At 59.6% G+C, this 83,557-nt stretch carries 73 protein-coding genes and 1 pseudogene (1 of these 74 cut by a window edge); 38 read left to right on the forward strand and 36 right to left on the reverse strand.

Annotated elements, in window-relative coordinates:
• From BT119_RS03220 to BT119_RS03240, 5 genes are all read right to left on the reverse strand, one after another.
• A protein-coding gene (locus BT119_RS03220; protein WP_072364764.1) for an ABC transporter ATP-binding protein crosses the window boundary here: on the reverse strand, positions 1–676 show its 5' portion. The gene continues 347 nt to the left of window position 1, outside the view; the window shows 676 of its 1,023 coding nt (coding positions 1–676); the start codon lies at positions 674–676; the stop codon falls past the left edge of the window.
• Entirely contained in the window at positions 673–1,674 is a 1,002-nt protein-coding gene (locus BT119_RS03225) for an ABC transporter ATP-binding protein (protein WP_072364766.1), read from the reverse strand. The genes BT119_RS03220 and BT119_RS03225 overlap by 4 nt, the downstream gene beginning before the upstream one ends.
• Positions 1,675–1,690: 16 nt before the next feature.
• Complete coding sequence (locus BT119_RS03230; protein WP_003367201.1) at positions 1,691–2,599, reverse strand: ABC transporter permease; 909 nt, start codon at positions 2,597–2,599, stop codon at positions 1,691–1,693.
• 8 nt (positions 2,600–2,607) lie between these two features.
• Positions 2,608–3,525 (reverse strand): ABC transporter permease, encoded by a 918-nt coding sequence (locus BT119_RS03235; protein WP_002553855.1) that lies wholly within the window; start codon positions 3,523–3,525, stop codon positions 2,608–2,610.
• A gap of 102 nt (positions 3,526–3,627) precedes the next feature.
• A complete protein-coding gene (locus BT119_RS03240; protein ID WP_072364768.1) occupies positions 3,628–5,148 on the reverse strand; it encodes an ABC transporter substrate-binding protein in 1,521 nt (506 codons plus the stop codon).
• Positions 5,149–5,356: 208 nt separating this feature from the next.
• Here BT119_RS03240 and BT119_RS03245 point away from each other — a divergent pair, with 208 nt between their 5' ends.
• The 4 genes from BT119_RS03245 (at position 5,357) to BT119_RS03260 (ending at position 9,135) form a co-directional block, all read left to right on the forward strand.
• Complete coding sequence (locus BT119_RS03245; protein WP_003408081.1) at positions 5,357–6,265, forward strand: LysR substrate-binding domain-containing protein; 909 nt, start codon at positions 5,357–5,359, stop codon at positions 6,263–6,265.
• Between the two features lie 174 nt (positions 6,266–6,439).
• On the forward strand, positions 6,440–7,345 hold the full coding sequence (gene folE2 / locus BT119_RS03250) for a GTP cyclohydrolase FolE2 (RefSeq protein WP_003432907.1): 906 nt from the start codon (positions 6,440–6,442) through the stop codon (positions 7,343–7,345).
• A gap of 11 nt (positions 7,346–7,356) precedes the next feature.
• Positions 7,357–7,917: a gamma carbonic anhydrase family protein gene (locus BT119_RS03255; RefSeq protein WP_003367212.1), complete on the forward strand. Its 561-nt coding sequence runs from the start codon at positions 7,357–7,359 to the stop codon at positions 7,915–7,917.
• A 51-nt stretch (positions 7,918–7,968) separates the two neighbouring features.
• A complete protein-coding gene (locus tag BT119_RS03260) occupies positions 7,969–9,135 on the forward strand; it encodes an acetyltransferase domain-containing protein (RefSeq protein WP_003432906.1) in 1,167 nt (388 codons plus the stop codon).
• Between the two features lie 48 nt (positions 9,136–9,183).
• On the opposite strand, the gene BT119_RS03265 is transcribed toward BT119_RS03260, so the two are convergent.
• Positions 9,184–9,789 (reverse strand): helix-turn-helix domain-containing protein, encoded by a 606-nt coding sequence (locus BT119_RS03265; RefSeq protein WP_003423969.1) that lies wholly within the window; start codon positions 9,787–9,789, stop codon positions 9,184–9,186.
• A 289-nt stretch (positions 9,790–10,078) separates the two neighbouring features.
• Between BT119_RS03265 and glnT the strand changes: the two genes are divergently transcribed.
• The 5 genes from glnT to BT119_RS03300 all read left to right on the forward strand — a co-directional run bounded on the left by glnT (position 10,079) and on the right by BT119_RS03300 (position 16,553).
• Positions 10,079–11,413, forward strand: coding sequence for a type III glutamate--ammonia ligase (glnT, locus tag BT119_RS03270; RefSeq protein WP_003367219.1), 1,335 nt, complete (start codon positions 10,079–10,081; stop codon positions 11,411–11,413).
• 117 nt (positions 11,414–11,530) lie between these two features.
• Positions 11,531–12,451 carry a class II glutamine amidotransferase gene (locus BT119_RS03275; protein WP_003319399.1) on the forward strand — a complete coding sequence of 307 codons (921 nt, stop codon included), beginning with the start codon at positions 11,531–11,533 and terminating at the stop codon, positions 12,449–12,451.
• The gene (locus BT119_RS03280; RefSeq protein ID WP_003432904.1) at positions 12,448–13,131 is read left to right on the forward strand and encodes a GltB/FmdC/FwdC-like GXGXG domain-containing protein; all 684 of its coding nucleotides are present in this window, start codon (positions 12,448–12,450) and stop codon (positions 13,129–13,131) included. Before BT119_RS03275 ends, BT119_RS03280 begins: the two co-directional genes overlap by 4 nt.
• Before the next feature lie 15 nt (positions 13,132–13,146).
• The gene (locus BT119_RS03285) at positions 13,147–14,487 is read left to right on the forward strand and encodes an FMN-binding glutamate synthase family protein (protein WP_003367224.1); all 1,341 of its coding nucleotides are present in this window, start codon (positions 13,147–13,149) and stop codon (positions 14,485–14,487) included.
• Positions 14,488–15,227: 740 nt separating this feature from the next.
• Positions 15,228–16,553, forward strand: coding sequence for an ammonium transporter (locus tag BT119_RS03300; RefSeq protein WP_072364770.1), 1,326 nt, complete (start codon positions 15,228–15,230; stop codon positions 16,551–16,553).
• A gap of 291 nt (positions 16,554–16,844) precedes the next feature.
• On the opposite strand, the gene BT119_RS03310 is transcribed toward BT119_RS03300, so the two are convergent.
• Positions 16,845–17,882 carry an LLM class flavin-dependent oxidoreductase gene (locus BT119_RS03310; RefSeq protein WP_072364772.1) on the reverse strand — a complete coding sequence of 346 codons (1,038 nt, stop codon included), beginning with the start codon at positions 17,880–17,882 and terminating at the stop codon, positions 16,845–16,847.
• A gap of 207 nt (positions 17,883–18,089) precedes the next feature.
• Positions 18,090–18,425: a hypothetical protein gene (locus BT119_RS03315; protein ID WP_003367230.1), complete on the reverse strand. Its 336-nt coding sequence runs from the start codon at positions 18,423–18,425 to the stop codon at positions 18,090–18,092.
• 323 nt (positions 18,426–18,748) lie between these two features.
• Here BT119_RS03315 and sfnG point away from each other — a divergent pair, with 323 nt between their 5' ends.
• Together sfnG and BT119_RS03325 are read left to right on the forward strand one after the other, a co-directional pair.
• Entirely contained in the window at positions 18,749–19,849 is a 1,101-nt protein-coding gene (sfnG, locus tag BT119_RS03320; protein ID WP_072364774.1) for a dimethylsulfone monooxygenase SfnG, read from the forward strand.
• 319 nt (positions 19,850–20,168) lie between these two features.
• Positions 20,169–21,761 (forward strand): sensor domain-containing diguanylate cyclase, encoded by a 1,593-nt coding sequence (locus tag BT119_RS03325; protein WP_003367236.1) that lies wholly within the window; start codon positions 20,169–20,171, stop codon positions 21,759–21,761.
• A 21-nt stretch (positions 21,762–21,782) separates the two neighbouring features.
• Here BT119_RS03325 and BT119_RS03330 read toward each other — a convergent pair whose 3' ends face one another.
• Together BT119_RS03330 and BT119_RS03335 are read right to left on the reverse strand one after the other, a co-directional pair.
• Entirely contained in the window at positions 21,783–24,926 is a 3,144-nt protein-coding gene (locus BT119_RS03330) for an efflux RND transporter permease subunit (protein ID WP_072364778.1), read from the reverse strand.
• A 33-nt stretch (positions 24,927–24,959) separates the two neighbouring features.
• Complete coding sequence (locus tag BT119_RS03335; protein WP_003367240.1) at positions 24,960–26,120, reverse strand: efflux RND transporter periplasmic adaptor subunit; 1,161 nt, start codon at positions 26,118–26,120, stop codon at positions 24,960–24,962.
• A gap of 179 nt (positions 26,121–26,299) precedes the next feature.
• Between BT119_RS03335 and BT119_RS03340 the strand changes: the two genes are divergently transcribed.
• Entirely contained in the window at positions 26,300–26,854 is a 555-nt protein-coding gene (locus BT119_RS03340) for a TetR/AcrR family transcriptional regulator (protein ID WP_003367243.1), read from the forward strand.
• Positions 26,855–26,871: 17 nt separating this feature from the next.
• Here the strand turns inward: BT119_RS03340 and BT119_RS03345 are convergent, their stop codons facing one another.
• Positions 26,872–29,370, reverse strand: coding sequence for a TonB-dependent receptor plug domain-containing protein (locus tag BT119_RS03345; protein ID WP_054081812.1), 2,499 nt, complete (start codon positions 29,368–29,370; stop codon positions 26,872–26,874).
• A 390-nt stretch (positions 29,371–29,760) separates the two neighbouring features.
• On the opposite strand from BT119_RS03345, the gene BT119_RS03350 reads away from it, so the two are divergent.
• From BT119_RS03350 to BT119_RS03400, 9 genes are all read left to right on the forward strand, one after another.
• The gene (locus BT119_RS03350; protein ID WP_003367246.1) at positions 29,761–30,366 is read left to right on the forward strand and encodes an SCO family protein; all 606 of its coding nucleotides are present in this window, start codon (positions 29,761–29,763) and stop codon (positions 30,364–30,366) included.
• Entirely contained in the window at positions 30,360–30,854 is a 495-nt protein-coding gene (locus tag BT119_RS03355) for a copper chaperone PCu(A)C (RefSeq protein WP_072364780.1), read from the forward strand. The genes BT119_RS03350 and BT119_RS03355 overlap by 7 nt, the downstream gene beginning before the upstream one ends.
• Before the next feature lie 393 nt (positions 30,855–31,247).
• On the forward strand, positions 31,248–32,081 hold the full coding sequence (locus BT119_RS03365) for an energy transducer TonB (RefSeq protein WP_003367248.1): 834 nt from the start codon (positions 31,248–31,250) through the stop codon (positions 32,079–32,081).
• 130 nt (positions 32,082–32,211) lie between these two features.
• The gene (locus BT119_RS03370) at positions 32,212–32,940 is read left to right on the forward strand and encodes a MotA/TolQ/ExbB proton channel family protein (RefSeq protein ID WP_054081809.1); all 729 of its coding nucleotides are present in this window, start codon (positions 32,212–32,214) and stop codon (positions 32,938–32,940) included.
• A 1-nt stretch (position 32,941) separates the two neighbouring features.
• Positions 32,942–33,343, forward strand: coding sequence for an ExbD/TolR family protein (locus tag BT119_RS03375; RefSeq protein WP_072364782.1), 402 nt, complete (start codon positions 32,942–32,944; stop codon positions 33,341–33,343).
• 281 nt (positions 33,344–33,624) lie between these two features.
• Positions 33,625–36,027 (forward strand): TonB-dependent receptor plug domain-containing protein, encoded by a 2,403-nt coding sequence (locus BT119_RS03380; RefSeq protein WP_072364784.1) that lies wholly within the window; start codon positions 33,625–33,627, stop codon positions 36,025–36,027.
• A gap of 594 nt (positions 36,028–36,621) precedes the next feature.
• Complete coding sequence (locus BT119_RS03390) at positions 36,622–37,437, forward strand: class II aldolase/adducin family protein (RefSeq protein ID WP_072364786.1); 816 nt, start codon at positions 36,622–36,624, stop codon at positions 37,435–37,437.
• Between the two features lie 70 nt (positions 37,438–37,507).
• On the forward strand, positions 37,508–38,416 hold the full coding sequence (glsB, locus tag BT119_RS03395) for a glutaminase B (RefSeq protein ID WP_054081807.1): 909 nt from the start codon (positions 37,508–37,510) through the stop codon (positions 38,414–38,416).
• Positions 38,417–38,503: 87 nt separating this feature from the next.
• Positions 38,504–39,574 (forward strand): DUF1615 domain-containing protein, encoded by a 1,071-nt coding sequence (locus tag BT119_RS03400; protein WP_072364933.1) that lies wholly within the window; start codon positions 38,504–38,506, stop codon positions 39,572–39,574.
• Positions 39,575–39,581: 7 nt separating this feature from the next.
• On the opposite strand, the gene BT119_RS03405 is transcribed toward BT119_RS03400, so the two are convergent.
• Positions 39,582–40,007, reverse strand: coding sequence for a DUF1810 domain-containing protein (locus tag BT119_RS03405; RefSeq protein ID WP_058416652.1), 426 nt, complete (start codon positions 40,005–40,007; stop codon positions 39,582–39,584).
• An 88-nt stretch (positions 40,008–40,095) separates the two neighbouring features.
• Between BT119_RS03405 and BT119_RS03410 the strand changes: the two genes are divergently transcribed.
• From BT119_RS03410 to BT119_RS03430, 5 genes are all read left to right on the forward strand, one after another.
• Entirely contained in the window at positions 40,096–41,907 is a 1,812-nt protein-coding gene (locus BT119_RS03410; RefSeq protein ID WP_003367258.1) for an ABC transporter ATP-binding protein, read from the forward strand.
• Positions 41,908–42,004: 97 nt separating this feature from the next.
• A complete protein-coding gene (locus BT119_RS03415) occupies positions 42,005–43,042 on the forward strand; it encodes an NADP(H)-dependent aldo-keto reductase (RefSeq protein ID WP_003367259.1) in 1,038 nt (345 codons plus the stop codon).
• A 66-nt stretch (positions 43,043–43,108) separates the two neighbouring features.
• Entirely contained in the window at positions 43,109–43,909 is an 801-nt protein-coding gene (locus BT119_RS03420; RefSeq protein WP_054081805.1) for an SDR family oxidoreductase, read from the forward strand.
• Positions 43,902–45,728: a glycoside hydrolase family 15 protein gene (locus tag BT119_RS03425; protein WP_072364788.1), complete on the forward strand. Its 1,827-nt coding sequence runs from the start codon at positions 43,902–43,904 to the stop codon at positions 45,726–45,728. Before BT119_RS03420 ends, BT119_RS03425 begins: the two co-directional genes overlap by 8 nt.
• Before the next feature lie 737 nt (positions 45,729–46,465).
• Complete coding sequence (locus tag BT119_RS03430) at positions 46,466–46,690, forward strand: DUF6555 family protein (RefSeq protein WP_054081804.1); 225 nt, start codon at positions 46,466–46,468, stop codon at positions 46,688–46,690.
• 22 nt (positions 46,691–46,712) lie between these two features.
• Here the strand turns inward: BT119_RS03430 and BT119_RS03435 are convergent, their stop codons facing one another.
• Positions 46,713–48,131 carry an MFS transporter gene (locus tag BT119_RS03435; RefSeq protein WP_072364790.1) on the reverse strand — a complete coding sequence of 473 codons (1,419 nt, stop codon included), beginning with the start codon at positions 48,129–48,131 and terminating at the stop codon, positions 46,713–46,715.
• A 315-nt stretch (positions 48,132–48,446) separates the two neighbouring features.
• Between BT119_RS03435 and BT119_RS03440 the strand changes: the two genes are divergently transcribed.
• Together BT119_RS03440 and BT119_RS03445 are read left to right on the forward strand one after the other, a co-directional pair.
• Complete coding sequence (locus BT119_RS03440) at positions 48,447–49,754, forward strand: Nramp family divalent metal transporter (RefSeq protein ID WP_175550550.1); 1,308 nt, start codon at positions 48,447–48,449, stop codon at positions 49,752–49,754.
• Between the two features lie 61 nt (positions 49,755–49,815).
• A complete protein-coding gene (locus BT119_RS03445; protein WP_072364794.1) occupies positions 49,816–51,267 on the forward strand; it encodes an MFS transporter in 1,452 nt (483 codons plus the stop codon).
• 6 nt (positions 51,268–51,273) lie between these two features.
• Here the strand turns inward: BT119_RS03445 and BT119_RS03450 are convergent, their stop codons facing one another.
• The 3 genes from BT119_RS03450 to BT119_RS03460 all read right to left on the reverse strand — a co-directional run bounded on the left by BT119_RS03450 (position 51,274) and on the right by BT119_RS03460 (position 52,381).
• Positions 51,274–51,471, reverse strand: coding sequence for a hypothetical protein (locus tag BT119_RS03450; protein ID WP_003367267.1), 198 nt, complete (start codon positions 51,469–51,471; stop codon positions 51,274–51,276).
• Between the two features lie 154 nt (positions 51,472–51,625).
• Positions 51,626–51,829, reverse strand: coding sequence for a hypothetical protein (locus tag BT119_RS03455; RefSeq protein WP_003367271.1), 204 nt, complete (start codon positions 51,827–51,829; stop codon positions 51,626–51,628).
• Positions 51,830–51,892: 63 nt separating this feature from the next.
• Positions 51,893–52,381 carry a hypothetical protein gene (locus BT119_RS03460; protein WP_003432881.1) on the reverse strand — a complete coding sequence of 163 codons (489 nt, stop codon included), beginning with the start codon at positions 52,379–52,381 and terminating at the stop codon, positions 51,893–51,895.
• Between the two features lie 210 nt (positions 52,382–52,591).
• Here BT119_RS03460 and BT119_RS03465 point away from each other — a divergent pair, with 210 nt between their 5' ends.
• On the forward strand, positions 52,592–53,176 hold the full coding sequence (locus BT119_RS03465; RefSeq protein ID WP_003367275.1) for a LysE family translocator: 585 nt from the start codon (positions 52,592–52,594) through the stop codon (positions 53,174–53,176).
• Positions 53,177–53,185: 9 nt separating this feature from the next.
• Here the strand turns inward: BT119_RS03465 and BT119_RS03470 are convergent, their stop codons facing one another.
• From BT119_RS03470 to BT119_RS03480, 3 genes are all read right to left on the reverse strand, one after another.
• The gene (locus tag BT119_RS03470) at positions 53,186–54,019 is read right to left on the reverse strand and encodes an AraC family transcriptional regulator (RefSeq protein WP_003367277.1); all 834 of its coding nucleotides are present in this window, start codon (positions 54,017–54,019) and stop codon (positions 53,186–53,188) included.
• A gap of 168 nt (positions 54,020–54,187) precedes the next feature.
• Positions 54,188–54,496, reverse strand: a complete 309-nt coding sequence (locus tag BT119_RS03475; protein WP_003367279.1) for an RcnB family protein — start codon at positions 54,494–54,496, stop codon at positions 54,188–54,190.
• 97 nt (positions 54,497–54,593) lie between these two features.
• Positions 54,594–55,451, reverse strand: coding sequence for an SDR family oxidoreductase (locus BT119_RS03480; RefSeq protein WP_054081802.1), 858 nt, complete (start codon positions 55,449–55,451; stop codon positions 54,594–54,596).
• Between the two features lie 88 nt (positions 55,452–55,539).
• Here BT119_RS03480 and BT119_RS03485 point away from each other — a divergent pair, with 88 nt between their 5' ends.
• The 7 genes from BT119_RS03485 to BT119_RS03515 all read left to right on the forward strand — a co-directional run bounded on the left by BT119_RS03485 (position 55,540) and on the right by BT119_RS03515 (position 64,461).
• Positions 55,540–56,004, forward strand: coding sequence for a winged helix-turn-helix transcriptional regulator (locus tag BT119_RS03485; protein WP_072364800.1), 465 nt, complete (start codon positions 55,540–55,542; stop codon positions 56,002–56,004).
• 138 nt (positions 56,005–56,142) lie between these two features.
• The gene (mrdA, locus tag BT119_RS03490) at positions 56,143–58,032 is read left to right on the forward strand and encodes a penicillin-binding protein 2 (protein WP_044308376.1); all 1,890 of its coding nucleotides are present in this window, start codon (positions 56,143–56,145) and stop codon (positions 58,030–58,032) included.
• 156 nt (positions 58,033–58,188) lie between these two features.
• The gene (gene poxB / locus BT119_RS03495; RefSeq protein ID WP_054081800.1) at positions 58,189–59,907 is read left to right on the forward strand and encodes a ubiquinone-dependent pyruvate dehydrogenase; all 1,719 of its coding nucleotides are present in this window, start codon (positions 58,189–58,191) and stop codon (positions 59,905–59,907) included.
• A 372-nt stretch (positions 59,908–60,279) separates the two neighbouring features.
• The gene (locus BT119_RS03500) at positions 60,280–62,241 is read left to right on the forward strand and encodes a methyl-accepting chemotaxis protein (RefSeq protein WP_054081799.1); all 1,962 of its coding nucleotides are present in this window, start codon (positions 60,280–60,282) and stop codon (positions 62,239–62,241) included.
• A gap of 618 nt (positions 62,242–62,859) precedes the next feature.
• Positions 62,860–63,177: a hypothetical protein gene (locus tag BT119_RS27155; protein WP_003367294.1), complete on the forward strand. Its 318-nt coding sequence runs from the start codon at positions 62,860–62,862 to the stop codon at positions 63,175–63,177.
• Positions 63,178–63,391: 214 nt separating this feature from the next.
• Positions 63,392–63,910 (forward strand): chalcone isomerase family protein, encoded by a 519-nt coding sequence (locus BT119_RS03510; protein WP_032609375.1) that lies wholly within the window; start codon positions 63,392–63,394, stop codon positions 63,908–63,910.
• Positions 63,911–63,927: 17 nt separating this feature from the next.
• Entirely contained in the window at positions 63,928–64,461 is a 534-nt protein-coding gene (locus BT119_RS03515; RefSeq protein ID WP_003367296.1) for a DUF3833 domain-containing protein, read from the forward strand.
• A 39-nt stretch (positions 64,462–64,500) separates the two neighbouring features.
• On the opposite strand, the gene moaA is transcribed toward BT119_RS03515, so the two are convergent.
• The 9 genes from moaA to BT119_RS03560 all read right to left on the reverse strand — a co-directional run bounded on the left by moaA (position 64,501) and on the right by BT119_RS03560 (position 73,882).
• Entirely contained in the window at positions 64,501–65,499 is a 999-nt protein-coding gene (gene moaA, locus BT119_RS03520; protein ID WP_003317890.1) for a GTP 3',8-cyclase MoaA, read from the reverse strand.
• 265 nt (positions 65,500–65,764) lie between these two features.
• A complete protein-coding gene (locus BT119_RS03525) occupies positions 65,765–67,111 on the reverse strand; it encodes a cation:proton antiporter (protein WP_003367298.1) in 1,347 nt (448 codons plus the stop codon).
• A gap of 149 nt (positions 67,112–67,260) precedes the next feature.
• Positions 67,261–68,313, reverse strand: a complete 1,053-nt coding sequence (locus BT119_RS03530; RefSeq protein WP_003367301.1) for an ABC transporter substrate-binding protein — start codon at positions 68,311–68,313, stop codon at positions 67,261–67,263.
• Positions 68,310–69,494, reverse strand: a complete 1,185-nt coding sequence (locus tag BT119_RS03535; RefSeq protein WP_072364802.1) for an NAD(P)/FAD-dependent oxidoreductase — start codon at positions 69,492–69,494, stop codon at positions 68,310–68,312. Before BT119_RS03535 ends, BT119_RS03530 begins: the two co-directional genes overlap by 4 nt.
• Entirely contained in the window at positions 69,491–70,882 is a 1,392-nt protein-coding gene (locus BT119_RS03540) for an FAD/NAD(P)-dependent oxidoreductase (RefSeq protein ID WP_072364804.1), read from the reverse strand. Before BT119_RS03540 ends, BT119_RS03535 begins: the two co-directional genes overlap by 4 nt.
• Entirely contained in the window at positions 70,879–71,169 is a 291-nt protein-coding gene (locus BT119_RS03545) for a (2Fe-2S)-binding protein (protein ID WP_003432864.1), read from the reverse strand. Before BT119_RS03545 ends, BT119_RS03540 begins: the two co-directional genes overlap by 4 nt.
• 17 nt (positions 71,170–71,186) lie before the next feature.
• Complete coding sequence (locus BT119_RS03550) at positions 71,187–71,981, reverse strand: ABC transporter permease (protein WP_072364806.1); 795 nt, start codon at positions 71,979–71,981, stop codon at positions 71,187–71,189.
• A 3-nt stretch (positions 71,982–71,984) separates the two neighbouring features.
• On the reverse strand, positions 71,985–72,857 hold the full coding sequence (locus tag BT119_RS03555; RefSeq protein WP_003317898.1) for an ABC transporter permease: 873 nt from the start codon (positions 72,855–72,857) through the stop codon (positions 71,985–71,987).
• A complete protein-coding gene (locus BT119_RS03560; RefSeq protein WP_072364808.1) occupies positions 72,854–73,882 on the reverse strand; it encodes an ABC transporter ATP-binding protein in 1,029 nt (342 codons plus the stop codon). Before BT119_RS03560 ends, BT119_RS03555 begins: the two co-directional genes overlap by 4 nt.
• 241 nt (positions 73,883–74,123) lie before the next feature.
• Here BT119_RS03560 and BT119_RS03565 point away from each other — a divergent pair, with 241 nt between their 5' ends.
• A complete protein-coding gene (locus BT119_RS03565; protein ID WP_003432861.1) occupies positions 74,124–74,963 on the forward strand; it encodes an IclR family transcriptional regulator in 840 nt (279 codons plus the stop codon).
• Between the two features lie 45 nt (positions 74,964–75,008).
• On the opposite strand, the gene BT119_RS03570 is transcribed toward BT119_RS03565, so the two are convergent.
• From BT119_RS03570 to BT119_RS03590, 5 genes are all read right to left on the reverse strand, one after another.
• Complete coding sequence (locus tag BT119_RS03570) at positions 75,009–75,971, reverse strand: class I SAM-dependent methyltransferase (protein ID WP_003367316.1); 963 nt, start codon at positions 75,969–75,971, stop codon at positions 75,009–75,011.
• 65 nt (positions 75,972–76,036) lie between these two features.
• Entirely contained in the window at positions 76,037–76,741 is a 705-nt protein-coding gene (locus BT119_RS03575; RefSeq protein WP_032609373.1) for a YoaK family protein, read from the reverse strand.
• Between the two features lie 50 nt (positions 76,742–76,791).
• Positions 76,792–77,019, reverse strand: coding sequence for a hypothetical protein (locus BT119_RS03580; protein ID WP_003317903.1), 228 nt, complete (start codon positions 77,017–77,019; stop codon positions 76,792–76,794).
• 128 nt (positions 77,020–77,147) lie between these two features.
• On the reverse strand, positions 77,148–77,489 hold the full coding sequence (locus BT119_RS03585) for an FKBP-type peptidyl-prolyl cis-trans isomerase (RefSeq protein ID WP_003367319.1): 342 nt from the start codon (positions 77,487–77,489) through the stop codon (positions 77,148–77,150).
• Between the two features lie 137 nt (positions 77,490–77,626).
• Positions 77,627–77,908, reverse strand: coding sequence for a hypothetical protein (locus BT119_RS03590; RefSeq protein ID WP_002553776.1), 282 nt, complete (start codon positions 77,906–77,908; stop codon positions 77,627–77,629).
• A gap of 648 nt (positions 77,909–78,556) precedes the next feature.
• On the opposite strand from BT119_RS03590, the gene BT119_RS03595 reads away from it, so the two are divergent.
• Positions 78,557–80,125 (forward strand): TerC family protein, encoded by a 1,569-nt coding sequence (locus BT119_RS03595; RefSeq protein ID WP_003367323.1) that lies wholly within the window; start codon positions 78,557–78,559, stop codon positions 80,123–80,125.
• A gap of 70 nt (positions 80,126–80,195) precedes the next feature.
• Here BT119_RS03595 and BT119_RS03600 read toward each other — a convergent pair whose 3' ends face one another.
• The 3 genes and pseudogenes from BT119_RS03600 to BT119_RS03610 form a co-directional block, all read right to left on the reverse strand.
• Complete coding sequence (locus tag BT119_RS03600) at positions 80,196–80,771, reverse strand: GNAT family N-acetyltransferase (RefSeq protein WP_072364810.1); 576 nt, start codon at positions 80,769–80,771, stop codon at positions 80,196–80,198.
• Between the two features lie 57 nt (positions 80,772–80,828).
• Positions 80,829–81,512, reverse strand: a complete 684-nt coding sequence (locus tag BT119_RS03605; RefSeq protein WP_072364812.1) for a permease — start codon at positions 81,510–81,512, stop codon at positions 80,829–80,831.
• Positions 81,509–83,557: pseudogene (locus BT119_RS03610) on the reverse strand (hypothetical protein); the annotation flags it as partial. The pseudogene BT119_RS03610 and the gene BT119_RS03605, both read right to left, overlap by 4 nt.

Raw genomic sequence — 83,557 nt, forward strand, 5'->3', positions numbered from 1 at the left:
CCAGGTTATGGCTGATCAGCAGGTAAGTCAGGCCGAATTCCTGTTTGAGGTCCTGCAACAGATTGAGAATCTGTGCCTGCACTGAAACGTCCAGCGCCGAAGTCGGCTCGTCGCAGATCAATACATCCGGGCGCATCACCAGCGCCCGGGCAATCGCCACGCGCTGGCGCTGGCCACCGGAAAGCTGGCTCGGGTAACTGTCGATCACGCGCTTGGGCAAGCCGACCACGTCCATCATCGCTTCGGCGCGCTGGCGACGTTCGGCCGGGGTGCCGATGCCATGCACGATCAGCGGCAGCGTGACGATCTCGCGCAGGGTCTTGCGCGGGTTGAGTGACGAGTAGGGGTCCTGAAAGATCGGCTGAATGCGCCGCGCCATCTCCTTGCGGTCGGTGCCGGCAAGGTGCTTGCCGTTGACCAGTACGTCGCCACTGCTGGGCGCAAGCAGCCCCAGCAGCATCTTCGCCAGGGTACTTTTACCGCAGCCCGATTCGCCGACCAGCCCGAGTGTTTCGCCACGCATCAGACGCAGCGACACGCCATCGACGGCTTTGAGCGTGGCATTGGGTTTGAAAAAGCCACGGCTGATGCTGAATTCGCGGCGTATATCGCACAGCTCCAGCGCGATGTCTTTCTTCATGCTGGCAGTCGGGACCTGTTTCACGGCGGTATTCATGACGGTACGCCCTCACGGTGAAACACAGGTTCGGCACCCGCTGCGGCAAACAGGCAGCGAGTCATGTGGTTGTGGCTATTGACCGGCGGGACGTCGTCGGCACAGGCGGGGATCGCTTGCGGGCAGCGATTGCGAAATGCGCAGCCGTGTTGTTCGCCGACCAGGCTGGGCACCAGCCCCGGAATCGACCCCAGCGGCTGACCCGGTTGAGTGCGTCCGGGGATCGGTATGCTCGCCAGCAAGCCGCGGGTATAGGGGTGTTGCGGGTTCTCGAACAACTCGATGGCCGGGGCGGTTTCGACGATCTGTCCGGCGTACATCACCGCAACCCGGTCGGCGATACGTGCCACCAGCCCCAGGTCGTGGGTGATGAAGATCACGGCCAGACCCAGCTCCTTCTGAATGTCGCGGATCAGGCGCAGGATCTGTGCCTGAATGGTCACGTCCAGCGCAGTGGTTGGTTCGTCGGCGATGATCACGTCCGGTTCGCACATCAGGGCCATGGCGATGATTACCCGCTGGCGCAGGCCGCCCGACAGTTGATGCGGGTACTGACGCAGGCGCTCGCCCGCATTGCTGATCCCGACTTTCTCAAGCATCTGCGCGGCGCGCTGCAGGGCCTCCTTGCGGGACACCTTGCGGTGTCGGATAAGCACTTCGCTGAGCTGATCGCCGATGCTGTAGGCCGGGTTCAGCGAGGTCATCGGCTCCTGAAAGATCATCGCCAGGCGGTTGCCGCGCAGGTCGCACATCTGCCGCTCGCTCTGGGTCAGCATGTCGATGCCGTCCAGGCTCAGTGTCGTTGCGGTACGCCGGGCCTTACGCGGCAGCAGGTCCATGAGTGCCAGCGAAGTCAGGGATTTGCCGCAGCCGGACTCGCCGACGATGCACAGCATTTCGCCGCGCTCGACCTGAAAGTCCAGGCCGCGCACTGCGTGGAGCGTGTCTTGGCCGAGAGGAATCTCGACACGCAGGTTTTCAACATGCAACAGCGCCATGTGCGTATCTCCTCTGTCAGTTGCGCCCGTCGGGCAGGATCAGGTCGCGCAGGCCGTCACCGACCAGATTGATGCCCAGCACCAGCACCATCAGGGCGACGCCGGGAATGGCGATGACCCAAGGGGAAAAGAACATGTACGGTTTGCCCTCGGCGATCATCAGCCCCCATGAAGGAATGGGCGGCTGCACGCCGACCCCGAGAAACGACAGTGCCGACTCGAGGAGGATCGCGTGAGCCATTTCCAGGGTAGCGACAACGATCAGCGCGCCGACCAGATTGGGCAGGATTTCGCTGGCCAGAATGCGCAGCGTCGAGCAGCCCAGGGCCTGGGCCGAGGCGACGTATTCAGCGTCGCGAATCTGCTGCACGGCAGCGCGCACCACCACGGCAAAGCGGTCCCAGAGCAGGCAGCCAAGCAGCACGATCACCACTTTCAGCGAGCCACCGATCAGCGACGCGGAGGCCAGCGCGATCATCACCACCGGCATCGCCAGGCGGGTGGTGATCAGGTAGCTGATCACCGCGTCGGTCTTGCCGCCGAAGTAGCCGGCCAGCAGGCCCATGATGGTGCCGATAACGCCGGAAATCAGCGCCGCCGAGAAGCCGATGAACAGTGAGATGCGTGCGCCGTATAGCAGTCGCGACAGGTAATCGCGGCCCAGTTTGTCGGTGCCCAGCACGTAGTCCCAGGTGCCGTTGGCCATCCAGACAGGCGGTTTCATGCGCAGCATCACGTCCTGCGCATAAGGGTCGTAGGGGGCCAGCCAGGGCGCGAACAGGGCGCCGAGCAGGATAATCAGCAGCAATACTGCGCCGATGGCGAAGCCGCGATGCGCGAAGCTGCTGCGTAATGTGCGCCAGACGCTGCGCGCCGGAGGCTGGTAATCGTTGATCAGCAGCGGCGATGAGGTGGTTGTGCTCATGGGGCCTCCTATTTCACGCGGATGCGCGGGTCGAGCAGTGCGTTGAGCACGTCGGCCAGCAGGGTGAGGACGATGTAGATCACCGCGATCAACAGCACAACCGCCTGCACCACCGGAAAGTCGTCACGGGCAATCGCGTCCCAGGCCAGCTGGCCAATGCCCTGCAGCGAGAAAACCGTCTCGATGACCACCGAGCCGCCGAGCATGAAACCGAATTCCACCGCGGCGAGGGCCACCACCGGAATCAGCGCGTTGCGCAGCGCATGCTTGAACAGCACGGTGGCGGGGCGCAGGCCCTTGGCCCGCGCGGTGCGGATGTAATCGGAGTTGAGCACGTCGAGCATGCCCGCACGGGTCAGGCGCATAATCGCGGGCGTGGCGTAGTAACCGAGGGCGATGGCCGGCATCACGAAGTGCGCCCAGGTCGAATTGCCCGACACCGGCAGCCATTTCAGGGTGACCGAAAACACCACGATCAACATCAGCGCGAACCAGAAACTGGGCATGGCCTGACCCAGTACCGCGATGCTCAGTGCCAGGCGATCGATCCACGTGTCGCGTTTCACGGCGGCCAGCACACCCAGCGGGATGGCGATCAGCAGCGCAATACTCAGGGCCATTGCGCCCAGCCCGAGGGTGATCGACAGGCGCGAGGCGATCAGGTTGTAAACCGACTCCTGGAAGAAGAACGAGTCGCCCAGATCAAGACGCACCACGTCGGCCAGCCATTCGAAATACTGCGTAACCAACGGCTTGTTGAGGCCGTACTGCACCCGGATCTGTTCGATCTGCTCGCTGGTGGCTTCCGGCCCGCCGATGGCAGTGGCCAGATCGCCGGACAGGTGCAGCAGGGAAAAGCTGATCACCGACACGGTAATCGCTACGCACAGGGCAATGCCCAGGCGGCGCAAGAGAAATCCGAACATGGCAAGTGACCTTGTGTTCAGGGAGTGACGGGGTGGCTGACCCAACTGCAAGGCGCGTCATGCGCCTCACAGCCAGGTTTGCCGACGGTCTTGGTCAGGCGCTTATTTCCAGCTCGACAGCACGAAGCGCGGCAACTCGTCCGGGTAAGGCTTGAAGTTCAGGTCCGAGACATAGGCGTAGTTCATCGAGTAGTTGAACAACGGCGCCCAGTAAGCCTGCTCGCTGATGCGTTGCAACGCCTTGCGGTAGTTGTCCTTGCGCACCTGCGGGTCCAGCGCGTTGTCGGCGGTCTGCAGCCAGCCCTGGACTTGCGGGTCCTTGATGTTGTCGTCGGGATTGCCCTTGAACCAGGTGCCGGCCGACGCCGAGGTATCGAGGATCGAGAACGAGCCCCACGCCTGGAACGACATCGGTACCTTGCCGCCACGCTGCTGATCACGCAGAGCAGCGTACTTCAGGTAGCGCAGCTTGGCGTTGATGCCCACGGCGCGCAGGTTGCCGATGATGGCCTCCACGTAATCGCGGTCACGGTAGGCGAAGATTTCGGTTTCAAAGCCGTTCGGGTAGCCGGCTTCGGCGAGCAGCGCCTTGGCCTTTGCCGGGTCGTAGTTGTAGACCGTGGCTGCGCTGGTGTCGCAACCGAACTGGCCAGGGTAGCAGGCGACCTGCAACGGCTTGCTCTCGCCGCCGACCAGTTGCGAGGCCAGACCGTCACGGTTGATCGCGTGGTTGATCGCCTGGCGCACCTTCAGGTGTTTCATCGGCGAATCGGCGCTGGAGGTGCCGCGCGCATCCAGAATCAGAAAACCTATACGCATGGTCGCGCCGCTGGTGACCACCAGATTGGGCATGGCCTTGAGGTTTTCCGCCTGATCCGGTGCAACCCGCCAGGTCCAGTCGACGCCGCCGGTCATCAGCTCGGCCAGACGCGTTTCGGCATCGGCGATCACCCGGAAGTTGATGTGACCGATCTTCGTTTGACCCTGTGGGCTGTCCTTGAAGTAGTCCGGGTTCTTGTCCATTTTCACGCCTTCGCCGGTGGCGATGGCCGTCACCTTGTAAGGCCCGGTGCCGATCGGTTTACGGCTGAAGCCTGCCAGCCCGACTTCTTCGAAGTATTTTTTCGGGAACATCGGTACGGCGTTGGAGAGGTATTCCAGCGCAGGCGGGAAAGGCTTTTTCAGGTGCAGACGAACGCTGTAGTCGCCCAGCTTTTCGGCGCTCTTGATCCAGTCGACATTTTGTACCGTGACCACCTTGGACTCTGGAGACACCACATAATTGAGGGTGAACACCACGTCATCTGCGGTGAACAGGTCGCCGTTGTGAAACTTCACGCCCTGGCGCAGCTGGAAATCGATGGTCGTATCGTCGACCTGTTTCCAGCTGGTGGCGAGCATCGGCTGGTACTCGCCATTGTCCGGGTTGCGGTAGACCAGGTTGTCCCAGATCAGGCGACCGAGGATCACGCCTTCGCGCAAATCGTTGTGATAGGGGCTGATGTTTTCCGGTTCGCTGTCGGAGGCGTAGACCAGTGTGTCGTCGGCCTTGCCGGCCAGGACGGAGAAACTGCTGAACAGGCTCAATAGCGCGATGCTGCGAGCGAAACCCTTGATTCCCATGCCGTCGTCTCCAAAAGGCAAAGTGGATGTATCAAAGGGCAGTGGGTCGCAAATGCGAGAAGAGGGGGAAACAACGAGGCCGCAGTGTTCTTTTGATTGGGTTCTTTTGGTGAGTTGCGCCTCGACATGACTCTAGGCAAAGCGTATCAATGCCACAAGCACAATATTTCGAACCTTTCATTGCTGAAAAGGCAACGCAGGAGCAGTCATGCAACTCTACGGCGTACAGTCCACGGCCTTGCGCTACTTCCTCGAAGTGGCGCGGTGCGGATCGATCAGCGAAGCCTCGATCCGCCTCAATGTCGCGTCTTCGGCGGTCAGTCGACAGATCAGCAAACTGGAGCGGGAGCTGGACGCAGTGCTCTTTGAGCGCCAGGCGCGCGGCATGATGCTCAGCGAGGCGGGCGTTCGCCTGGCGGCCTACGCGCGCAAATCACAGCTTGAGGCCGAGCAGGTGGTGCTGGAAATCACCGAGCTGCAAGGCTTGCAGCGTGGGCATGTGCGCATCGCATGCTCGGAGGGCTTTGCCCTGGATTTTCTGCCGCAGTGCATTGCGCGTTTTCGGCGGCAGTATCAGGGTATCCATTTCTCGATGGAGGTCTGTGCTCCGGCGCAGGCCACCGAGCGGGTGCGCTCGGGCGACGCTGACCTGTGCCTGACCTTCAGCCTGACGCCGCAGAACGAGATCAAGGTCGAGCACATCCACAGCGGCGCGATCTGCGCGGTGGTCAGTCATAACCATCCGCTGGCCGCACGCAAGGAGGTTACGCTGGCTGAGTTGCAGCCTTACGCCATCGCCCTGACCAATACCGACACGACCTTGCGCCAGTTGTTTGATATCTGCTGCGGCGTGCAGGGCCTGCTGTTCGACCCGGTGCTGACCAGCAACTACATAGGCGCCTTGCTGCGGTTTGTTCGGGAGGAGGGCGGAATCAGCCTGTCCAGCGAAATGACCCTGGATAAACGCGCCCATGAGAAACAGCTCAAATCGCTGCCGATCAGCGACGATGGCATGAAGGCACGGCGTATCGAGTTGCAAAGCATGGCCGGGCGCAACCTGCCCGCAGCAGTCGCTGCCTTCCGGGATTTTCTGATCGAGGAGCTGGCAAAGACCTGAGCCGCTGGCGGTGTTACGTGGGCGCCGTGCGGGGTGAGTAACGTTTGGTTGATGAAGTTAACAATCATGATGTTATAGTGTAACGAATTTATGGCCGTGCACTGTACGGCTGTGAACCGCCAACATCAGGCTTCGCCCGCGTGGTGAAGTTCGCCAAAGAGACGAACGACGCACATGAACAAACCTCTCCCGGATGTTGCCCTGACGGAAATTTCCCCGGCGCTGGTTTCACTCGACTGGGTCGGCATGCAAGGTGTGGAAGTGCCGATCAGACTGGCTGAAGCGGGCATCCGTCATCCTGTTCACGCGCATGTCGATCTGCAGGTCGATCTGGCTGACCCGAGCGTCAAGGGTATCCACATGTCGCGACTCTATCGGCTGCTCGACGGCTACGCCGAGCATCAGATCGTCAGCCCCTATACGTTGTCGGCCTTGCTGGAAGCCATGGTCGAGAGCCACCTCGACTGCCACTCCAGTCATGCCCGACTGACGCTGAGCTTCAATCTGCTGTGCCGCCGCCCGGCGTTGATTACCGAAGGGCTCAGCGGCTGGAAATCCTACCCCGTGAAGCTCGATGCCACCTGGCATGCCGGACGGCTGTGCCTCGACAGTTCGGTGGATATCACCTACTCGTCCACCTGCCCGTGCTCGGCTGCATTGTCTCGCCAATTGCTGGAAGAGGCATTCGCAGCGCGCTTCGGCAGGCAGTCGTTTGTCGATCCGATGCAGGTCGCGAGCTGGCTGCGCGAGAATGCATCGTTTGCCACGCCGCACAGCCAGCGCAGCGTTGCGACGGTGCAGGTGCGGGTGGCGGACCAGGCGACCGAGCTGGGCCTGATGACGCTGATCGATCTTGTCGAACAGGCGTTGGGCACCCCGGTGCAAACCGCGGTCAAGCGTGCCGACGAGCAGGCCTTCGCGCGGCTCAACGGCCAGAACCTGATGTACGTCGAAGACGCTGCGCGCAAGGTCCAGCAAGCACTTGAAGGCCGCTATGCAGCTTCCAGCGTCAGTGTCCGCCACTTCGAAAGCCTGCATCCGCACGATGCCGCTGCCCAGACTTCCAACTACCTGTCCTGAGGTTTCATTCCGTGATCCGTAAAAATCCTTCCGGCCATCTGCCGGTCATTGCCGAGTCCGCCTACATCGATAAAACCGCGATCATCTGCGGCAAGGTGATCATCAAGGACAACGTATTTGTCGGCCCCTACGCCGTGATCCGCGCCGACGAAGTCGATGCCACCGGGGACATGGAGCCGATCGTCATCGGGGCCAATTCCAACATTCAGGACGGCGTGGTGATCCATTCGAAATCAGGTGCTGCTGTCACCATCGGCGAGTTCACCTCGATTGCCCACCGCTCCATCGTGCACGGACCTTGCATGGTCGGAGATCGCGTGTTCATCGGTTTCAATAGCGTGTTGTTCAATTGCCAGGTCGGCAACGGCAGCGTGGTCAGGCACAACTCGGTGGTCGATGGTCGCGATTTGCCGGAGCACTTTTACGTGCCGTCCACCACCCGGATCGGGCCGGGCACTGACCTTTCGCAATTTCCACCGGTGAGCATTTCGGCTTCGGAATTTTCCGAAGATGTGGCGCACACCAACATTGATCTGGTGCGCGGCTACAAGGCGCTTCAGAACGAGTTCTGACCCAGGACACCCTTGACTCATTGCACTTCCGCCCACGGATCTGGATCTTTCATGACAACAGCTGTTCACTCAACCCGGGCACCCGCATCACGGCTGCGTTCGATCGATGCTCTGCGCGGGCTGATCATTCTTTTCATGTTGCTGGACCATGTCCGCGAAACGTTCTTCATGCACCACCAGGTCATCGACCCGATGGACGTCACGACCACCGCGCCGGAGCTGTTTTTCAGCCGGACGCTGGCGCATTTGTGTGCGCCACTGTTCGTCCTGCTGACCGGGCTTTCGGCGTTTCTCTACGGCGAGAAACATCAGGGCAAAAGCGACGTTTCGGCGTTCCTGCTCAAGCGCGGACTGTTTCTGATTGCGCTGGAATTCACGCTGGTGAGCTTTGCCTGGACCTTCCAGTTCCCGCCAACCATCATCTACCTGCAAGTGATCTGGGCCATCGGCCTGAGCATGGTCGCGCTGTCGTTGATGGTGTTTCTGCCGCGCTGGGCGCTGGTGGTCATCGGTGTGGTGATCATTGCCGGGCATAACCTGCTGGACACGGTGCATTTCGGTGTCGAGTCGGCCATGCACGTGCCGTGGGCGGTCCTGCACGACCGTGGCTGGATCGAGGCTTCCGATAACCTGCGCTTGCGCACGTCTTATCCGTTGTTGCCGTGGATCGGCATCATCGCCCTGGGCTACGCCGCAGGCCCCTGGTTCTCAAGCAGCTACGACGCGGCGAAACGCCGTGCGAATCTGTGGAAGTGTGGGGCAGGGGCACTGCTGGGCTTCGTGGTCCTGCGCCTGATCAACGGCTACGGTGAAAAACCGTGGAGCGTCGGCGACAGCGGCATACAGACGGTCATGAGCTTCTTCAACATCACCAAATACCCGCCCTCGCTGCTGTTCATCTGCCTGACGCTGGGGATTGGTCTGCTGATCCTCATCGCCTTCGAACGCAGTCAGGAGAAAAGCGGGTTAAGGCCGCTGGTGGTGCTCGGTTCGGCGCCGATGTTTTTCTACCTGCTGCACCTTTACGTGCTGAAAGTCCTGTACCTGATTGCCTTGGCGATCTGGGGCACCAATCAGGGCACGTACTTCGGTTTCGACCACATGTGGGGAGTCTGGCTGACCTCGGTGGTACTGGCCGTTCTGCTGTTCCCGGCGGTGCGCTGGTTCGCCGCGCTCAAGGCCCGTCGTCGGGATATCAGCTGGCTGAAATACTTCTAGTCCCCGCAACAGCGGTACGCCTGCTGGCGTACCGCGTCTCGCCTGGCGTCAATCTCCGTGCGCCCCGTAATTCATGATCGACAGCAGTTTGATCGGCACCTGCACCAGTTGCTCGGGGCCATGGGGGATGTCGCCGTCGAAGGTCAGACTGTCACCGGCCTGCATCGGATACAACTGGTTGCCGTGGCGGTAGATCAGCTCGCCTTCCAGCAGGTGCAGAAACTCCGTACCTGGGTGTGAAAAGGTCGGAAACTCTTCGCTGGCATCGTCCATCGTCACCATGTACGCCTCGAAACTCTTCTTCGGCCCACGGGTATGGTTGAGCAGGTGATAGGTGTGGCCTTTCTCGGTGCCGCGCCTCACCACTTCGAGTCCTTCATCGGCCTTCACCAGCAAGGCACTGCTGCCTTGCTGGTCGTACTGGCTGAACAGTTTGGACATGGGCATGCCCAGCACGTCGCACAGGCGGCTGAGGTTGTCGAGGCTGGTCGAGACCTGCGCGTTCTCGATCTTGCTCAGCATGCCCTGGCTGATGCCGGCGATGCGCGCCACGTCGGCGAGCTTCAGTTCCTGAGCCTGGCGCTGACGCTTGATCTGAATGCCCAGGTACTGCTCGAGCTTCAATTTCGGATGAGGGTCGGTCGGCATATTCATCGGCTTTGCACAGTTTCCGTTCAATAATTTTTATTTCGCACTGGGAATGTGCGTTTTGAAGCAGCCTTGGTCTGGCCGAGTCGCAGATTATTCCCAGAGGGAAAACGAGTTTCCCATATAAACAGCCGAATTACCCCTCCCGAGTCACTTCGTTTAAATGGCATACCAAACTGGCAAGCGCCTTGCATTCCTAAAGGGAAAGTAACTTTCCTGTTCGGAATATATCCCGAGAGGCAGTGAACAGCGGTCCTTCCCTGAAACGTTTTGCTTTTGCCAGGAGACACGTCCCATGTTGCCACCCGAAACACAGCGTCTGATCGAACAGCACGGCATCAAGTACGTACTGGCTCAGTTCGTCGACATTCATGGTTCGGCCAAGACCAAATCCGTTCCTGTGACAGGTCTGGAAATGGTTGCAGAGGACGGCGCCGGTTTTGCCGGTTTCGCGATCTGCGGCATGGGCATGGAGCCTCACGGGCCAGACTTCATGGCCAAGGGCGATCTGTCGTCGCTGACACCCGTGCCGTGGCAGCCGGGCTATGGACGTGTGGTGTGCATCGGCCATGTGGATGGCAAGCCCTGGCCCTATGACAGCCGCTACGTGCTGCAGCAGCAGGTCGAACGCCTCAGTCAGCGTGGCTGGACCCTCAATACCGGCCTGGAGCCCGAGTTCAGCCTGTTCAAGCGCGATGTCACCGGCAGCCTGCAGATGGTCGATGCCAGCGATAACCTCGACAAGCCCTGCTACGACTACAAGGGGCTGTCGCGCTCTCGCGAGTTTCTCGAGCGCTTGACCGAGGCACTGCAGCCGGTGGGTTTCGACATCTATCAGATCGATCACGAAGACGCCAACGGCCAGTTCGAGATCAATTACACCTACAGCGAGGCCATGGAGTCGGCTGACCGTTTCACCTTCTTCCGCATGGCCGCCGGAGAGATCGCCAATGACATGGGCATGATCTGCTCGTTCATGCCCAAGCCCGACCCCAAGCGTGCCGGCAATGGCATGCACTTTCACCTGTCGATCGCCAGTGCCAGCAACAAGAACCTGTTCCACGATGCCAGTGACCCGAGTGGCATGGGGTTGTCGAAGCTGGCCTATCACTTCGCTGCGGGCCTGCTGGCTCATGGGCCTGCGCTGTGTGCCTTTGCCGCGCCCACGGTCAACTCCTACAAACGCCTGGTGGTTGGCAATTCACTTTCGGGCGCCACCTGGGCCCCGGCTTTCATTGCCTTTGGTGCCAACAACCGCTCGGCGATGGTACGCGTGCCCTATGGCCGCCTGGAGTTTCGTCTGCCCGACGCCGGGTGCAATCCGTATCTGGTCAGTGCCGCAATCATTGCCGCAGGGCTGGACGGCATCGACCGGCAACTGGAGATCGATCACGTCTGCAACGAGAACCTCTACACACTGAGCCTCGAAGAGATTGCCGCACGGGGCATCAAGACCCTGCCGCAGTCGCTCAACGAAGCCTGCGATGCATTGCAGGCCGATCCGTTGTTTGGCGAAGTGCTGGGCAGCGAGATTGTCGATGAATTCATCCGCCTCAAGCGCATGGAGTGGGTGGAATACAGCCGCCACGTGAGCGATTGGGAAGTGAAGCGCTATATCGAGTTTTTCTAGCTGCACGTTTCAGGCTTCAGGCTGCAAGAAGAAGCTGGATTGCGGCGAATTTGATTTTTCTGTCTATGCGGTTGGCTTGCAGCGTGAAGCTTGCCGCTCCCGAACAAGGTGAGGCTTATGTGCGGAATCGTTGGTTTGTATCTGAAAAACCCGGCGCTGGAGTCGCAACTCGGCAAGTTGTTCGAGCCGATGCTCGAAGCCATGACCGACCGCGGACCGGACAGTGCCGGGTTCGCCATCTATGGCGATGAAGTGGCGCAGGGCTGGGTCAAGCTGACCTTGCAGGCCACTACCGAACAGTATGATTTCACGGCGTTGATCGCGGCGCTGCAAGACAGGTTGAGCGCGCCTCTGGACTGGTTTCAGAACGCCAGCGCCGTGGTCTTGAAGATTCAGGCCGAAGAAGCCCCGGTGCGTGCCGCGCTGGCGGAACTGGCACCGAGCGTGCGCATCATGAGTGCCGGGCAGAGCATCGAGATCCTCAAGGGCATGGGCCTGCCGCGGGAGATTTCCGAACGCTTCGGTCTGGCGTCCATGAAAGGCAGTCACATCATCGGCCATACGCGCATGGCCACCGAAAGCGCCGTGACCATGGAGGGCAGTCATCCATTTTCCACGGGCTCCGACCTGTGCCTGGTGCACAACGGCTCGTTGTCCAATCACTTTCGTCTGCGCCAGAACCTGCGCCGCGAAGGCATTCACTTCGAGACCGACAACGACACCGAAGTGGCGGCGGGGTATCTGGCCTGGCGTCTGCAACAGGGCGACAGCCTGAAACAGGCGCTCGACAAGTCGCTCGAAGACCTTGATGGCTTCTTTACCTTCGCCATCGGCACACGCAATGGCTTTGCGGTGATTCGCGACCCGATCGCCTGCAAACCGGCGATCCTTGCCGAAACCGATGACTACGTCGCCATGGCTTCGGAATACCAGGCGCTGTCCAGCCTGCCGGGGATCGAAAACGCCAGGGTCTGGGAACCGGTCCCGGCCACCATGTACATCTGGGAACGCGAGCCAGCCGAGGGAGCACGTCCATGAAAACCGTCGATCTTTCCAACGCCACCGTGCGTGATCTCAATCAGGCCCTGCACGACCAGGTCAAGGAATTGCAGGACCGCGAATGGCTGGTCACGCATCCCGATGGCGCACACAACCTGGCGGTCGGCGTCAACGAAGCCATCTCCATCGATATCCAGGGCCACGCGGGTTACTACTGCGCGGGGATGAACCAGAAAGCGTCGATCACTGTGCACGGCAACGTCGGCGTCGGCTGCGCGGAAAACATGATGTCCGGCGCTGTGCGGGTCAAGGGCAGCGCCTCGCAGGCGGCCGGTGCGACGGCACATGGCGGCTTGCTGGTGATTGAAGGTGATGCCGGAGCGCGTTGCGGTATTTCCATGAAAGGCATCGACATTGTGGTCGGCGGCAGCATCGGCCACATGAGCTGCTTCATGGGCCAGGCCGGTCGGCTGGTGGTCTGTGGCGACGCCGGTGATGCGCTGGGCGACTCGTTGTATGAAACGCGGATCTACGTCAAAGGCAAGGTCGAGTCACTGGGCTCTGACTGCATCGCCAAGGAGATGCGTGAAGAGCATCTGCAGGAGCTGCAGGAGTTGCTCAATCGCGCTGGCTTTAACGAGAAGGCAGCGGATTTCAAACGCTACGGCTCGGCCCGTCAGCTTTACAACTTCAAAGTCGATAACGCCTCCGCGTACTGATTCAGGAGCATTACCATGAGCGACCCCATCAGCCACAAACCTGCTCCAGTCCTGCGCGAATCGGCCACCTTCGATCGCCTGACCATTCAGGAAATCCAGCGCGCTGCGGAAACCGGCATCTACGACATTCGCGGTGGCGGCACCAAGCGCAAGCTGCCGCACTTCGACGACCTGTTGCTGCTCGGCGCCAGCGTGTCGCGCTACCCGCTGGAAGGCTACCGCGAGAAGTGCGGGACCGACGTGGTGCTCGGCAATCGTTTTGCCAAGAAGCCGTTGTACCTGAAAATTCCGGTAACCATTGCAGGCATGAGCTTCGGCGCGTTGTCGGCCAACGCCAAGGAAGCACTGGGCCGTGGCGCAACCATCGCGGGAACCAGCACCACCACCGGCGACGGCGGCATGACCCCGGAAGAGCGTGGCCAGTCGCAGCATCTGGTCTATCAGTACCTGCCATCGCGTTATGGCATGAACCCGGACGATCTGCGCAAGGCCGATGCCATCGAAATCGTGCTGGGGCAGGGCGCCAAACCGGGCGGCGGTGGCATGTTGCTGGGCATGAAAGTGACGGAACGTGTGGCTGGCATGCGTACCTTGCCGGTCGGCGTCGATCAGCGCTCGGCATGCCGTCACCCGGACTGGACAGGCCCTGACGATCTGGCGATCAAGATTGCCGAGATTCGCGAGATCACCGACTGGGAAAAACCGATCTACGTGAAGATCGGTGCCAGCCGTCCTTACTATGACGTGAAACTGGCCGTGAAAGCCGGCGCCGACGTGATCGTACTCGACGGCATGCAGGGCGGTACGGCGGCGACTCAGGAAGTGTTCATCGAACACGTCGGCATCCCGATTCTGCCTGCCATCCCGCAAGCCGTGCAGGCGCTGCAGGAGATGGGCATGCATCGCAAGGTGCAGTTGATCGTCTCCGGCGGCATCCGCAACGGCGCCGACGTGGCCAAGGCCATGGCGCTGGGTGCCGACGCAGTGGCGATCGGCACGGCGGCGCTGATAGCGCTGGGCGACAACCATCCGCGGCTCGACGAAGAACTGAGAAAGATCGGCTCGGCAGCGGGTTACTACGACGACTGGCAGAACGGCCGCGACCCGGCGGGCATCACCACCCAGGACCCGGAACTGTCCAAACGTCTCGACCCGGTCGAAGGCGGTCGGCGTCTGGCCAACTACCTGCGCGTACTCGTCCTCGAAGCCCAGACCATGGCCCGCGCGTGCGGTAAATCACACCTGCACAACCTCGACCCGGAAGATCTGGTGGCACTGACCGTCGAATCAGCGGCCATGGCCCGAGTGCCCCTGGCCGGGACATCGTGGATTCCGGGGTCTGGCTCTGGGTACTGACGCCATAACGGGCTTTTCGACCGCGATGGCACCGACTGACGCCATAACGTGCTTTTCGATCACGATGGCACCGACTGACGCCATAACGTGCTTTTCGATCACGATGGCACAGACGACGCAGAGTGCGACGTAAGTGACGGCTGAGTCCTGGCGCTGATCCGGGGGTAGCCTGGCATGACGCCGGGCTAGCCGCACCGGGCCCAGGCTGTGTAAAAACGACTGCGCTTGGCAATACTGCGTTAAAAACAGGCGAAAAATGCTCATTTAGAACACCCAGAGTCGGTCGCGACCCCGGCCGTTTTCGCCTGTTTTTGCCTTGTCTTGCCTTCGCTCGTGACGTTTTTACACACCTTGGGCCATGGATGGCCCGTTGCGGCGCCCCCCGGATCAGTGACAGGGAAGGAACCCGACGAAGCCGGGCCGGAAACAGGAGCGAAGGGATTTGCCTACTTCGGCCCCATCAAAGTAGGTCGCCGAGGGGCGAAAAGGTGACTCAAGTCGAGCCTGAATCTCACTGAGTCGCAGAACTGTGTGACGCGGAGCGTCACGAAATGCATTACCACGCGGAGCGTGGCAACGAGAACCTTGGTGGTTAAGCCCCGCTTTCGGGCTCATCGGACTTATATATAACGCCATTCGCGCAACGAGAACTTGACCCACAAGAGGCCGAAGAGCCTCGCCTGTCCCAATGAACCTCTTTGCTGCCAGACACTTTCCATTCATTTGCGGGAGCTTTGAACATGGTCAATCGTCTACACGGCAAATCCCTTACAGCTTTACTCGCGCTCGGCGCCTTTGCTCCGATTGCGCAGGCAGCTGACGCCCCCGTACTGAACACCGGCAGCACGGCCTGGATGGTCACCGCAGCCGTGCTGGTGCTGTTCATGTGCCTTCCGGGGCTGGCACTGTTTTACGGTGGGCTGGTACGGGCCAAGAACATGCTCTCGCTGTTCACCCAGTGTTTCGGCATTGCCGGAGTGGTAGGCGTGCTGTGGGTCATCTATGGCTACAGCATGGTGGTGGACACCAGCAACATGGTCGAAGGGCAAGTGAGTTTCAATAGTTTCGTGGGCGGTCTGAGTCGTGCGTTTCTGGCCGGCATGACGCCCGACAGCCTGGTCGGCGACATCCCTGAAGGGGTATTCGTGACCTTTCAGATGACCTTTGCGATCATCACTCCGGCGCTGATTGCCGGTGCCTTCGCCGAACGGATGAAGTTCTCTGCGGCGCTGCTGTTCATGGCACTGTGGTTCACCCTGGTGTATGCGCCTGTCGTGCATATGGTCTGGGGTGGCGCAGGCGCCTTGATGCACAACTGGGGCGTGCTGGACTTCGCCGGCGGCACCGCAGTGCACATCAACGCCGGTGTCGCCGCACTGGCGGCATGCTTGGTACTGGGCAAGCGCAAGGGTTATCAGAACACCCCGATGCCGGCGCACAACCTGAGCCTGACCATGGCCGGCGCGGCGATGCTCTGGGTCGGCTGGTTCGGTTTCAACATCGGTTCCGGTGGCGGCCTGAACGGCACCTCCGGCATCGTCATGCTCAACACGCAAGTGGGGGCGTGCGCCGGGATACTCGGCTGGATGTTCACCGAGTGGTTCAAGGTCGGCAAGCCCAGCGCCCTGGGTCTGGCAAGCGGCGCATTGGCGGGCCTGGTCGGCATCACCCCGGCGTGTGCCTACGTCGGAGTCGGCGGAGCGCTGGCCATCGGCGTGCTGTGCGGAGTGTTCTGCTACCTGAGCGTGACTGTGCTGAAGAAACGCCTGGGCTATGACGACAGCCTCGACGTCTTCGGCCTGCACGGCATCGGCGGCATGATCGGAGCAGTACTGACCGGCGTGTTCTGCGTACCCTCACTGGGCGGTCTGGTGCCCGATGTCAGCATGGGCGCCCAAGTAATTGCCCAGATCAAAGGCGTGCTGTTCACCACGGTCTACTGCTTCGCGGTCAGCTGGGTCATCCTCAAGGCTGTGCAGGCACTGATCGGCCTGCGCGCGCATGAGTCAGTGGAAGAAATGGGTCTGGACCTGGCCGAGCATAACGAGCGGGCCTACAACCATTGAGAAGGCTGTCGGATCAGTGTCAGGGCGAGGGAACCCGACGACGTCGGGCCGGAAACGGAGCTGCGTGTTTTGCCTGCTTTGGTCCATCAAAGCAGGTCGCCGAGGGGAGAAAAGGTGACCTGAGTCGACCGCCAATCCACCTGACAAAGAAAGATCGCTGTGTGACGCAGAGCGTCACGAACTGCATGCCAACGCGGAGCATTGGCACGATAAGCAGTTGGATTTGCGCATAACGTTGAGCGCAGAGCGTGGGGACGATAATCAATACAGCCTGGAGACCGCGCGCTCAGCTCAACGAAACACCGGCACCACGTGCTTGATGAACAGCTCAAGCGACTTTTTCTTCTCGGCGTGCGGCAGGCTGTTGTCGCACCAGAAGCTGAACTCGTCGACACCTAACTCTTGATAATGACGAATGCGCGGAATGATCTCCTCAGGAGTACCGATCATGGTGTTCTTGCGGATATTCTCCAGCTCGAACTCCGGACGTTCCTTGAACTTCTCTTCCGGGCTGGGGGCCAGAAAACCGTTGACCGGCGTCTGTTTATTGCCGAACCATGCGTCGAAAGTGCGGTAGAACTTCGCGATGGCAGTGGCGCCCACTTTCCAGCCTTCAGGATCGTCTGCGGCATGCACATGCGTGTGGCGCAGTACCATCAATTGCGGGCGGGGCACGTCGGGATTGTTGGCCAGCGCGGCTGCGAACTTGTTCTTCAGGTCGACAACTTCTTCGTCACCCTTCATCAACGGGGTGACCATCACGTTACAGCCGTTCTGCACGGCGAAATTGTGCGAGTCAGGGTCGCGCGCAGCGATCCACATCGGCGGCGTGTTGATCGGCTTGGGCACGGAAGTCGAGGTCGGGAATTTCCAGATATCGCCGTCGTGGGCGTAGTCACCCTGCCACAGCGCACGTACCACCGGGACCATTTCACGCAACGCCTTGCCGCCTTCGGAGGCCGGCATGCCACCGGCCATGCGGTCGAACTCCACTTGATAGGCGCCGCGTGCCAGGCCGACTTCCATACGCCCGTTACTGATCACGTCCAGCAGCGCGCATTCACCCGCGACCCGCAATGGGTGCCAGAACGGCGCAATGATGGTGCCGGCGCCCAGATGAATCTGTGTGGTCCTGGCCGCCAGATACGCCAGCAACGGCATCGGGCTTGGCGAGATGGTGTATTCCATCGCGTGGTGTTCGCCTATCCAGACTGTGCTGAAGCCGCCTTGCTCGGCCATCAGCGTCAGCTCGGTCAGGTCCTCGAACAGCTGGCGATGACTGACACTTTCATCCCAGCGCTCCATGTGCACGAACAACGAAAACTTCATGACACTTACCTCGCTTAAATCCTGGCGCCTGCACCGGCGTGATGAGTTATTGTTGTCTGATGGTATACCGTAATACTTTCGGTGCAAGTGTTTTTTGCGGTGCTGCTCCCTGCTGTAAAACCCAACGGCAGAAACGAAAAAAGCGCCTCATGGGAGGCGCTTTCGGATGTCGCATATTCAGCCGGGGCAGGATTGATCAGGTCAGAATCAACTGCAGGCCTCGGATTCGATGTAGTCGGCCGTGGAGTCGCGAATCACCGGTCCCATGCCACTCACGGCCTTTGCCTGTTCCATGATTTCCAGCGTGGAACCGGTGCCGACCAGGTTCACCGTGTGGTTGGCGCAATTATAGACCCGCTTGAAGTAGATCACCCCGAGCATGCCTTCACGCCGGGTGATCACCACGCGTTCCTTTGCGCTGCCGCTTTTCTCTATCAGTGCGTGCTGGCCGGTTGGATCATGAGGTATGGATATGCTTTTGCCTTCGGCATGCGCCGAAAGGGCAGGGATCATCAGGGCCAGAAAACAGGCATGCAATTTCATCGGTGCTCCTGCAGATGAATGCGGTTTCATTGGATCCAAAATTTACTCCAGCCATGCGATTCTGGATAGCAGGGCCAGCTGCCTTTCGTCGGCTTGCTTTCAGCGAATCACGTCCTGCGCACGGTCAGGAAATCCGCAAAGCTGTTGCTCCGCCAACAGCAGTTCCACACCCTGGCTTGACACGGACAGTTGGCGCTGCAAGTCAGCTGTCGCAACGCTTTGATATGCCAGTGTTTTATTGAATGGCACGGTTGCTGCTCTGTGGATGTGCAGGCCCTTGTGCTTAATGCGCTCGGGAAGCTTGCAGCCAGAGGAGTACCGATATGAGCCAATCGTCCATAAAATTTGCGTACTGGGTACCCAACGTCAGCGGTGGGCTGGTAGTCAGCAAGATCGAACAGCGCACCAGCTGGACCATCGACTACAACCGCAAGCTGGCGCAGATCGCCGAGCAGTCCGGTTTCGACTACGCGCTGACGCAAATTCGCTTTACCGCCGGTTATGGCGCCGAATTCCAGCATGAATCCGTAGCCTTCAGCCATGCGCTACTCGCGGCCACCGAGAAGCTCAAGGTCATTGCCGCGATATTGCCCGGGCCATGGACCCCGTCGGTGGCCGCCAAGCAACTGGCGACCATCGATCAGCTCACCGCCGGGCGCGTGGCGGTCAATATTGTCAGCGGCTGGTTCAAGGGCGAGTTTCAGGCTATCGGAGAGCCCTGGCTGGAGCATGATGAACGTTATCGCCGCTCCGAGGAGTTCATCCGCGCCCTCAAAGGGATCTGGACCACCGACAACTTCACCTTCAAGGGGGATTTCTATCGCTTCCATGATTACACCCTCAAGCCCAAGCCGATCCAGCGTCCTCACCCGGAAATCTTTCAGGGCGGCAGCTCGCGGGCCGCACGTGATATGGCGGCGCGGGTGTCGGACTGGTATTTCACCAACGGCAATACCGTCGAAGGCATCAAGGCCCAGGTCGATGACATCCGAGCCAAGGCTGCCGCGAACGGGCATTCGGTGAAGATCGGTGTGAATGCTTTCATCATTGCCAGGGATACCGAAGAAGAGGCGCGTGCCTTGCTGGCCGAAATCGTCGACAAGGCAGATCCGGAAGCCGTCAACGCCTTTGGTGATGCTGCGAAGCAGGCTGGCAAGGCCAGTCCGGAAGGCGAGGGCAACTGGGCCAAATCCACCTTTCAGGATCTGGTGCAGTACAACGATGGCTTCAAGACCAACCTGATTGGCACACCGCGGCAGATTGCCGAGCGCATCGTCGAACTCAAGTCCGTTGGCGTAGACCTGGTGCTTTCAGCGTTCCTGCATTTCCAGGAAGAAGTCGCCTATTTCGGCCAGCACGTATTGCCTCTGGTACGCGAACTGGAAGCCGCTGTACAACGCAAGCCTGTCGCCGAGACGGCTTGACCCCCGCCAATAACGACAACCCGCCATGCCCTTGTAAGCCGGCCGCGTTTACAGCCCTCCATAAAATCAGGCGCCACTGTGATCCAGTGTGCGCCTGCTTTCGTATGTTCATCCCCGATCAACCCATAGACAGCTGTACGTGGCATTATGATGCCACTCACTGGCATGCTTTTATCGATGCCAGGCCTTCCAGGTATGGCCGAGCACTTGCCGACAATGGCAGTTAGTAGCGAAAGGATTGTCGATGGCCCCTGAGCAATCAGGTCCGGTTTTCAGAAAAACCAGATGCACTGGTTCTCACCTGTTGTGGAGGCAAGTTTTGAAACGCGACCTTCGGCTTGCGTCATGGCTGATCTTCGTAGTGTGCGCCTGCGTGGTGATGTTGATGGCCTGGCAAGCATGGACCGCACGCCGCAACACCCTGGAAAACATCCAGACCAGCACGATCAATCTGGCTGGAGCGCTAAGCACCTATACGGATGGCATTTTCAAGCAAAGCGAGCTGATGCTGATCGGCCTGACGGAGCGTGTCGAAAAGGACGGCGTCGGGCCTGAACAGATCGAGCGTCTCAGGTGGGTCATTGCGCGTGAAATGGGCGCGCTGCCGCAGATCGATACCGTGTCGCTGTACAACGCCGACGGGATTTGCATCTTCTCGAGCAATCCCAGGGTTATCGGCATCAACAGCGCGCAGCGCGAGTTCTTTCAGCACCACCTGAAGATGCCTGACAAAGCCCCTTACATCGGTCCGACGATTCGCAGCCGTGCCTCCGGCGAATGGGTCATATCGGTCAGCAGACGCATCAATAATACCGACGCGAGTTTTGCCGGGCTGATGGTCGCCACCATCGGTGTCGACCACCTGTTGAAGTTCTATTCGGACATCAAGGTCGGGCAAACCGGCATTATCAGTCTGACGTCGACCGCCGGGCAGTTGCGGGTGCGCTATCCCCATCTGGAGCAGGAGATCGGTCGCGATCTGTCATCGACGCCCATTTTCAGGTCGGAACGCGGCCGAGTGTCAGGTACCGCCCAGTTCGTTTCCAGGATTGACGGTGTTGCGCGTTTTTATGCGTTCAAACGCAGTGATGTCTACCCGATCGTCACCGTGGTTGCGCTGGGTCAGAAAGAAGCCATGCTCGACTGGCTGGGCCAGACCAAACAGTCCATTCTGGTCATGCTGGTGCTGCTCGGACTGGTGATCGGACTCGGCGTTCGTCTGATTGGGCACATTCACAGCCGCATACGCGCAGAAGACCAGTTGCTCGATTCACAGGCAGCCCTGATCCAGCTCAACCAGCACCTGGAGTTGATTGCCTCCGAAGACAAGCTGACCGGGCTGGCCAATCGCAGACGTTTCGATCAGTTTCTGGAAGTCGAATTCAAGCGCGCCAGACGCGAGCGCAGCCTGCTGTCGCTGATTTTGATCGATGCCGATCATTTCAAACGCTACAACGATCATTACGGCCACCTGGCCGGTGACGAATGCCTGATTGCGTTGGCCCGAGTGGTTGAGCAGTTCATTCGTCGTCCCAGCGACGTCGCCGCCCGTTATGGCGGTGAAGAGATCGCCGTGGTGTTGCCAGGTACTGACGAGTCGAACGCTCGCCAGGTGGCCGAGAACATCCTGCAGGCCATCCGTGACGAGCAGATCGAGCATCCCGCCAGCCCGTTTGGCATCGTGACGATCAGCCTCGGTGTCGCAACATTCGTCGGCACCGATCGCCAACTCGATCAGCGTGGCCTGATTGAGCTTGCCGACCGCGCGTTGTATGCCGCCAAGTCGCAGGGTCGCAACCGGGTGAATGTGGCGTCGGAAATCGCGACCGGCACATTACCGGCCTGGACCCGCGTCAAGTCCTCTACGGACGCGCAAGCCGACACGGAGCCAAGGTCGGGCCAGCGGGATTGATACCCGCTGGTTGCTTGCTGCCTATCGCTTCTCCGTCAGTTGCTGATCGTCGGTAATCTGTTGCGCATGCGGTTTGCGGCGCAGCACGGTCAACACCCAGAAAAAGAATATAGGCACCAGAACCACGCCCAGCAGCGTCGCGCTGAGCATGCCGCCGATGACGCCAGTGCCGATGGCGCGCTGGCTTGCAGCGCCTGCGCCGGTGGCCAGGGTCAGCGGCACCACGCCAAGGATGAAGGCCAGCGAAGTCATGACAATCGGCCGAAAGCGCAGCCGTGCAGCCTGAAGTGCCGCGTCGCGCAGGGAATGGCCCTGATCCCAGAGTTCCTTGGCGAACTCGACGATGAGAATCGCGTTTTTCGCGGCCAGCCCGATGATGGTGATCAGGCCTACTTTGAAATACACATCATTGGGCATGCCGACGGCCGTCACGGCCAGCACGGAGCCCAGCGCGCCGACGGGAACGATCAGCATCACCACCAGCGGGATTGCCCAGCTCTCATACAACGCGACCAGCAGCAGGAACACCACCAGCAGCGCCAGGCCGAACAGTCCGACCGCCTGGCCGCTGGCGACTCTTTCCTGATAGGAGAGGCCAGTCCATTCGTAACCGATGCCTTGCGGTAGCCCGGAAACGATCCGTTCGATTTCCGCCATGGCCTCACCGGTACTGACGCCCGGTGCTGCATCACCGGAAATCCTGAATGCGGGGTAGCCGTTGTAGCGGGCGATCTGCACCGGGCCTTGTTCCCAGTGCGTCGAAACGAAGGCGCCCAGCGGCACCAGCGTGCCGCTGCTATTGGGTACGTAGAGCTTGAGCACGCTTTCCGGGGTCATTCGCGAACTTTGTTCGGCCTGCACGACCACGCGCTGTTGACGTCCGGCATTGGCGAAGTCGCTGATCACCGAGGAACCGAAAGCGGTGGACAGCGCATTGCTGATCGATTCGAAACTCACGCCCAGCGCCCGGGCCTTTTCGCGGTCGATGTTCAGGCGCAATTGCGGCGCTTCGGCCAGACCTTCCATCATCGCGTAGAGAATCTTCGGGTTGCCGTTGGCCTCGCCGAGCAGCTTGTCGCGTGCCGCCAGCAGGGCTTCGCGGCCCAGGCTTGCACGGTCCTGCAGGCGCAGCGAGAAGCCGCCCGAGGTGCCCAGGCCGTCGATAGGCGGTGGCGTCACCGCCATCACCGTGCCGTCGCCGAGCCCTGCAAAATGCCGGTTGAATGCCGCCGCTTCCTCAGCCGCCGACTGGCCCTTGCCGCGCTCCGACCAGTCCTTCAGGGTCGGGAACGCAAGACCGGCGTTTTCACCCATGCCCGAGAAGCTGAACCCCAGCAGCATGGTCACCGCACCCGTGGCTTCGCGGGACAGCATGTAGTTCTCGAGCAATTGCGCGGTGAGGTCGGTACGCGACCGGGTGGCGCCGGGAGGCAGTTGCACATCGATGATCAGATAGCCCTGATCTTCAACGGGCACAAAGGACTCCGGCAGGCGCAGGTAGAAAAAGCCCAGCAGACCGACGATACCGAGGTACAGCAGCATGTAGCGGCCGGCGCGCTTGATCATGCTCGAGCTGACGCGCTCGTAACGGTCGGTGAACGTGCCAAACAGACGATTGAAACCACCGAAGAAACCACGCTTTTCATGATGCCCGGCCGGGATCGGCTTGAGCAGCGTGGCACACAGCGCCGGGGTGAACGTCAGGGCCAGGAAACCTGAAAACAGAATCGACACGGCCAGCGACAGCGAGAACTGCTGGTAGATGACCCCGACCGAGCCGCCCATGAACGCCAGTGGCAGAAACACAGCGGCCAGGACCAGCGTGATGCCGAAAATCGCCCCGGAAACCTGCTGCATCGCCTTGACCGTTGCGGCGGCGGGAGAGAGGCCTTCTTCAGCCATGATCCGCTCGACGTTTTCCACGACCACAATGGCGTCGTCGACCAGAATACCGATGGCCAGCACCATGCCGAACATGGTCATCATGTTCACCGAGAAGCCCATCAGGTACATGATCGCCAGCGTTCCCGCCAGACACACCGGGACCACGATGGTCGGGATCAGCGTGTAACGAATGTTCTGCAGAAACAGGAACATCACCAGAAACACCAGGATCATGGCTTCGATGAGGGTGTAGATCACCTTGTCGATGGCTACGTCGACGAAGCGCGAGGTGTCGTACGGTATCGAAAACCCGACGCCTTCCGGGAAATTGACCGACAGCTCAGTGAGCCGCTGCTCGACGGCTCTGGCCGTCTGGATCGCGTTGGCGCCCGGCGACAGCTGTACGGCACCGGCGACGGCACGTTGCCCGTTCAGACGTGATTCGAAGCTGTAATCCTGGCTGCCGACCGCTACACGCGCCACATCGGACAGGTGCACCGCAGAGCCGTCTTCGTTGGCACGCAGAACGATGCGCCCGAACTCTTCCGGGTTGTCCAAAGTGCCCTTTACCGCCAGGGTGGCCGTCAATTCCTGCAGTGACGAGGCCGGGCTGCTGCCGAAGCTGCCTGCCGGAACCTGCACGTTCTGCGCCCGAATCGCGGCATTCACGTCGTCGATGGACAACCCGAAGCCCACCAGCTTCTGCGGATCGATCCATACCCGCATCGCGGCTTCGGCAGCGAAGAATTGCAGCCTGCCGACACCGTTCACCCGGTTGATTTCGTTATTGACGTTGCGTGCCGCGTAGTCGGCCAGCGCGACGGTATCCTTGTTGGTCGCGCCGTCCTTGTAGTTCAGGGTGTAGATCAACAGAAAACCGGAGCTGGCCTGTTCGACCTGCAGGCCCTGGCTGAGGACCGTCTGCGGCAAGCGTGCTTCGGCTTTCTTGATACGGTTCTGGACTTCGACCTGAGCCAGGTCCGGGTTGGTGCCTGGCACGAACGTCACGTTGATTTCCGCGCTGCCGGTCGAGTTGCTGGTCGACTCGTAATACAGCATCCCTTTGGCGCCGTTCAGTTCGTCCTCGATAACGCTGGTCACCGAATCGACCAGCACCTTCGCGGATGCACCGGGGTAGGTGGCGGTGATGGTGATCTGCGGTGGCGCCACGTCCGGGTACTGCGCCACAGGCAGGGACGGCAGAGCCATCAACCCGGCGAGCAGGATGAACAGGGCAAGTACCCAGGCGAAGTTGGGGCGCTTGATAAAGAAGAGAGACATTGACAGTGATCCTCGGTCGCGCTGAAGGCGGCTTTATTGCGCCTTGGCCTGCGGTTGGGCGGATGGCGATTTGCGCGCGACCTTGTCGCCGGCGCTGAGCCCGGTCATATTGCCGACAATGACCTGTTCGTCTGCCTTCAGGCCTTCGGTGATCTGCCAGCGCGAATCCTGCATCGCCCCGGTTTTGACCGGACGCGCTTCGACCGTGCCGTCCTGGGTAATCACCAGCACGCGCGCTGCACCGTCGCCGGAGCGCTGAACGGCGCGCTGCGGGACAAGAATGGCGTTGCTGTCGACGCGCTGCGGTGTGCGCACCCGCACATACATACCGGGCAGCAGCACGCCCTTGGGATTGGCAAAGCGGGCGCGCAACGACACTTGGCCGGTGGTCCGGTCTACTGCGACATCGGTAAACAGCAGGGTGCCGGTGCTCGTGTAATCGGTGCCGTCGACACTCAGTGATAACGCGTCTTCGCCGCCCTTGGGCAAGCGGCCTTCCTGTATCGCGGCGCGCATCTGCAAGGCCTCGGCAGCCGGCTGGGTAAAGTCGGCGTAGACCGGGTCGAGTTGTTGAATGGTTGCCAGCAGCGTGGTTTCGCCCTGACCGACCAGCGCGCCCTCGGTCACCATCGCGCGGCCGATGCGGCCTGAAATCGGCGCCTTGACGGTGGCATAGCCCAGGTTCAGCCTGGCCGTTTCGACATCAGCCTGAGCCGACTTTTTAGCGGCGATTGCGTTTTGCAGTGCAGAGCGGGCGGTGTCGAAAGTCTGGCGGCTGACCGCTTCAATTTCCACCAGCGACTCGTAACGTTTGACCGTGGCCTGAGTCTCGAACAGCGTGGCTTCAGTGCGGGCCAGATCTCCCTGCGCCTTGGACAGCGCAGCCTTGAACGGCGCCGGATCGATCTGGAACAGCACTGCGCCGGCTTTCACATCGGCGCCTTCCTCGAAGTTGCGGCTCAGCACGATGCCGGCCACCCGCGCGCGAACCTGCGCCACACGCACCGGTTCGATACGGCCGGGCAGTTCGTCAACGACCGTGAACGATTCGGCGTTGACCGTAATGGCTTCCACCTCTTTGGGCGCTTTCGATGCCGCGTGATCCTGCTGCTGTTTCTGCTCGCACCCGGCCAGACCCAACGCTGCCAGCAGGGCTACTGCAGGCATCACACGCCAATCGCTGAAACTACTCATCGTTCACCCGGCCGCAGCCCATCAGATGCTAAAGCCGCGAATGATCCACTCTGAAAGACGGTGAGTCAATATTGACTCACATGAGCCTTTAGTGACTAATTGTGTATGTGCTTTGAGAACCCGGTAAGGTTTCTGCACAATGCGCCGCCTGCCACTTATACGAGTTGAATACGTACCCAATGGAATTACCTGCTGCTGACGACAAATTTCTGAAGGCCCTGGCCGTTGCGCTGGTCGACCACTCCAACGGTACGCTCAAGGATATTGCTCAGGCGGCCGGCGTCAGCAAGGCGACGCTCAACCGCTTTTGCGGCACTCGCGCCAACCTCGTGGAATTGCTGCTCAATCATGCCTCGGACCTGATGAATCAGATGGTCGCCGACGCGGATCTGCAGACTGCTCCGCCGCTGGAAGCGCTTCAGCGGCTGGTCGACAACCACCTCATGCACCGCGAAATGCTGGTCTTTCTGGTGTTTCAGTGGCGTCCGGATTCGCTCGACGAAAGCAGCGGAGGGCGCCGCTGGTTGCCTTACTCCGACGCCCTTGATGCATTTTTCCTGCGTGGTCAGCGTGAAGGCCTGTTCCGGATCGACGTCGGTGCCGCCGTCCTGACCGAAATGTTCGCTGCGCTGCTCTCCGGGATGGTCGACGCCGAACGCCGTGGCCGTGTGGCACGCGCCGGTATGGGCGCGTTGGTGACCCAGTTCTTCCTGCACGGAGCGGCGGCACGATAGGCAGTTCTGTGCAGACGTCAGAAATCGTAGGCAATCTTGCTGTACCAGAAGCCACCGCCCGGATAGAACGGCGAGTTGCCGTACAGGTTGAGTCCGACGGCGGAGGGGATCGCGTTTTTGTCCGGGCGCACATCGAAGATATTGGTGCCGCCAACACTGAGGGTGATGTTGTCGTAGAGGGTGTAGGACACCTCCAGGTCAGTGATCCACTTGGCACCGAAACTGCGGTCGCCGCTTTCCAGTTGCTGGAGCGTCTTGACCTTGCCATAACGAGTGGTTTGCAGGTTCACGCCCAAATCCCCCAGCGTCCATTTGCCGCCCAGCACCCATTTGGTTTTCGGTTGCGCATCGGTCAGATCGCCTTCGCGGGCCCGGCCGACCCAGGTCAGGCTGCCACCGGGGTTACTGCCCAGCCCCTGCAGGGCTGCCGGTGCATCCTTGACGTCGATGATGACGGTCTTGTTGTAATTGAACCCGGCGCTCCAGCGCACATCACCCCATGCGCCGTACTGACTGGAGTGGTCGATAACGATATCCAGGCCGCGCGTGCGCGTGTCGAAGGCATTGGCGTAATACGAGGTCCAGGTGCTGGTGTCCACGCCCTGTGCGGCAAGAATCGGTGCAAGCGCCGGCCCGTACAGGCTTTCGGTTCGGGCGATGCGATCGGCAATCTCGATCCAGTAGGCGTCCGCCGTCAGGCTGGTGCGAGGTGCCGGTTGCCAGGTCACGCCAAACCCCAGGTTGCGCGATTTTTCCGGGTCCAGGCTGGTTGCGCCAAGCGCCTGGGCCAGCGCCGAGTTGACCGGCGCAATGCGCGTCACGGCGGGAACAATGGTGCCGTCTGGCGCAGCACCGACCCTGTTGTCGGAGATGCTGTAGCCGATCTGGGTCAGTGAAGGTGCACGAAAGCCGGTGCCGACGGTGCCGCGCGCGGCGAAGGTGTCAGTGAATTCGTAGCGCGAGTTGAGCTTGGCGCTGACCGTGTTGCCCGAGTCATCATCGAAATGCTCGGCGCGCAGGGCCAGATCGACGAACAGCGGTTCTATCGGGGTGATACCGAAATCGACGTAGGCTGCGTAGTTGTTGCGTTGCAGGCTGGTCGTATCCTGCGGCGAGATGACCGCTGCGGCCTGGGCGGCAATCGACGCCAGTTGCCCGGTCAGCGGGTTGGCCTGACCGTTGGGCAGGGTGGCCGGAAAACGATAGCCGCCGACCTGATAGGCCTGCGCGTCACCGGAAAAAGTCTGGAAATGCTCCCAGCGATGTTCAAGGCCTGCAGAAACTTGCAGCGGTACGCCAAACAGTCCGTCGAATGCGCGGGTAATGTCGATATTGTTGACCCACTGTTCGAATCGATAGGTCGCCAGATCATCGAATGAAGTCGGGGAGGCTGGGCCCAGCGACGGGTTGATGGTCCTATCGCTGTACTGATGATTGTTATTGCGCCCGTACGTGGTGCTCAGGTCCCAGTTCCAGCCCAGTGCTTCACCCTTGCCGCCAATCAGATACTGGTAGTCGGTGTCGTCCAGATTGTTCAACGGGTAATAGCCATCGGCAAACAACTCGGGAATGTTGGCGTTGCCGTTGGGGTAGCGGAAGTAGTTGTTGATGATGGCGTCACGCTGCCCATAGGTGCCGTAGGAGTACAGTGTGGTCTGATCATCCAGCGGCAGTTCGGCGTTGTAGGCCAGGTTGAACGCCTTGATCTGCGGATCCCCGTTCTTGACCCCGACCCGGTCCCAGCTCGCCTCCCGAGAATCGCCGGGAAAGTAAGCGTTATTAGTGGCTTTTTCGTTCCAGCTGGCATCGCCACGCTTGCGGGCGTCGGCCGAAAGATGCAGAAAGCCGCCGTCACCCAGTTCGAAGCCGGTGTCCCCTTCGAATTTGGTCACTTCGCCTTCGCCGCTGTACAGCTTGCCATAAGTCACCCCCAGATGACCGCCCTCGGCGCCGGACTTCAGAATCACGTTGATCACCCCGGCAATCGCGTCCGAGCCGTATTGCGCGGCGGCGCTGTCCTTGAGGACCTCGATACGCTCCACCGCACTGATGGGGATCATGTCGATGTCCACCGAGTTTGCGCCGCTGCTGTCGGTCGAGCCGTTGGCAGGCAGAGCACTGTTGTGACGGCGTTTGCCGTTGACCAGCACCAGCGTGTAGGCCGGTGCCAGACTGCGGTTGGACAGGGGGCGGATGGTCGAGTTATAGCCTGCGACGTTGGTGCCGTAGTTGAACGATGGCAGCAGTTTGGCGATGGCTTCGGTCAGGTCGGCGCGACCGGTTTTCAGTAACTGATCGCTGGTCACGATATCAATCGGGGCCGGGCTTTTAGTCACCGTGCGCTGAGCGCCGCGAATGCCGGTGGAAATTACCGTAACCTTTTCCAGACGTGCCTCCTCGTCGGTCGCTTCCTCGGCAGCCTGAGCCGGATTCATCAGACCGAGGCCGACAAGCGCGATGCTTTTGATCAACGGGTTGTGCAGGGCAAGACGAGGGGCGTTAGCGAATAAGGCCATAGCGAAGTGATCCTTGGATGCTGAAAAATCCTGGGCACCTCCACACGGCAAGGGTCGGTTTGCTGGCGAATATAGAGTTATGAAACGGACCTGTGAAAGGCCTTTTGGCTATATGCTAATTATTAATTTATGGAATTATATTTTAAATGTTGATGCGTTATTTGCATTTAATGCTTTGCGTGTCGACCGCTGCAAGGGAGGCTGTTGGAAAGGTTGCAACGCCTGTGCTGTTTTGTCGCACGACGTATGGCAGCCCATGAGCGCGACGTTTGCGCGTCTGCTCATGGCTTGATACAGGATTGGCGGTATTCCCCATTGTCCTTGAGTGGTAAATTCGCCGCCTTTGAATTTGTCTGAACCCACGCGCCTTATCCTCAGGGGACGCAAGACATGACGCAACATCTGACACGCCGCGAGGTGGTCACTGGCCTCTCATTGCTGAGCCTTGGCCTGTTGACCGGCTGCGGCAGCTCCAATGCGTTGCCGTTCAAGCATGGCAAGGACATGAGCAACGAGATTGTCGGCCGCAACTTCCGGCTCAAGGATTCGCAAGGCAACGTCAAGACCTTGTCCAGCTTTCGCGGCCTGATGCCGATGATCTTCTTCGGTTTCACCCAGTGCCCGGCCATCTGCCCCACGGCGCTGGCGCGGGCTGCTCAAATCAGGAAGCTGATGGGCGAGGAGGGCAAGACGCTGCAGGTGGTGTTCATTACCCTGGACCCGGAGCGCGACACGCCCGAAGTGATTGACGCCTATGTGAAGGCCTTCGATCCGACGTTCGTCGCACTGTCCGGCACGCTTGAAGAAACGGCGGCAACGGCGAAGGAGTTCGGCGTATTCTTCGAGAAGGTCCCACTGGGTGACACCTACACGATCTCGCACACCGCGACCAGTTACGTCTACGACACCCGCGGTGTATTGCGCCTGGGGTTGTCGCACCGGCTGTCCGCTCAACAATGCACTGAAGATCTGCTCACTTTGATGGAAGTATGCTGATGACCGTTTTGATTCGTAACGTTGCAAAGCCGCTGCTGCTGAGCCTTTCGCTGTTGGGCCTGAGCGCTCAGGCCCTGGCGGAAACACACGTCGATGATGCCTGGGTTCGCGCCACCGTGCCGGGCCAGTCCGCCACGGGTGCGTTCATGCGTATCACCTCGGACACGGACAGCAAGCTGGTCGACGTTGCTTCACCCGTTGCGAAAACCGTGCAGATCCATGAGATGAGCATGAAAGGCGACGTGATGAGCATGCAGCGCGTCAACTCGGTCGACCTGCCGGCCGGCAAACCGGTGATGCTCGATTCCGACGGCTACCACGTGATGTTCATGGGCCTGGCTGCCCAGGTCAAAGAAGGCGATCAGGTGCCTCTGACCCTGACCGTAGAAGACGCCAAGGGCGCGAAGCAATCGATCCAGGTCACTGCGGTCGCCAAGTCATTGACCAGCGACGAGCACAGCAGCCACGGCGATCACAGCGGCCATTGAGGCTTGCAGCATCGGACGCGGGGCACTCGTCGTTATAAACCGGCCTTGTGGGAGCGAGCTTGCTCGCGAGGAGGCCGGCACAGCCCCCCAGCAAACAGGGTGCTCGATGCATCGGCAAGAGAGTGATCTACATGACGCCTATCGTTCCTCACGCTCCAGCGTGGGAATGCCTTTCGTGACGCTCCGCGTCACAACTCTGTGCCTCACTGCACGTTCAAAAGCGAACCCGGAACGTCCGCCTCCTATATGCATTTAGGATCTAACCGGCGAACCAAATATTCTTTTCAGGAACAAGCTTTTTTCGGCGATGATTGCCTCGCCATATCGGCCTGAGGAAGGTGACTGATACCAACAGAACCTGGATTTTTATCATGAAAATGCAGGAGTGTATCAATGGGCAATGTCCAGACCGCAGCCAGTGCACATGATGTGCCTTGGCGCCAGACGCCGAGTGGCGACCTGGTCGATCTGGGGCGTCCTTTCCGTGCGCCACTGGCGTTATCGCGGCTGCAACGCACCCCCAAGCCCATTCTCGGGCGGCGCGAAGCCATTTTGCTCGGTGCGCTGGCGCTGGTATTTCATGGCGCAGTCATCTACTGGCTGAGCCAGAACCCGACGCCGACACTGCCAGTGGTGCCACCTGAAATTCCGCCGATGACCATCGAGTTTTCCCAGCCTGCGCCACCGGTTGTGGAAACACCGCCGCCACCGCCCGAGCCTGTCGTGCAGCCGGTGGTCGAACCGCCGCCTCCGATCGAGGACGAACTGGCCGTCAAGCCACCACCGCCAAAACCGATTCCCAAGCCCAAGCCACAACCGCCCAAACCGGTGGTCAAGCCGGTCGTGAAACCAGTAGCCAAGCCGGTTGAGCAGCCACCCGCGCCTCCGGCGCCTGCAGCCCCTGTCGCTGCGCCTGCGCCACCCGCTCCGCCGGCACCAAAGCCGGTAACCCCGGCCTCGGCCAGCGCGGGCTACCTGCGCAACCCGGCCCCGGAATACCCGTCGCTGGCCATGCGTCGCGGATGGGAAGGCACTGTGCTGTTGCGCGTACATGTATTGGCCAGCGGCAAGCCCGGCGAGATTCAGATACAGAAGAGCAGTGGCCGCGACCAGCTTGACGATGCCGCGCTGGCGGCGGTGAAACGCTGGAGTTTCGTTCCGGCCAGGCAGGGCGATGTAGCCCAGGATGGCTGGGTCAGCGTGCCCATTGATTTCAGGATCAAATAAGGATTCAAGATCAAATAACGTTTCAAGACCAAACCCGGCTATTCGATTGACCTGGCGAGCTACCTGAACCAAAGGCGCATCGCGACACACCCCATGCCTTGTTCAGACTTTGTTCAGAGAGAGCTGCGCCATGAACCTGATTGCTTCGCCTTTTGAATCCATCGAACACGCGGTCATCTGGCTGCTGGTCATTTTTTCCGTCGCTACTTGGGGCCTGGCCCTGCTCAAGGGCGTGCAGTTTTCGCGCCTTAAGTCTCAGGATCGCAAGTTCCACAAACAGTTCTGGGCCGCATCGAGCCTGGATTCCGCCGCTCAGCTGGCCCAGGAGCAACCGGGCGCTGCCGCTCGGGTCGCCCTGGCCGGTTACGCCGCCATTCAGGTGCCGGATGGCGCGCAGGCCAATGACCTCAGTCAGTCCATCAACCATCAGGACCGCCTTGAGCGCGCCTTGCGTCAGCAGATCGTCCGCGAGCGGCGCTCGCTGGAAACCGGTCTGGCCATCCTCGCCAGCATCGGCAGCACTTCGCCTTTCATCGGTTTGTTCGGTACGGTCTGGGGCATCATGTCAGCCCTCAAGGGCATCAGTGCGGCCGGTTCGGCAAGCCTGGAAACGGTAGCCGGGCCGATCGGCGCGGCGCTGGTGGCAACCGGCGTCGGCATTGCCGTCGCAGTGCCTGCAGTGCTGGTCTACAACTACTTTCTGCGACGCCTGAAACTGACCGCTGCCGATCTGGATGACTTCGCCCATGACTTCTACAGCCTGGCGCAGAAGAGCGCCTTCCGTGTGCTGCTGCATCCGGTATTGAAGTCGGGCACTGCGGGCGCGCACGTCGGGCAGAACGTGAAGGAGGCCTCCTGAGATGGCTTTTTCCACACAAGACACCGATGAAGTGCTGAGCGAGATCAATGTCACGCCGCTGGTAGACGTGATGCTGGTGCTGCTGGTGGTGTTCATCGTCACCGCGCCGCTGTTGACCAACTCAATCCCGATCAACCTGCCCAAGACCGAATCGGTCACGCCAGTGGAGCAGAAAGACCCATTGGTGGTGAGTATCGACGGGCAGGGCAAGCTGTTCATCAACAAGGACGAAATCCAGCCGGACTTGCTGGAAACCAACCTGAAGGCGGCCAAGGAAAAGGCGCCTGACGTACGCGTGCAATTGCAGGCGGACAATGGCGTCAATTACGGGGAAGTCGCGCGCGCCATGGCCTCCATTGAGCGTGCCGGGATTACCAAATTGTCGGTGATCACTGCCAGGTAACAGATTTATACCATCTACAGCTTCAACGGTTTTGGGCCGCATCCTCAGGCAGGTGCGGCCTTTTTTTGTCTGCATCGCAGGCATTTTTCAGTACTGACACAAATGCAGATTCTTATTCGTTATTGATATTTAAATATTTAAATCAATTTCATTAAGCTATAACGCATCGGGCCACCGGAACATCAATCAGACACCGTAATGATCGCCACCGTCCGCCGCACGGATCGCTCGTTGTAACCAGAGCAGAGTTTCTGGATCAGGGATTTTCAAGGGGTAGTGGTATGGGGTATTTCAAACGCAGTGTAGTGGCCTCGGCGATTTTTTCAGCCAATTTGCTGAGCGTCACGGGCATCAGTGCAAGTGCATTCGGCGCAGAAGCGACAGATGAGCAAAACACTCAGGGCGCGTCCACCCTGGGTACAGTGATCGTCACCGGCACCCGTGCGCAGGAGCGTACCGCCAGCGCCTCTCTTTCGCCCATCGATGTGATATCCGGTGACAGCCTGCGCAGTTCCGGCTCCAGCGAACTGGGTACCGTGCTGGCACGTTTGATCCCTTCGATCAATTTCCCCCGGCCGAGCCTGGTGGACGGTGCGGAGCTGACGCGTCCGGCGCAACTGCGCGGCCTGTCGCCGGATCAAGTGCTGGTGCTGGTCAATGGCAAGCGCCGCCACACATCTGCTTTCGTCAATCTGGGCGGGGCGGTCGGACGTGGTTCGGCACCTGCCGACCTGAATGCCATTCCGCTGTCGGCCATCGACCATATCGAAGTCCTGCGCGACGGTGCGTCGGCACGTTACGGGTCCGACGCCATCGCCGGGGTGATCAACATCATTCTCAAGAGCGCGGACCATGGCGGGTCGATTTCCAGCCAGTACGGCCAATACAAGAAGGGCGACGGTATCCAGCGTCAGGTGTCGGGCAATACCGGTTCTGCCTTGGGCGACAATGGCGCGTTCAACCTTTCCGGTGAAGGGGTCAACAACGACTACACCAACCGCGCCGGTGACGACTTTCGAGCGTCCAGTATCGGGTCCACCACTTACGGTCAGCAGGTGTTCCGCCAGGGTGAGCCGCAGACGCATGAGGGCAAGCTGCAGTACAACGCTGAATACAGCTTCAATGACGCGGCGGAGTTCTACAGTTTCGGGGGCTACAGCAAGCGGCGTGGCGAAACCGCCGCGTTCTATCGGCCGAGCAATGCTTCAAATAACATTGCGGCGATTTATCCCAACGGCTATCTGCCGCTGATCAACGGCACGCTCGAAGACACCTCGCTGGTCGCTGGCCTGCGGGGAGAGCTGGCGTATGACTGGCACTACGACGTGTCCGCCAACTATGGCAAAAACGCTTATGAGCTGCGCACCAAAACCATCAACACCTCATTGGGACTGAACACGCCGCGTTCCTTCTACAACGGCACGCTGACCAATGATCAGAAGCAACTGAGCCTCGACCTTTCCAGAGAATTCAATGCAGCGTGGTTGCCTTATCCGGTATCGGTTGCGTTTGGCGCGGAATACCTGCGTCAGGGCTATCAGATCGAGGCAGGGCAGGCGGAGTCGTATTTCCAGACCGGCAGTTCCGGGCTGGGCGGTTTCCGCTCGGCGGATGCAGGCAGTTACTCGCGGCATAACTTCGCACAGTACCTGGACCTGGAAACCAATCTGACCGAAAAGCTCGGTGTGTCGGCTGCCGTCCGCCACGAGGACTACAGCGATTTCGGGTCCAATGTCAGCGGGTCGCTGTCAGCGCGCTACGATTTCACTCCGCAGGTGGCCTTGCGAGGCAGCGTATCGACAGGCTTCCGCGCGCCTTCGCTGGCGCAACAGAACTTTACCTTCACGTCGTCGCAACTGATTGGCAACACCATCCAGGAAGCGGGCACGTTTCCGGCCGGCAGTAACGTTGCACAACTGTTGGGTGCCGAAGACCTCAAGCCGGAAAAGTCCCGCAACTACAGCCTGGGCCTGGTACTCCAGCCGCTGGACAGCCTGACCGTGACTGCCGACGTCTACCGCATCGACATTCAGGACCGTATCTCGCTGTCCTCCAATCTGGTGCTCAATAACACCGCCATCAATTACCTGCGCAGTAATGGCGTAGGCGATATCAACTACACCAGTGCCCGCTATTTCACCAACGCCACGGACACCAGCACCGATGGCGTCGATCTGGTCGCCAATTACCGCTACCAGTTCGACAACGGTGTGCGCTGGAACAGCACGGTGGGTTACAACTACAACCACACCAAAGTCACCGACGTGAAGGCCAACCCGGCGATTCTCGATCAGTTGGGAGTGAATCTGGTGCGGGTAGATCGCAGGGAGCGCATCGGTTTGCTGGGTGACACCACGCCACAACACAAACTGACACTGGGCAATGACCTGACGTTCGGCAATTGGGCGCTGCACTCCAACCTGGTCCGCTACGGCGAGTTCACCAGCTATCAGGCCGACAAGCTCAACGACCAGACCTTCAGCGCCGCCTGGCTGCTGGACCTGGCGGTCGACTACAAACTCAAGAGCTGGGTCTTCACCCTGGGCGGCGACAACGTCACCGACAAATACCCGGAAAAGCTCAACGACTTCTCCTCCAGCGGCGGCAACCTGGCCTACAGCACATTCTCTCCCTACGGGTACAGCGGCGCTTATTACTACGGCAAGGTGACGTATAACTGGTAGCGCGATTTGCCGCTGACTGTCGTTCCAATACGTTGCGTTTGCATAAAGCTCGTGATGCTGCAACACGACGCTATGCCTTGCTCCTGGGCACTGCACATAAACGAAAGCGCTTTTTTGGCGCGATGGCACTGACGACGCAAATTGCGACGTCAGTGACAGGGCGAAGGAACCCGACGAAGTCGGGCCGGAAACGGAGCCAGGGGCCTTTGTCACTTTGGCCCCATCAAAGTGACTCGCCGAGTGGCGAAAAGGTGACCTGAGTCGAACCTCAATCTACCTGACATCAAAAAACCGCTGTGTGACGCGGAGCGTCGGCCGCTGTGACGCGACTGATACGGAGCAGAAATCTTGCGGTATTGGACATGCGATGCTCCATGGGGGTTACCAATGCTGGAGCATATCGCTATATAAAAATTTATTTAAATAGCTTTTAGGAACATTAATAGATCCTCGTGGACACATGCAAACCCGGTAGCAGGACAGACTTTAATATTCTCATTTTTTATAATTAGCTTAGAAGTAAATGTGATTTTTAATTGAATCCCCATGCGCCTAGTCTTGCTGATCAGTCAGCAGTCATCCAGGAGCAATACCATGAGCAACGTCAGCGCTTTGCCAGCCCACTCAGGTACGACGCCGTCGGGTAGCGGCAGCGTGCGCGACAGAGTGTCGCCGGAGGAATGGGAAGTCCGGGTCAAGCTGGCGGCGGCCTATCGTCTGGCGGCGCTCAAGCGCTTGACCGATCATATCTATACGCATTTCTCGGCACGCGTGCCGGGCCCCGACGAGCACTTTCTGATAAACGCGTTCGGGCTGCTGTTCGATGAAATCACCGCGTCCAACCTGGTCAAGGTCGATATTGACGGGACGATTGTCGATGACCCCACCGGGCTGGGTATCAACTACGCCGGTTACGTGATCCACAGCGCCATTCATGCTGCGCGCCACGACCTGCAAGCGGTGCTGCACACCCACACCCGTGACGGTATCGCCGTGTCGGCCCAAAAGGACGGGCTGCTGCCTATCTCTCAGCACTCGATTGCCTTCTCCGGCCGGGTGGCTTACCACGGCTATGAAGGCATTGCGCTGGACTTGAGTGAACGCGAACGGCTGGTCGCCGACCTGGGTGACAAAAGCGTGATGATCCTGCGCAACCATGGGTTGCTGACCGGCGGGGTGAGTGTCGAGCATGCGTTCCAGCAGCTTCATGCCCTTGAGTACGCCTGCAATATTCAGATTGCAGCGCAGTCGGCGGGTAACGCCGAACTGGTGTTCCCGCCACGCGAGGTCATTGCCAGGGTGGAGCAGCAGGCAAAGGCCATCAAGGACGGGCATGCGCCGGGTGTCGCACGGCACTGGAATGCCCTGATTCGCGAGCTGGAGCGTAACGACACCGACTACAAGACCTGAGCCTGCAACGCAATGATGCGAGGCGCTTGAGGTTGGTGTAGTGTGCGCAGCCAAAACAAGGGGCGCACACATGCAAGACCTGCTGAACGAAATCCTCGATGAAGTAAGACCTTTGCTTGGCCAGGGCAAGGTAGCCGATTACATCCCGGCACTGGGCGAGGTCCGGCCAGATCAGCTGGGCATCGCGGTGTACGGCAACGATGGTCAGGTGTTCAGCGCCGGTGACGCCGAAACAGCGTTTTCGATACAGAGCATTTCCAAGGTGTTCAGCCTGGTACAAGCCATCGGCCACTCGGGCGAGGATATCTGGCAGCGCCTCGGACACGAGCCTTCCGGCCAACCGTTCAACTCGCTGGTGCAACTGGAATTCGAGCAGGGCAGGCCGCGCAACCCGTTCATCAATGCCGGTGCGCTGGTGATCTGCGACATCAACCAGGCGCGGTTTGCAGCACCGTCACTGTCAATGCGCGACTTCGTTCGACGCCTGTGCGGCAATCGGGCGATCACCTCCGACTCCAAAGTCGCTGACTCCGAATACCAGCACCGTTCGCGCAATGCTGCGGCGGCCTATCTGATGAAATCCTTCGATAATTTTCACGGCGATGTGGAAGACGTGCTGCGCAGCTACTTTCATCATTGTGCGCTGAGCATGAACTGCATCGACCTGGCCAAGGCGTTCGGGTTTCTGGCCCATCAGGGCTTTTGCGCCCACAGCGGCGAGCAGGTCCTTACGGCGCGACAGGCCACCCAGGTCAACTCGATCATGGCCACCAGCGGCCTGTACGACGAAGCCGGCAATTTCGCCTATCGCGTAGGCCTGCCGGGCAAGAGCGGGGTAGGCGGTGGTATCGTTGCGATCGTGCCCGAACGTGCTTCGGTCTGTGTATGGTCCCCGGAGTTGAACGCAGCGGGCAATTCCCTTGTCGGTATGGCTGCGCTGGAGAAACTCAGCGCGCGGGTCGACTGGTCGGTCTTTTGAGATAAAAAGCCTTCTGAAGTGAACAGCGCGTCGAAGCGCGAACCAGACAGGAGTCATGGATTGAATCGAAGGCTATGCAAATCGCTCCTGCTGAGCGTCGGGCTGCTGGTATTGGCAGGCTGTGGCACGCAGCGCGTCGAGGAACCCGAACTGACGCCTGAACAGGCGCGTGCGCAGATCGTGCGTCTGATGCCTGCCAATGTGACGGATCGCCAGGCGTGGGCTACGGATATTCATGCCGCGTTTGCTGCGCAGAAGATCCCGCTGACCACCGAAAACCTGTGTTCGGTGATGGCCGTTACCGAGCAGGAGTCGACCTTTCAGGTCGATCCTGCGGTGCCGGACATGGACCGCATCGCCCGCGCCGAAATCAACCGCCGCGCGGCGCGGCTGCACATTCCCAATGCGCTGATCGCCACCGCATTGCGCGTGCGCTCGCCGGACGGCAAGACTTACGGCAAACGCCTCGACTCTGCGCGCACCGAGAAAGACCTCAGCGCGATCTTCGATGATTTCATCGGCATGGTGCCGCTGGGGCAGACGTTGTTCGGCAACTTCAATCCGGTCAAGACCGGCGGGCCGATGCAGGTCAGCATCGCCTTTGCCGAGAAACACGCCGAGGATTACCCCTACACGGTCGATGGTTCGATTCGTCGCGAAGTCTTCACCCGCCGTGGCGGCATGTACTTCGGTATCGCCCACCTGCTGGGCTACCCGGTCAACTACACCCAGTCGCTGTACCGTTTTGCCGACTTCAATGCCGGCTGGTACGCAAGCCGCAATGCTGCCTTCCAGAATGCCGTGAGTCGGGCGACCGGCATCGAGCTGGCGCTGGATGGCGATCTGATCCGCTTTGACTCCACCTCACCGGGTTCCACCGAGCTTGCGGTGCGCACCCTTGGCGATCGACTGGGCATGAACAAGTCGCAGATATGGAGCCAGCTCAAGCAGGGCGACACGCTGGAATTCGAGGAGACCGACCTGTACAGCAAGGTCTTCGCACTGGCGGACAGGGCAGCTGGCAAACCGTTGCCCAGAGCGATCCTGCCCGGCATCACCCTGAAAAGCCCGAAAATCACCCGTAACCTCACCACCGCCTGGTTTGCCGAGCGCGTTGACGACCGACGCGAGCGTTGCGTACAGCGCGCACCGAAGTGAGTTTGAATCAACGTGACAGGAGTTTCATCGTCATCGCATCCCGCTTGCCCTCGAAAAACGTATCCAGCACCTTCTGAAACACAGGTCGATCAGGCGCTGCGATGCTGAACAGGGTCATGCTCGAATGCAGTTTCATGTCATCAGGCGAACTGAAGATCTGTCGTGCCGAACGTTCTACCTGAGGAGCAATGATGCCGGCGCACTGTTCCAGACGCGGGCCCAATACCGGATGTTGCAGGTAAGCCCGGGCCTCGTCGATGTCGGTGATTGCGTAGTGTCGCGCCGTGTCGCTGCGCCCCAGCCCCTGGATCTGCGGGAACACGAACCACATCCAGTGGGAACGTTTCTGCCCGGCTTCGAGTTCTGTCAATACCTGCTGGAATAGCGGTTGCTGGGCATCGACAAAGCGTTGCAGGTTGTAAGCATCTTTCATGATGAGTTTCCTGTTTTTCAACGAACCTGTGGTCGTATGATGGCCGCCCGACATGGGGGTTCGACCTGTCTGAAGAGTTTTTAAGCGTATGCCGGTTTTCAAGCGTTTCATTTCGTTCATGCACCAGGCCTTGCGCGCGATGCATCTGGTCTGGACCACTTCCCGAGCGCTGTCCATCGGCCTGATCGTCGCTACGCTGATCGCCGGCTTGCTGCCGGCGCTGGCCGCCTGGTTAGGCCAGCGCATCGTCGATGCGGTGGTCGCTGCGATGCAGTTGCACGCCAGCGCAGGCGAAGCACCGTTGTGGCCGGTGTTGCGCTATGTGTTGTTCGAAGCCGGTGTGCTGGCTCTGCTCGCGGCAGCACAGCGCGGGCTTTCCGTGCAGCAGGCGTTGCTGCGGGTGCTGCTGGGGCAGAAGGTCAATACCCTGATTCTGGAGAAGGCCCAGACGCTGTCGCTGTCGCAGTTCGAAGACTCGGAGTTTTACGACAAGCTGGTGCGCGTCCGGCGTGAAGCCTCGACACGCCCGCTGGCACTGGTGACCAAATCCCTGGGATTGCTGCAAAACCTCATTTCGCTGATCAGCTTTGCCGTACTGCTGGTGCATTTCTCGCCCTGGGCGTTGCTGATTCTGGTGCTCGGCGCATTGCCGGTGTTCTTTGCCGAGGCGCATTTTTCCGGCGACGCGTTCCGCCTGTTTACCCGGCGTGCTCCGGAAACCCGTCGGCAGAACTACATCGAAACACTGCTCTCCCACGAGGGCTACATCAAAGAGGTCAAGCTGTTCGGCTTCGCGCCGCTGCTGCTCAAGCGTTACCGCGACACCTTCGAGCGTCTGTATGCCGAAGACCGGCGCCTGACGGTGCGCCGTGATGGTTGGGGCTTCCTGCTCGGCCTGCTCGGCACGGCTGCGTTTTACCTGGCCTACGCCTGGGTGGTGGTCGATGCGGTGCACGGGCGGATCACCCTGGGGCAGATGACCATGTACCTGGTGCTGTTCAAGCAGGGGCAGGCCGCAGTAAGCAGCAGTCTCAGCGCCATCAGTGGTTTATACGAGGACGGGCTGTATCTGGCCGACCTGTATGTCTACCTCGGTCAGCCGGTTACGCCGTCTGCCGGCAGCCTGACCGTGGGCGCGCAGCCCGGTGATGGCATGCGCTTCGAGAACGTCAGTTTCACTTATCCGGGGACCAGCCGTCCGGCACTGGAAAACATCGATCTGCACTTGGCGCCGGGGCGCAGCGTCGCCCTGGTGGGCGAGAACGGCTCGGGAAAAACCACCCTGATCAAGCTGCTGACGCGTCTTTACCAACCTGATCAAGGCCGCATTCTGCTGGACGGCAGCGACCTGCAGGAGTGGGATGAAGACGCCTTGCGCTCGCGCATCGGCGTGATTTTTCAGGACTTCATTCGCTATCAGTTTCTGGTCGGCGAGAACCTCGGCGTTGGCGACACTCAGGCCTTCCATGATGAAGGCCGTTGGCGCGAAGCGGCGGCGCAGGGCATGGCCGCGCAGTTCATCGAACAGCTCGACAAAGGCTACGCCACACAATTGGGTCGCTGGTTTGCGGGAGGCCAGGAGCTGTCCGGCGGGCAATGGCAGAAAATCGCGTTGTCACGCGCTTACATGCGCCGCGACGCCGATATCCTGATTCTCGACGAGCCGACTGCCGCGCTGGACGCAGGCGCAGAAGCGGCAGTATTCGAGCATTTTCGCGAGTACGCCAAAGGGCGCATGACGCTACTCATATCGCATCGGTTTTCCAGCGTGCGCAACGCCGAACACATTGTGGTGCTGGAGCACGGGCGGGTGCTGGAACGCGGTGATCATGACAGCCTGATCGCCACCGCAGGGCGCTACGCCGCGCTGTTCGATCTGCAGGCGCAGGGTTATCGCTAGGTGAAACCGGATAAAAAGTGTTGCAGTGAATGACCAGTCGGCGTTTTATGGGAGCCCTGTTTCAGGCTGTATCTTTTTGAATCAAACGGAGACATCGATGCAATTTCGTAAATTGGGCAAAACCGATCTGTCGGTCAGCGCGATCTGTCTGGGCACCATGACCTGGGGCGAGCAGAACACCCAGGATGAAGCATTCGAACAGATTCGTATGGCCAAGGATGCCAAGGTCAACTTCCTCGACACCGCAGAAATGTACCCGGTGCCGCCGCGTGGCGAGACCTACACCAAGACCGAAAGCATCATCGGCGAGTACTTCAAGAAGTACGGCGACCGCAACGACTGGGTACTGGCCAGCAAGGTCGCCGGTCCAGGTCGTATGGATCATATCCGCGATGGCAATCCGCGCCTCGACCGCAAGAACATCACTGCGGCGCTGGAAGCCAGCCTCAAGCGCCTTAATACCGATTACCTGGACCTGTACCAGTTGCACTGGCCGGATCGCAAGACCAACTTCTTCGGCGTACTCGGTTACACCCACGACCCGGATGATCAGGCTGTCGAAATCGAAGAGACTCTGTCGGTACTGGGCGATCTGGTCAAGGCGGGCAAGATTCGCCACTTCGGCCTCTCCAACGAAACGCCATGGGGCACTCAGCGTTTTCTGCACCTTGCCGAAACCCTCGATCTGCCACGTGCCGTCTCGATCCAGAACCCCTACAACCTGCTTAACCGCACGTTTGAAGTCGGTCTGGCGGAAATCGCCATTCGCGAACAGATCGGCCTGCTGGCGTACTCGCCACTGGCGTTCGGTGTGCTGGCGGGCAAGTACCTGGATGGCGCACGTCCGGCCGATGGCCGTCTGACCCTGTTCGAGCGTTTTCAGCGCTACAACAATCCGCAGGCCGTCACGGCTACAGCCAGGTACGTCGCGCTGGCCCGCGAGCATGGTCTGGATCCTTCGCAGATGGCGCTGGCCTACGTGACCAGTCGGCCGTTCGTGACCAGCAACATCATTGGCGCCACGAAACTCGATCAACTGAAGATCAATCTGGAGAGCATCGACGTCACGCTGTCCGATGAAGTCATCGCCGGTATCGAGGCCATTCACACCTCGCAGCCAAACCCCGCGCCATAACCTGCACTGAACTTAATTTCAGCCTCGCCAGTCAGCACTAATACGCTTACTCCGAGGCTGAAATTGATGCACATCTCACTCAAGCAACAAGTCGCAATCGTTACCGGCGCCAGTTCCGGTCTGGGCGCAGGTGCCGCGCGCGCGCTGGCAGAGGCCGGTGCCGCCGTCGTGATCAACTACAACTCCAAGCCTGAACCTGCCGAGAAGCTGGCCGAAGAGATTCGCGCGGCCGGGGGCAAGGCGCTGGCTGTGGGTGCCGACGTTTCGAAAGAAGAAGACGTCGAGCGGCTGTTTGCACAGACCATCGAACATTTCGGCGCCGTGGATATTCTGGTCGCCAATTCCGGCTTGCAGAAGGACGCGTCGATGGTCGACATGACGCTGGAAGACTGGAATACCGTCATTAACGTCAACCTGACCGGGCAGTTTCTCTGCGCCCGCGCTGCATTGCGCCAGTTCATCAAGCAGGGCATGCGCCCCGGTGTGTCGCGGGCAATGGGCAAGATCATTCACATGAGTTCAGTGCACCAGTTGATTCCATGGGCCGGGCACGTCAATTACGCAGCGTCCAAGGGCGGCGTCGACCTGTTGATGCGCAGCATCGCTCAGGAAGTCGGCGAGCTTAAAATTCGCGTCAACAGTGTTGCCCCAGGTGCCATCCGTACGCCGATCAATGCCGATGCACGCAAGGGCGACGCCGAGAAGGAAATGCTCAAGCTGATCCCTTATGGTCGTATAGGCGAGCCGGAAGATGTCGCCAATGCTGTGCTCTGGCTGGCTTCCGATGCCTCGGATTATGTGCATGGCACCACCCTGTTCATCGACGGGGGCATGACCCTCTATCCGGAGTTCCGAGGCAATGGCTGATTTTTCCGCAGAGGCGCAAAACCGTATCGAGGATCACGGCATCATCGGCGACATGCGCAGTGCTGCCCTGATCGCCGACACCGGCAGTATCGATTTCTGTTGCTGGCCGGACTTCGACAGCCCGTCGATTTTCACCGCGTTGCTGGACACGCCCGACGCCGGGATCTTTCAGCTGGCGCCCGATCTGCCTGACGCCAGGCGGCTGCAAATCTACCTGCCGGACACCAACGTCCTGCAAACCCGCTGGATTTCCGAGGACGCGGTGGTGGAAGTCACCGACCTGATGCCGATCGGCGAGGACAAGGACGATCTGCCGCGCATCGTGCGCCGCGTTCAGGTGCGCTTTGGCCAAGCCACGCTGCGCATGCGCTGCCGAGTGCGCATGGATTACAGCCGCGCCGACACCACCGCGCGGGTCGAGGGTGAGGACATCTGTTTCGAAGCCGCCGGGCAACCGGGCATGCGCCTGTCGGCGGCGACGCCGTTGCGTCTCGAGCAGCACGACGCCGTGGCCGAATTTCATATGCACAAGGGCCAGACCATCGAGTTCATCCTTGGCGGAAATGACGATCCGAACGTTGCTGCGGGCAAATGCTCGCGCTATTTCGATGACACCTTGAAGTTTTGGCGGCGCTGGTCCGGGCAATCGCAATACACCGGGCGCTGGCGTGAAATGGTCACCCGTTCGGCGTTGGCGCTCAAGCTGCTGACCTCGCGCAAGCACGGCGGCATTGTCGCGGCCGCGACGTTCGGGCTGCCGGAAACCGAGGGCGGCGAACGTAACTGGGATTACCGTTACACCTGGATACGTGACGCGTCGTTCACCGTGTATGCGTTCATGCGCCTGGGGTACACCGATGAAGCCAATGCCTTCATGAGCTGGGTGCGTGGGCGACTGGATGACTGCTGCGAACAGACCGAGAAACTCGGCATTCTCTATGCGCTGGATGGCCACGCCGAGCTGCCGGAAGATAATCTCGATCACTTGTCCGGCTACGGCGGTGCGCAGCCGGTACGCATCGGCAACGAAGCGTACAAGCAGGTTCAGCTGGATATCTACGGTGAGCTGATGGATGCCGTGTACCTGGCCAACAAGTACGGCGACGCCATCTCGCACGACGGTTGGCAACATGTGGTGCGTCAGGTCGACTATGTGTGCGAGCACTGGAACGACAGGGACGTGGGCATCTGGGAAATGCGCGGCGGCGATCAGCACTTCCTGCACTCCCGGCTTATGTGCTGGGTAGCGCTGGACCGGGCACTGCGTCTGGCCTTCAAGCGTTCACTGTCGGGGCCGTTCGAGCGTTGGACCAAGGTGCGCGAGGAGATCCACAACGATATCTGGGAGAACTTCTGGAACGACGACCTGGGGCACTTCGTGCAGCACAAGGGCAGTCGCAATCTGGACGCCTCGATGTTGCTGATGCCGTTGGTGCGCTTCGTCGGTGCCAATGATCCCAAATGGCTTGCGACGCTGGATGCCATCGAGGCCGCGCTGGTGCGTGACGGAATGGTGTTCCGTTACCGCAACGACGACGATCATGATGATGGCCTGGCAGGTGAGGAGGGCGCCTTCGTGGCTTGCTCGTTCTGGTACGTCGAATGCCTGGCTCGCGCCGGTCGGGTCGAACAGGCGCACTTGGAGTTCGAGCAGTTGCTGCGTTACGCCAATCCGTTGGGCTTGTACGCCGAAGAGTTCGACGCGCATGCTCATCATCTGGGCAATACGCCACAGGCCTTGAGCCATCTGGCGTTGATCAGTGCGGCCAGTTTTCTGGACCGCAAACTGGGCGGCGGGCAGGCGCTTTGGCAGCCCTGAAAAGGTACAGAAACGCATCAATCACAAGCGGCTCCACGTTGTCGCAATGAATAATGCCACCGGCTGTTCTTTCGGCCGGTGGTTTTGAAACGATGGCCGATATTGACTACTTGAATCATGAGCTAAACGCGATCAACCCATCAGCCGCGCCGAGGGCGTTATACCATTCGGTTGTCTGACACTTTCTACGCTGCGACAAGTATTGATTCATGGTTCAATCAAATAACCGGATCGCGCGGTACAACTTCAACGTTATCAGCCATGCGCGGCGCGAAGGGCCGGTAGTTAAGCAGTGATTCTGTCTGCCGAAGGCCGCTCCTGGATTCGTTGGGCCCCCGCGAGCTTCGGCAGCGTTATCTGGATACTCTGCAGGCCTTCGCCAACTTCGCGGCGGCGACGGTGATGGCGGGTTGGCGCCCCGTGAACTCATCTGCCAGCGTGCAGCTCACCAGCGTGTGCGGCAGGAGATCGTACTGGTCGACAACTGGCCGGCGCGCCGCTACCCACTGCAACGTCCGTGCTTCAGGGGATCCTGGAAGCGCCGGTGTGTGGAAGTCACGCGCGAGTTATGTGCCGACAGGGCCAATCCCAAACGACTTGCCAGGCGGTTGGGGATCCACAGATATAGCCAAAAGAAGAGTTCATTGGTCGCAGACATCAAAAAAATAATGAATTTCTTCGCCACGAATAGAGTCACCTATACTTCAAGCCACTGCTGAAAAAGGATCAGACTTTCAATGGCACTTCCAAAGCATTACCGCATTGATTATCTGCTGAATGGTTCGTTCAAGAGCTTTTATATACGAACCGAGAATATGGATAACGCTGAAGCATGGCACTACGCAAGTGTCGATGCAGGTCTCGCACGCATACCGAAATATCGACTGGAGAAGGTCGCTCGGGTATCGAAACCCTATGCCGAGCACTTTGGTGTCACCAATGTTGAGTGGGCTCAGGCCTGAACCCACTCAACCCTGCACCCTGTCATCGGTGAGCGATCTGCTCCAGCGCAAGATTGCGTGTGCGTGGCCCGAATCGGCCGATGGTGACGATCACGATCAACATGCTGCCGACGATGAAGGCCAGCACGCCCGGCGTGCCGAAGTGGTCTAGAAATATCCCGATCAGCAGGCTGCTGAACACCGTTGACAGTCGGCTGAACGAGTAGCAGAAGCCTACCGCGCGGGCGCGGATGTTGGTCGGGAACAGCTCACCCTGATACGAGTGGTAGCTGAAGCTCAGCCATGCGTTGCAGAACGTGATCATGATCCCGCAGAAAATCAGTCCTGCCGCGCTGGTCTGAAAGGCGAACAGGCTGCCAAAAATCATCGCCCCCAACGCCGAACCGACGATTTGCCATTTGTTTTCGAAGCGGTTGGCAAATTTCACGAACAGCAGCGGCCCCAGCGGATAAGCCAGCGTGATCACGAACGCATACCCCAGGCTGTGAGTAACGCTCAGGCCCTGACCCGAGAGCAGGGCAGGCAGCCAGTTGCCGAAGCCAAAGAAGCCGATGGCCTGGAACACATGAAACACAATCAGCATCAACGCGCGGCGCCGATAGGGTGGCTGCCACATGTCGGCAAATCGGCCGTTGCCTGACAGCGCTACGTTTTCCGGTTCAGGCTCATCCAGCGGTTTGCCGTGGTCCTTGATGCAGCGTGCCTCAATGCCGTCCATGATTCGCTCGGCTTCATCGAAGCGTCCCTTCTGCGCCAGCCAGCGCGGCGATTCCGGCAGCGCCGAGCGCAGCCACCAGACAAACAGGGCGAAGACTGCACTGCTGATCACTACCCAACGCCAGCCGGAAAAACCGAAAGGGTCCTGGGGCACCAGCCACCACGACATCAGCGCGACGCTGGGGACTGACAAAAACTGAATGAAGAAGGCAAAGGCGAATGCCGAACTGCGGATGTGCTTGGGCACCAGTTCCGACAGGTAAGTGTCGATGGTGACCAGCTCGACCCCCAGGCCGATACCCACGACGAAGCGCATGCCTATCACGCCCAGTGCAGAGGTTTGCAGGCCCATGATTACGGTGGCCACGGTGTACCAGATCAGCGCGAAGGTAAAGATCGCACGGCGTCCGTAACGATCGGCAATCGGGCTGACAAGGCTGGCACCGAAGAACAGCCCCAGAAAGGTCGCCGAGGCGAAGGCCGCCTGATCGGAGAAACCAAACAGACCCTGGCTTCCTGTGGCGAAGATCCCGTCGCGGATCAGGCCGGGACTGATGTACGCGGTCTGGAACAGGTCGTAAAGCTCGAAAAAACCGGCGAGAGACAGCAGGGCGACCAGTCGCCAGATAGTCGCGACCGCAGGCAGTCGGTCAATGCGCGCCGAGATATACGCTGCCCGCAACGGCTCGTTCGCGGCTGCCTCGGCATGAGGTAATGAGGTCATGGATGGCCATCCTGAGTTCTTGTTAAGGCCTGAATACTACTCCTTACAATTTGTAATCATTGGTCTTTTAATGCGGTTATTAAGGTTTAAAAGATGAAAAATTGTTTATCGGATCAATTTTTCGATTTTTTATATCGGATCCATTAAAGCGCTGGAATTACGTGGAAATGAGAACGGCGCAGTGATGACCTAGTCAGGCAGAGAGGCAGGCGAAAAACAGCAGGCATGACGCCAGCAATGATGTATCAACATGTGTCGTAAAACCTTAGGATGATGCCTTAACTTTCTGCATTCCGGGTTCCCGTGACGTACAAACTGCCCACTACTGCCACCGCTCCTTTCTGCCCCTCGGCGACTACCGACAGTGTGGCCATTCCGCCGAACGCGTCCTTGCTGCACAAGATGATGCTGTTCGTCGGGCCTGGCCTGCTGGTTTCCATCGGCTACATGGACCCTGGCAACTGGGCGACGGCCATCGAGGCCGGGTCGCGCTTCGGCTACTCACTGCTGTTCGTGGTGGTGCTGGCCAGCCTCTCGGGAATGGTCTTGCAAAACCTATGTTCGCGGTTGGGCATCGCTACCGGCCGTGATCTGGCGCAGCTGTCGGCCGCCCGCTACAGCCGTAAGGTCGCCAAGGGCCAGTGGCTGCTGGCGGAGTTGTCGATCATCGCCACCGATCTGGCGGAAGTGCTGGGGGCAGCGTTGGCGTTTCATCTGTTGCTCGGCGTCTCCATCACCACCGGTGTGGCACTGACCGCCTTCGATACGCTGATCGTGTTGGCCTTGCAGGGCGCCAATTTTCGCCGTCTGGAGGCCATCGTGCTGGGGCTGATTGCAACCATCGCCAGTTGCTTCGCCGTCGAGCTGTTTCTGATCAAGCCGTTCTGGCCAGACGTCGTCGCGGGTCTGAAGCCGAGTTGGGATGTATTGAGCAGCCAGGAGCCGCTGTACATCGCCATCGGCATTCTGGGCGCCACCGTCATGCCGCATAACCTTTACCTGCATTCGTCTGTGGTGCAGACGCGGGTCAACGGTTCGGACCAGGCCAGCAAGGCCAGCGCCATTCGCTATGCGCGCCTCGACACCATCGGTTCGCTGAGCCTGGCACTGCTGATCAATGCGGCGATTCTGATCCTCGCTGCTGCCGCTTTTCACAAGACCGGGCATACCGAGGTGGTCGAGATTCAGGACGCCTATCACCTGCTCGATCCGCTGGTAGGTGGCGCGATCGCCAGCGTGCTGTTCGGTATCGCGCTGCTGGCGGCAGGGCAAAGCTCGACATTTACCGGCACGATTGCCGGGCAAGTGGTGCTCGAAGGTTTTCTGCAGGCAAAGATTCCGTGCTGGCAGCGGCGCTTGATCACGCGGGCGCTGGCACTGATTCCGGCGCTGATCGGTGTGGTCTGGCTGGGTGACCGCTCGGTGGGGCAGATGCTGGTGCTCAGCCAGGTTGTGCTGAGCCTGCAGCTGCCATTCGCGCTCTGGCCGCTGATTCGCTTTACCAGCGACCCACAACTGATGGGGCCGTTCGTCAACAGCCGGCTGGTGAAAACGGCTGCCTGGGGTCTGTTCGGGCTGATCTCGGCGGCCAATCTTACATTGCTGTGGTTCTGGATCAGCTGAACTTGGGCGGCGGCAGCGACTCTCAAGCCTGACACCAATGTCAGCCGTCAGGTAGCCGGACATGAGCACACCGAGCCACAAGGGCAGCGTCTTCGAAACCGATTTGCCCGCCCGACTGGACCGACTGCCCTGGGGGCGGTTTCACACCTTGCTGGTCGTGGCGCTGGGCATCACCTGGCTGCTTGACGGCCTGGAAGTCACCCTTGCAGGGTCGGTAGCCGGCGCCTTGAAAGCCAGCCCGGCGCTCAATCTCACCAATAGCGACATTGGCCTGGCGGGCGCCGCGTACATTGCCGGTGCCGTGTTGGGCGCGTTGTTCTTTGGCTGGCTGGCGGACCGTCTCGGGCGCCGCAAGCTGTTCTTCATCACCTTGCTGCTGTATGTCGGTGCGACGGCCGCTACGGCGTTCTCCTTCAGCGTATGGAGCTTCATGCTGTTCCGCTTTCTGACCGGTATGGGCATCGGTGGCGAGTACACGGCAATCAACTCGACCATTCAGGAATTTACCCCGGCCCGCTACCGGGGCTGGGTCGACCTGACCATCAACGGCACGTTCTGGCTGGGTGCCGCGCTCGGTGCGATTGGCTCGATTGTCTTGCTCGACCCCCTGTGGATCGGGGCCGAGCTGGGCTGGCGCCTGTGTTTCGGCATTGGTGCGGTATTGGGTCTGCTGGTTCTGCTGATGCGACTGTGGCTGCCGGAAAGCCCGCGCTGGCTGTTGATACACGGCCAGGCTGAACAGGCGAAGCAGATCGTCGAGCAGATAGAAACCGACTTACAGCGCCAGGGGCATGTATTGCCCGCCGTAGCAGGCAAGCCCCTGCGCCTGCACGCACGAGACCACACGCCGCTGGGCGAGGTCGCCAGGACGTTGCTGGTGACGTTTCGTCAGCGTTCGCTGGTAGGCCTGACGCTGCTCACCGCCCAGGCGTTTTTCTACAACGCGATCTTTTTCACCTACGCCCTGGTGCTGACCGACTTCTATGGCGTGCCGGCCGAGCGCGTCGGCTGGTACGTGCTGCCGCTGGCGCTGGGTAATTTCTGCGGTCCGCTGCTGCTGGGCAGACTGTTTGACGTGATTGGCCGGCGGGTGATGATCAGCCTCACTTATGGCCTGTCGGGCGTACTGCTGGCAATCAGTGGCTACCTGTTCCAGCAAGGTGTGCTGGACGTGACCCAGCAGGCCATTGCGTGGATGGTGATTTTCTTCTTTGCGTCGGCAGCGGCCAGCTCGGCCTACCTGACAGTGGCGGAAACCTTTCCACTGGAAATCCGTGCGTTGGCAATCGCAGTGTTCTACGCGTTCGGTACGGGGCTGGGCGGTATGATTGGCCCGACCCTGTTTGGGGAGTTGATTGAAACAGGTGAGCGCAGCAATGTGTTGATCGGTTATCTGATCGGCGCCGGGCTGATGTTGCTGGCGGCGCTGGTGCAGGCGATATGGGGTGCGGCTGCCGAGCGCAAGTCTCTGGAGGACGTAGCGAGACCGCTGTCGCAGGCCGGGGACAACTAGTGGCGGTTAACGGAACACACCGCGAAGGCCATCTACGGATGCACGCAGGCCGATGATCCGCTCACTGACTTCTTGCGCTTCATGTGCACGGGAGGTTCGCTCGAGGTAGAGGAGATGCCCGGCGAGGTTGGCCGAAACTCGCTCTAGCTCGTCGGCGGTGCGCCTGACGTAGGCCTGGATGTCTTGCATTTGTTCGATCTGCACGGATGGTGCCCTTATAGGTCGCATCCGAGCGCACTAAATGAACGGGTGGCTATCATCAATCCACCCAACCGAGTTGTCGGCGGCAAGGTCGGCTTTCTTTAATGCCGCAGATAAATAAACAGGCCAATCATTTTTTCGCATCGTGCCGATCAGCCTAATCATCTTCCTGATCATCGTGTTCCGAATAGGAATCCAGCAACTCGGCCAGTGCCAGCGTGCGGTCCAGTCCACTGCGCGTGGACATGATTTCGGCTACCGCCTGCGTGGCGGCGACTCTGGCGGCTTCGCGTTCGGCATCGGTGTTATTGGGCGTGGCGGCCTGCGCAGCCTCAATAATCGATTGCTCAAAGGTATTCATGGTGCTCGCTCGTGAAATTCAAGTGCCTGTGATACCGAGAATGGCGGATTGTTTCAAGGCCGATCAATCACCTTCGTAGGGAAATTCCTCCAGGCTCTGCATCAAGGCAACGCCCTGTGGCCCCTGAAGGTTCTCCAGCACCCAGCAACTGCTGGCATTTTTTGCCAGCAGCAGGCGTGTCGTCTGGCTGGCGACCGGCTGCTGCGGGGCATCCTTGTAACCCAGGTTATAGGTCATTTCGACCACCGCCTGCTTGTCCGAGTTGGACACCAGCTTCCAGTCGATCGGCTTCTGCACATCCCCGTCCTGCGCATCGGTCCACGGGTTGGCACTGACGGCGCATTGATCGCCGTTCTGGCAAGCCCAGTCCTTCTTGAGCAGGCTCAGCAGAGGTTTGGACAAATAATCAGCGCTGCCTTTGCCATTCAGATAAAAATCCTGGTGCTTCTCGTAGATCCAGCGCGCCGTGTCGACCGGGGTCGCAGCCGGGCAGGCTGCATGGGCAGTGGTTGAAAGCAGGCAAGCGAAGGCAATGGCGACGGTTCTGGACATGGAGCGGGCTCGCAGAAAAGGTGGCAGTGAGAGTGACAGGCACATGACAGTGCATTTGTAAGCCAAGTGGACAAAAAAGCAATGGTTTTGGTCACGCATCAGAGGGTCGGGCAGGCTGAACCGAATTGAGGGTAATTTCATTCAATACGCGGTTCGCTGCCGTCACTACCTTGATCCGGTCATTTCCGATCGTATTCAAGGGGGTTTTCCATGAGTCTGCTGATTTCCATGGCCGCGTTTGCACTGGCTTCTTCCATCACTCCCGGGCCGGTCAACATCGTGGCGCTGAGTGCCGGTGCACGCTATGGCGTCAGACCAGCCATGCGCCATGTGTTGGGTGCCACGCTGGGCTTTACCCTTTTGTTGCTGCTCATCGGTTTTGGCCTGCATGAAACCTTGCAGCAATGGCCCTTTCTGACCCGAATCATTCAGTGGTCCGGCGTGATATTTCTGCTGTACATGGCGTTTCGACTAGCCATCGACAGTGGACAACTGAACATGAGCGAGCAGGGCGCTGGTCCTTCGCTGGTGCACGGAGCAATCATGCAGTGGCTCAACCCCAAAGCCTGGCTGGCTTCGATAGCCGGCATGGGAGTTTTTGTCGCCAACGGCGAGGCTGCCTTGATCTGGCAATTCGCAGGAATCTACTGCGTGGTGTGCTATCTGTCGCTGGGCTGCTGGGTCTTTGCCGGAAGCTTTCTTGGGCATTGCTTGCGCAGCGCGGCAAGTGTGCGCGTCTTCAACCGCATCATGGCGCTACTACTGGCTGGCTGCGCGGTATATCTGCTGATCTGACCCGTGTCATCACAGCCGATACTGCCCTGGCGTTGCTGCCAGATGCTTTTTGAACTCACGTTGAAAGTGCGCCTGATCGGCAAAGCCTGCCTCCTGAGCAACATCGGCGATCATCTTGCCGCTTTTCAGCTGTCTGCGGGCATGCTGGATCCGCCGATTGAGCAGGTAGGCATGCGGAGTCAGATGATAGCGCTGTTCGAACGAGCGAATCAGGTAGGACGCCGAGAGATTGGCTGCGGCACAAATGTCGGAAAGCCTGATGGGCCGGGTGAAATTGTCGTTGATGTATTCGGCGGCTCGGGCAACGCGAGGTGATGGTGGGCGGGGCCGTGCCGGTGCCGTGCCGAGTGACTCCAGCATCAGGGTAAAGAAGGCCACGGCTGAGCAGTGTTTTTGCAGCGTATCGATTCTCGTATCAGTCAGCGTCTGGAACAGCGCAGTCAATGCAGCGAACAGGATCGAATCATCGCTGTGCGTATGGGGCAATGGTTGAAAACCGTGCCCGGCATTCAACCCCGTTTCGCCCTGAATGTCGCCCAGCCAGCCGCTGTCCACATAGAGCATCAGATACGACCAGGCCTGGTCATTGATCGGGTTACAGGCATGCACGTCGCCCGGATTCATCAACACAACAGTGCCTGACGTGACGCACTGTGAGGTCTTTTCATGCACATAGGTGCTCTGTCCGGCAGTGATCGCGCCGACGGAAAAGATCTCATGCGAGTGAGGCGCGTAACAGACCCGTCGCCCATCCTCTACAGAACGGGCTTCGATGAACGAAAGGTGCTCATCGCGCCAGAAAAAAGGGGTTGCGGTCGATTTGCTGGGTTCGTTGCGGTTCATGCTGATATCCCGTCGGCAGAGCGACGAGAGTACCGGATGCTGAGCGATATTGGCCATCGCTCATGCGATGTTGGCCTGTCGAGACGAGCTCTGCGCTGACATGCACTGAATGGCGCCCTGCGGCGCTCGGACATGTTCACGCAGAGCACTGGCGAAGCAGGCTGCGCCTTACTTCTTGACCGGCACGATGTCCATGATCTGGCCATTGACCTTCTGGAAACGCACGTACTTGTCGTTAATCTTTACCCATTCGCTTTCCTTGGCGGGTGTTTCCAGGCCTTTGCTTTTCCAGTCCTTCACTTCCAGGTCGCTGCGGCGATATTTTTCCGGAACGCGGGAGCCTACTTCCAGCTCATGGACGTTGTCCTTGGATTCGGTGACTTTCGGGTCCGCCGTCTCTGCCGCGTGAACGGGCAGGGTGACGGCGGAAAAGCAGCCGAGCAAGGTCATGCAGGCGATCAACGATTTGCTGTTCATGTGAAGACTCCCAGTCTTTGGTATCAGGCGATGGCTTAATGCCTCGTAATAACTCGGACCTTCACCGTGGCAAATCATTCGATCGGGTTTGCTGTGCTCAGCCTTTCAGTGCCTCGGCGATGGTTGCCGAAAGCGGGGTGGTCGGGCGGCCGATCAGCGCGCTCAACTGGCGACTGTCATCGAACAGGGCGCCCTTGGCAGCAGCGGCATCGGAATCTGCCAGCAACCGGGCCACGAAGTCAGGCAGGCCTGCCTGGATAAGCGCGGCTTCGAATTCGGCCTGTGGCAGGTTGACGTAAGGCAGGGACTTGCCGCTCTGCGTCGACAACTGCGCTGCAAATTCGGACAGCGTGTAGGACTCGTCGCCTGCCAGCTCATACACCTTACCAGCCTGTGTCGTTTCCGATGTCAGCAGCACTGCGGCCGCCTCGGCGTAATCCAGACGCGAAGCAGAGCTGATACGACCCTCGTCGGCACTGCCCATGACCGCGCCATGGGTCAGTGCGCCCGGAATGCCTGCGGTGTAGTTTTCGGTGTACCAGCCATTGCGCAGCAACACGAACGGCAGGCCGCTGGCGCTCAGGTACTCTTCGGTTTCGCTGTGCTCCCTGGCCAGGCTCAATGCCGAGGTCTTGGCACGCAGAACGCTGGTGTAGGCCAGCAGCTTGACCCCGGCGCGCTTGGCCGCATCAATCACCGCCTTGTGCTGCGGCAGGCGCTGACCCACTTCGCTGGAGGAAATCAGCAGCACTTTGTCGGCACCGGCAAATGCACTGTCGAGTGTCGCAGGCTGTGAATAGTCGGCCTGACGAACCTGAGTACCCTGCCTGGACAGATCGGCGGCCTTTTCCGGACTGCGCACGGCGGCGATGATTTGCGAAGCGGGTACGCGGCTGAGCAACTGTTCAATGACGAGGCGGCCAAGCTGGCCTGTGGCACCGGTGACAACGATCATGGAATGATTCCTTGAATCAGGTTGAAAGGAAGCGCCAGCATAGTCATGATGCTTACCTTTAGTAAGTACGTACAAAAAGGTAAGTGTCATGAGCGAATCCGCTTCGCAATCAAGTACCCGGCAATCAGGTGTTATGCAGCAAGGCTTCCCGCCGGAAGCGGCCGAGACGCTATTGGCGCTGGTCCGTCAGGGCCAGGTGCTGGCCACTGACTGTCCTTCGCGGGTGGTGCTCAATCATGTCTGCAGCCGTTGGGGCGTGCTGGTGCTGGTGGTGTTGCGGGGTGGCATGCATCGCTTCAGCGAAGTACGCCGCAAGATCGGCGGGGTAAGCGAGAAAATGCTCGCGCAAACGCTTCAACATCTGGAGCATGATGGTTTCGTCAGCCGCAAGTCGTTGCCGATAGTGCCTCCGCATGTTCAGTACCGCTTGACCCCAATGGGCGAAGAGGTCGCCTTGCAGGTTGAAACCCTCGTCACCTGGATCGAGACCAATCTGCCGCGCATCATGCAGGCCCGCGAAGCGTCGAATACGCTGCAGATCACGCCCGAATGAGTCTTTTCTGACAGATTTTTCATCCTGTGATTGTCGGCTTGATCGCCTGTAATCAGCCGCTTCTTGGTATGGTGCGCGCCGAAATCTTTATATACACGTTTAGTTGCGCCGTTTGCCCTTCACCGAGAAGCTGTAGAAATGCCCAATCCAATTCCCCTGAAAGACCACGAAAAAGAGACGCGGCTGGTCAATCAGCGCCTGATTGCCTGCGCGGTGCTGGTCGGCCTGCTGGCTGCCTGTCTGGTCGCGCGCATGTATTTCCTGCAAGTCACCGAGTTCGACTATCACTCGACCATTTCCGAAAACAACCGTGTTCACGTGCTGCCGATCCCGCCCGAGCGCGGTTTGATCTTTGACCGCAATGGCGAAGTGCTTGCCGACAATCGCCCCAGTTTCAACCTGACCCTGACCCGTGAACGCGCCGGCGACTGGCACAAGGTGATCGACGAACTGATGACCCTGCTGGAATTGCCCGACGAAGACCGGATTCTGTTCGACAAAGAACTGAAGCAGGTCCGTCATCCGTTCGAACCGGCAACATTGCTCTATGAACTCACCGAAGAGCAGATCGCTATTCTGGCGGTCAATCAGTACCTGCTGCCGGGCGTGGACGTGGCGGCGCAGTTCGTTCGCCATTACCCGTTGGGCGCCCATTTCGCGCATTCGATCGGCTACGTCGGCCGCATCAACGAAAAGGAAGCGGCCCATCTCGATAACGAGTATCGCGGCACGCAGTCCATCGGCAAGACCGGCGTCGAGCGCTTCTACGAGTCTGAGCTGCACGGCCACGTAGGCTATGAAGAGGTCGAAACCAACGCCCAGGGCCGCGTGCTGCGCGTGCTGAAACACACTGACCCGGTGCCGGGCAAGAACATTACCCTCACGCTGGACGCGCATTTGCAGGCTGCGGCGGAAAACGCGCTGGGTGATCGACGCGGCTCCGTGGTTGCACTGGACCCGGAAACCGGTGACGTGCTGGCGATGGTCAGCAAGCCAAGCTTCGACCCCAACCTGTTCGTCACCGGCATCAGCTTCAAACAGTATGCGGCGCTGCGCGATTCCATTGACCGGCCACTGTTCAACCGAGTGCTGCGTGGCCTGTACGCACCGGGCTCGACGGTCAAGCCGGAAGTGGCGATTGCCGGTCTCGACAGCGGCGTGATGACCGCCTCGACAAAGGTCTTCGATCCCGGCTACTTCCAGTTGCCGGACTTCGACCACAAATACCGTAACTGGAACCACAGTGGCGATGGCTGGGTGGACATGGACACGGCGATCATGCGTTCCAATGACACCTATTTCTACACGGTGGCGCACAAGCTCGGCATCGACCGCCTGCACGACTACATGACCATGTTCGGTATCGGCCAGAAGGTGTCGCTGGACATGTTCGAGGAGTCTGCAGGGCTTATGCCGTCCCGCGAATGGAAGCGGGCCACGCGTCGCCAGGCATGGTTCCCCGGCGAAACGGTGATTCTCGGCATTGGCCAGGGCTACATGCAGGTCACGCCGTTGCAACTGGCTCAGGCCACTTCACTGATTGCCAGCAAGGGTGTCTGGCATCGACCGCATCTGGCGATGGAAGTCGGTGATAAGGCACCCGTCGACGAGCATCCGATGCCAAATATCGTGTTGCGCGATCCCAATGAATGGAATCAGGTCAATACCGGCATGCAGATGGTCATGCACGATCCCCGCGGCATTGCGCGGGATGCGGCCAAGGGCGCTCAGTACCGCATCGCCGGCAAAAGTGGTACGGCGCAGGTGGTGGCGATCAAGCAGGGTGAGCGCTATAACCGTCTGAAGACCCTTGAGCGTAACCGCGACAACGCCTTGTTCGTCGGTTTCGCGCCGGCCGACCATCCGAAAATCGTCGTGTCGGTGACCATCGAGAACGGCGAGGCGGGTGGCCGGGTAGCAGGCCCCGTGGTGCGGGAGATTCTCGATGCCTGGCTGCTGGACAGCGAGGGCAAGCTCAAGCCTGAGTACGCCACACCCACCAAGGCGCCGGGCAACCCGCACGCCTGATCAGCGTTTTAAAACGCTTGCCGAACGACCGAGCCCTGAACAGGGCTCAGGTTTTCTGAACTGTCGAGAATGCATCGGGTCGACCACAACAGGCGTGGCAGAGCGCTGCGCGCGTTTTACCGAACTCATTATCATTGCCTCGACAAGGAACCCGGAATGTCCAAGACCATTGCCGACCATCTCGCGCAAACCCTCGCAGCGGCGGGTGTTTCGCACATCTGGGGGGTGTCCGGAGACAGCCTCAACGGCCTGACCGACAGCTTGGAACGCACCGATTCGATTCGCTGGATGCACACCCGTCATGAAGAAGTCGCAGCCTTTGCTGCCGGTGCGCAGGCGGCGTCCAGCGGCAAGCTGGCGGTCTGCGCCGGCAGCTGCGGACCGGGCAACCTGCACCTGATCAATGGCCTGTACGACTGCCATCGCAACCGGGTGCCGGTTCTGGCAATTGCTGCGCATATTCCGTCTTCGGAAATCGGTCTGGATTATTTTCAGGAAACCCATCCGCAGGAGCTGTTCAAGGAGTGCAGCCACTTCGTCGAACTGGTCAGCAATCCCGAGCAGTTCCCGCGTGTGCTGGAACGTGCCATGCGTGCTGCGATCAGTCAGAAAGGTGTGGCGGTAATCGTCTTGCCGGGCGACGTGGCGCTCAGCGCTGCGCCGGATGTCGCGGCAAAATGGATCGAGGCTACAGCGCCCAACGTGGTGCCTGCCGAAAACGATCTGCAGTCGATGGCCGATATGCTCAACGATTCCAAAGCCGTCACACTCCTGTGCGGTGCGGGTTGCGAGGGTGCCCACGAGCAGGTTCTGGCGTTGGCGGATACGCTGGGCGCGCCGATCGTTCACGCATTGCGCGGCAAGCAGCATGTCGAATACGACAATCCCTTCGACGTCGGCATGACCGGCCTGATCGGCTTCAGCTCCGGCTACCACGCCATGCTGTCCTGCGACACGCTGGTGATTCTCGGCAGCAGCTTCCCCTATCGGAATTTCTACCCCGAAAAAGCCGACATCATCCAGATCGATCTCGATCCGACCCAGCTAGGGCGTCGCACGCCGGTGGCGCTGGGGCTGGTGGGCGGGGTGCGGGAAACCCTGGAGGCGCTTCAGCCAAAGCTCAGGCCGCACACCGATCGCCGTTTCCTCGACAAGGCCCTGAAGCACTACGCCAAGGCCCGTGAGGAACTGGACGAACTGGCCACCCCGACGCCAGATGGTACGCCGATTCATCCGCAGTACCTCACTCGACTGGTCGACGAGCAGGCGGATGCCGATGCGATCTTTACCGTCGACGTCGGTACGCCGACGCTGTGGGCTGCACGCTATCTGCACATGAATGGCAGGCGCAGTCTGCTCGGCTCGTTCAACCACGGCTCGATGGCCAACGCTTTGCCACAAGCTCTGGGGGCCAAGGCTGAACATCCGGATCGTCAGGTCGTAGCCTTGTGTGGCGACGGCGGTCTGTCCATGTTGCTGGGCGACTTGCTCAGCATTCGTCAGTTGAACCTGCCTATCAAGATGGTGGTGTTCAACAACAGCTCGCTGGGCTTCGTCGACATGGAAATGAAAGCCAGCGGCTACGTGCCGCATGGCACTGACCTGCATGAAACCAACTTCGCCGGGATTGCCCTGGGCGCAGGCATTCTGGGCCTGCGTGTCGAGAACGCCGAAGAGTTGCCTGCCGCCTTGCGCAAGGCGTTCGATCATCCCGGTCCGGTGCTGATCGACGTTGTCACTGCCAAGCAGGAGCTGGGCATCCCACCGAAAATCAAGCTGGCCCAGGCCAAGGGCTTCAGCCTGTACATGATGCGCGCGATCATGAGCGGGCGCGGCAGTGAAGTGCTGGAGCTGGCGAAAACCAACCTGCGTTAATCAGTTATAAAAAACGTATGGGTTGAATAGAAAAAAGTTGCAACTTCTATCCATCGAGATTGTCTTCGCCGTTACAGGTGACACTCTCGGTGGATTTATATTTCTCTTCTCATCATAACCGCCCAAGGCGGTCATTTCTTTGTGGATCCAAACTTCTTGCACCCTGTGCTTTATTGAGTTCGCTGTTTGAACTAACAAATTCAAATAGTGGGTAAAGCTTCCCGGAAGACAGCCGAGACAGTGATACGGAAGCAAGATCGGCTACGGCAGGCTGATTACCGAACAGTCCCTGGCGAAAAAAAACGTCGACGCTACAGAACGTTACGCCCTGGATATTCTTTATAGAAAAGTCTGCACGTCATGAGGTCTGCAATGCTTAGAAATGCTCCTTTGAGTATGAAACTGCTGCTTATTTTAATATTCCCCCTATTGGGCTTCCTTGCCTTTGCAGGTTTGTTCGTCGCTGACAAAAGTGAAAACCTCGGTGATATGAGGCGCGCAGTGACAGCCACCAGCGCCGCACAGAAAGTGAGTGACGTAGTCACCACTCTCCAGCGCGAACGTGGCGCCAGCGGCGTATTTCTGGGTAGCGGCGGCAAGTCCATGCAGGACAAGCTGAAGACGTTTCGTCAGGAAACCGACAAGGCTATAAGTGAGATGCGCGCCCAGTCCACCGACGGTATTCCCGGACCTGATAAGGTCAACCGCGCATTCGAGGAGCTGATCGCTCTGCGCCTCAAGGTGGACTCACTCGGGATCAACAATACAGAATCCGGTACGCGCTTCACCGACATCATCAAGACACTCATCGGCTTCTCTTACTCAATGGAATCGAGTATCGAGGATCCGGAAATATTGCGCGGCCTGAGCTCGCTCAATCAGTTCGTGGATATGAAGGAACGTGCCGGTCGCGAGCGTGTATTGCTTGGTCTGGCATTCAACCAGAACCGGTTTGACGCCGCACTGTTATCGCGCTTCAGTCGCAACCTGGGCGAGTTCTCGGGGTATTTCGAAGCGTTCCAGCGCTGGTCACCTGAAGCCTTCAAAACCAAACTCAATGCCGTTTTGCAGCAACCAGGATCGCTCGAAGTGGCCCGCTTGCAACGCCTGGGCTTCGATACTCCGCTGGGTGACCCGCTCAACGTCAAGCCGGAAGACTGGTTCAACCTTGCGACCGTGCGTATCGACATGATGGCGCAGGTGGAGGCAGAGCTTGGCCAGAACGTCGTCGGCCTGGCAATGGATGCGCGCAGCTCCGCTCAAAGCAGCCTGTACGTGGCGGTTGCCATTGTCGTCCTGATGCTGATCGTCGTGCTGTGGCTGGCGTCGGTGATCATCCGTAACATCAAGGTTGCGGTGGTCGATGTGAACCGCACGCTGATGGCACTTTCCACACGTGATCTGACCGCCCGGACCCGTTATGTCGGCAAGGACGAGTTCGGCGAGATCTCGCGCAATCTGGACAACATGGCGCAACAGATCAGTGAGGTCATCCGCGACATCGGCAGCGCCACGGCACAGGTTGCCACCGCCGCCGAGCAGTCTTCCGCAGTGGCGTTGCAAACCAATCAGAACGTGGCGCAACAACGCCAGGGCACTGATCAGGTCGCCACTGCCATCAGCGAGATGAGTGCCACTGTGAAGGATGTAGCACGCAGCACCACTGACGCGGCCGAGATGTCGCAGCGCGTCAACAACAGCACCCTGCAGGGCAAGACCGAAATCGACAACACCATCGGCCTGATTCAGGGGCTCTCGGTGCAGGCAGAAGAGACTTCACGGATCATTGACGAGCTCAAGGGCGAGAGCAACTCGATCTCCTCGGTGCTCGATGTCATTCGTGGCGTCGCTGACCAGACCAACCTGCTGGCGCTCAACGCAGCCATTGAGGCTGCACGTGCCGGCGAGCAGGGGCGTGGTTTCGCGGTGGTTGCCGACGAAGTGCGCAATCTGGCCAAGAAGACTCAGGACTCTACCGTCAGCATCCAGAAAATGATCGCCAACCTGCAGTCCGGCTCGGAACGCGCAGCAGCGTCGATGCAGGAAACCCTGGGCAAGGCGCAGGAGGGTGCCAGCAACGTTGTACGCGCTGGTGAACTGCTGGAAGAGATCGCCGAAGGCATCGCGACCATCAGCGACCGCAACATTCAGGTCGCTTCGGCCGCTGAAGAGCAAAGCCTGGTGGCCGAAGAGATCCACCGCAACGTCGACGACATCAACTCGCTGGTCATCCAGGTCAGCGCCGGTGCCGAGCAGACAGCGGTCACTAGCCGCGAACTCGCGCGTCTGGCGGAGCAGCAGCAGGGCCTGGTGGGGCGCTTCAAGGTGAGCTGACAGTCAGCTGTTTGTGTGTTGTGAAAAGGCCTGGAAGCGAACGCTTTCAGGCCTTTTTGCTGGTCTTCAGAGGCCGTCGTGCCGATGTCCCTGACCACCCTTGATAACCTGTACCCCCATGACCATTCAGTCACCTTTTTACGTAACCCCACGTCCCTCATACGATTATGTAGTGATAAAAAATAATCACTACATAATCGTTGACGTGCCCATTTTCCTTTTGCATTATGCAGCTGTCTCCCCGATCGGGAGCGCTGCAAAAGGTGTGATGAACAGGCTCGGCAAGCCGTCGAGATGTTCCCGGATGTAGGCTGCCCACAAGGCAGATTGATGGAGCTGAACTGGCATTTGTCGTCGATAAGGGCGAGAAGCTGGCGAAATGTCCTCATGATGCTTGTAACGGATCGATTGCCGATCCTGGGCCGGGTCTTTGGGTTTCGTGACTTCTTCTCTCTACGCTGATGCCGCTGTGTAGCGGCTCTTCATCAAGGCTACCTGCATGTCCTTGAGGGCTGGAACGGTATTCGACGCACACTCAATCGTGTGCATTGCTGAAGTTCTGGCGCATGAACTTGATGTATCAATTATTGAACAGTCTACGAGCGAAGGGGCATCAACATGAATATCAACACACAACCGACTATTGATGAACTGGCTCGTCTGTTTGCGGCGTGCAAAGACACGCTGGATAACCATATCGCCTGGGTGGCCGAGTCGGGTGAAGTTCGCGTCGACGCCATGTCGCCGTTCACGCAAGAGCACGAGTTTCGTGATGCGCACCCGCAACTGCGCGCATCCCTGAAGATGTTCCGTCGTGGCCAGGGTTATGTCGGCAAGAAAGCCGCTGCCGATCGTGCCTACATGGAGAACACGCTGCAGGCGTTGAAAGGTGAGTGGCAGAAGACTCGTCGGCAGGCGCACTCGCAGGTTGCCTGAGTAGGGCATCGCAGGTCCTGAAGCCTGTTCCCGATACTGATCGGGAACAGGCTTTTTGGTTTTCGTCACCGGGACGGCGAGGGCCTACAGGTTGTACAAAGCGTTTTTGGTGGTATAGATTCCGGCCATGAGTCAGCGATTCTGACTCTTCTCACTCGCTGCCTGTGGTGACTGTCACGGCAGTGCCTGCACATGACATAAACAGAGGTTGCCGATGCGTGCGCCACGATGGTTATGGTTGGTGATGTTGCTCAGCGCTGGCGCTTCGGCGGATTGGCGTGAGGCATTGCCCAATGCTCAGGTCGTCGGTGGCGGTGACCTCAGTCTGTTCGGTTTTCGCATCTATACGGCCAGGTTGCTCAGCCCCGCCAAGCCTTTCGTCGCGGATGCACCGCTGGCCCTTGAGCTGACTTACCACCGAGCCATTGATCGTGAAGACCTCGTCGATGCCAGTATCGATGAGATCAAGCGTATTTCCGGTGCGAAGGTGAACGAACAGCAACTGACTGAATGGCGCCAGCAGATGAACCAGTCATTTGTCGACGTCCAGCCGGGCATGAAGATTACCGGTGTGTACCTGCCTGGCCGCGAAGCGCGGTTTTATGTTGGCGACAAGCTCCAGCATGTGGTGCCCGACAGCCAGTTCGCCAAGGCTTTCTTTTCCATCTGGCTTGACCCGAAAACCCGTAACCCGGAGCTTCGCGAGCAGTTGCTCGGCAGTACCGGCTCATGACCCATCAAGGAGGGCGCATGCTGAGAAAGTGGATGTTGATGTTGTGTGCAGGGCTTGTACTGAGCGGCTGCGGCGGTGTGCCGGTAACCCGTTACAGTCAGGAAGAGCCCAAGCTCGATCTGCGACAGTACTTCACCGGGCGTGTCGAGGCCTGGGGAATGTTTCAAAAGCGCTCCGGTGAAGTCACCAAGCGCTTTACCGTGGTGATCGACGGGCACAGTGAAGGCGAAGTGCTGGTCATGCACGAGGCCTTCAGCTACAGCGATGGCACCAAACAGGTCCGGGAGTGGCGCTTGCGTCCCGATGGTCCGGGGCGCTGGAAGGGCACGGCAGGTGACGTGGTTGGCGAGGCCTATGGCGAAGTGTCAGGCAACAGCTTCCACTGGAACTATGTGCTCAGGTTGCCGGTGGATGGCACCGAGTATGACGTGAGCCTGGATGACTGGATGTACCTGATCGACAAGCAGACCATGGCCAATCGTTCGTCGATGACCAAGCTGGGTGTCGAAGTCGGGCAGATCACCTTGTTCTTTCGCAAGGCCGGTAAATAAATAACGCCTCATACGAGGCGTCATCCTTCAGGGCGGCTGTCAGCCGCCCGTCATATTCATGAAGCGCACCACCTGCACGCCATCGTCGTGGGTGAAGTTGTGGCTCCACGGCTTGAGCTGCATGGCGTCGATGATGGCTTTTTCCAGCTTTTCCGGCTGGCCGGGATTGGCGCGCAATACCGCCTTCAAATCCACGGAATGCTCGTTGCCCAGGCACAGCAGCAAGCGACCTTCGACGGTCATGCGCACGCGATTGCAGGTGCCGCAGAAGTTGTGGCTGTGCGGCGAGATGAAGCCGATGCGAATGCCCGGTGCCTCGGCCAGGCGCCAGTAGCGCGATGGCCCTTGAGTCGAGTCAGTGGAAGGCACCAGGGTGTAACGTTCGGCAATGCGTTCGCGCACCTGATCGCTGGAGTAGAAGGATTCGGCGCGGCTGTGTTCGCTGATGATGCCCAGCGGCATTTCTTCGATAAACGAAACGTCCAGGTTGCGATCGATGGCGAACGCCAGCAGGTCGTTGATCTCATCATCGTTGCGACCATGCATCACCACGCAGTTGAGCTTGGTGTGCACAAAACCGGCGGCGTTGGCGGCATCGATGCCGGCAATCACCTTGTGCAGATCGCCTGTGCGGGTCAGCTCGCGGAAACGCTGTGGATCGAGGCTGTCCAGGCTGATGTTCAGGCGCGTGACGCCGGCCTTGAACAGCGGGGCAGCCAGTTTGTCCAGCTGCGAACCGTTGGTGGTCATGCACAATTCACGCAGGCCGGGCAGGGCGGCGATCTTCTCGCAAAGCCCGACCACACCTGCGCGTACCAGCGGTTCACCACCGGTCAGACGAATCTTGCGCGTGCCCAGTGCCACGAAGCGCTCGGCCACCTGGAGGATCTCCTCCAGCGACAGAATCTGTTGCCGAGGCAGAAACGTCATCTCTTCGGCCATGCAGTACACGCAGCGAAAATCGCAGCGGTCGGTGACCGACATGCGCAGATAATCGACCTTACGTGCAAAGCGGTCCATCAGGACGGGTTCTGACATTTCACCTTCTAAATAATCGAGTGGGCTGTATTACCGGGTTTGGAGGCCAGTGCGTGACAAGGGTTCAGCCAATTTGTAATGCGCCAATTTCACACCTGATCGCAGGCTGGCAAAGTGCCTTGTGCGTATAAACATAGTAGCCGCACGCATTGCGGTTTGCACTGGCCGGATGACGCCACGCTAACCGAGTCGAAATGCCGCAGTCCAATTGCTTGTTCCAATACGCTCATCGACACGCTCTATGGCGCTTTGCCTTGATGACTGATCAATCAGGCCTGGCGGCGGAACTGCGCTCGTAACGCTCCAGCAAAGGCTGGATACTGATGCCGTGTACCAGAATGCTCAGGGCGACGACCGAGAGGGTCATGCCAACGACGACGTGGCCGACATCGTGTGCCAGACCATGCGACAAGGCAAAACACAGGTAATAAAGACTGCCGATCCCACGAATACCGAACCAGCCAACCAGTGCTTTTTGTCGGACATTGAGCAGGCGACGACTCACCAGCAACCAGACGCTGGCAGGACGAATCACGCAGAACAGCGCGATACCCAGGCCAATGGCTCGCCAGTCCCAGTACATCGCCAGCGCCGCGCCCAGCAGGGTGATCAGCAGGACTTCCATGGCGCGCTCCACCAGACTACCGAACGCCAACATATCGCCCATCATCACGCCGGCAGCCAGTTGCGAGTCGCTCATGTCGTCGACCTGCGCGACCGTGCCCTGCTCAAGGGAGGACGTCATATGCCCGAGGACCGGCTGCGCGACATGCTCGGACGGCAGCTCTGACCGCGTGACACGTACCTCAGCCTGACGCAGCCCGAATCCGGCGGCAAATACCGAAAGAAAGCCAAAGGCACCCACGCTTTGCGCAACGACATAAGCCAGGGCGATCAGTGCCAGCGCCAGAAAGTCATTGGGCGAGGTGGTGCTGTCGGCGTTCTTGATGCGCAGAAAGATCATCAGATGGCCGACCCCACGGCCCATCCCGTAACCAATCAACAGACCGGCCGGCACCGCCCAGATCAAATCCTTGATCAGCCATCCCTGGACCCAGTCGCCCATCGCGCCCCCTGAACTCAGGTACAGCAAGGCAAAAATCACGAATGGAAACGCGGTTCCGTCGTTGAGGCCCGCTTCGCCGGACAGGCCGAAGCGCAGGCGGTCCTGATCCCGGGCATTATTGACCTGGACCATCCCGGCCAGTACCGGGTCCGTCGGCGACAGCATCGCGCCGAGCAACAAAGACACGCCCCAGTCCAGGCCAATGATGTAGTGCCCCGCGACCGTCACGCCAGCGATGGTCGCCAGCATCACCGGCCCGGCCAGCCAATAGGCTGAATGCCAGGCTTTGCCGCGCAAGGGCAGGCGCAACTTGATGCCCGTACCGAACAGCGAAAACAGCACCGCCACTTCGGTCAGGCGTTCCAGCCACTCGTAGGATTTCTCGAAATCCAGATCGACGATATCCAGGCCCATCGGGCCGATGCCGAAGCCGAATCCCAGGCACACGGCCGATGTGGTCACTGGCATCCAGCGCAGATAAGAGGAAGTGAGCGCCAATAGCATCAACAGCACGCCAAGCACGCCCATGCAGACAATAAAACTCATAGAGAAAGAACCACCGTCAAAATGCGCCCGAAGCAGAGGGCGTAACGGTGGGACTCCCGTGCACGGTAATAAGTTGAAATAATTTGCCGGATGGCAATCAGCATGCGTCTTTTACGCACGGCGATGCCTTTCGGCGTCGCCGTGGACCTCTAGCGCTCGATGCTGCGGCTCCAGCGTGCGTTCCACTCGGGACGGATCTGATTGACCTGATCCCAGTCGATGGTCACCGCCGTTTCCAGGTACTTCTCCATGGCCTCGACCTGACTGCGTGTCTTGTCAGTGGTCGGGGTTTTCGGGTTCGACGGGATCTGGTCACCGAACTCCAGCGCAGGCGCCTGTGCTTCTGGTGTCAGCAGGTAGGCCGCCAGCTTCTGGGCCAGCTCCGGCTGGTTGTTATTGGCTATCGCACATTCAGCCACGTTCAACACCACGCCGCCTTCCTTGGGCGATGCATATTCCACCGGTACACCCTTGATCTTCAGCGCGGTGACCTGGGTGGGTGTCAGCGGGAACAGGGCGGCTTCGTCGGTCTGCACCATTTCCGAGATCTTGGCCGAGCTGGCGATGTATTCCAGTACGTTCGGGCCGATGGTCTTCGGCCAGGCCTTGAAGCCGGGTTCGACGTCTTTCTCGCTGCCGCCCTGGATACGGTTGAACATCAGAAAGCCATGCAGGCCGAAGGTCGAGGAGGCCAGTGACTGGAACACCACCTTGTCCTTGAAACGTTTATCGGCCAGGTCCATCCACGAGGTGGGCGCGCTCCAGCCCTGCTCCTTGAACATCCGTGTGTTGTAGGCCAGGCCGGTCACGCCCAGGCTGACGGCTGCTGCCTGTTCCTTGATTTTGGCCTTGGCAGGCAGGTCGGCCAGACTGGCGCTGGGCTGCAGCGTGTCGCACAGGCCCATGGAAATAGCCCGATACATGATGCCGTCGTCGAGAAAGATGACGTGCATCTGCGGGTTGTCCTTACTCGCCTGAACCTTGGCGAGGATGTCGGCCGATGTGCCAGGCACGATCACCACCTTGACGTTGTTGGCCTTCTCGAAAGCCGGCAGCACCTGATCGGCATAAAGGCGCTCCATGGTCCCACCGTTCATGCCCAGGTACAGCGTGGTTTCGGCCATGACAGGCGTGGACAGAAGTGCGGCGGCCAGCGGCAGGCAGGACAGCCCGGTGAGGGCGAGACGTTTGGTACTTTTCATAGGGACGACCTTCCTCTGTGCAATGGGATGACGTTCGTAACAAGTTCGATGGCAGGGGTTTGCAGGGCGATTTGCTGAAAGCGGCCGATGGAAAACGCATCGAGCGAAATCCGTGAGGCACCTTCGCAGACCCATTCGGCCAGCGCTTCACCCGCTGCCGGACCGATCTGAAAGCCCGCCCCGGCAAAGCCGAAGCCGTGCAGCAGACCTGGATGGGTCAGGCTTGGGCCCAGCACCGGTTCACGGTCCGGCAGATAGCCTTCGGTGCCGCTCCAGGTGCGAATGGCCTGAGCGCCGGCGAGTGGCGGGTAGAGTTCGACGGCGTTGCGCAGGATATCCAGCACCGCCGCCTGTCCCGGTCTGGTGCGTGCCGGGTCGAGGGCAAAGCCTTGTCCGCCGCCCAGAACGCAATTGCCGCGAGCCACTTGCCGGGCATAAATGCCGCCGCCTTCGACACCGGTGCTAACGTCCATAAACATCGGCAGCGGTTCTGTCACCAGCATTGCCGGGTGCCCTGAATACATCGGCACCGGTTCGTTGAATTGTGCTGCCAGCGCTGCGGCCCACGCCCCGGCGCAGTTGAGCAGCCAAGTGGCGCGCAGTGTCAGACCGCTGGCGGTGGTGACGACGAACACGTTGCCGTCGTGGCTGACTTCACTGACCGGCGCCTGCTCGAACACCTGTGCGCCTGCCCGACGAGCAGCGCGGGCGAAGGCCGGCGATACCAGACGTGGATTAGCGTGTCCGTCGTCGGCGCACAGCGATGCACCGACAGCGACATCGCCAGCCCAGGGATAACGCGCGCGCAGCTGATCGCGATCAAGCAGTTGCAAATCCAGGCCGAATCCCTGGCTGGCTTCGGCGTACGCGCGCAAGGCATTCATGTCCTGTTCGCTGCGCGCCAGTTTGAGGTGGCCCGAGCGCTGGTACTCGCCGTCGATGCCGATCAGCTCACGCAGGTTGCCCCATATCTGATGCGCCCTTTGCGACAAGGGCAACTGCGACAACGGACGGCCCTGACGCCGCACGCCGCCGTAATTGACCCCGCTGGAGTGCGATCCGCAAAAATCGCGTTCCAGCAAGGCGACCCGCTTGCCCTTCAGGGCCAGCGTCAAGGCTGCCGAGGCGCCGACAATGCCGCCGCCGATGACAATCGCATCGGTTTCAATCAGTGTGCTCATGGTTGCGTCTCCACCGATTGCTTTTCCACGGGTAGCATCCCCAGACCAAAGGGCAGCGGCTTGATCGGTGCCTGACCGCGCAGGCGGCCGACGTGCTCGACGGACCGGCCGCTCTCGCGGGCGATGATTTCGGCCGCTGCCAGACCACACATCCGGCCCTGACAGCGCCCCATACCGACCCGGCACATGGCCTTGACCCGGTTGATCTCCCAATGGCCATCCTGCACGGCACTGCGAATCTCGCCTGCAGAGACTTCTTCACAGCGGCACACCAGCGTGTCATCCGCCACGTTGGCGGCCCAGTCCTCAGGGAACGGAAACGCGGTTTCCAGCCCGTGGCGGAAGCGTTCGATGCGTCGCAAGGCAGTTTTAAGCGTGTCGATACGTGAGGTATCTGCGACCACGCCGATGTCTTTCAGCAGCCCGAGCGCGGCCAGTTCTCCGGCCATTTCCGCAGCGTCGGCGCCCATGATTCCCGCACCGTCGCCCGCCAGATAGATGCCTGACACGCTGCTGCGTCCACAGTCGTCGCGGGTTGGCAGCCACGCCCGGTTGAGCGCGCTCCAGGCGAATTCACAGCCCAGCAGGTCTGCCAGTTGCGTCTCGCTGCGCAGCGCATGGGCAAAAGCGACCGCGTCACAAGCCAGGTGGCCCGACTTACCGTTGCGTTGCCATTGAATGCCGTCTACGCGTTTTTCCCCGTCGATGTGTGTGAGCTGCGCACCTTGATGCACGGGAATGCCGTGTGCACTCAGCCACGCCCGGTAATACATGCCTTTGGCCAGCGTTGCCGGTTGGCCCAGCAGCGCCGGCAATGCTTTGCATTGCGCCGAAAACGGCGCGCTGTCGAGCACCGCCAGCACCTTCGCGCCAGCCTTGGCGTACTGGTAAGCGACCAGATACAGCAACGGGCCGCTGCCACAAAACACCACGCGCTGGCCAATCGCACAGCCCTGGTATTTGAGCGCGATCTGCGCTGCGCCAAGGCTATACACGCCGGGCAGGGTCCAGCCGGGCACCGGCAGAATTCGGTCAGTGGCACCGGTGGCGACGATCAGGTGGCTGAAATCAACAGTGGCGGCGGTACCGTTTTGCAGGGTATCGAGTTGGTGATTTTCGGCGTTCCAGACCAGCGTCTGCGGCCGATAGTCGATCTGTGCGGCCAGCGTGTCGAGCGCGTCGTGCACCGCGACCGCCTTGGCGCTTTCAAAGCCGTAGAGCGCCTTGGCCGAGCGCTGGAAGTTGTCCGGCTGGCGACGGTAGATCTGGCCGCCGCCGCGCAGCCCTTCATCGATCAGGCAGGCCTTGATGCCGTGGGCCAGTAGCGTCTGGGCGGCGCGAATACCGGCCGGTCCTGCGCCGACAATGGCAATTGTCTGATCGCTCATACGCAGCGCCCCGGTTCACGAATCACCGCCTGACCGGCCTCCAGCAGCGTCGAACAGGCACGCACGCGCTGACCGTCACCCAGCCTCACCCAGCAGTCCTGACAGGCGCCCATCATGCAGAAACCGGCGCGAGGTTCGGCGCTGAAGTCACTGCCGCGCAAGTGTTCGCTGGCGGTCAGTACCGCGGTCAGCAAGGTATCGCCCAACAGACCGCTGGCCGGCTGGCCGTCAAGGGTGAAGGACAGAACCGGGCGATCATGTTCGGTCAGTCGTTTCAGCAATGCCATAACGTGAAAGCTCCGGATTAGTGTTTGCCGACCAGCACGCGATCCAGCCCGTAGACCCGGTCGAGCAGGATCATGGTGGCGGCGGTGAGGGCGATGACCAGTGCCGATACGGCGGCCATCATCGGGTCGATGGATTCGGTGGCGTAGACATACATGCGCACCGGCAGGGTCTGCGTCGCGGGCGATGTAACGAAGATCGACAGCGTGACTTCATCGAAACTGTTGATGAACGCCAGTAACCAGCCGCCTGCCACGCCGGGCAGAATCATTGGCAGGGTGATCTGCCGAAACAGCGTGAAACGGTCGGCCCCCAGAGACTCGGCGGCGTGCTCGGCGCTGCGGTCGATGCCGATTGCCGCCGCCAGTACCAGGCGCAGTACGTAAGGCGTGATGACCAGCACATGGGCGAAGATCAGCCAGGTGAAGCTGCCGTTCACACCCATCAGCGCAAACAGGCGCAGCATCGCCACCCCCAGTACCAAATGAGGAATGATGATCGGCGAGAGAAACAGGGCGTTGAAAAAATTGCGACCGGGAAATGTATGACGCGTGATTGCCAGTGCGGCAGGTACCGCGATCAGCGTGGCCAGCGTCGCCGATACGAACGCCAGGATCAGGCTGTTGTAGAACGAATCGATAAAGTCGGCGCGCTCGAAGACGGCCTTGAACCAGCGCAGCGAGAAATGGGTGGTGGGCAGGCTCAGGGTGTTTTCCGGGGTGAACGCCACCAGGCACACCACCATCAGCGGGGCCATCATGAAGATCACCACCAGCGCATGAAACGAGAGAGCCAACGGACCGTTCTTGGACATGGATCATTCCCCCAGAGTTTTTTTGTAACGGCCTTCGATCATGCGGTTCCAGGACAGCATGACCAGCAGGTTGACCAACAGCAGCGCCACGGCAAGGGTCGCGCCCATCGGCCAGTTCAACTCCGAGAGGTACTGGTCGTAGATCACCGTGGCGACCATCTTCAGACGTCGTCCGCCGAGCAGGCCGGGAATGGCGAACGAACTGGCGGCCAGGCCGAACACGATCAGCGAGCCGGACAGCACGCCGGGCATGACCTGCGGCAGCACGATCAGGCGCATGACTTTCGCCTGGCTGGCGCCCAGCGACAGCGCGGCCTGCTCGGCGGTGGGGTCGAGCTTCTGCAGCGAGGTCCAGACCGGAATGATCATGAACGGCAACATGACGTGGACCAACGCAATGACCACGGCAAACGGGGTGTACAGCAGTTTCACCGGGCGACCGCCCATGAACTGGATGACCTGATTGATCAAACCGTCCGCGCCCAGCAGCAGGCTCCAGCCGAACGCCCGGACCACCACCGAGATCAGCAGCGGCGTGAGAATCAGGATCAGGAAGATCGAGCGCCACGGCGTGCCCATGCGGCTGAGAATGTAGGCTTCGGGGACGCCGATCAGCACGCACAGCAGGGTGACCAGCGCGCTGATCCAGAAGGTGCGCAGGAAGATTTCATAGAAATACGAGTCGGTGACCACGGCCATATAGTTGGCCAGCGTGTAGCTGTCGCTTTTCACCCCGACCTGATAGTCGAACACGTTGAACGACAGCACCAGAGTCAGCCCCAGCGGCAACACCAGCAAGCCGATATAAAGAGCCAGTGCCGGAGCCGACAGCCAATAGCCGCGACCGCCCTGACGCATTTCGCTCAGCAGGCTCATGCGCGCACCTCGTCGGCATCCAGCACGCGCAGCAACTCGGTGGGCCAGTCCATGTCGACCGCCGCGCCTTGTTCCAGCGGCGCTTGGCCATCGTTACGGCGTACAACCGTCACTTCGCCAATGCTGGTCTGGATGCGATACAGCCACTGGCTGCCAAGAAAATAACGGGTGACGATGTGCCCGGACAGTCGTCCGCAGCCAGGTGCTACAAGATCGATCTTCTCGGGACGCAGACTGAGGGTCAGGCTGCCATCGCCGGGCACCTGACGAATCTGCGGGATGCCGCTGCTGTCCAGATCTCCCTGCAACATGTTGGCCTTGCCGACGAAACCCGAGATGAAGCGTGTACGCGGGTGTTCGTAGAGCTTGTAAGGCTCGTCGATCTGGGTGATGCGACCGGCCTGCATCACCACCACCCGATCGCTGATCGACAGGGCTTCGGCCTGATCATGGGTGACCATCAGCGTGGTAATGCCGACTTCGTTCTGAATGCGGCGGATTTCGAACTGCATCTCTTCGCGCAGGTTGGCATCCAGGTTGGACAGCGGCTCGTCGAGCAGCAGTACTGGCGGCTCGATTACCAGTGCGCGGGCCAATGCGACCCGCTGGCGCTGCCCACCGGACAACTCGCGCGGATAGCGCTCGGCATGCTGACCGAGGCGCACCAGCTCCAGCACCCGTTTGACACGCGGGTGCAACTCGGCGGCAGGCACCTTGCGCATACGCAGGCCAAACGCAACGTTGTCAGCCACGGTCATGTGCGGAAACAGCGCATAGCTTTGGAACACTACGCCAAGGCCCCGGCTGCTGGGTTTGGCGTGAGTGATGTCGCGCCCGTCGAGCACAATGCGTCCGTCACTGACTTCGACGAAGCCGGCGATCATTTGCAGGGTGGTGGTTTTGCCGCAGCCGGAAGGGCCGAGCAGAGAAACGAATTCGCCCTTGTCGACGGCCAGGTTGGTGGCAACGACCGCGTCAATGGAGCCGTAGCGTTTGGAGAGACCTTCGAGCTGCAGAAATGCCATGCCTGCTTCCACCTTTGTGCATGCGCGCCGAAGCACGCGTTTGTCATGGGCAGATGCGAAATGAAGTCATGCAGTTCTGTGGACGTTGGTGCTCGCTCTGAGTCGGCTACCGATGATTGTTCAAATCGCCCCGGTGGACTGAGAGTAGGGCGAAGGCTAGGATGGGCTCAACAAGGAATTTCACTGAATAACATCTTTCTTTGAATTAATTCTTTTGGTGGAAATATAAAGAGATATTGTCATGGATAATTCCACTGATCGGAATATTACGAAAGCTGAAGTCGGTGTGGGAGCTGTTTCCCGTCTGTTCGCTGTACTGCGCTGCCTGGGCGAGTGTGATGAAGGCGGCGAGCGGGTCACGCAACTCGCCCAGCGTGTCGGGCTGTCGCAACCCACCACGCACCGCTTGCTGCGCAGCCTGATGGATGAGGGCATGGTCGAGCAGGATCTGCTCAGCAAACGTTACCGGTTGAGCATTGAGTTCTTCGCCTTGGCCGCCAAGGCGGGTAATACCGGCAACCTGCGTGACGTGGTGCGCCCCAGCCTGTTGCGCCTGTCTGCGTCACTGGGTGACTCGCTGTTTCTGCTGGCACGCAGCGGTTTCGATGCGATCTGCCTGGACCGCAGCGAAGGCCCGTACCCGATCCGCACGTTCACCGGCGACATCGGCGGTCGTGTTGCCTTGGGCGTGGGGCAGGGCAGTCTGGCGATTCTCGCGTTTCTGCCCGAGGACGAGCGGGAAACGGTCATTGCCTACAACCTGCCACGGCTCAAGGATTTTCACCTGTACGACGAGGTGTTTCTGCGTTCGGAGGTGGAAAACGTGCGGCGTCTGGGCTACGCCGGGCGAAACACCGGCGCGTTACCGGGCATGGCCGGGCTGGCAGTGCCGATCCTGGACCGCAACGGTCGTGCAGTGGCTGCGCTCAGTGTGGCGACCATCTCCGACCGGCTGGGGCCCGATCGCCTGATGACCGTAGTTGAATTGCTCAAGCGTGAAGCCACGGCCATCAGCGCCAGAATCAACCCGTTCGACCCGTCGCTGCGGCGGCCCAGCCAGGTGTTTGGGCAGGTTGAATAGGCTGCATGCCTGTTCAGCTCCGAAGCGGCCGTCGGTCTTCGCTCGTTACGCCCATCCGCTGCGACTCAGGCCTTCTGCCTTGAACACCAGCGCCTTCAAGCCGCCCTCAACGCGAGCGTCGGGGAACTCCGGCGGGTTTTCCAGGCGCTGTTCGAAGCGCAGGCAGGGCGCTTCGATTGCGGTGTGCTGAATCAGAAAGTCCGGTCCCAGTGCGGGATCGTTCATGCACGCCAGCACCGAACCGTCCTCGTCCAGCAACTCCGGCAATCGACGCAGGACACGCTGGTAGTCCTTGTCGAGCATGAAACTGCCTTTCTGGAAGGACGGCGGGTCAATGATGATCAGGTCATAAGGGCCGCAACGGGTGACCTTGGCCCAGGACTTGAACAGGTCATGGCCCAGAAAGGTCACGCGGCTGAGGTCCTGATCATTGAGGCGATGATTCTCGCGGCCGCGATTCAATGCAGCGCGGGCCATGTCCAGATTCACGACGTGGTCGGCACCCCCGGCCAGGGCGGCGACCGAGAAGCCGCAGGTGTAGGCGAACAGATTGAGGATGCGCTTGCCCTTGGCCTGAGCCTGCACCCATTCACGACCGTAGCGCATGTCCAGAAACAGGCCGCTGTTCTGCTTTTTGCCGAAATCGACTTTGTAGCGCAGGCCGTTTTCGGTGATCACCCATTCATCCACGACCTCGCCGGTCAGCCATTGCGTGGTGCTCTGTGGCAGATAGCGGTGTTGCAGCAGCAAGGTGTGAGCCTGACTCTGCTGCCACTGGGGCGTGTCGATCAACGCGTGCAACAGCTGCATCAATGCTGCCAGCTCGGATTCAAGAGGCTCCTTGAACACCGAGACCAGCACCACGCCCTGCATCCAGTCGACGGTGATGTGCTCCAGCCCCGGCCACACACGGCCCCGGCCATGAAACAGGCGGCGGGTTTCATTCGGGACGTTGTTCAACGCGTCGATCAGGTGCTGTTGCAGAATCGCGAGTGCTTCAGGGGTCATGGCGCAGATCGGTCAGGAAAAGCGGCGTATGGTAAACGTATTTCAGCAGATGGGCATCGCAGGGTTCAGCGTGGCATGTATTGACGTTGCCAGCGGTGCGGGATTTTCAGCGAAACCAGCCCCAGCAACGCCGACAGGCTGCCGCTGATCAACAGAGCGTTGAGCCCCAGACGATGCTCGAGTAGCGCGCCTATCACGGCCCCGATGAACATGCCGACCCAGGGGACCAGTTGCACGCGCCAGCCGTCCCGGCGTTCCCCCAGCATCCAGCGACCCAGGCCACGACCGAAGCGCGACAGCGCGCCGGTCACGTAAGTCAGGCCGACCGGCAGCCCGTTGACCTGCTCGACGGCGGCGTTGAGCATGCCCATTGCCAGAATCGCCCAGATCAGTGCGAGCATGTTGCTTTCCAGCGGCCATGCGGCAGCCGCACACAGCAGCGTAGCGATGCCCAGCAGCAAGGGCAGGGCACGTCGCCCGCCAAGGCGCGCAACCACCACGCCCAGCGCGTTGCCGGCAATGAAGGCAAGGATTGCGAGGGTCAGACGCACCGTCACGCTCAGGTCGCCATCACTGATTGCGACTGCAAGCCGGGTGGTGTTGCCGCTCATGAACGAAACGAAATCGCCGGTGGCCATGAAGCCGATGGCATCGGTCATGCCGGCCAGAACCGACAGGCTAGCGACCAGGCCCATGCCGACCCGGCCACGCCATTTCTGCATGTTCAGGTGCCTGGGGCTGACGCTGGAAGTGGCGGGCTGTGGCAGCATCGAAGGCCCTCTGGAGCGAAGAAAGCGCGTCTGAACTCGGGTGCAGCGATTTACAGCGGCTTGGCGCGCACGATCCGCTTGGCCTTGACCTCATCAGCATACGCTTTGAGCTGATCGGCATCGCTGTAAAGACGGTTGACCATCTGCAGCACTGCGGTGACATCCACATCGTTCATTTGTGAGGCGAGTTTGAGAATTTCTTCCGCCGTGTTTTCCAGATTGGTTGCTGTCCCTTTCAGGTGTCGCTTCAGCTCCTGAGTCGACTTATTGAGCGCCATACGTGTTCCTGTGCCAAGACCTTGAATTCCATACCCGGAGCATGGCTTTTTCTGCGATAACAAGCAATCAGGCGTGTGCCCGTGCGTCAGGGTATCGGCCGATGCAGGCTGATCTGCAAGCAGGCTGCTCAATCGTCGCGGGTCAGCACTTCCAGCAGTTCTATTTCGAATGTCAGGTCGGCACCGGGCTTGATGTATGCGCCCATGCTTCTGTCGCCGTAGGCCAGGTGGGCGGGGACGAATAATCTACGCTTGCCGCCGACCTTCATGCCCATCAGGCCCTGGTCCCAGCCCTTGATGACGCGCCCGGTACCGATCACGCATTGGAACGGCTTGCCACGCTCGTGGGAGGAATCGAACACCGTGCCATCTTCCAGGGTTCCGGTGTAATGCGTGGTGATCAGCGCACCCTTTACCGCTGCCTTGCCCTCGCCGGGGTGCAGATCGGTAATCTGTAATTCTTTGCTCATTGCCATGCTTCCGGTTGCAGCGCGCTCTGTGATTGGCGCGAGCGGGCTTTCTCGCAGAAAAGCCGCTTCCTGACAAGCCGGTCAAACAAAAACGGGGGAAGCTTTTGCTTCCCCCGTTTGGTCGAACCCAGTAACTGTCAGAGATTCTGCGAGCTGACCACCATGGCCTGCGCGATGTTCTCTTTCTGCTCTTGAGTGAAGCCGTCCCAGATATTGGTCTTGGCGTAGTAACCCAGGCCAGCCAGGCAATAAAGGCTGAGGGTCAGAACGATGACGATCGAAACAAACGTCCAGCGGCCTTCGTCATCGTTTTCGCGTGTGAAGCTGCGCGAATAGTTGTCCTCTGCGCTGCGGAAGAACAGCGCGGACGACAGACGCTTGAGCCACTGAAACAAATGAACAACAACGATGCGCAGCATGGGTAAATCACCTCAAAGGTTAAGAAAACGGGTTGCCGGGATGCCGTCGAGGGCATCGAATGCAAAAGCTGAAAACGAAAAAAGCCCGTCTATGACGGGCTTTCTTTTTATGATTCTGTTCAGGCGAGCAGTGAAGGGCGACGTTGAATAAGGATCGCGGGAAGCACTGCGTATGCCTGACGTTATGGAAACATTTTAAAACAAATGGATTGGCGCATCTACCCGCGCCATTCTGTTGTCAGACAACTGGTAGTGCCTTGAGGTGTGACAAAACGTCGCCCCATGCTCATTTACTGCTCGGCAAGCAGCATGCTCGTTGGTCAAGTCTTGTAATACTTTCCCAACGTACGAAACATCTATGGGTATTGTACGATCAGCGCCCGTATTGATTTTCAGGACTGTATGAATACCCTCCAGGAGCCTCCGAGTTGTCCTCCTTCCATCGCGTATGGCTGGCCGGTGATCTCACTGTTACCGAGCAGGCCGCTTCATTCGAACGTCTCTCCACTTAACCTCTTGCACTGCATGGATTCCGGCAGACCTTCGCGTTCTGACGCTGCAACGCCATGCCTGACGTTCAGCGATGGCGTCTGGTCTACAGTGACCCATACCCACCCCTGCCATTTTTATCGTGAGGCTGCATAAACCATGGAATGGATCGCTGATCCCACGGCATGGCTTGGCCTGCTGACCCTTATCGTGCTGGAACTGGTGCTGGGCATCGACAACCTGGTGTTCATCGCCATCCTGGCCGACAAACTGCCCCCTGAACAACGCGACAAGGCGCGCGTCATTGGCCTGTCGCTGGCGTTGATCATGCGCCTTGGCCTGCTGGCGAGCATCTCGTGGATGGTGACGCTGACCGAGCCGTTATTCGAGGTGTTCGGCAAGACGTTCTCCGGTCGCGACCTGATCATGCTGTTTGGTGGTGTATTCCTGCTGTTCAAGGCCACCATGGAACTGCACGAGCGCCTGGAAGGGCATGTCGCCCAGCGCGCCGGTAATGCGGGCTATGCGTTGTTCTGGCCTATCGTTGCGCAGATCGTCGTACTGGACGCCGTGTTCTCGCTGGATGCGGTGATTACCGCCGTCGGCATGGTCGAACACCTGTCGGTGATGATGATCGCGGTGATCTTCTCCATCGGCCTGATGATGATTGCCAGCAAGCCGCTGACCAAATTCGTCAACAGCCGCCCGACGGTGATCATGCTGTGTCTGGGCTTCCTGATGATGATCGGTTTCAGCCTGACCGCCGAAGGCCTGGGTTTCCATATTCCCAAGGGCTATCTGTATGCGGCCATCGGCTTCTCGATCCTCATCGAGGTGTTCAACCAGATCGCCCGCAAGCGCAGCAAGAAGTCGGCCCATGGTCACCTGCCGCGCCGCGAGCGTGCGGCTCATGCGGTGATGCGCCTGTTGGGCGGTCGCAAGCTGGAGTCTGGTGACGTCGATGAGGAAATCACCGACATGCTGGATGGTGAAAGCAGCGAGCCGGTGTTTGACCGTCGTGAGCGGGTGATGATCAGCGGCGTACTGCAGCTGGCAGAGCGGCCGATTCGCACGGTGATGACGCCGAGGGCCGAAGTCGACTGTATCGACCTGAACGACAGCGCCGAGAAGATTCGTCTGAAACTGATGCACTCGTCCTACTCGCGTCTGCCGCTGATTGGCGAGCGCGGTATCGATGAGCCGCTGGGCTTCGTGCACAAGAAAGAGCTGTTCAAGGAGTTGTTGTCCGGCAACGAGCCCGACTTGAAACTGATGTCGCGCAAGGCCATCAACCTGCTGGAAAGCTTCACCATCCTCAATGCCCTGGAGCAGATGCGCAAGGAATCGACGCACATCGCCTTTGTGGTCAACGAGTTTGGTGACTTCATCGGCGTGTTGAGCATGACCGACATTCTCGAGTCCATCGCTGGTCAGTTGCCCGACGCCAGCGAAGTGGAAGGTCCGGACATCGTCGAGCAGGGCGAGGACTTCGTGGTATCGGGAGCCTTGAACCTGAGCCTGATTCGCGAGCGCACTGGCTTCCAGGCCAAGGCGACCGAGGATTATCAGACCCTGGCCGGACTGGTCATGAGCCTGCTGGATCGCCTGCCGTCTACCGGCGACAGCCTCAGCTGGCAGGGCTGGAACCTGCACGTCGTCGGCGTGGAAGAGCGTCGAGTGACTCGGGTGTTGCTGCAGAAACAGCCCGATATGGGTTCTGGCAAATAAGCACCGAGCTGTAATACAAGACGGGGCCTGCTCATGCTGAGCAGGCCCCGTTTTCATGTGTGCGTCGCGCTTATTTTCGACGCGGACGCGACACCACGGATTCGATATTCTTGCGGCCAATCAACTTGGGCTGCGCAGGCTCTTTAGCCACCGGCTCATCAGCCAGCCACTTGAACATCACCAGACAATCCACCAGGCCCAATCGGGCATGACGATAAGCCTTGGGCAACCGCCCGACCGTCTCGAAACCCAGCTTGCTCCACAACCCGACCGCCACCTCATTGCTGGCGACCACCGAATTGAACTGCATCGCCAGGAACCCGCTGTTGCGCGCCAGTTGCTGCGAATGCTCGCACATCAACCGCGCCACACCACGACCCCGCGCCGCGTCCGTCACCATATAGCCACAGTTGCAGACATGATTGCCCGGACCTGCCGCGTTAGCCTTCAGGTAGTAGCTGCCCAACAGTTGGCCATCTTCCTCGGCAATCAACGTGTGCAAGGGCGCCTTCATCCACAGATCGCGGGCCTGCTCCTGAGTGAGGGCAGGGTCGTAGGCGTAGGTTTCCTGAGCGATGACGACAGCCTGAAAAGTGGGCCAGAAGCGCTCGAAATCTTCCGGTGTCATGGGGCGGATCTGGATCATGGTGAGGCCTTGGTGGGTAGGGCTTGAAATTCCGGCGTGTACGTTAGCGTGGGTGTGCTACCACTTCCAGGCTTTTTCGGTGAACTCGGCCGTGGACGGGAGCACGGTGTGCAGAAAATTCAGGTACTTGTTGAACAGTAGCTCGTGCTGGAATCGGGCTTCGAAGCCGAGTGTGATGTCAGTGCGGTGCGTGATGATCATCAAGCGTTTGCGGTCGACAGTGACGAAGTTGTACTCGCCCCATGGCAGGCTTTTTTCGTGGTGGATGGGGTTTTCCCAGTTGAGTAGCTTGATGGCTGCGATGAATGCCATGGCCACGGGGCCGATCAGGAAGAGCAGTGAGCCGGTTAGGATGGCTACCATGACGAACAACAGGATGACGGCTATGGCGATGCCTTTGAAAAAGGAGGAGGCGAAGTCGGGGTAGTGGAGGTAGTACTCAAGGTGGGCTCTGTCGGTTTTGATGGTGTAGTTGTAGATGGTTTTTTGGCGGATGAGTAGGCATAGGTAATAAGCAAGAATTCCGGCAAGCGCGAGTATCGTGCCCACTAATGAGTAGAGACTGTCTGAAAACATTATCCAGCCTCCCCACATGTAAAGTGTACTTCCTGTCATGTAGACTGCAATGAATATGGACTGAGTCATCTTCATTTCTCTAGGCGATCTAGCAAATGTTTTGATCTTCCAGTTCAGAACGTCTTTACTTTTCGGCAGATACAAGGCTTTTTCTTGTTGATTCATACAGGTGTACCCTCTGCTACTTCCAGAGTCAGTGTGCCAATCCTGCTTGATGCCTTCACTTCAAGCTCCACAGCAGCCAAACCATCGATAGTAGTATCGCCTCTTGTGCCAAGCTCCATTTGAAACAGATAGCTTCTATCGTCCTCGCCAGGATTGATCAGATTGGCCGGGTACCAGATTTGCAGCTCAAGATATGTTGCGTCCTTGTGGAGCGGCACCCACGTTTCCCAGATGAGGTCTTCATTTTCAGGTGGCATGAGTGGATAGGTGAAATCTTCACTCGCCTTTCCAGCTGGCTTGTTGGTAAGCGTCCCGAACTGTTCGGCCTTCCTGAATTGCCCGCTGTCCAGAAATGTTTGATGCAGCGGGTCGTCTATTTTTTCTACAGGTAGCACTCCCCATGGTCGCTTGCTGCTGACGATGTTGAAGTGCACGGACTCCCCGCGTACCAGCTTTGGCAAGCGTACTTGCACTCCAGCGCCATTTTGTACCGCTACGCTGTAGTAATCGCCTTTGCCAAGATAACGATTCTCATAATGCACGGTGCTTTTAACATGAATCTGTGGAGACAATTGAATTTCCATCAATGCGCGTACTTCTTCACTCTCGCCTTTGGCAGTCTCGGGGTAGCGATAGTCCAGGGTTCTCGACCAACAGCACTTGCGTAGCCACCAGCCCACACTGTCTTGCTTGAAATAACTCAAAGCCAGCGTAGTAAAAAGATATATAGATCCTATTACGAGCAGCGCCACACTGAACCATGGACTCATCGCAACAACTGTAAAGGTGCTTGCAGGGGACAATCCTGTCATCAATTGAAAAGTTGAGCCTACTCCCATTGCGAATATAGAAATGCCCTTTACAATAATTGCGTTTTTTTCCTCTGATGTTTTCGCTGCGTAAAAATCATTTGTAACATCAAATAGTTCAAGCGTAACCGCCGCCAGCCCAAACCCACCCATAGCCACCATCGAAACCCTGAACCCACGTATCGCATCACTCCACGCCGCATTTCCCTTCGCCCTCCAATAACCCGCAGAGCGATCCAGAATCCCGACATTCTTGCCATCGATCAGCACCGGCGTCGCATCCCTGATAATTGCCCACGGCGCTTCAACAAACACCGCCATCAACAAGTTAAAGCTATACCCCAACCCATACGTCACCTTGCCGATGTCCTTGGCGCTGAAGTCTCCATCCCGAGTAAGGTCGCGATAAGTGAAGGCGGTGTTGATGAAGTTGAGCATGATCACGCTCCAGGTGATCGAGCCGGCAATCCCTCCCAGCCCATCGAGCCAGCGTTTGGCGGTCGCCAGCCAGTCTTTGGCGATGGCTTTGCCGGACTGGAAGTGCAGGCGAATCTCATCCTGCAACTGCCTGGCGTACTCGTTGTTCTGAAAGTCGAGCAGGGCGGGCATGCTCAGTTCGTGCAGGCGAAGCTTTTGCTCGAGCGTGCGCAGGTGGCTGGCGATGCTTTTGCGGGGGTTGTAAGCGGTTGGGTAGAGCCAGCTGCGACGGGTGTCGCTGATCTGTTTGTTGAGCACCTGCCACTCACTGATCCAGGTTTTCAGCTTCGCGAGCATGTTGTGATCGATCGCAATACGCGCCTTCGAATCGAGCAGGATCTGGCCGATCAACAGCGTGCGTATCAGTGCAACGATGTTCTGCTGCTTGCCCACCGCCAGGCGGCTGTCGATGGGCACCCAGGCCAGCAGAATGCTTTCGAACGTCGCCTTGCCTGCGCTGCTGGCCAGTTGGCCGAGAGCTTTGAAGGTGTCCTGAACGGGTTGTTTCAGCGCCTTCATCCACGGCTTGTCGGCAAAGCCCTGGTGATTGAGCGTGCCGTTGAGTTCGCCGATGCGGGTGGCCAGGTTGGTCACGTCGCCAAGGCCGTTCAGCAGCGCGTTGGCCTCCTGATGCAGCGCGTGTTTGAGCGCCGGCGAGAAGCCGTAGCGCAAGGTGCCAAACAGGCTGCTGTCGTTGGCTTCCTGCTCGGCAAGCCAGGTGCTGGCGGCGTTGTCCTGAGCGTAGATGATCTGCAGGTT

The organism is Pseudomonas sp. NFACC10-1 (assembly GCF_900119195.1).
GTDB classification, from domain to species: Bacteria; Pseudomonadota; Gammaproteobacteria; order Pseudomonadales; family Pseudomonadaceae; genus Aquipseudomonas; species Aquipseudomonas cerasi.

What these genes read in the sequence shown, in the direction of transcription:
- BT119_RS03530 (WP_003367301.1), bottom strand. Translation starts at nt 68,313, where the DNA reads ATGAAAAGTACCAAACGTCTCGCCCTCACCGGGCTGTCCTGCCTGCCG.
- BT119_RS03430 (WP_054081804.1), top strand. Translation starts at nt 46,466, where the DNA reads ATGGCACTTCCAAAGCATTACCGCATTGATTATCTGCTGAATGGTTCG.
- BT119_RS03475 (WP_003367279.1), bottom strand. Translation starts at nt 54,496, where the DNA reads ATGAACAGCAAATCGTTGATCGCCTGCATGACCTTGCTCGGCTGCTTT.
- BT119_RS03600 (WP_072364810.1), bottom strand. Translation starts at nt 80,771, where the DNA reads ATGATCCAGATCCGCCCCATGACACCGGAAGATTTCGAGCGCTTCTGG.
- BT119_RS03555 (WP_003317898.1), bottom strand. Translation starts at nt 72,857, where the DNA reads ATGAGCCTGCTGAGCGAAATGCGTCAGGGCGGTCGCGGCTATTGGCTG.
- BT119_RS03460 (WP_003432881.1), bottom strand. Translation starts at nt 52,381, where the DNA reads ATGTCCAGAACCGTCGCCATTGCCTTCGCTTGCCTGCTTTCAACCACT.
- BT119_RS03585 (WP_003367319.1), bottom strand. Translation starts at nt 77,489, where the DNA reads ATGAGCAAAGAATTACAGATTACCGATCTGCACCCCGGCGAGGGCAAG.
- BT119_RS03545 (WP_003432864.1), bottom strand. Translation starts at nt 71,169, where the DNA reads ATGGCATTGCTGAAACGACTGACCGAACATGATCGCCCGGTTCTGTCC.
- BT119_RS03405 (WP_058416652.1), bottom strand. Translation starts at nt 40,007, where the DNA reads ATGAAAGATGCTTACAACCTGCAACGCTTTGTCGATGCCCAGCAACCG.
- BT119_RS03235 (WP_002553855.1), bottom strand. Translation starts at nt 3,525, where the DNA reads ATGTTCGGATTTCTCTTGCGCCGCCTGGGCATTGCCCTGTGCGTAGCG.
- BT119_RS03560 (WP_072364808.1), bottom strand. Translation starts at nt 73,882, where the DNA reads ATGGCATTTCTGCAGCTCGAAGGTCTCTCCAAACGCTACGGCTCCATT.
- moaA (WP_003317890.1), bottom strand. Translation starts at nt 65,499, where the DNA reads ATGTCAGAACCCGTCCTGATGGACCGCTTTGCACGTAAGGTCGATTAT.
- BT119_RS03465 (WP_003367275.1), top strand. Translation starts at nt 52,592, where the DNA reads ATGAGTCTGCTGATTTCCATGGCCGCGTTTGCACTGGCTTCTTCCATC.
- BT119_RS03335 (WP_003367240.1), bottom strand. Translation starts at nt 26,120, where the DNA reads ATGAGTAGTTTCAGCGATTGGCGTGTGATGCCTGCAGTAGCCCTGCTG.
- BT119_RS03380 (WP_072364784.1), top strand. Translation starts at nt 33,625, where the DNA reads ATGGGGTATTTCAAACGCAGTGTAGTGGCCTCGGCGATTTTTTCAGCC.
- BT119_RS03425 (WP_072364788.1), top strand. Translation starts at nt 43,902, where the DNA reads ATGGCTGATTTTTCCGCAGAGGCGCAAAACCGTATCGAGGATCACGGC.
- BT119_RS03550 (WP_072364806.1), bottom strand. Translation starts at nt 71,981, where the DNA reads ATGTCCAAGAACGGTCCGTTGGCTCTCTCGTTTCATGCGCTGGTGGTG.
- mrdA (WP_044308376.1), top strand. Translation starts at nt 56,143, where the DNA reads ATGCCCAATCCAATTCCCCTGAAAGACCACGAAAAAGAGACGCGGCTG.
- BT119_RS03590 (WP_002553776.1), bottom strand. Translation starts at nt 77,908, where the DNA reads ATGCTGCGCATCGTTGTTGTTCATTTGTTTCAGTGGCTCAAGCGTCTG.
- folE2 (WP_003432907.1), top strand. Translation starts at nt 6,440, where the DNA reads ATGAACAAACCTCTCCCGGATGTTGCCCTGACGGAAATTTCCCCGGCG.
- BT119_RS03510 (WP_032609375.1), top strand. Translation starts at nt 63,392, where the DNA reads ATGCGTGCGCCACGATGGTTATGGTTGGTGATGTTGCTCAGCGCTGGC.
- BT119_RS03410 (WP_003367258.1), top strand. Translation starts at nt 40,096, where the DNA reads ATGCCGGTTTTCAAGCGTTTCATTTCGTTCATGCACCAGGCCTTGCGC.
- BT119_RS03605 (WP_072364812.1), bottom strand. Translation starts at nt 81,512, where the DNA reads ATGAATCAACAAGAAAAAGCCTTGTATCTGCCGAAAAGTAAAGACGTT.
- poxB (WP_054081800.1), top strand. Translation starts at nt 58,189, where the DNA reads ATGTCCAAGACCATTGCCGACCATCTCGCGCAAACCCTCGCAGCGGCG.
- BT119_RS03340 (WP_003367243.1), top strand. Translation starts at nt 26,300, where the DNA reads ATGGAATTACCTGCTGCTGACGACAAATTTCTGAAGGCCCTGGCCGTT.
- BT119_RS03285 (WP_003367224.1), top strand. Translation starts at nt 13,147, where the DNA reads ATGAGCGACCCCATCAGCCACAAACCTGCTCCAGTCCTGCGCGAATCG.
- BT119_RS03230 (WP_003367201.1), bottom strand. Translation starts at nt 2,599, where the DNA reads ATGAGCACAACCACCTCATCGCCGCTGCTGATCAACGATTACCAGCCT.
- BT119_RS03580 (WP_003317903.1), bottom strand. Translation starts at nt 77,019, where the DNA reads ATGGCGCTCAATAAGTCGACTCAGGAGCTGAAGCGACACCTGAAAGGG.
- BT119_RS03275 (WP_003319399.1), top strand. Translation starts at nt 11,531, where the DNA reads ATGTGCGGAATCGTTGGTTTGTATCTGAAAAACCCGGCGCTGGAGTCG.
- BT119_RS03345 (WP_054081812.1), bottom strand. Translation starts at nt 29,370, where the DNA reads ATGGCCTTATTCGCTAACGCCCCTCGTCTTGCCCTGCACAACCCGTTG.
- BT119_RS03300 (WP_072364770.1), top strand. Translation starts at nt 15,228, where the DNA reads ATGGTCAATCGTCTACACGGCAAATCCCTTACAGCTTTACTCGCGCTC.
- BT119_RS03500 (WP_054081799.1), top strand. Translation starts at nt 60,280, where the DNA reads ATGCTTAGAAATGCTCCTTTGAGTATGAAACTGCTGCTTATTTTAATA.
- BT119_RS03415 (WP_003367259.1), top strand. Translation starts at nt 42,005, where the DNA reads ATGCAATTTCGTAAATTGGGCAAAACCGATCTGTCGGTCAGCGCGATC.
- BT119_RS03370 (WP_054081809.1), top strand. Translation starts at nt 32,212, where the DNA reads ATGAACCTGATTGCTTCGCCTTTTGAATCCATCGAACACGCGGTCATC.
- BT119_RS03260 (WP_003432906.1), top strand. Translation starts at nt 7,969, where the DNA reads ATGACAACAGCTGTTCACTCAACCCGGGCACCCGCATCACGGCTGCGT.
- BT119_RS03575 (WP_032609373.1), bottom strand. Translation starts at nt 76,741, where the DNA reads ATGCTGCCACAGCCCGCCACTTCCAGCGTCAGCCCCAGGCACCTGAAC.
- BT119_RS03265 (WP_003423969.1), bottom strand. Translation starts at nt 9,789, where the DNA reads ATGAATATGCCGACCGACCCTCATCCGAAATTGAAGCTCGAGCAGTAC.
- BT119_RS03390 (WP_072364786.1), top strand. Translation starts at nt 36,622, where the DNA reads ATGAGCAACGTCAGCGCTTTGCCAGCCCACTCAGGTACGACGCCGTCG.
- BT119_RS03455 (WP_003367271.1), bottom strand. Translation starts at nt 51,829, where the DNA reads ATGAATACCTTTGAGCAATCGATTATTGAGGCTGCGCAGGCCGCCACG.
- BT119_RS03330 (WP_072364778.1), bottom strand. Translation starts at nt 24,926, where the DNA reads ATGTCTCTCTTCTTTATCAAGCGCCCCAACTTCGCCTGGGTACTTGCC.
- BT119_RS03515 (WP_003367296.1), top strand. Translation starts at nt 63,928, where the DNA reads ATGCTGAGAAAGTGGATGTTGATGTTGTGTGCAGGGCTTGTACTGAGC.
- BT119_RS03535 (WP_072364802.1), bottom strand. Translation starts at nt 69,494, where the DNA reads ATGAGCACACTGATTGAAACCGATGCGATTGTCATCGGCGGCGGCATT.
- BT119_RS27155 (WP_003367294.1), top strand. Translation starts at nt 62,860, where the DNA reads ATGAATATCAACACACAACCGACTATTGATGAACTGGCTCGTCTGTTT.
- BT119_RS03225 (WP_072364766.1), bottom strand. Translation starts at nt 1,674, where the DNA reads ATGGCGCTGTTGCATGTTGAAAACCTGCGTGTCGAGATTCCTCTCGGC.
- BT119_RS03525 (WP_003367298.1), bottom strand. Translation starts at nt 67,111, where the DNA reads ATGAGTTTTATTGTCTGCATGGGCGTGCTTGGCGTGCTGTTGATGCTA.
- BT119_RS03540 (WP_072364804.1), bottom strand. Translation starts at nt 70,882, where the DNA reads ATGAGCGATCAGACAATTGCCATTGTCGGCGCAGGACCGGCCGGTATT.
- BT119_RS03365 (WP_003367248.1), top strand. Translation starts at nt 31,248, where the DNA reads ATGGGCAATGTCCAGACCGCAGCCAGTGCACATGATGTGCCTTGGCGC.
- BT119_RS03565 (WP_003432861.1), top strand. Translation starts at nt 74,124, where the DNA reads ATGGATAATTCCACTGATCGGAATATTACGAAAGCTGAAGTCGGTGTG.
- BT119_RS03350 (WP_003367246.1), top strand. Translation starts at nt 29,761, where the DNA reads ATGACGCAACATCTGACACGCCGCGAGGTGGTCACTGGCCTCTCATTG.
- BT119_RS03245 (WP_003408081.1), top strand. Translation starts at nt 5,357, where the DNA reads ATGCAACTCTACGGCGTACAGTCCACGGCCTTGCGCTACTTCCTCGAA.
- BT119_RS03240 (WP_072364768.1), bottom strand. Translation starts at nt 5,148, where the DNA reads ATGGGAATCAAGGGTTTCGCTCGCAGCATCGCGCTATTGAGCCTGTTC.
- BT119_RS03420 (WP_054081805.1), top strand. Translation starts at nt 43,109, where the DNA reads ATGCACATCTCACTCAAGCAACAAGTCGCAATCGTTACCGGCGCCAGT.
- BT119_RS03485 (WP_072364800.1), top strand. Translation starts at nt 55,540, where the DNA reads ATGAGCGAATCCGCTTCGCAATCAAGTACCCGGCAATCAGGTGTTATG.
- sfnG (WP_072364774.1), top strand. Translation starts at nt 18,749, where the DNA reads ATGAGCCAATCGTCCATAAAATTTGCGTACTGGGTACCCAACGTCAGC.
- BT119_RS03310 (WP_072364772.1), bottom strand. Translation starts at nt 17,882, where the DNA reads ATGAAGTTTTCGTTGTTCGTGCACATGGAGCGCTGGGATGAAAGTGTC.
- BT119_RS03435 (WP_072364790.1), bottom strand. Translation starts at nt 48,131, where the DNA reads ATGACCTCATTACCTCATGCCGAGGCAGCCGCGAACGAGCCGTTGCGG.
- BT119_RS03375 (WP_072364782.1), top strand. Translation starts at nt 32,942, where the DNA reads ATGGCTTTTTCCACACAAGACACCGATGAAGTGCTGAGCGAGATCAAT.
- BT119_RS03595 (WP_003367323.1), top strand. Translation starts at nt 78,557, where the DNA reads ATGGAATGGATCGCTGATCCCACGGCATGGCTTGGCCTGCTGACCCTT.
- BT119_RS03355 (WP_072364780.1), top strand. Translation starts at nt 30,360, where the DNA reads ATGCTGATGACCGTTTTGATTCGTAACGTTGCAAAGCCGCTGCTGCTG.
- BT119_RS03480 (WP_054081802.1), bottom strand. Translation starts at nt 55,451, where the DNA reads ATGATCGTTGTCACCGGTGCCACAGGCCAGCTTGGCCGCCTCGTCATT.
- glsB (WP_054081807.1), top strand. Translation starts at nt 37,508, where the DNA reads ATGCAAGACCTGCTGAACGAAATCCTCGATGAAGTAAGACCTTTGCTT.
- BT119_RS03445 (WP_072364794.1), top strand. Translation starts at nt 49,816, where the DNA reads ATGAGCACACCGAGCCACAAGGGCAGCGTCTTCGAAACCGATTTGCCC.
- BT119_RS03470 (WP_003367277.1), bottom strand. Translation starts at nt 54,019, where the DNA reads ATGAACCGCAACGAACCCAGCAAATCGACCGCAACCCCTTTTTTCTGG.
- BT119_RS03315 (WP_003367230.1), bottom strand. Translation starts at nt 18,425, where the DNA reads ATGAAATTGCATGCCTGTTTTCTGGCCCTGATGATCCCTGCCCTTTCG.
- glnT (WP_003367219.1), top strand. Translation starts at nt 10,079, where the DNA reads ATGTTGCCACCCGAAACACAGCGTCTGATCGAACAGCACGGCATCAAG.
- BT119_RS03570 (WP_003367316.1), bottom strand. Translation starts at nt 75,971, where the DNA reads ATGACCCCTGAAGCACTCGCGATTCTGCAACAGCACCTGATCGACGCG.
- BT119_RS03280 (WP_003432904.1), top strand. Translation starts at nt 12,448, where the DNA reads ATGAAAACCGTCGATCTTTCCAACGCCACCGTGCGTGATCTCAATCAG.